Origin of the sequence: Pseudomonas sp. G5(2012) (genome assembly GCF_000408945.1) — a bacterium.
GTDB classification, from domain to species: domain Bacteria; phylum Pseudomonadota; class Gammaproteobacteria; order Pseudomonadales; family Pseudomonadaceae; genus Aquipseudomonas; species Aquipseudomonas umsongensis.
Genome location: NZ_APIO01000010.1, coordinates 1 through 114960, shown reverse-complemented (window position 1 = coordinate 114960; position 114960 = coordinate 1). Strand labels below are relative to the sequence as shown.

Genomic DNA, 114960 nt, shown 5'->3' with positions numbered 1-114960 from the left:
TTCGTCTCAACCGAGGCGCGCATTCTACAGCAGCCTCATTTGCTGTCAAGTGGTATTTTTCAGAAGTTTTCAAGGAATCCTTAACAACTTCAACCACTTGCGCCTCAGATCTCTCATCAGCGGGAGGCGAATTCTACAGCGTTACACGCTGCTGTCAACACCTCTTTTTCAACTTCCTTGGCACTTCGATGAACTGAAGCAACCCGCTGCCGAAAACTGCGTAACTCATTGTTTACCAAGGAGTTTTCCGTTTCGACTGCGCCGGAAGTGGGGCGAATTATAGGCTTCCAGAATCTGCCGTCAAGCATTGATCTGGTTTTTCTATCGAGAACACAAAAACAGCGCTTATATATAGACGCGCCTGCACCGATTGCGCAGTATATTGCCCAATACCAAGCACAACACTCAAGTTCCATACCTCGGACGGTGCCTCCCAATGAACGATCAGCCGCGCAGCCTTGCCTCGACCCTGTTTTCGGTCGGCCTGCTATTAATAGCCATGGCATCGATTCAGTCGGGAGCCTCGCTGGCCAAAAGCATGTTCCCCATTATCGGCGCCCAGGGCACCACCACCTTGCGATTGACCTTTGCCAGCGTGATCATGGTGTTGCTGCTGCGCCCATGGCGAGCGAAGCTCACCGCAAAATCACTGCGCACCGTCATTGTCTACGGCATGGCACTGGGCGGCATGAACTTCCTCTTCTACATGTCCCTGCGCTCTGTTCCCCTGGGTATCGCGGTCGCGCTGGAGTTCACCGGGCCATTGGCCGTTGCCATCTATGCTTCGCGCCGCGCCATCGACTTTTTGTGGATTGCCCTGGCCGCTGTCGGCCTGCTGCTATTGATACCGACGGGGGCCACGGCACAAGGGATTGATCTACTGGGGGCCGGTTACGCGTTGGGTGCAGGTGTCTGCTGGGCGCTGTACATTCTCTTCGGGCAGAAGGCTGGTGCCGACAACGGTGTACAGACCGCCGCCCTGGGGGTGGTGATTGCCGCCCTGTTCGTCGCCCCCATCGGCATCGTTCATGCGGGTGCAGCGTTGTTGACCCCGTCATTGATTCCGATCGCCATCGGTGTTGCCATCCTGTCCACGGCCCTTCCCTATACGCTGGAGATGGTTGCCCTCACGCGCATGCCGGCCAAGACCTTCGGCACATTAATGAGCATCGAACCGGCGGTGGGTGCCTTGTCCGGTTTGTTGTTCCTGCATGAATTCCTGTCTTTGTCACAGTGGATGGCCATCCTGTGCATCATCCTGGCTTCCGTCGGTGCCACCATGACGATGGGCAGTGCCGCCAAGCCCGCCGTTGCAGCCGATTGACGACCGGTTTTACACAGACTCTGGTATTTACCGCTCAATTAGGCCATGTTTAGGCCCGCAACCCAGTGCCAGAAATGGACTTTTTCAGGACAGGGACCTCAAAACGCTTCATGCGCAAGCGAATACTGCCAGACCGGGCGATAGATCCGGGAACGCTACAAGGATAGCAATGAAACGAATTTTGATACTGATCGCCGTTCTTGCAGTTGCGGGCTGCGCGGCGACCGCCAAACCCAAGATCAAACACGGAAAGAAAGGGATTCATATCAACTGTTCGGGGCTGTCGTCCTCGTGGGAACAGTGCTACACCAGCGCCGCCAACTCGTGCGCCCCCAAGAACTACAAGGTCATCGCCAAATCCGGCGATGCCGTGGAAGAGCCGGGTGATTATCCGTTCGGACTCAACCCCGCGGGCTATGCCAGCCGCAGCATGATCGTCATCTGTAAATGATCTGAGCCGTTGTCAGGTCCTGGGGCCTGCCAACTGGCGGCCGATCTCCTCATGGCTGGACTTCAGCACCCTGCGCTGCAGATCCGGCGTGATGAGCATTCGCGCCACCAACAGTGCACCGATGCATTGCGACAGAATCGCCCAAGCAAGACTGTCGCTCTCCAGCACCCGCGCCCAACTTTCCTGAAGCTGGCAGATCCAGTGCTCAGCCTGCTGTCGAATCAGCGGATCGGAGCGGGCGATCTCAGCCCCCAACGCCGGTAATGCACAACCTGTTTCCGGGTGCTCGACGTGGGACATGCTCAAGTAGAGCTTGAGGCAACGCTCGAATTTGTCGCGCCCCTGATCAGCCCCCAGCCGCTCCAGGCTCTGACGCAACTCACGCTCGACTATGGAAGCGAACAACGCGTCCTTCGACGCGAAGTGGCTGTAGAACGCGCCACCACTCAAGCCGATGGCTTTCATCAAACCGTCGACCCCCACCGTGGAAAACCCGGATTGCTTGGCCGACAGCGCGCTGCTTTGCAGCAGTTTCTCTCGGGTTTCCAGCTTGTGACTGGCTGAATAACGCATGGCCCTTCCCTCAGGTTCCGTGATCTTGACGCCTGTCGAATCGTAGCATAACGTTCGTTTAGTTAACGATCGTTTACTAAAGGGGTCCAGGCAATGAATAATAAGAAGGTCGTGCTGGTTGTCGGTGCGGGAGATGCCACGGGTGGCGCCATTGCCAAGCGGTTTGCACAGGAGGGATTCGTTGCCTGCGTGACCCGTCGCAGCGCGGACAAACTCCAGCCACTGGTCGATGCCATCAGGGCTGGCGGCGGCGAAGCCCACGGCTTCGCCTGCGATGCCCGCAAAGAAGACGATGTGATTGCGTTGGTCGAGCAAATCGAAAGCGACATCGGCCCGATCGAAGCGTTCGTGTTTAACATCGGCGCCAACGTGCCTTGCAGCATTCTTGAAGAAACCGCCCGCAAGTATTTCAAGATCTGGGAAATGGCCTGTTTCTCAGGCTTTCTCAATGGTCGGGAAGTGGCCAAGCGCATGGCCAAGCGGCAACGGGGTACCATCCTGTTCACCGGCGCCACCGCCGGCTTGCGCGGCGCAGCAGGCTTTGCCGCGTTTGCCGGAGCCAAGCACGGGATTCGTGCGCTGGCACAAAGCATGGCTCGCGAACTGGGACCGATGAATATTCATGTCGCCCACGTCGTGGTCGACGGCGCGATCGATACTGACTTTATCCGTGAGAGCTTCCCCGAGAAGTACGCCACCAAGGACCAGGATGGCATTCTCGACCCCGAGCACATCGCCGAGAACTATTGGTACCTGCACAGCCAGCCCCGCGACGCCTGGACCTTCGAGCTGGACCTGCGCCCCTGGAGCGAACGCTGGTGATCCGCCCCACCCTACGACAACAAGAAGAGTACATCGACGATGAGCAAAACCGTGGAGTTTTATTTCGATCTGGGCAGCCCCGCCACCTACCTGGCCTATACCCAGCTACCGAAGATCTGTGAACAGACCGACAGCCAACTGGTCTACGTGCCAATCCTGCTCGGCGGAGTGTTCAAAGCCACCGGCAACGCCTCCCCGGCCACCGTCCCTGCAAAGGGCCGCTACATGTTCATAGACCTTGATCGGTACGCTAAACGCTACGGTGTGCCGTTGAAAATCAACCCGCACTTTCCGATCAACACACTGGTGCTCATGCGTGCCGTAACAGGTATGCAGATGCGCCACCCTGAGCGCTTTGCCGCGTTCGTCGATTGCCTGTTCAAGGCACTGTGGATCGAAGGTCGCAACCTCAATGATCCGGCCACCGTCGGGGCAGTACTGAGCGAAAACGGTTTCGACCCGGAAGAGATCCTGGCCCTGAGCGCCGAAGAGGATGTCAAAAGCGCCCTCAAGGACACCACCGAAAAAGCCGTGCAACGCGGCGTATTCGGTGCACCGAGCATGTTCGTCGGCGAGCAACTGTTCTTCGGCCAGGATCGATTGGACTTTGTCATCGAAGCCCTAAGTTAAAAACCTAGGGCCCAGTCGACAATATGAGCCCGGGCGCTGGAGACAGCGCCCGGGCCAAAGTCGGTCAAACGGCCGCAGTTCGCGTGTTCAACCACTCCAGCGCAGCACCGTCGAGCAACGGGCTCAAGCGTTCGCGCACTTCGGCGTGGTAGGCGTTGAACCACTGTTTTTCCTCTTCGCTCAGCAGCGAGGTATCAAGACAGCGCGTATCGATCGGGCACAGGGTCAGGGTTTCGAACTTGAGGAATTCACCGAATTCACTGCTGCCTGCCTCGCGGTTCATGGCCAGGTTCTCGATTCGCACACCCCAGCGTCCTGGACGGTAGGTGCCCGGTTCGATCGACGTGATCATGCCTGGCAGCATGGCGGTTTGCGGCGCGGGGGCGGCCTGGTAGGCAATCACCTGCGGACCTTCGTGGACGTTGAGGAAATAGCCGACGCCGTGACCGGTGCCGTGACCATAGTCGACGCTTTCGGCCCAGATCGGCGCCCGGGCAATGGCGTCCAGCAGTGGCGACAGGATGCCCTTGGGGAATTGCGCACGGGACAAGGCAATCACGCCCTTTAGCACGCGGGTGCAATCGCGTTTCTGTTCTGCCGTTGGTGTGCCGACCGCGACCATCCGCGTGATGTCGGTAGTACCACCCAGGTACTGGCCGCCGGAATCGATCAGCAACAAGCCGTCACCTTCGATCACCGCGTGCTCTTCTTCGGTGGCGTGGTAATGGGGCATGGCACCGTTGGCGTTGAATGCGGCAATGGTGTTGAAGCTCAGCGACACGTAACCCGGCCGGCGTTTACGTGCCGCGGTCAGTTTTTCGTCGATGGTCAATTCGGTAATGCGCTCACGGCCCCAGGCCGATTCGAGCCAGGTGAAGAATTCGCACAGTGCTGCGCCGTCCTGCTCCATGGCCTGGCGGATGTGTTCGGCGTCTGCCAGGCTCTTCTGGGACTTGGCCAGGGTAGTCGGGTTCAGGCCTTCGATCAGCTTGACAGCGCTATCGAGGTTACCCAGCAGGCCCGCCGTTACCCGCGCCGGATCGACCAGCAGGCTTGCACCCGCCGGTATGGCGCGCAAGGCGTCGGCCACTTCGCTGTAGTCGCGCAAGGTCACGCCGTCCTGCTCCAGGACCGCACGCAGCTGCGCATCGACCTTGCCTAGCGCGACAAACAGCGTCGCCTGCTGCTGGCTGATCAAGGCGAAAGAGATGAACACCGGATTGAATGACACATCGCCGCCACGCAGGTTGAACAGCCAGGCGATGTCATCCAGGGTGGCAATGAAATGCCAGTCGGCAACACGTGCCTGCAAAGTCTCGCGCAGCTTGGCGAGTTTTTCGCCGCGGCTGACGGTCGCTTGCGGCGGCAAGTGCTGATAGATCGGTTCGTTCGGCAGGCTCGGGCGGTCACTCCAGACTTGGCTCAACAGGTCGATGTCGGTGCGCAGGCGTGCGCCCCGCTCCTCAAGCTTGCTGCCCAACGTGCGTGCGGAAGCCACCGCCATCACCGCGCCATCGACTGCGACCACTCCACCCTGTGGGGTTTGCTCGGCCAGCCAGTCCAACGGCCCGGGTTGCCCAGGTTGCAGCTTGACCAGCTCAATGCCACTGCCCTTGAGTTCCTTGCTCGCTTGTTCCCAATAGCGGCTGTCGGCCCAGACGCCTGCGAAATCCGCGGTAACGATCAGGGTGCCAACGGAACCGTGGAAACCCGACAGCCATTGGCGCCCTTGCCAGTAACCCGGCAGGTATTCGGACAGGTGGGGATCGGCCGACGGCACCAGCAAGGCATGGATACCCTCCCGGCTCATCAGCTCGCGGGTTTGCGCCAGGCGCTGGGGCACTGACCCGGTGATCGTAAACTGCGTATTCATCGTGACTCCTGCTAACCACTTGTCATTATTGTTCAGTGCCGATCAGGGTCGGCGCCTGGTTGCCCTATTGCCAGAATGCCGGAGCACTGGCGCAGGCGCTTTTAATCAGCTGTACCGCTTGATCGATATCCTGCTCGGTGGTGAACCGCCCCAGGCTCAAGCGAATGGTGCGACTCGCCGTGCGGGCATCATGCCCCAAGGCCAGCAGTACATGGGATGGCGCATTACTGGCGGAATTACAGGCCGAGGTCGCGGAAAACGCCATCGAGGCGAGCAATGCCGCGGAGTTGAACTCGCCTTCACTGAAGGTCAGGCTCAGGGTATGCGGGATGCGCCGGGTGAGGCTGCCATTGAGCCGCACACCCGGAATGCTCAGCAATTGCTCAAGCAGGCGTTCACGCAGGCGCACGATCAAGGCTTTTTCTTCATGGAACGAGGCCGCCGCCAGGGCAAAGGCCGCGCCCATCGCGGCAATCTGGTGGGTCGCCAGGGTACCGGAACGCAAGCCGCCTTCGTGACCGCCGCCGTGGATCTGCGCCAGCAAGCGCTGGTGCGCACGCGGGCCGACATACAGCGCACCGATGCCTTTGGGGCCATAGAGCTTGTGCGCCGAGAAGGACATGAGGTCCACCGGCCACTGCGCCAGGTCGATCGCAACCTTGCCCGCGCCTTGCGCCGCGTCGACATGAAACAATGCATTGCGCTCGCGCACCACCTGGCCGATGGCCGGGATGTCGTTGACCGTGCCCAGTTCATTGTTGACCAGCATCAGCGACACCAGGAAGGTGTCCTCGCGCATGGCGTCGCTGACCGCTTGCGCGGTGATCAGGCCATCGGCATCCGGCACCAGGTACGTCACCGCCACGCCGCTGTCCTGCAACTGCCTGGCGGTATCGAGGATGGCCTTGTGTTCGATCTGGCTGGTGATGAGGTGGCCGCAGGCCGAACCGCGCGCCTGGGCCACACCCTTGAGGGCAAGGTTGTTGGATTCGGTGGCACCCGAGGTCCAGACGATCTGTTCTGGCGTGGCGCCAACCAGTTCGGCAACCTGGCGCCGCGCCTGCTCTACCGATTGCCGGGCCTGTTGGCCAAAGGCGTGGGAGCTGGAGGCCGGATTGCCGAAATTACCGTCAAAGCCCAGACACTCGACCATGATCTTGATGACTCGCTCATCCACCGGCGTGGTGGCGGCATAGTCGAAATACAGCGGACGTTTATTCATAAAAGACTCGCAGAGCGTGTTCCGGGATCAGGAAGCTCATGACTGCAAACGGCGAAACGCAGCCTTATGAGCTGCGTGCGGTTTTCAGAAGGTTACCAATACCTGATCGGATGCCGTTAAAGAAGAACAACTTCATTTAAAAGTGCGTCGGAACGCTCCTGATGAGCCAGCTTAACAGGCATCGGGCGAGCGGTTGAAGCAATGCGTCAGCTAAAGCTATCGAGCAAGATCGGATACAGCGATGCCACCAGCAGCGCGGCCATGCCCCAATTGAACAGGCGCAACCAGCGCCGGTCCTTGAGGACATTGCGCAGCAGCGTGCCGCAAGCGGCCCAGACACCGACGCTCGGCAGGTTGATCAGGGCGAACACCGCGGCAATCACAACCACGTTGGTGAAATAGCCCTGCATCGGTGTGTAGGTGCTGATGGCACCGATGGCCATGATCCAGGCCTTGGGATTGACCCACTGGAATGCGGCGGCGCCCAGGTAGCTGATCGGCTTGGGCTCGCCTTTGCCGCTGTCCGAGACAGGCCCGGAGTGCGCGATTTTCCACGCCAGGTAAAGCAAATACGCCGCACCGACGTAACGCAGCACGGTGTAGAGCAGCGGATACGCCTGGAACACCGCGCCGAGCCCAAACCCCACTGCCACGACCAGCACGAAGAATCCGCAGGTGATGCCCAACATATGGGGAATGGTCCGCTGAAACCCGAAGTTCACCCCCGACGCCAGCAACATGGTGTTGTTCGGACCCGGTGTGATCGAGGTGACGAGGGCAAACAGGGCAAAGCCCAGCAGCAGATCGAGCGAGAGTGTCATGGGTGGCAATCCATCGGGGTCAGTCAGGTATTGACCCTATCGCGAACACCCGGGGAAACCCATGGACAGTTAGGCGAAAGTTCCAGCAGTACAGTTTTGGCTCAGCTCTGGCGACCGTGCAGCTGTACAGCTCGTTCGGCGTTCATCTCGCCCTGTTTGTCGAAACCAAAGGTTTTCCGTGGCTCGCCGAGCAGTTCGGCTTTTTTCGCGTGGTATTCATCGAAGGACAAGCCGCGACGATTCAGGGCTTCCAGCGCCAGCTCTCGGGTTTCTTCAGCGGTGTAGGGGCGCAATTCCGGGGAAACATGGCTGGCACATCCGGCAAGTACGGAGACTGCGAGCAGCAAGAAAGTGGCGATCAGAGGTTTCATTTTCGGCGTCCTGGATCGTGTTCGGGGCAATGAACACAGGCTACTCGCGCTTTTACCCGAGCAAAAATCAACGCTCTCGATAGTCGCTATCGGTTTTTTCTAAGGCAGCTCATTTGCAGCCACTATATTCCTTAAAGATATATAAATATCGTTTTATTGTATTTTGAGGAATAACAGACAAGCTTTATAACAATTGCCTCCACTGTTGCCCGAACAACTGTTTACCAGGCAACAGTCCTTCAACAAACAGCCCGTGAAAATCAACAGCGCGACCTGCCCGGAGCGCTGAAAGCCCGATAAATCGGGGCTTCAAGGGATTGGTACAGCTCTTGCTCAACCCGGTGACTACCCACTGCTCGCAGAGCTTCTGTTTAAAAAGGAACTGATCATGTCGCGCCCCTTGAAAGTCGTTGCCCTCTCCGGTGGTACCTGGCGTCCTTCGCGCACCCTGGTGCTGACCCAAGCGCTGTTGGCTCAGCTGGCCGAGCAACTGCCGATCGACAGCAAGCTGATCGAGCTAGGTGACATTGCCCGGCCTCTGGGCGCGGCGCTGTCGCGCCAGGAATTGGCAGCGGATATCGAAGCCGAACTGCAAGCGATCGAAAACGCCGACTTGCTGATCGTCGCCGCGCCGGTTTATCGCGGCTCCTATCCGGGTCTGCTCAAACACCTGTTCGACCTGATCGACCTCAATGCCCTGGTCAACACACCGGTCCTGCTGGCCGCCACCGGAGGCAGCGAACGTCACGCGCTGGTGCTCGATCATCAACTGCGCCCGCTGTTCAGCTTCTTCCAGGCCTTGACCTTGCCGATTGGCGTGTATGCCACCGAAGCCGATTTCTCCAATTACCAGATAACCAGTGAGCCCTTGAAGGCTCGCATTCGCCTTGCTGCAGAACGCGCGGCGCCGTTGTTCGGCGTGCACCCCCACAATCTGCTGAAAATCGCTTAAGGATTTGTTCATGGATGTTTTCTGGTTTCTGCCGACCCACGGCGACGGTCATTACCTGGGCACCACTCAAGGGGCACGCCCGGTAACGCTTAATTATCTGAAACAGGTGGCCCAGGCGGCGGACAGCCTCGGTTACCACGGTGTGTTGATCCCGACCGGGCGCTCCTGCGAAGACTCGTGGGTGATCGCTTCGGCACTGGTGCCGCTGACCGAACGCTTGCGCTACCTGGTGGCGATCCGCCCGGGGATCATTTCGCCAACCGTTTCTGCGCGCATGGCCGCCACCCTGGATCGACTGTCCAATGGCCGGCTCCTGATCAATGTGGTGACGGGGGGCGACCCCGATGAGAACCGTGGCGACGGCAGTTTCCTCGATCACAGCGAACGCTACGAAGTTACCGATGAGTTCCTGAAAATCTGGCGCCGGGTGCTGCAAGGCGAATCTGTGGATTTCGAAGGTAAACACCTGCGGGTACAGAACGCCAAAGCGCTATATCCGCCGGTACAGAAACCCTATCCGCCGCTGTACTTCGGCGGTTCCTCCGATGCCGCCCATGACCTGGCGGCCGAACAGGTCGATGTCTACCTGACCTGGGGCGAGCCACCGGCGGCCGTGGCGCAGAAACTCGCCGATGTGCGTGAGCGGGCCGCGCGCAACGGGCGCACCGTGAAGTTCGGGATCCGATTGCATGTGATCGTGCGGGAAACCGCCGAAGACGCATGGAAAGCCGCTGACAAATTGATCGAACACATCAGCGACGAGACGATCGCCGCCGCACAGAAGTCGTTCTCGCGCTTCGACTCCGAAGGTCAACGGCGCATGGCTGCGCTGCATGACGGACGTCGCGACAACCTGGAGATCTCGCCCAACCTGTGGGCCGGTGTCGGGCTGGTGCGCGGCGGTGCCGGGACCGCACTGGTGGGCGATCCACGGCAGGTGGCCGCGCGGATCAAGGAGTACGCGGACCTGGGTATCGAGAGTTTCATCTTCTCCGGCTACCCGCACCTCGAGGAGGCCTATCGTTTTGCCGAACTGGTGTTCCCGCTGTTGCCCGAGCCGTACGCCAGCCTGGCCGGTCGCGGTGTCACCAACCTTACCGGGCCGTTTGGCGAAATGATCGCCAATGATGTGTTGCCGGCCAAAGCCTGACGTCACCCGTCCTGTAGGAGCTGCCGCAGGCTGCGATCTTTTGATTTCAAAGATCAAGATCAAAAGATCGCAGCCTGCGGCAGCTCCTACAGGACCCACAAGAAAAGGATCCCCGCGTGACTGCCAAACCGCAAAGCGCCCTGATATCCCCGTTGCAGACCGCCCGCCAATTGGCCGCCGAGTTTGCCTTGACCGCCGTCGAGCGCGACGAGCGTGGCGGTACGCCCAAGACTGAGCGCGATGCGCTGCGCCACAGCGGCCTGCTGGCGCTAAGCATTCCCAGACAGTTCGGCGGCCTGGGTGCGAGCTGGAGTGAAACCCTGACCATCGTGCGCGAGTTCGCCAAGGTCGACAGCTCGATTGCCCATGTGTTCGGCTTCCATCACCTGATGCTCGCCACCGTGCGCCTGTTCGCCCGGCCCGAACAATGGCAGCCGTGGTTTGAACAAACCGCGCGCAAGAACTGGTTCTGGGGTAATGCCCTCAACCCCCTGGACACCCGCACCGTGGTGAAAAACCTTGGCGGCTGGCGTGAGTTTTCCGGCAAGAAAAGTTTTTGCTCCGGCGCCAGTGATTCAGAAATGCTGATCGCCTCGGCAGTGGATGAAAACGCCGGTGGCAAGCTGTTGATCGCCGCCATTCCCAGCGGCCGTAGCGGCATTACCCTGCACAGCGACTGGAACAACATCGGTCAGCGTCAAACCGACAGTGGCAGCGCGACCTTCGAACGGGTACGGGTCGAAGAGTCGGAACTGCTGCTCGATCCGGGTCCGTTGAGTACGCCGTTCGCCTGCCTGCGCCCGCTGATCGCCCAGCTCACGTTTACTCACCTGTTCCTCGGCATCGCCGAAGGCGCCTTCGAAGAGGCGCGGCAATACACACTGACCGAAACCCGGCCATGGCATAAATCCACTGCCAAGGAAGTGAGCCAGGACCCCTATGTGCTCGGTCACTACGGTGAATTCTGGGTGGCCCTCGAAGGCGTGCGTTTGCTGGTGGAGCGTGCCGCCGACTTGCTCGACAAGGCCTGGGCCAAAGGTCCTAGCCTCAGTGCCGAGGAGCGCGGATATCTCGCCACCGCCATCGCCGCGGCCAAGGTCGCGGCAACGCGCAATGGCCTGGAGTTGTGCAGCCGCTTGTTCGAGGTGACCGGCGCGCGTTCGACCCATGCCTCGCTGCGCCTGGACCGTCATTGGCGCAACCTGCGCACGCAAACCCTGCACGACCCGGTGGATTACAAACTCCAGGAACTGGGTGACTGGGCGCTGAACCAGGCCCTGCCGATTCCGACTTTCTATTCATAGCTTGCCCATCAAGGAGCGTGCCCCCATGCAACTGCTGACCTTACCGCCCTCGCCCGCTCTGGCCACGTCGATACGCGCCACGGCGCAGGTCTTCGAAGATCCGAAATCCCAGGCCTTGCTGGCGCATTTGCAACAAGTCGCACCCAGTGATGCCAGCGTGCTGATCATTGGTGAAACCGGCACCGGAAAAGAGTTGGTGGCGCGTCATATCCACAATCTCAGCGCCCGGCGTAACCGGCCATTCGTAGCGGTGAACTGCGGTGCGTTCTCTGAATCCTTGGTCGAAGCCGAATTGTTCGGTCATGAAAAAGGTGCATTTACCGGTGCCCTGAGCGCCAAGGCCGGCTGGTTCGAGGAAGCCAACGGGGGCACGTTGTTCCTCGATGAAATCGGCGACTTGCCGATGGCGATCCAGGTCAAGTTGTTGCGCGTGCTGCAGGAGCGAGAAGTGGTACGCCTGGGGTCGCGCAAGAGTATTCCCATTGATGTGCGCGTGCTCGCGGCCACCAACGTGCAACTGGAAAAAGCCATCAACGCCGGGCACTTTCGCGAAGACCTGTATTACCGGCTCGACGTCGTCAGCCTGGAACTGAGCCCGCTGCGCGATCGCCCGGGCGACATCCTGCCGCTGACGCGTCACTTCATCAATGCCTATAGTCAGCGCCTGGGTTACGGCGACATCACCATCAGCAAAGAGGCCGAACTGAAACTGCGCAGCTACAGTTGGCCGGGCAATATCCGCGAACTGGAAAACGTGATTCACCACACCCTGTTGATTTGCCGTAACGGCGTGATCGAACGCGATGACCTGCGCCTGTCGAACATGCGCATCGAGCGTCAGGACGACTATCACAGCCAGGTCGACGACTGCGCCGAAGCCCTGCTCGACCGGGCCTTCCAGAAACTCTTCGACCAACAGGCCGGCGCGCTGCATGAGAAAGTCGAAGATGCCTTGATGCGCGCCGCCTATCGTTTCAGCCATTACAACCAGGTGCACACCGCCGCCCTGCTGGGGCTGAGCCGCAATGTGACCCGCACGCGCCTGATCAAGATGGGTGAACTGGCGGTGAACAAACGCCGGCCCGCAGAAAACATTCAGGGTGAGCGCTTGGTGCAACTGTCGATCTAACCCACCAGCGTGCAGTGCAACCCGTGGTCGGGGCTGCGTTCCAGGCTGTGCAGCACCTGGAACGAGCCGAAGGTCACGGTCTTCGCCTGATGAGCGCGAATCAGTTGCCAGAAATCCTGTTCCCCGCTTTCGAACGCCTGAAACGCCGCCTCCCCCGCCTCGCGGGTTTGCCATTGCAGGTAGTTGAGCACCCGTCGCCCGTCTTCGCTGGCCTGGATGCTGGCACTCAGAAAGCCGCTGTGGTGCTGGGCCAGACGCTCGGTCTGCCGCGACAGCGCTGACACCAGGGCCGATTGCTGTTGCGGTTCGATTTCGAATTCGATCAGTTGGGTGAAGCTGCGATGTTTCGCTGGCGCGTGCATGAATAATCCCCCACTCAGGTGCAAGGCGAATCTTGCGATCCGAAGGTGTGCAGGGTAAAACCTCCAGTTAAGTAAAGGTCAAGAGGCATTTTTCAAATGATCACCTTGGAAAACCTGCATAAGGAACTCAGCGTCGGCCAATTGGCCGCCCGTAGCGGCGTCGCAGTCACGGCGCTGCACTTTTATGAATCCAAGGGGTTGATCAGGAGCAATCGCAACCAGGGCAACCAACGACGCTATCCAAGGGAAGTGCTGCGGCGGGTGGCGTTGATCAAGGTGGCCCAGCGGCTGGGCATTCCGTTGGCGGAGATTGGCGAGGCACTCAAGGCACTGCCGGATAACCGTGCACCGACGGCGGCGGATTGGAAGGATATGTCGGCGCAGTGGGGTCGGGATCTGGATGAGCGGATCAATCAGTTGACGTTGTTGCGCGACAAACTCAATGGCTGCATTGGCTGTGGGTGTTTGTCGATGGAGGCCTGTCCGTTGCGTAATTTTGGGGATGTGCTGGGGGAGCAGGGACCAGGGGCGCAACTGCTGGAATCGGGAATCGATCCAAGAATGAGTTGAGCCCTTCGCGAGCAAGCCCGCTCCCACATTCGACTAGGTTCCACCTGAAGAACTCGGTCAAAAGGTGGGAGCGGGCTTGCTCGCGAAGCGGTCTGCCAGGCGACGAAGATTAGAACCCCGGCGCGATCTGGCCTTTGTAACGAGTCAGGATGAACTGGCGCACCTCATCGGAGTTCAACGCCTTGGCCAGTTTCCGCAGGCCCGGATCGTTGATGTTGTCCGGCCGTGCCACCAGGAACTCGATGTAAAGGCTCTTGCCCTTCTCCACGATCAAGGCACTGTTGGTATCGATCCCGGCCTCCAGGGCGTAGTTGGCGAAGACGAACGCCAGGTCGACCTGACTCACCGAACGCGCCAGCAATGCGCCCTCCAGTTCACGGATTTTCAGGTGCTTGGGGTTTTCAACGATGTCCCGCTGGGTCGCCAGGGTGTTGCCGGGGTCCTTGAGTTTGATCAGACCCGTTTCGTGCAAGAGCACCAAGGCACGACCGGTATTGACCGGGTCGTTGGGGATCGAAACGGTGGCGCCGTCCTTGAGCTCGGTGATGTTTTTGATTTTGGTCGAGTAAGCACCGAACGGCTCGATGTGCACGCCCACCACCGGCACCAGGTCGGTGTGACGGGTCTTGTTGTAGTCATCGAGGAACGGCCGATACTGGTAATAGTTGGCGTCGAGATTCTTCAGCGCGAGCTGCTGGTTGGGCTGGATGAAATCGGTGAACACCTTGATGTCCAGGTCTACGCCTTCCTTGGCCAGCGTCGGTTTGACGAATTCGAGGATTTCCGCGTGCGGCACCGGGGTGGCGCCGACGGTCAGTTTTTCGTCGGCGTGAACGCTCGCGTTCCGCATCTTGCTCCAGCAGGATGGCGGCGACCTGTTCAGCTACCCGCAGCGCTTCGGCTTCGTCGGCGATCCGGTGGGCGGCCGGCGGGTTGATCGGATAAACGGCAGATTGGGACATGCAAGGCTCTCGATACCAGTGTTTATCGAAGGTCATTGCAGCTTCCGTGCCTGATGGCGCAGGTCAGTGTTCAAAGGGGGTTCAGGCTATTTCGAAGATTTCTTCGTGACGAAGTCAGGCAATCTGCTGCTTCACTGTTGGTGGCTGAACAGTGTCGATGAACCCTCAGGTTCGGAGCGCGTCGGGACAATCTTTTTGGAAACTTGAAACATGCTGAAGATCAAAACAAAAGATCGCAGCCTGCGGCAACTCCTACAATTGTTCGGCTGGAGAGCGATCTTCAATCCACAAGAAAAGGGAGAACCATCATGAGCGTTAAACCGATTCCAGAGGGTTATCACAGCATCACCCCATACCTGGGCATTCAAAAAGCCGCCGAAGCCATCGAGTTCTACAAAAAAGCCTTCGGCGCCATCGAGGTCATGCGCCTGGCCATGCCCGATGGCGGCATCGGCCACGCCGAACTGCGCATCGGCGACTGCCCGATCATGCTCGGCACACCCTGCGATCAAGGGCCGCTGAGCAATCCAGACAACTCGCCGTCGGTAGGCTTGCATCTGTACGTGACCGATGTGGACAAGTCCTACAAACAGGCGATCGAGGCTGGCGGCATCGTGGTGTCAGAGGTCAAGGATCAATTTTACGGCGACCGTTCCGGGACCTTGAGGGACCCCTACGGGCACCTGTGGTTCCTGGCCACACGTAAAGAGGATCTGACCCAGGAGCAGATCGAGCAGCGGGCGAAAGAGATGTTTCAGCAAGGCTGACGCACTGTTGGCTTGTAGGAGCCAGGCTTGCCGGCGAACTGTTCGCCGCGGTGCACCTGACGGACCGCATTATCGTTCTTCGCGGGCAAACCTACCTCCTACGACGAAACACGAAACACGAAACACGAAACATTTTCTTTCATATCACCCTTCGGGATTTCGGGTGCTCATCCGTCCTATATAGATGCAGTCCTGTCGCGTGGGCAAAAGCCACGACCGGACCGTCCATGGACCTCATCGCTGCGAAGCCCGTAGCAGAGGCCCTTCATCGATATAAGACGCCTCAATCATGTCGAAGAAATCCCGCTCAAAAATCTGGTTCCTGGTCCACAGCTGGCTGGCACTGCCGATCTGGTTTTTCGTGCTGATCGTCTGTGTGACCGGCACGCTGGCGGTGGTCAGCCAGGAGATCGTCTGGCTGGCCAATCCGCAAATGCGTGCCAGCCAACCGGCGGATGACGCGCCACGGCTCAATTACGACCAGATCGTTGCCGCGATCAAGCAAGCCGAACCCGACATCATCGTCGACAGCATCAGCCGCCCCGACGAAGCACATTTCGCGCTGGACGTTCGCGTCAACTACCCCGATGGGCGTGAGTTGACGGTGTACGTCAACCCATACACCGGCGCCATCCAGGGCCCCGCGCCGCCATTCAACTTCCAGGCGTTCACTCGAGCCCTGCATGGCTGGTGGTTGGTGCCGTTCACCAACGGCTACAGCTGGGGTTGGTACCTGGTGTCGTTCCTCAGCCTGCCGATGCTGGCCTCCCTGGTGACAGGCCTGGTGGTGTACAAGCGCTTCTGGAAAGGCTTTTTCCGGCCAACCCTGCGCATTCGCCAAGGCGCACGGATTTTCTGGGGAGATTTCCATCGCCTCAGCGGCATCTGGTCGATCTGGTTCATCGCGGTTATTTCCGTCACCAGCACCTGGTTCCTGATCGAAGCGTTCATGTTCGATAACCAGATTTCCATCTCCACCGCGCCGGTGGCGGCCGTGGTCCCGCGTGAAAGCGTGCCGCTCACCACCGATGGATCGCCCACGCCGATGATCAGCCTGGAGGCGGCGATCCGCGAGGCCAAGGCGCGCATCCCGGGGCTCGACGAGAGCTTTGTGAGTATGCCGGCCAACGCCTACAGCTACCTGTCGGTGGGCGGGCGCAGTTGGTATCCGCTGATGTTCCAGACAGCCGACATCAATCCCTACACTGGCGAAGTCGCCGCCACGCGCCTGCTGTCGGACCGCTCGAGCCTGGAGTTCGTGACCGAATCCATGCGTCCGCTGCACACCGGTGATTTCGGCGGAATCTGGATCAAGCTGATCTGGTGCTTCTTCGGCCTGCTGTTGAGCATGATGGTGCTCAGCGGCCTGCTGATCTGGACCAAGCGCACCGCCCTGGCCACGGCCAACGCCCTCAAGCGCAGCAACAAACGACCACGCGACGAGGCTGCTACGGCGAGCAGCGCTGGAACCACGGAGATCAGCCAATGAGCCAGGTCCCCACGCACGCAACCCGTTCGACGCTGAGCCGCTTCTGGCACAAATGGCGTTTCCACATCAACGTTCTGCTGCTGCTGGTGCCGCTGGGTTTCATGCCCAAGTACTTCGCCGATGCCGCGCTGTTTCGCGGTGATACGGGCCTGGGCGAGCGGGAAATCGGCGAAGTCCAGGTCGGCCCCTGGAGCCTGCGCCTGGCCGAACTTCGTAATGAAGCACCACGGCCCGATGGCCCGGCCGGCTACATGAAGAGCTTCAACGCCGCGCTATGCGACAGCTGTCGCGAGCAGGTCAAGGCGACTTACCTGCGCATCGGCAAGCCCCGCAGCCTGCGCGCCGCCGGAGTGATTTTCTTCGGCACGCCCTACCGTATGGGCGCCATGCTGCCGGTCCCGGCAAAAACCAAGGCCGACGCCGAACTGTGGATCACCATGGAAGGCTGGGACGGCTCCATGCATCAGGCATCCATTCCTCTGAGCCAGGCCTCCCCCGCCACCCTCGCCTGGCTGTCCACCCAAGGAGGCAAACCATGATCAACCTCATCCGCCCTATGAGCGCCGCGTTGCTGGTACTTAGTGCCGGCTTCAGCGCCAGCGCCCTGTCGCACAACCCGATGTGCGAGTGCAAGGCCATCGACGCCGAGCAGATCAAGTGCACCGGCGGTTTTTCCGACGGCAGCGGTGCACCTGGCGTGACCCTGGACGTGATCGGCTACGACGAAACCATTTTGGTGCCGGGCAAGCTCGGGGCCGACTCGACCTTGACCTTCAAGAAGCCCGGTGCCGAGTTCTATGTGCTGTTCGACGCAGGCCCCGGCCACGTAGTCGAGATCGACCAGGCGGACATCGAAAGCCCATGAGTACGCCAACCACGCACATCGTCCGCCCGGCCGGCGCCGGCCATGAAACCCTCTATGTATTGCTGTTGTGCCTGATGATCCTGGCGGTGGCAGGTTCAGTAGTCGCCTGGCGCGGCGAGTCGCCGCAAGTGAGCAGCGTCAACAGTCATCAACTGGATGCCCGCCGCGATCTGAGCGCTTCCGAACAAGGCATCTACGCCGATTTACGCGTGACGCTGGATGAGATTCACCTGCTGCGCCAGGAACAACACAGCCTGCCGACACCTGAAAGCCTCGCCGATGAAGGATTTGCCCCCTTTGCCCGGGACGCCAGCTCGGTCAGTCGTGGTGGCCATGCCTGGCAATTGCTCGAGGCCGGGGCGTACTTCGGGCAGAGCCAGAGCGTCGACATGGCGGGCTCGTTCCTGATGCGCCTGAGTGCGAACGACGACGCCCCGGACATCTGGCTCAACCGCGCCGCCGACCTCAAGGCCCCTGTCGACCTCAGCGATGCCACGCTCGAAGGCACCGGCTGGCAGCAGGTCGTCGCGCAATTCGATGCCGGCGTGACCCGCCAGCACCGGCACTGAACCCTCGCCTTCCTCCGAGAGAAGACCGCTTTCCCATGCCTATTTCATCGCTACGTTCTTTCCTGCGCCTGTCACTGGTCGGCCTGCTGACCTGCCTGGTGATACCACTGGCCAGCGCCGACGAGGCCAAGCGCCTGCGCATCGGCATCACCCTGCACCCGTATTACAGTTATGTGGCCAACATTGTCGGCGACAAGGCCGAGGTGGTGCCGCTGATTCCCGCAGGCTTCAACCCGCACGCCTACGAGCCGCGTGCCGAGGACATCAAGCGCATCAGCGGGCTCGACGTGATCGTGCTCAACGGCGTCGGCCATGACGACTTCGCCGACCGCATGATCGCTGCCAGTGAAACGCCGAACGTGCCGGTGATCGAGGCCAACGAAAACGTGCCGTTGCTGGCTGCCACCGGCGTCGCCGCGCGTGGCGCGGGCAAAGTGGTCAACCCGCATACCTTCCTGTCGATCAGCGCCTCGATTGCCCAGGTCAACAATATCGCCCGTGAACTGGGAAAACTCGACCCGGCCAACGCCAGGACCTACACCGAGAACGCCCGCGCCTACGGCAAGCGCCTGCGCAAGATGCGCGCCGACGCCCTCGCCAAATTGACCGCGGCGCCGAACGCCGAGTTGCGCGTGGCCACGGTTCACGCCGCCTACGATTACCTGCTGCGCGAATTCGGCCTGGAAGTGACTGCGGTGGTCGAGCCGGCCCACGGCATCGAACCCAGCCCAAGCCAGCTGAAAAAGACCATCGACCAACTGCGTGAACTGGACGTTAAAGTGATCTTTTCGGAGATGGATTTCCCCTCCACCTATGTCGACACCATCCAGCGCGAATCCGGGGTGAAGCTGTATCCGCTGTCGCATATCTCCTACGGCGAATACACCGCCGACAAGTACGAAAAGGAAATGACTGGCAACCTCAACACCGTGGTGCGGGCGATTCAGGAGTCCGGGGCATGACATCAAAAGCAACCATCCCGGGCGATGCACAATCCCCTGTGGGAGCGAGCCTGCTCGCGGAGGCGTCCAGCCAGGCGACATCATCATTGAATGACACAGCTCAATCTCGAGCAGACTCACGCCTGCAGGTTTCGGGTCCGACCCTGGATTTCGCCGACATCAGCCTGACCCTCGGTCGCACGACCATCCTCGACAACGTCACTTTTCAAGTGAGGCCCGGTAGTGTGCATGCGCTGGTAGGCCCCAACGGCGGCGGTAAAAGTTCGTTGATCAAGACCCTGCTCGGACAGATGCCGCACCAGGGCCGCTTGAGCCTGCAATGGCCAGGCGAGCCGGGAACGATCGGCTACGTGCCCCAGGCGCTGGAATTCGATCGCGGCCTGCCAATGACCGTTGACGATTTCATGGCCGCGATGTGCCAGCGACGCCCGGCGTTCCTTGGCTTGAGCAAGCACTACGCGAAGGCGATTGGCGACGCGCTGGAGCGGGTCGGCATGCAGGACAAGCGCAAGCGCCGCATGGGCGCGCTGTCGGGAGGCGAGCGTCAGCGGGTGTTGTTGGCGCAAGGACTGATTCCGGCGCCGCAACTGCTGGTGCTCGACGAACCGATGTCGGCCCTTGATGAAGCCGGCATCCGCGTGTTCGAACGCTTGCTGGACGATTGGCGTGCGGCGGGCATCACCGTGCTGTGGATCGAGCACGACCTGGAAGCGGTCGGACGCCTGGCCGATCACGTCACCGGGCTGAATCGCCGCGTGCTGTTCGACGCCACGCCACGACAAGCGCTGACCCCCGATCGCCTGCTCTCCTTGTTTTCGACCCATCCACGGAGCGCTGCCTGATGAGTTACGAAGCCTTTCGATTGATGGTCCAGGGGTGGGCCTCGTCGGGTTATCTGCCTGAGGCGCTGGCCTATGGATTTGTCGTCAACGCCTTGCTCGCCGGCCTGTTGATCGGCCCGGTGCTGGGCGGTCTGGGTACCCTGGTGGTGGTCAAGCGCTTCGCGTTTTTCTCCGAAGCGGTGGGCCACGCGGCACTGACCGGCGTGGCCATCGGCATCCTCCTGGGCGAACCCTACACCGGGCCATACGGCAGCTTGTTCGGCTACTGCCTGCTGTTCGGCATCTTGCTCAACTACCTGCGCAACCGCACGGGCCTGGCGCCGGATACGTTGATCGGTGTGTTTCTGTCCGTGTCGTTGGCGTTGGGTGCCAGTCTGCTGCTGATCCTGGCGGGCAAAATCAACGTGCACATCCTCGAGAACGTATTGTTCGGATCGGTGCTGACGGTCAACGGCAATGACCTGCTGGTGCTGGCCATCGTCGGTTCGCTGGTCATGGCCCTGGCCTTGCCGCTGTACAACCGCATCATGCTCGCCAGCTTCAACCCGCAATTGGCGGCAGTGCGCGGGGTGGCGGTGAAGTCCCTGGATTATCTGTTCGTAATTCTGGTAACGCTGATCACTGTCGCCGCCGTGAAAGTCATCGGCGCCATCCTCGTTGGTGCATTACTGGTGATACCGGCCGCGGCGGCGCGCCTGCTCAGCCAGTCACTGAAGGGCTTCTTCTGGTACTCGGTGCTGATCGCCACAGTGAGCACGCTGTGCGGGATTCTCGCGCCGATTGTCTTTGACCTGCCGATCCCCTCCGGTGCCGCGATCATCCTGGTGGCCGGTATCGCCTTTGCCCTGGCCGCCATCGCGCGCGGCGTCGTCCCCAGCCTCAAAGGGAACCTTGGATAAATGTCATTTTCTCTGCGACAACTGACCCTGGCGCTCGCCCTGTGCGGGCTGGCCACAACCGCCATCGGCGCTGACAACAGCAAACCTTTACGGGTGCTGGCTTCATTGCCGATCACCTACGGCCTGGGCGAAGTGCTGCTCAAAGGCACCGATGTCAGCCTTGAGCGCGCGGCGCCAGCCAACCTGCCTGGCAGCCGTCAGACCGCCTACTTCACCGGACGTGGCGCTCCGGCGCTGGCCAAGCTGGCGACCGGCGCCGATGCGGTGATCGGCTTGCGCTCGCTGTGGCCGGACGATCCGCTGTACCCGATCTCCCGGCGCAGCAACATCCGCATCATCGAAGTCGACGCCGCGCGTCCAGTGGATGGCGCCCTGCCCGGCATTGCCGTGCAGCCGGGCAGCAAGGTCGATGGCTTGAACAGTCAGCCATGGCTGGCCAGTAACAACATGGGACGCATGGCCGACGTGATGGCGGCGGACCTGGTGCGCCTGGCCCCCACGGCCAAACCTGCGATCGAGGCGAACCTGGCGACGCTGAAACAGCGGTTGCTCAAACTCAGCGCCGACAGCGAAGCGCGCCTGGCTGCCACGGACAACCTCAGCGTGATGAGCCTCAGCGATCACCTTGGCTACCTGATCGGCGGGCTCAATCTGGAGTTGGTTGGGCTCGATGCACGGCCGGATGCCGAATGGACGCCAGAGGCGCTGAAGGTATTGGAGGCGACGCTCAAGGACAATGATGTGGCGGTGGTGTTGCATCATCGGCAGCCCCCAGACGCGGTGAAAGCGGCGATTACGGAGGCCGGGAGTCGGTTGGTAGTGTTGAGTGTCGACGCCGCTGATCCGGTGGCGGAACTGGAAGGAAATGTGGATCTGCTGATCAAGGGGTTGAGCGGCGCGTACCTGTAGGAGCCAGGCTTGCCGGCGAAGAACGATAACTCAGTGTGACAGCTACACCGCAGTGTCTGGTTCTCGGGGCCTCATCGCTCGCTCCTACAGAATGAAAAAGCCCGCTGACCAGACCGGCTCAGCGGGCTTTTTGTTTGCAGGCGTTGACTCAGTGCGCCACAGCCACCTGCTCATCCATCTTCTGGCGCAGACTCAGCGGACGCATATCGGTCCAAGTCTCTTCAATATAGGCCAGGCATTCTTTTTTCAGCCCGCTTTTGCCCACGGTACGCCAGCCCTCGGGCATGGCTTTGTAGTCGGGCCAGATCGAGTATTGCTCTTCATGGTTGACCACGACCTGAAAGAGGATGTCCTCGCGGTCGAATACTGACGTCATGCTGTCTCTCCATCGCTGCAGGGTCGGCTGTACGCTGTGTGCAGCCGCTATATGGAAGGAACGTTCCAGGGCTCTGGAAATTTAGAGACTGGCGGTGGCAGCGGCCAATGCCCTGCCGAAAATCTCGGCCACTCGATCAATTTCCGAGGCGGTGATCACCAGCGGTGGCAGAAAGCGAACCACGGCACCCAGGCGGCCGCCCAGTTCAAGGATCAAGCCGCGCTTGAGGCATTCACGCTGCACCAACGGCGCCAGTCGCGCAAACGCCGGAGGATGACCCAGGGCATCCGTCACTCCGGTCGGATCGACCAGCTCCACACCGAGCATCAGGCCTCGACCTCGAATATCACCCAGTTGCGGGAAGTCGCGCTGAAGGATGCGCAGGTGCTCGTTCAGGCGTTTGCCCATGGCGGCGGCATGTTCGCAAACCTTGTGTTCGACCAGGTAACGCATCACGGCGGAACCGGCGGCCATCGCCATCTGATTGCCGCGGAAAGTCCCGGCATGGGCGCCCGGCAGCCAGGTGTCGAGCCAGTCGCGATAGACCACCACGGCTAATGGCAAGCTGCCGCCGATTGCCTTGGACATGACTACCACGTCCGGAATGATCCCGGCGTGCTCGAAAGCGAACATCTTGCCGGTACGGGCAAAGCCGCTCTGAATCTCGTCGACGATCAACGCCACGCCGGCTTTTTCGGTAATCCGGCGCAAGCCGCGCAACCAGTCGAGATCGGCCGGGATGACCCCACCCTCCCCCTGCACTACTTCGACGATCACTGCAGCCGGCAGCTGCACGCCGGCCTCGGGATCGTTCAACAGGTTTTCCAGATAGTGGAGGTTGGCCTTCACCCCCTGAGCGCCACCCAGGCCAAACGGGCAACGGTAATCGTAAGGGTACGGCATGAACTGCACGCCGCTACTAAGCAACGCACCCAGGGGCTTCTTCGGCCCAAGGCTGCCCATCAGGCTCAACGCGCCCTGGCTCATGCCGTGGTAACCGCCCTGGAATGACAGCACGGTGCTGCGGCCGGTGGCCGTACGCACCAGTTTCAGCGCGGCTTCCACCGCATCGGTGCCGGTGGGACCGCAAAACTGGATCTTCGCTTGTGCAGCCAAGGCTTTTGGTAACAAGCCGAACAGGTCCTGGACGAATTGATCCTTAACCGGCGTGGTCAGGTCCAGGGTGTGCAGCGGCAGTTCGTCGGCCAGCACGCGCTGGATCGCTTCGATCACCACCGGGTGGTTGTGCCCCAGGGCCAGCGTCCCGGCGCCGGCCAGGCAATCGATGAACGTGCGACCCTCAACATCTTCGACATACAGGCCCTTGGCGCGCTTGAGTGCCAGGGGAATACGGCGCGGATAGCTGCGGGCGTTGGACTCCTGCTGGCTTTGACGCGCCAGCAACGGCGATTCGTTGAACTGATAAAGCGTGTCGGCCGGCACCGGAGTAAACCGGGCCGACTGGTCTTGCACAAGCCTGGTAGCGACGGACATCTCTCGACCCCTCAATAAGGTTTTCCTGTTCTGGAAACGCACCGGGAGCCCGAGGATTTAGACCACAGCCAACGCTTTGTGCATGGGGATGGCATAGAGACCCGCTACCGCGAACGCCTGGGCGTAGGCCCGATAACCCAGGCGCCGGTAAAAAGCCTCGCCGGTGCGGGTGCTGTTGAGTCGTGAATGCCGCAGCCCCTGACCGATCAACCAACCTTCGAGATCGCGCACCAGCGCTTTCCCGATCCCGCGACGAAACCATTCCGGCAGTACGTAACAGAACGCTACCTTGCCGTTGCTGGAGGCCATGGCGACACCCACGGGTTTGTCCTGCAAGAGCGCGATGTTCAGGTACAACCGCCGGTCGGTGAACCAGGGAAGAATGTGTTCGATGGTCTTGTTATGGGTCCAGTTGGCAACGGTTCGCAGGTTGTTGCGGTGGTCGGGCACGCAACCGACCCGGATGGAGCGCTTTATGATGCGACAAATGATGCCGGCGTCCGCCGGGGTTGCCTGGCAGGTGTGTAGCGAAGCTTCCATGATGCTGTGACCTCAGTCCGTTGAGTCTGAGCAACGATAGTCGTGGAAGGTCCGGGCGGCCAATACCGAGAAGTTACATCTCATGTGCAACACAAACCCAATGCAGGAGCAGCCTTCGGCAGCTCCTGCAGGGGTGTTCAGGTCGGCTGCAACGGCATCGTCAGTTCCACCCGCAAGCCATCCGGCCGGCTGTCGAAATGCAGGGTGCAACCACAGCGCTGGACGATCGCCTGGACAATCGCCAGGCCGAGGCCGCACCCGTTGCTCTGGCCGTTGCGCCAGAAGCGTTGGGTCAGGTGTTGCAGGTCGTCATCGGCAATGCCAGGGCCATGGTCCCGCACCACGAACTGCACGCGGTTACCGCTGGTTTGAAGGCTCAGCTCCACCGGCCCCTCGTCGGGTGTATGGCGCAAGGCGTTGTCCAGGAGGTTACGCAGTGCGGCAATCGACAGCACCGCGGGCATTTTCACCGGGGCATGGGAGACCCTGGTCGGCAGCTGGAGCCTGATGCGCTGACGATCACCACCGGCCGCATCCTGTATGGCGAGTTTCGCCACCTGCTCGGCACTGCACTGCACACCATCGTCAAACGACAGGCTGCCCTCGACTCGCGCCAGCAACAGCAGTTGTTCGAGGGTGCGATGCAGACGGTCGGCGCCCTCTTCGGCCCGGGCCAGGGATTGATCCCGTGCCGCGCCTTCGGTCATGCGCGCCACTTGCAGGTGAGTCTTGATGGCGGTCAGCGGGCTGCGCAATTCATGGGCTGCGTCACCGGTCAGCCGACGCTCGCGCTCGATGGTCTTGCCGATGCGCTGGAACAACTGGTTCTGCGTGTCGAGCAAGGGCTGCAGTTCACTGGGCAACGGCTGGACCTGCAAAGGCTCAAGCGAGTCAGGGCTGCGGCGCATCAAGGCGTCGCGCATGCGATTGAGCGGCGCCAGTCCCTGACCGATGCCGAGCCAGAGCAGGCACAGGCAACCGAGCAGTGCCACGCCCACCGGCACAGAAGCGGCCAGCAGGATCGACATGTTCAGCGCCTCGCGTTCGATTTGCCGGTCGGCCGTGGTGATCCGCAGGTCGCCACGGGCCAGGGTGAAGCTGCGCCACGGCGCACCGTCGATGATCTGGTCGTGGAACCCCATTTTCTCGGCTTCCAGGGTTTGCCCCGGATCACTGTGGCTGCGGGCGAGGATTTCACCCCGTAGCGAACTGACCTGACACGCCATGCCGCCGGGAATATTCAGTTTCTCGGAACTGAAATGGGTACCCTCGCCCTTGCTCGGCAACGCCGGCAATTGCTCCATGAGCCCGGCGACCATACGTGCCGAGGCCACCAGGCGCTGGTCGAGGGAAAACATCATCTGGTTGCGCAAATCGCTGAGCATCCAGGCCGCTGCCAGGGCCCAGATCAGGGCAAAAGCGCCGCCGAGCGTCAGGCTCAGGCGCAAACGCAGGCTCATCACTTTTTCAGTTCCCCTGCCCCATCAGCCGGGCCCAGGCGATAACCCAGGCCGCGCACGGTCTCGACGATGCCGTTGCCGAGCTTGCGCCGCAGGTGATGGATATGAACGTTGAGGGCGTTGCTTTCCAGTTCGTCGTTAAAACCATAGACGCTGTCCTTGAGCTGCTCGGTCGACAGCACCCGGCCACGGTTATGCAGCAGCGCCTGCAACAGTGACTGCTCACGGCGCGACAGGTCCACCGGCTGGCCGGCCAGGGTAGTTTCACGACTGCTCGGATCGTATGTCAGCGGGCCATGCTCGATCAAATTGACGCTGCGCCCCGCCACCCGCCGCAACAGTGTGTGCAAGCGGGCGGCCAGTTCACGCAGATCGAAAGGCTTGAGCAGGTAATCATCCGCACCCGCCTGCAAGCCGTCGACACGATCCGTTACCGAGTCGCGGGCGGTGAGGATCAGCACCGGGATCTCCAAGCCGCTGTGGCGCAACTGCTGCAATAGCTTCAGGCCGTCTTCATCGGGTAACCCGAGGTCGAGCACCATCACGTCGAATTCCGCGACCTTGAGCATCGCCCGGGCAGCGGACGCCGTGGCGACGTGCTCCACGGTCAACCCCTGGGCGGTGAGACCGGCAACGATGCCGCTGGCGATCAGCTCATCGTCTTCGCAAACCAGTACGTGCATGGGCGCTCCAGAAATAAAAACCTGAGTGAAACAGCTCAGGATTAAGGCGTAATTATGTCAACTGCGACGACTGACGAACAGCCCGGCCGTCTGTCACCCCCATTCGTTATATTACAAATAGTTTAGTTGCATGACGATACAAACATCACTAAAAACCATTTCCTGCAAAATAAACCAGAGCGATAAACTATTTACCATACGAACACTACAATCCAACCATCAAATCAAAACCACCAATCCCTGAAGACCCTAATCGACAAACGAAAGAGCTTCACCCGCTGAAAGGAATCAGCCCATGCCAAACTTCAACAACTTCGTCGCTACAGATTGGCGCTCCGGCAAGGACCGCATTTACTTTTTCTTCAAAGATACCAACAAATACACCCGATTTGACCTTGGCGATCGTCAAGTCCCTGACAGCTTTCCTAGAGAAACCACGCAATACGCGTGGCCCGGTTTCCACGAAAATGCCGAGCACCTGCGGTTTGGCTTCACCACCACGGGCCTGGATACCAGAATCGCCGGTGGTTCCGACGACTTTTCCTGGTTTTTTTATTACGACGGCAAGACCCCAATGGTCTGTAAATACGACCAGGATCAAGATAAGACACTAAACAACTACCGTGTTGAAAACTCAATATGGGCGCCGATATTTCCCTATTTCGAGCGCATCGTAGCGGGCACCTGGTGGCAACTTACAGGTAAAAAATTCCTGTTTCGCCTCCTCCTCAATGACGGACATTACCTGTCTTTCGACTATCAAAAAAAACGACTGACACACGAAGAAATCACCGCCACCTCCATGCCTGGATTAGAGCGTTTTAAACACCGAATCATAACGGCCGCGCAGAATGACAGAACTTTTGCCGATAGTTTTTACTATATTTTTCTAAACCGAGGTCAGTTCCTCATCTACAACATCCAGCAAAACCATCTGCATTCCGGTCCGCACGGGACGAACGATGAGGCGTGGCCCGGCCTGTTCCGAGACTGAGTATTCGTGAAGGCGCGGTTAATCATCGGTTAATCGCCAACCGCCAATGTGCACCTCACTTGCACAGGGACAAGGCTTACCCATGCGTCGACTATTTTTGTTGTTTGTTCTCTTGATCTCGGGTTTGGCCCAGGCAGGGACTAATCCGTTTGAAACCCAACCTGAATTCCTGCCGGTGGACAAGGCGTTCGTCCTCACTTCCGAGCGCCTTGAATCAGGGGAAACACAGCTCTATTGGCAAATCAACGATGGCTACTACCTCTATCAAAAACGCTTGAAATTTGATGGGCTGCCTGCGGATCAACAGCCTTTGTTACCGGAAGGTGAATCCCACAGCGATGAGTTCTTCGGAGAACAGCAGGTCTACCGTCAAGGCCTCGAACTGAAAATCCCCGCGGGCGCCAGCGGTCAGATCAAGGTCGGCTTCCAGGGCTGTGCCGATGCCGGCCTGTGTTATCCGCCACAAACCCAAGTCGTGGATCTGGGCGGGCAATCCCTGACGGGCACGGCAGACGAAGCGCCGGACCAGGCCTTGGCCAGCAATCTGCAGCAACGAGCGCTGGGCTGGAGCCTGTTGGTGTTCTTCGGTCTGGGCTTGCTGCTGGCGTTCACCCCGTGTTCGCTACCGATGCTGCCCATTCTGGCGGGGCTGATCGTCGGCAGCGGCGCTACGCCCAGGCGCGGCGTGGCCCTCGCCAGCAGCTATGTGGTGAGCATGGCGCTGGTGTATGCGGCAATGGGTGTGTTGGCTGCATCTTTAGGGGCAAACCTGCAAGCCTGGTTGCAGAACCCTTGGCTGCTAGGCACTTTCGCGGCGATCTTCGTGCTGCTGGCGTTACCGATGTTCGGCTTCTTCGAACTGCAACTGCCGGTTGCCGTGCGGGATCGCCTGGAAAACGTCTCGCGCAATCAGCGCGGTGGCAGCCTGGTCGGCGCTGGAGCGCTAGGCGCGTTGTCCGGCCTGCTGGTCGGCCCGTGCATGACCGCGCCGCTGGCCGGCGCGCTGCTCTACATAGCACAGAGCGGCAACGCACTGCACGGCGGGTTGATCCTGTTTGCCATGGGCATCGGCATCGGTGTGCCGTTGTTGCTGCTGGTGACGGTTGGCAATCGCTTCCTGCCCAAGCCTGGCGCCTGGATGAATCTGCTCAAAGGCATCTTCGGCTTCCTGTTTCTTGCCACGGCGTTGCTGATGCTGCGCCCGGTGCTGGATGAATCGCTGTGGGTCGGCTTGTGTGGTGCATTGCTGCTGGTCGCGGCCTATAGCGCGTGGAAGCAGTCGGATGGGTTTGGACGCATCGCTCATTTGTTCGGAGCCAGCTCGCTCCTGCTGGGTTTATGGGGCAGCCTATTGCTGATCGGCGCGGCGGCGGGCAGTGATGATCTGTTCAAGCCGTTGAAAGTCTTCCGCGCTTCCGGCTCGGCCGTCGCCGCTGTGCCAAGCGGCCACGACGCCTTTACCACGATCAAGGACCCTGTGGTCCTGCAACGGGAACTCGATGCGGCGCAAGCGCAGGGCCAGTGGGTGCTTCTGGACTACTATGCCGACTGGTGCGTGTCGTGCAAGGTCATGGAAAAACAGGTGTTCGGCAAGGCGAAAGTGCTGGAAGCCCTTAGCGACGTGCGCTTGCTCCGACTGGATGTCACCGCCGACAATGCCGCCAGCCGCGAACTGCTCGGCCGTTACAAAGTGCCGGGGCCACCAAGCTTGCTGTGGATCGGCACCGACGGTATCGAACGACGCAGCCAGCGCATCACCGGCGAGGTCGATGCCGACACTTTCCTGCAACGCTGGACCACCACCCGAGACGCCCGTTAATGCTGACTTTTACCCTCGGCACCTTTGCCATCGCGCTTAACCATCTGCTGCTGATCAGTGCCTTGGTGTTGGCAACATTCGTCGGCTGGCGGGTGGCCAAGCGTGGTGGCGAGAATCCCGAGTCAGTGCTGTTCGGCCTGTTCCTGATCGGCATGCTCGCGGCGCGAATCGGTTTTGTCGCCGTTTACTGGACGCACTATCGCAGCGACCCCTGGCAAGTCATCGACCTGCGCGACGGCGGTTTCCTCGCCTGGCCTGGGGTCATCGCACTGGTGCTCGCCACACTATACCGTGGCTGGCGTCGCCCGGGACTGCGTCGTCCCTTGGGCTTCGGCGTGGCCAGCGGCCTGGCATTCTGGTTGCTGGCGACCTTTTCGCTGACCATTTTTGAACAGGGCACGCGCCTTCCGGACATCACCCTGCGCAATTCCGCCGGTGAAACCGTGCAATTGGCGGACTACAAGGGTGGCCCGTTGGTGATCAATCTCTGGGCTACCTGGTGCCCGCCCTGCCGCCGGGAAATGCCGGTGCTGGAGCACGCACAGCAACAGCGCCCCGACCTGACCTTCCTGTTCGTAAACCAGGCCGAAAGCATGCAAAGCGTCAGCACGTTCCTGGAAACCCAAGGCCTGAGCCTGTCCAATGTGCTGTTCGACGGCGGCGGTCGCCTGGGCCAGGCCGTCGGCTCCATGGCATTGCCAACTACGCTGTTCTATAGCCCCGAAGGCCGCCTGTTGGGCAGTCATCTGGGTGAACTGTCACAAGCCAGCCTGGCTCGCGCGCTGGAAAACTTCGATTCCGTTCCTGCCACTTCTTCAAGGAAACTGCCATGTCCCGCCTCCGCCACCTGCTGACCCTGAGCCTGGGTGCCGCCCTCCTGCACCTGCCATCGGTGCAGGCCGAAGAGTTGCCCGAGGCGATCAAGAAGATCGAAGCCAAGGGTGCGAAAATCGTTGGTCAATTCGACGCCCCCGACGGCTTGCGCGGCTACGCGGCGCAATACCAGAACCGCGGCATGGCGCTGTACCTAACGCCCGATGGCAAGCACGTTTTGCTCGGCAATCTGTACGACGCCGAAGGCAACGACCTGAGCAGCGCACCGCTGCAGAAACTGGTGTACGCGCCAATGTCCAAGGAAGTCTGGGGCAAGATGGAGGCAAGCAACTGGATTGCCGACGGCAAGAAGGATGCACCTCGGATCGTCTACATGTTCAGTGACCCTAACTGCCCATACTGCAGCATGTTCTGGGAACAGGCGCGGCCATGGGTCAAGGCTGGCAAGGTGCAGTTGCGGCACATCATGGTCGGAATCATTCGTGAGGACAGCCCGGGCAAATCCGCCGCCCTACTCGCTGCCAAAGACCCGCAAAAAGCCCTGTACGACCACGAAGCCGCTGGCAAGGGCAGCACGCTCAAGGCCTTGAAGGATGTTCCGCCAGCGATCCAGGCGAAGCTCGCCGCCAACATGCAATTGATGGAAGAGCTGGAGTTGTCTGCCACCCCAGCGATTTTCTACATGGACAGCAAGGGTGAACTGCAACAGCAACAAGGCGCGCCGTCGCCGGATAAGTTGGTGAAGATACTCGGACCCAAATAATGGAATCGAACGCAATGGCGCACACCGGCCATTGCGACCGCTCAGATCCGCGTGCAGATTCAACTCCTGGGGCCCTGCCCTTTGCTCACAACTAACGCTTCTAATTGCGATTTTTTTACGCTATGAATGCACGTGAGCCAAGAGAACTGGATAGTCCGTAAGACATCCACAAACAATTAACAACAAGCAAATTCCGCACCACAAAAACACACCAAACACTAATACATCTGCTAGTTTACTTACCTAAGCACAGGTGAGATAAGTTGTTTCGCATTAAAAAAATGATTTAAAACCGCCAAGAAACGTTCATAACCATACAGACAATAAATGATTGAAACTTCAGGATGGAAAAATCATGAACATCAAAACCGAAACCAGAAACAACAACGAAGCTCCGATAATTGAAAACCTCAGCATTACGTGGAACTCCATCAGCCTGAGTATAACGCCAAATCCGTTTTATCCTGTAACCACCATAACCGAGAATGGCACAGGTAAAGAGTGGTATCGCGGAAACGGAGGTAACGTTACCATTAATAATCTAACAAGAAACAGAATGTACTCCTGGGAGGTAGTCGGGCTAGACCCTATTATTGGCCAGACAAAGTCATTTATGCTGAATTTTTCTACGCTCGACAGAAAAAAACCAACACCTGTGGACTACTGGGATTATTATGATCTTAAACCCAGTAGCGTTTCATTTTTTTGGCACGGCGGCACAGTAGACGGCGGAACTGCTAAATATGAAATAAAACGAGATGCCGTACTACTCGACACACCCCTCAGGCCCCCCTACATCGACACCACTCCAGCAGAAGGGCGTAATCACACTTACTGCATTCGCACCTTTGATGACGAGCTTAGTTTTTCCGACCCTGTGTGCGTAGAAGTATATTTTGAAGACCTCACCAAACCAACCGACCCCACTAATTTAGTAACAAGCTCCCTTGCCCTGACATTAAGCTGGGAGGAGTCTTACGACAGCTCCGGTACAATTCGTTATCTAATCGATCAAGGTATTGGCAACGATCTGGGGACCACGGTCGAAACCCAGTTTGCTGTTGATCACCTGGAAGCAGATAAGCGATATGAGTTCGGTGTGACAGCAGAGGACCCAACGGGTCATAAGTCGAATCGAGTGATGGTGCACTATCCCCCACTGGGCGTTCCTTTCAAAGGAAAACGATAGCCTCTCATCTGTTGATGGCAGGTGCCACGCAATAAAAAAGGCGCTGAGTGGAATATCCACCCAGCGCCCTTTACCGAGATCATGAAGTTCTTAACTCCCCTTTACCTCAACTAGCGTCTTGTTCTGGTCTTCGATCAAATTGTAGCGATAGACGCGACCTGCTTCCTTGTTGAACGTAAAATCATTTCCTGGAATCAGATGAACCTTTTTCGTCGGCCGGCATTTATCGTCGTTCTTCGCTTCACAGTCCTTGAAGGCGTCGATAACCACTACGCTATTGCCATTGTTTTGCACTTGATAGCGAACAGCGCTGTTATCGACTTTTGTATCAAACCGGGTGTTGGCCGGGCGAACAAAAAATACCATGCCATAACCGGCCATCACGTTAAACCCGGCAGACATCTCCTTTTCATAGGATTCGCGTTCACTGTCGGAGACGGCAAATTTATCTTCCTTTTCAGGTACGACTGGCATAAAACGGACCCGAAAATAACGCTCTATGCTCCGGTCACCGGTGTACAGCAGGCGGGTTCCCTGGGTTCCCTTGGCCGGTACGATAAGCCGGGCCGGGCTGGCGACCAGACCATCACGGGTGCTGCCCTCGACCATCTTCAATGGTTCTTCGCGGGAAGCGCCGTTCTTTTGGTAAAAAATCTCCTTGATCTCGACTTTGACAAACGCCGTCGAAGTACCGCCGTTACGAATGCGTTTTAGATAACTACTTTGGTTACCTCCCATAAAGTCGTAGAACGTACCAATTTGCAGGCTGGGACCGGCATAAGCCCCCATACTGAACAACGATGTGCAGAGCAGTGTATAAATAAATTTCATGATATAAAGCCTCGTGCGAGAAACTAGCCTGAGTAAGCCTCGGGCCGTGCTACTGCCGTTAGATGTCCGCGTCAAATTTAATCGTAACGGTTCCGCGATAACTACTGTCACTTACCATATGTTCGACTTCGCTGGCGGGTACCTCAAAGTGCAATAAGCCGGGGTTTCTATTGGGCACCCCCAAAGACTTTATGTGTGGAATACCGGTATCCGCATTCAGTGAACGCCGTTCTACTGTATTCCCCACATCGTCCACCCAAGGACTTGGCAGGCTCACACTAATATCGACCGGCACCTGATGAGTTCCGTTACTGATCTCACATCTATTACCCGCCAAACGCTCACAACCGAGCTCCATCTTGAAGGGCGTGCTAGACAATATGAAAAACCGCAGATCAGCCAATAACTTCTCGTTTTGTCGACCATGATTGATCCAATCCATCCAGCCGCCCTTGGGGGCCAAACTAACCCTGTCGGTGGACATTTCGACCTTGACGTCTTGCTTCACCGCAAGGTTCAAGTCGAACGTCATCATGGATTGGCTCGGATTCAAACTTCCCATGTTGAAGTCGCTCCCTGGGCCGCCTACCGTGTAGTGCACTGAACCCTGATAACCGCCACTTATCAGCCTCTCTGGTCGTACAGCGCGTAACTCATAATGAACGTCGAGCTTCTGCAAAACTAGGCCGGGAATATTGCGATCGGCATCCCTTGGGCATGTATCGACGATTTCATTCGTTGCCCAGAATGCTGAAAAACTGCGTCCGTCATGAGCAGCGTTTTGCTCACTGCCAGCGACTTTAGTGCAATTGCCGGTCTTCTCCGACCACGACGGCGTCCAAAGATAGGCATGAGCCTCAAAATCAGAAAGTCCTGGTTGTCCAACAAGAGTTTGTGCGGTTTCCCCCATGGTATAACGGGTACCCACCCCGCCAATTCGAATTTGGATCTCTGCCGTTTCGCCAGGAATGCTGTTATGGGTAACCGTAAACGTGCGCCATCTTGCGTCAATACCAAAGGGGATTACGTCACTGGTATTGAAAATCCCCGGCCACGTCAGGGTAATGGGAAATTCGTTACTTCGAACTCTCGCGATGTTACATCGCGAACTAAAGCTTGGAATCGAGCAATAGCCGGTAATCGGCGTGTTATTTATAATCACTGCGCTTCCAGGATTACTCGGATCGGGTTTTATTTCTGCGTCCACCACCAATGCATTGGCAGAAGCCGTATAAAATCCACAGAGTGTCGATAACAACACCAGGCGGCTCATTAGCTTGTTCATTTGACTTTCCTGTGTACGCCATGTTCTGGCTGCTATTGTATAAGTGCCTATCAACTGGCTTTCTCAGACTTATAAGCAGCTTCGGCCAAAGTGTCTGGATGACACCGCAGATCGCCTACCATCAGCACATCATTCTCTCGCTGGGAGGTTGGATCGAGCCTGAACTGACATAACAACTGACTGTCGTGCCGCACTTCAAGTGTAGGCGATTTTTCACTAAGTTCCATGGAGAAGAACCCATCGACTTCGCTGACGCCACGACTGGCATGGTTGATAACATGATGGCCTTTCAACGGTTTTCCACTGGCATCCACCAGACGGCCCATCACCGTCACGGTCTTGAGGATACGCACCTGGCGATAATCCACGCCGCCCTATTCAAGTGATAAGTGGTACGCGCAGGGTGAATGGATGCGGCGGGCACGTCTGTGCCGTTGAAATCAAAATTCACCGTGCCGTTCTTGTAGGCCGACACCGGAATGAAATTACGTCCTGGACGTAACGTGGTGCTGGTGCCGGACAAATCGTCGGCGCGCATCTGGATATCATCCACCTCGCTTTCGACATCAATGATCATTCCCGCCTGCCTCGTCGAGGCCTGACCGCTGAGAACAGCCTTTTGGCCACTGACTGCCAGGGTGCTGTCCAAATTCAAACCACCGCTGACATGACCGTTGTAGGAAGAACGTTGTACATGCATGGAGCCGTTGACCTGATCGGTGATGAAATCGGCCGTGCCCGCCAGCCCCGTCCCGTAGACATCACTACTGGCGGTTGCAGAAACACTTTGCAGTACGTGATCCTTGAGGTCCCGACGATAGGAAACCGATGCGTTGGAATCGCGCCCACCGTCACGCGATGTGCGCTGACCGACGCTACCGGACACCTGGTGACCGTCTGAGCCCAGCGCCAGGCGCAGGCTGATATCGACCCCCCTGTTGCGCTGATCAGCCGTGCCAACTGTTCCCGGCCGGTCAAATACCGCCACGCGCCAGTCGGCGTTATGGCCAAACAGCTGTGCATTACGGGTCCAACTCAGGTCGATGCCCAAGCCCTCGGAGTACCCTTCGCTATGGGAGACTTGCGCGCTGACCGAACTCTTGCTGTTCAGGCGCTGGTTTACCGCCAGCGACGTGTTGCTGGTTTGCCCGTTATAGGTATTGCGCTGGCGAATATGGGTCCCGTCCGGCAGCTGTTCGTAAGTATTGCGCGTGTCCAGCCAACTGCGCTGATGGCGCAATACCAGGCTACCACCGTTGTATTGATGCACAGCTTGCAGCTCCATCCCCGTGCCTTGGCCCTTGGTCTGGGAAACGCTGCTATAGAAAGAGGTCCTGTCGCCCGCCGTCCACTCGGCGGAAGTGCCTAACTGCATTTGCTCCTTGACCTGTCGCGCGGACAAGCCCAGGACAACTCGCGGATGCAATAGAAAGTTGAAGGCTGCGCCCGCGGTCAAATCACCATCATCGCGTTCCTGCCAATTGCTGAGCAACTTGCTTTCGCGACCGGCGAAAAGGTTGTAACGCCAGCGATTTTCCGGGTTGTTCCAGTTCCTGGGCTTGTAGATAAGTTCCCGGTTGCTGGAGATCAACTGGCCGTCTTCGATCAGGCGCACTTCCACCTCGTAGATCCCGCCCGGCAACGGACGCGTGTCCAGCGTCTGAAGTCCGCTGGCTACCTGCTGGCTATTGATCAGCACGCCGTTGCGATAAATTTCGACCATCGCTTGGCGATTGGCGGTCACGGAAATCGGATAGAGGCTGGGTTTAGGGTTATCAATTGCCAGGCTGTCAGAACTGCCATACATCATGCCCAACACCGTATCGGGGCCAGAGCCGATGGTGCGCACTGGCCGAGTCAGGCCTTGCGCGCTGGGTGTAAAGTAACCGGCACGAAAGAAGGTGCCTTCCAGTTCCCGCTGGGTATGCAGTTCGTGGACCGCATGCTTGATGCCCGTGTCGGCACCCGACATACGCGAGAGTTGCGCGTTGAAGGTGTTCGTCCAGTTACCCAGGCTCGCGCTCGCTTCCAGGCCATAACGACCGGCCGGGTTCTGCTCTTGTCCACCACTGATGTTCAGTTGATTGCGCACAATCAGGCCGACGCTGCCGCCTTCCGGCTGATCGTGAAACTGGCGAGCTTGCGGATCGCGTTCGGCGTTGGCCGTTACCAGCGACACCGTGGAGTCTTCAAGGCTGTAGTGAACCGTCAGCAATTCCCGAGGGCAGCCGCTTTTGCACGCGCCCAACGCCACGCCCTGGATCAAGAGAGCGGCCCACTCATCGCGCTCGCTGGAAGTCAGGTCACTGTCTCGTGTGTCGGTAAAGTTGATCAGTGTCACCCGCTCGTCACGGCTTAACAGGATCATTGCTTCGCCTAGAAACTGTTGATCAACTTCCACCCGAACTGCCAATGGAACATCAAAAAAGAATTCATGAAAATCTGCAGGCAAGCCTTCAGCCTGTTGAAGCAAACTAACGGACTGGGCCGCTGGCTTGGTTTCACTGGCAAGCGCACCCGCGCAAATAATTAGCGCAAGCGCTCCCGCGATAGGAGTCTTCGGAAACATGGAAGTTTATCTCAAGTTAGCGCTTGCTTGTGCAAGTTAGAGTGCGGCCGACGAAGCGCGTCGACCACACAGATAGCTTATTGATAGCCCGTATTTATTTAACTATTATGGAGCATCAAATGTAACATTGACGTTGCCGCGATAGTTACCTTCAGGGTAGCCGCCACCTGGTTTAACTGCACTAACTTCCATATCCGCATTCATTTCACTTACCGCGGCATCAGCATCAACGACACTCGTCGGGGCACCATCAACCAATGTTACACCGTTGAATTTCACATTCAGATCGATAGTATTGGCGCCCGAAACCATGTTAGTTGGGCCATTAAGGGTTGCCATGATCGCAGGGCCGGTCGTACCACCAGCTGCACTTTTTGCCTTGAACTTAAGGACCATATCTTTCACTTCAGGAGCCGCCGGATCGGAAGCATCCACAATAAAGCGCTGCGGCAGTGTTACAGTGTCGACTGACACAGGCTGAACATAGAAGTCAGCACTTGGAATATCGGCAATCACTTCAATATCATGAGTTTGGGGAGTAGCCAGTGCGGCCGAAGAAGCAAAAGCCATAGCCAGCACGGAAGTAGACATTGCAATTTTCTTGAACATTAATTTCACCTTTAAGCATCAAAATAATAGTGCAAGCTTCAGCCAAGCGACAAAAGTCCACACCGGATTGTTTATCAAGTTGGTTATAATGCAACACTGCATTCAACGGGGCGCATCTTCGCGCTTTCTGAAGGACCGGTATGCCGGATTTTTCTGTACTTCTTGTAGGACTTATCCTGACGCCTGAAGGACCAACCTGTAAGCTACCTCTATATTGCTGGTAGGAATTTTCGTATGGTATAGCTGATCCCAAGCCTGGCACGATTACGGCCAGGAGCGGTCATCCGACGTTTCAAGAACAGCAGGCCCAAGCTACGAGAACCGGTGCCTGGGACAATAGAAAGATCATGGCATGTGCACATAGCAGTGCGGCTGGGACACAACTGACGCTTGAAGAAAATTCTGAGCCTGAGATCAACCCGTCAACTACCACCCGATTGGCCAGTGCTCCACGGAAAAGAGGACTGCGAATAAAAAAAAATCCCGATGCACAGGCATCGGGACTGGGTGAAGCGCATCAAGCCAACTGCGTCAAAAAGTTACTGTTGGTGTTTGAAAGGAAAACCGATCGGTGGGGAACTGTCAAAAGACTCATCCCACTTCAGAATCAAAGTAAGATGCGAAGTTGACAGATTGGCTGGATCAGTGGGCACGGTAAAGTCATCGAAACACACGGTGACAGTAGTTTTCTCGGAAAGATTGAACTGATCATCCATGGTTTGGCCATTATAAGGGCCTCCAAATGAGGCTGCGGCTTTTCCTGATGGCCACAGATCACCAGCGTGGTCGCTGCATCCAACTCACCCAGTCGCTGCAACAGATCATCCCGGCCAAAAGAAAACCCGCCCCATCGGTACGATACTTTCACGCAAACGATCCTCAGGCAAAACTGCCCAGGAAGCACGGAATCAAAGCCCCTCCAGCTCAGCCATCAGATCATTCAACCGCTCCACCTTCTCCTCGGTAATATCGCTTGTCGCCAACCCGTCGATGTACTCGGCCAGCTCCTCTACCGTGTTGCACTCGAACATCGCCCGCAGCGGCACTTCACGCTGCAGGGTTTTCTGCACCCGCGAAGCGATCTGCGTGGCCAGCAACGAATGCCCGCCGAGCTCGAAGAAGTTGTCGCGGATGCCGACTTTTTCGACCTTCAGCACCTCGGCCCAGATAGCCGCCAACGTCTGCTCCAGGTCGTTGCGCGGCGCCTGGTAATCCTGGCTTTGCAACAGGCCGATCTCCAGCGCCGGCAGGGCCTTGCGATCCAGTTTGCCGTTGGCGTTGCGCGGCAGCTTGTCGAGCCACAACCAGTGCAGCGGCACCATGTATTCCGGCAGCTCGGCGCGCAGGCGTTGCTTGATCTGCTCCAGGCAATGAGCAGGATCGAACGTTGAATCCGCCGCCACCAGATAACCCACCAGATGCTTGCCATTGATCCCTTCCTGCACGCCGACTGCCGCGTCGCGCATTTGCGGCTGTTCATGCAGGCGCGCTTCGATTTCACCCAGTTCGATACGGTAGCCGCGGATCTTCACCTGATGGTCGATGCGCCCGACGTATTCCAGCATGCCGTCACTGCGACGGCGGGCCAGGTCGCCGGTGCGATACAGGCGCTCGCCTGGGGCACCAAACGCATTGGGCACAAACACCTGGGCCGTGCGCAGCGGATCGCTGACGTAGCCGCGCCCAACCCCGGTGCCCGCCACGCACAACTCGCCCACCGCACCCAGCGGCACCAGCTGCAGCGCACCATCGAGCAGGTACAGGCGGTTATTGTCGGTCGGCGTACCGATCGGCAAATAGCTGCCGCGGGTGGAGGCCATGTCGACGCGAAAGAACGCCACGTCATCCGAGCATTCCGCCGGGCCATAGGCATTCACCAGCCCGATCTCCGGGTAACGCAGCAGCCATTGATGCGCCAGTTCCGGCGGCATCGCCTCCCCCGTCGGCAACATCCAGCGCAGGCCATCGAGACGCATGCGTTCCTGGACGAGCATGCCCTGGATCAGCGACGGCACGCTCTCCAGCACCGTGATGCCTTGCGCCGAAACATGCGCCAGCAAACCCTGCGGATCGTGGGCAATGCTGTTCGGCACAATGTCCACCCGCGCGCCGAACAACGGCGCGGCGAGGAACTGCCACACGGAAATATCGAAGCTTTGCGAAGCGGTCTGGGCAATCACGTCAGCCTCGCCGAGGCTCAGGTACGGTACCTTGCTCAACTGGTTGTTGAGCATGCCGCGCTGCTCGACCATCACGCCCTTGGGCAAACCGGTGGAGCCGGAGGTGTAGATCACGTAGGCCAGGTTATCCGGCCCGCTGTAGATGCCCGGATTGGCCACCGATACATGGCTCGCCTGTACCTCTTCCCAGACCAGCAACCGAGGCCGACTGGCGCAACCGAATTCATCCAGCAACGCCAGTGCTTGCGCGTGACAGGCTCGAGTGCACACTAGCAACGGCGTGCGACTCAGGTCGATGATGCGACTCAAGCGCTGGCCCGGTAGCCCCGGATCCAGCGGCAGATAACCCGCCCCCGCCTTGAAACTGCCAATGATCATGCCGAGCAAATCGAGGCTGCGTTCGGCCAACAGCGCCACCGGTTGATCCAGCCCGACGCCAGCGGCAACCAGTGCATGGCCGAGGCGGTTACTGCGCTGGTTCAGTTCCAGATAGTTGTAGTGCTGATCCAGACAACTGGCGGCAATACGCAGCGGGTGGGCAGCCACTTGCGCTTCAAACAAGGCAACGTAGCTCTGCTCCAAGGGGTATGCATGTTCGCTCTGGTTGCAGCCGTGGATCAGGAATTCATGTTCCTCAGTGCCCAGCAACGGCAGGTCCGCCATGTCACCATGGAAACCTTCGACCAACGCCAGCAACAGGCGCTTGAACTCGCCAAGCATGCGCTCGACCGTGGATTCATCGAAATAACGCTGGTCATAGGACAGGTGCAAACCCAGGTCATCACCCGGATAGCACACTGCCGTCAGCGGGAAATTTGTGTGGGTGCGGCCCGAATCCGACGTCGCATTCAGGCTTTGCGCACGGTCGAGCACCGAGACTTCCACCGGGGCGTTTTCGAATACGAACAGGCTGTCGAACAGCGGCTGGCCCTTGGGCAGTTCGCTGTTTTCCTGAATGCTCACCAGCGGCAGGTACTCGTACTCACGCAGTTGCATGTTGCTGTCGAGTAAAGCGCTCAGCCATTGGCGCACACTGCAACGCTGATGGTCGTCAGGGATTTTCACCCGCAGTGCGATGCTGTTGATGAACAGGCCGACGGTGCGTTGCATCTCTGGCATCTCGACCGGACGTCCAGCCACCGTGACCCCGAACAGCACGTCGCGATCACCACTCAGCCTGAGCAATACCAGGGCCCATGCCGCCTGGGTAAAGGTGTTGATGGTCAGCTGATGCGCCTGGGCCAGTTCACGCAGCCGTGCACCGTCACGGGCATCGAGGCGGGTGTAGCGGTCGCCGACGATCATGCCGCCGCTGTCGCCGGCATGTTCGCGCAGGAACGGCCGGTCGCTCGGGATCGGCGTGGTCCGTTCGAACCCTTGCAGGTTGGTTTTCCACCATTGCCGCGCTTGGGCCAGGCTCTGGTGTTGCAGCCAGGCGATGTAGTCGCGGTAACGCGGCGCCACGGCCAACTGCGCTTCCCGGCCTTCGCCGAGGGCGGTGTAGATCTCGAAGAAGTCGTTCATCAGCAGGGAGCGGCACCAGGCATCGATCAGGATGTGGTGGTTGCTCATCATGAACCAGTAACGTGCCGCACCCACCCGGATCAGGCGCAAGTGGAACGGTGCCTGGTTGAGCAGGTCGAACCCGGCCTCGCGCTCGGACTTGAGCAGGGCTTGCAGCTTCGGCTCCTGCTCGGCGGCGGCGATCTTGCTCCAGTCCAGATATTCGATCGGCGTGCTGCCCGGTTTGTGGATAACCTGCAGCATGCCTTCGCCGACGTTCCAGCAGAACGAGGCGCGCAAGGCTTCGTGGCGGGCGATAACCGCCTGCCAGGCCTGGACGAAACGCTGCGCATCGAGCTCGCTGTCGATGCGGTAGCGATCCTGCATGTAGTACAGGCCCGTGCCCGGTTCCAACAGGGTGTGCAGCAGCATGCCTTCCTGCATGGGCGTCAGCGGGTAGACGTCTTCGATCAGCGTTGCCGCAATCGGCAGTGCATCCAGTTGCGCCTGGTTTAGTTTCGCCAGCGGGAAGTCTGACGGCGTCAGGCCGCCCGCGTCATCGCGCAGGCAGTGCTCGATCAGGCTGCTCAACTCACACAAGTAAGCATTGGCCAATTCGCTGATGGTCTGGGGCGCATAGCGTTCGGCGCTGAAGGTCCAGCGCAGCACCAGTTCGCCGCCGTAGACCTGACTGTCGACGCTCAATTCATTCGGCAGCGGCGCCTGCGCATCAAAGGCTGCGCCAACCGCTTCATCCAGCGGATGGAACAGTGCATCGGCCGCAAAACTCTGGTCGAACTGCCCCAGGTAGTTGAAGGTAATCGGCGCCGCCGGCAGCTCGGCCATGCGCTGGCGGGTAGGCTCATCGGCCAGATAACGCAGCACGCCATAGCCCAGCCCTTTGTGCGGTACGGCGCGCAATTGCTCCTTGATCGCCTTGATCGAGGCGCCCTGCCCGGCCACCTCCTCGATGTTCACGGGTGTCAGGCGCAGCGGATAAGCGCTGGTGAACCAGCCGACGGTGCGGGTCAGGTCGATGTCGTCGAACAGCGCCTCGCGACCATGGCCTTCAAGTTGAATCAGCGCCGACGTGTGTCCGCTCCATCGGCACAACACACGGGCCAATGCAGTCAGCAGCAGGTCGTTGACCTGGGTGCGATATGCACTCGGTGCCTGTTGCAGCAATTGCCGGGTGCGCTCGCTGTCGAGGCGCACGCTGACGGTTTGCGCATGGCGATGCTGCCGACCACCCTGCGGTCGATCACAGGGCAATTCGGCGCTCGGTCCGGCCAACTGCGCCTGCCACCAGCTCAGTTCTTCACGCAGGGATTCGCTGCCGGCATAGGCCTGCAAGCGGGCGGCCCAGTCCTTGAAGGCACTGGTCTTGGCCGGCATTTGCACCGGCTGTTGTGCGTCAAGTTGGCGATAGACGCTCTGCAGATCTTCCAGCAGCACGCGCCATGAAACGCCGTCGGTTACCAGGTGGTGAATCGCGATGAACAAGCGCTGCTGACCTTCGGGACCGTCGACCAGCAACACCCGCAGCAACGGCCCCTCTTCGAGATCGAGGCTGCGCTGGGCGTCGGCGAACAGGGCGGCGCATTGGTCCATGGACGCGACGCGCACTTGCCACAGCACCGGCACATCGGACATCGCCTGGTGCCGGGCTTGCCACTGACCGCCCACCTGGCGGAAGCGCAAGCGCAACGCATCGTGCTGTTCAATCACCGCCAGCAAAGCTTGCTCCAGGCGATGGGGTTCCAGGGCCTCGCTCGGTTGCAACAGCAACGCCTGGTTCCAGTGTTGGCGCTGGGCAATGGCGGTGTCGAAGAACCAGTGCTGGATCGGCGTCAGGCGCGACTCGCCGCTGAGCAAGCCTTGCTCGGCGGTGACCTGCCCGGTGCGAGCCGCCACGGCGGCGAGGGTCTGCACGGTCTGGTGCTGGAACAGGTCGCGAGGGCTGAAGTGAATGCCCTGCTGGCGCGCGCGGCTGACCACCTGGATCGACAGGATCGAGTCGCCACCAAGCTCAAAGAAGTTATCGTTGCGCCCGACCTGTTTGACGTTCAGCACTTCGCACCAGATCTGCGCCAAGGTCAGCTCCAGCTCGTTGCTGGGCGCCACATACTGCTGACGGTTCAGCTCCGGGTCTGGTGCAGGCAGTGCGCGACGGTCGAGTTTGCCGTTGGCGGTCAGCGGCATGCTCGCCATCAGGATCAGGTGCGTGGGCACCATGTAATCCGGCAGCTGGGACTTGAGGTGCGACTTGAGTGATTCACGCAGTGCGGCTTGATGCGACTCGTCCTGTTCGGCGACGTCGGATACCAGATAGCCAACCAGTTGTTTGCCGCTCGGTGCATCGAGCGCCAACACCACCGCTTCACGTACCGATGGATGTTCCAGCAAACGGCTTTCGATCTCGCCCAGTTCAATGCGGAAACCGCGGATCTTCACTTGATGGTCGATTCGCCCGAGGTATTCCACCAGGCCATCGGCGCGCTGGCGCACCAGGTCGCCGGTACGGTAGATACGCCCGCCGTCGCCGGCAAACGGATCGGCAACAAAGCGTTCCGCCGTCATGCCTGCACGCCGGTGGTAACCCTGGGCCAGGCCGGCACCACCGACGTACAACTCGCCGGTCGCACCCTGTGGCAGCAACGCCAGGTCGGCATCGAGAATGTACGCCACGCGGTCGCCGATCACGCTGCCGATCGGTACGCTGCCGGCGCCTTCTTCCAATGCTTCGGGGGCCAGGCTGGCCAGGGGCATGACCACGGTTTCCGTCGGGCCGTAGGCATTGAAGAACAGGCTCGGCTTGAACGCCGCACGAATCCGCGCCAGGTGTTCGCCGGTCAGCGCTTCGCCACCGGTGATAATCATGCGCACCGGCAAGGTTGCGTTCTGCGTTGCCAGCCACTGCGCCAACTGGCTGCCGTAGCTCGGGGTGAAACCGAGGATATTGATATGGTGGCGACGGATCAGTTCGCAGATCTCTTGCGCGTCCCATTGGCCCTGGGCACGCAGCACAACCTGTGCACCGCTCAGCAGCGGCGCCAACAAGCGCTCGGTGGCGGCGTCGAAGTTGATCGAATAGAAGTGCAACTCGCAGTCGTCCGGGCGCATGCCGAAACGCTCGATCACCGCGCGGCAATGCATGGCGATTTCGCCGTGGGACACCACCACGCCTTTGGGTTTACCGGTGGAACCCGAGGTGTAGATCAAGTAAGCCTGATGTTGCGGCAGGCTGATGTCAGGCAGTTCGCAGACGGGATAATTGGCAAGCGCCGCAGAGTCTTCCTCCAGGCACCAGCGGCCGACGCCCGCGGGCAAATCGCCAAGGGCCTGGAACATCGCCGCGTCACTGAGCAGCAAACCGACGCCGCTGTCTTCGATCATGTAGAGCAAGCGATCCAGCGGGTATTCCGGGTCCAGCGGCACGTAGGCGCCGCCGGCCTTGAGGATCGCCAGCAGGCCGATGACCATCTCCAGCGAACGCTCCAGCGCCAGGCCCACCCGCACCTGCGGGCCCACGCCGCGCTCGCGCAGCATCCAGGCCAGGCGATTGGCGCGGCTGTCGAGTTCGGCGTAGCTCAGGGTGTGCCCGGCAAACGTCAGGGCCGGCGCATCGGGACGCGCCCGGGCCTGTTCGCTGAACAGCTGATGGATGCACTGGTCGAGTCGATGCGCGCCCGGCTCGACGCCCAGGCTGTCGAGCAGCTGTTGTCGTTCACCGATGTCGAGCAACGGCAACTCACTGAGGCGCTGCTGCGGATCGGCAATCAGCGTCTCAAGCAGGTTGCGCCAGTGCGCGGCCATGCGCGCAATGCGCGGCTCGTCGAACAGATCGGTGCTGTAGGTCAGGCAGCAACCGAGGCGATGGTCGAGGTCGGTGACTTCCAGGTTGAGGTCGAACTTGGTCGCGCGGGCATCGTTGGCCAGGTATTGCACGGTCATGCCAGCCAGGCTGCGGCTCTGCTGGAATTCCCAGCGCTGAACGTTGCACATTACCTGGAACAGCGGGTTGTAGGCGGCGCTGCGCGGTGGCTGCAAGGCTTCCACCAGATGATCGAATGGCAGGTCCTGATGGGACTGGCCCTCGATCACGGTGTGGCGAACCTGCTCGAACAACTCGCCGACGGACATCTGCCCATCGAGCTGGCAACGCAGCACCTGGGTGTTGAGGAACGCGCCGATCAGCCCTTCGCTTTCCGGGCGAATGCGGTTGGCCACCGGCGCGCCGATGCGCAGGTCGGTCTGGCCGCTATAGCGATACAGCAGCGTGGCCAGGGCGGCGGTCATGGTCATGAACAGGGTCAAGCCGTTTTGCGCATTGAAGGCACGCACCCGTGCCGCCAGATCGTCGCTCAGGTCGAAACGGTACAACTCGCCCTGGTGGCTTTGTACCGGAGGACGCGGACGGTCGGCCGGCAATTCCAGCAGCGGATGCTCACGGCCCAGTTGTGCGGTCCAGTAGTCGAGCTGGCGCTGGCGTTCACCGGACTCCAGCCATTGGCGCTGCCAGACGCTGTAATCCAGGTACTGCACCGGCAACGGCGCCAGCGGTGATTCGCGTTCCTCGACGAAGGCTTCGTAGAGCACACTGAGTTCCCGGGCAAAGATGTCCATCGCCCAGCCTTCGGTGACGATGTGGTGCAGGGTCAGCACCAGGTAGTGCTCCTGTTCGGCTGTCTTGACCAGGCAGGCGCGCAGCAGCGGGCCGGTTTCCAGATCGAAGGGTTTGTGCGCCTCATCGTCGGCCAGTTGCTGGACTTGCCACTCACGGCCATCGGCATCCAGCGCGGTAAAGTCCTTGCAGTCGATGCGCACTGAGGTTGAGGCATGCACCTGTTGGCGCGCGACGCCATCGACACTGGGGAAAGTGGTGCGCAGGGTTTCGTGACGCATGATCAACGCCTGCAACGCGGCCTCGAAACGCTCGACATCGAGCACCCCGCGCAGGCGCGCCATGCCACCGACGTTGTAGGCCGGGCTGTCCGGTTCCATCTGCCAGAGGAACCACATGCGCTGTTGGGAATAGGACAACGGCACCGCTTGGCTTCGGTCGACCTGGGCGATTGGCGGCTGTTCGTTGGTACGACCGCTGGCCTGGATCAGGCGCACCTGTTCGGCAAAGGCGCCCAGCCCGCTGTTTTCGAACAGGGCGCGCAAAGGCAACTCGACGTCGCAGGCCTGACGCGTGCGGGAGATGATTTGCGTGGCCAGCAGCGAATGGCCGCCAAGGGCGAAGAAGTCATCGCCCAGGCCGACTTGCCCCAGGCCCAGTACTGCACGCCAGATGTCGGCGATTTGCCGTTGCAGTTCGGTCACCGGTTCGACGTGTTCGCGCACCTGCCACTGCGGTTCCGGCAAGGCACGACGGTCGAGTTTACCGCTCGGGCTGAGGGGCATCTCGTCCAGGCGCATCAGCTGTGACGGGACCATGTATTCCGGCAGTTCCGCCGCCAGCACGTTTTTCAGGCGGGTGCTTTGGGCTTCTTCGGATTCAGTAGAGTCGGCGGTGTAGTAACCGATCAACTGGCCGCCGGCGGACGTTTCGCGCACCAGCACCACCGCCTGGGCGACACCTTCTTGCGCCAACAACCGCGCTTCGATTTCTTCCGGCTCGACGCGGAAGCCGCGCAGCTTGACCTGCTGATCGAGACGTCCGAGGTATTCGATCACCCCATCGGTGGTCCAGCGCGCACGGTCACCGGTGCGGTACAGACGCGCGCCCTGCTCGCCCAGTGGATCGACGACAAAACGCTCGGCGGTCATGCCCGGGCGGCCCAGATAACCGCGAGCCAGGCCGATGCCGCTGATGCACAGTTCACCCGGCACGCCGGCCGGCAGGGGATTCAGATCATGGTCGAGTACGCGGCAGATCACGTTGCCCAGCGGCCGGCCAATCGGCGAGCGCTCGCCATCGGCGCTGGAGCAGTGCCAATGGGTCACGTTGATCGCGGTTTCCGTCGGGCCGTAGCGGTTATGCAGTTGCACGGCCGGCAGTTGTGCCAGCGTGCGGTTGCGCAGTTCGGCGGGCAGCGCTTCGCCACCGGAGAACAACCGACGCAGGCTGGTGCATTCGGCGCTGAGCGGTTCGTCGATGAACAACGCCAGCAGCGGCGGCACGAAGTGCAGCGTGGTCACGCCGTAGGCTTGAACCAGCTGCGCGATGCGCTGCGGATCGCGGTGTTCACCCGGCCCGGCCAGCAGCAGCCGGGCCCCAGTAATCAGTGGCCAGAAGCACTCCCACACCGACACGTCGAAACTGATCGGCGCTTTTTGCATCAGCACATCGGTTTCATTCAGGCTGTAGGTGTCCTGCATCCATTGCAGACGTTCGGCGAGGGCCGCTTGGGTGTTGCCGACGCCTTTCGGTTGCCCGGTCGAGCCGGAGGTGTAGATCACGTAGGCCAGGTTGTCGCCGTGCAGGTGCAGGCCCGGCGTGTGGCTTGGCCAGTTTTCCAGGTGCAGGGCGTCCATCGCGATCACGCTGACGCCGTCGCTCGCTGGCAAGCGCTCGAGCAATTGAGTGTGCGTCAGCAGCAACTCGACGCCGCTGTCGCTGAGCATGTAGGCCAGCCGTTCGGCGGGGTAATCCGGATCGAGTGGCACGTAGGCGCCACCGGCCTTGATGATCGCCAGCAGTCCGATCAACAGTTGCGGCGAGCGTTCGCCGGCAATGGCCACGCACACATCCGGACCGACGCCTTTGTCACGCAGGTAGTGGGCCAGACGATTGGCCTGGGTGTGCAGTTCGGCGAAATCGAGGCTGCCGCCGTCCCACAGCAGCGCGGTGCGTTCCGGTGTCTGACGGGCTTGTTGGTTGAGCAGTTCCGGCAGCCACTGGCTGGCGGGTGGGCACGGAGCCACGGCCCATTCGGCTTGCTGATTTATTTCAGTTCCGATCAGCAGTGGCAGATCACCGATGGCGGTTTCAGGTTGTTCACTAATGGCGCGCAACAGGCGGCTGTAGTGCTCAGCCAGGCGTTCGATGGTCGCGGCATCGAACAGCTCGCTGGCGTAGTCGAAGGACAGGCTCAGGCGCCCGTTGCGATCTTCTTCGCTGTGCAACTGCAGGTCGAACTTGGCCTCGCGACTGTGCCACGGCAGTTCCTCGGCAAGCAGCCCGGGTAGGCGTTTCAAGGCGCTGAGATCCCGTTGCTGGTGGTTGAACATGACCTGGAACAGGCCCTGTTCGCGCGCCTGGGGGAAGGCCTCGAGCAGTTGCTCGAACGGCAGATCCTGATGCGCCTGCGCCCCCAAGGCAGCCTGTCGGGTTTGTGCCAACAACTCAACGAATGGCAGGCGCGAATCCACCTCGGCGCGCAGCACCTGGGTATTGATGAAGAAGCCGATCAGGCCTTGGGTTTCCAGGCGTGGGCGGTTGGCATTCGGCACGCCGATGCGGATGTCGCGCTGCCCGCTGTAGCGATGCAACAGGCTCTGAAACGCGGCCAGCAAGAGCATGTACGGCGTGGCTTGATGGGCCTGGGCGGTCTGGCGAATGGCATCGCTCAAGTCCGCCCCCAGGCGCACGGTATGGCGGGCGGCGCTGTGCAACTGTTGCGCCGAGCGCGGGTGGTCGGTGGCCAGGTTCAGGGTTGGATGCTCATCGCCCAACTGCGCCTTCCAATAAGCCAGTTGGCGCTCGCCCTCCCCTTGCGCCAGCCATTGGCGCTGCCAACTGCCGTAGTCGGCGTACTGGGTCGGCAGTGGCGCGAGCGTGGCTTGTTGTCCTTGGGCAGCCGCCGCGTACAGCCGGGAAAATTCGTCGATCAACACATTCATCGACCAGCCGTCAGCGATGATGTGATGCAGCGTCACCAGCAGTTGGTGATCTTCGTCGTCGAGGCGCACCAGCGTTACCCAGAGCAACGGCCCCTTCTCCAGGTCGAACTGAGTGCGCGCTTCGTCCTCGCGGATTTGCCGAGCCTTGGCTTCACGCTCGGCCAGCGGCAGATCGCTGATATCGATGCGTTGCAGATTGAATTCAGCGGCCGTAACGACCTGCTGCAGCGCCACCCCGTCACGCTCGAAGAAACGTGTGCGCAGGGATTCGTGGCGCTCGATCAACTGCTGGAAACTGCCGCGCAGGGCGTCTTCGTCCAGTTCGCCGCGCAGGCGCAAGGCACCGGGAATGTTGTAGGCGCTGCTCTGCGGGTCGAGCTGCCAGGTGATCCACAGGCGATTCTGCGCCAGGGATTGCGGCATGGCCTCGCTACGCGACAGCGCGCTGATCGCGCCTTGGGCGAGGCCACCGTCCTGCTGTTGCCACGCCACCGCGTCGGCGAAGGCACCAAGGGTCGGCGCTTCGAACAGCAGGCGCAGGTTCAGCTCCAGGCCAAGTTGTTCCCGCAGACGCGCCACCACTTGCGTGGCCGCGATGGAGTTGCCGCCCAGCAGGAAGAAGTGATCGTCGGCAGCGACCTGCTGGACCTGCAATTGCTCGCACCAGATCTGGCCGATCAGGCTTTGCAACTCACAGGCGGACTCAACGTTGCCTGTGCTTTCTGTGACCGCCGAAGGGAACAGCGCATAACTGTCGAGGCTGCCTTCGGCCAGGCGATTGCGGCACGCCGAGCGTTGCAGTTTGCCGCTGGAAGTCTTGGGCAAGGCGCCCGGATTGAGCAGCACCACCACGCTCGGCGCTTCCTGGTACGCCTCGGCCACGGCCTGGCGGATAGCCTTGATCAAGGCCTCGGGCGGGAGGATTTTTTGCACACTGCGGCTGATCTCCGCAGCGATGCCGATGCCTTCCTGGCCATCGATATTGACCGCAAAGGCGGCGACGCGCCCCTTGCGCACCACTTCCACTTCACGCTCGACGGTCTGTTCGATGTCTTGTGGATAAAGGTTGTGCCCGCGCACGATCAGCATGTCTTTCAGGCGCCCGGTGATGAACAGCTCACCGTCGCGCGTGAAACCCAGGTCACCGGTGCGCAGCCATTTTTTACCTGCGTGCTGGACGAAGGTCTTGGCCGAGGCTTCGGGGTTGCGCCAGTAACCGTGGGCGATGCTCGGGCCGCTGGCCCAGACTTCGCCGACCGCGTTGTCAGCCAGTTCGTTGAGCGATGCCGGGTCCATGATCAACACCGTGTGATCCGGCTGGCTGACGCCGCAGCTCATGATCGCGCTGCCCTCGCCGGCTTCGGCACGGTTTTGCGCCAGGGCCCGGTCGTCCACTCGCAAATTGCCGATGCCTTGGCCGCGCGGAGTACCGGCGACGAACAGCGTGGCTTCCGCCAGACCGTAGGAGGCCATGAAACTGTCTTCGCTGAAACCGCAGCTGGCGAACTTCTCGGCGAAACGTTCCAGGGTGTCGAGGCGAATCGGTTCCGACCCGGAATAGGCCACGCGCCAGCCGCTCAAGTCGAGGCGTTCCAGGGCCGACTCACTGACCCGTTCACTGCACAGGCGATAGGCAAAATCCGGCCCGCCACTAATGGTGCCGCCGTATTCACTGATCGCTTCCAGCCAGCGCAGCGGCCGGCCGAGGAAGTACGCCGGCGACATCAACACGCACGGCACGCCACTGAAAATCGGCTGCAACAGGCCGCCGATCAGGCCCATGTCGTGATACAGCGGCAACCAGCTGACGATCACGTCGTCGGGGTTCAGGTCGATACCGAAACCGTGGCGGATCAGCAATTCGTTGGCCACCAGGTTGCCGTGGCTGACCTGCACGCCCTTGGGCAATGCGGTGGAACCAGAGGTGTATTGCAGGAAGGCGATGTCAGCGTCTACCAGGGCTGGCGCGACCCAGCGTTCGGCGTGGGCGCTGTCGAGGGTATCGACACACAACAGCGGCGGCGCCCCTTCGATTTGCAGCAGCGAATCGCGCAGGCCGGCACTGGTCAGCAACAGGCGCGGCTCGGCATCGCCGATGATCGACAGCAGCCGCTCCTGATGATGCCGACGCGCCGACTCCGGCGGATAGGCCGGCACCGCGATCACCCCGGCGTACAGGCAACCGAAGAATGCCGCGACGTAATCCGGCCCGCTGGGAAACAACAACACCGCGCGCTCGCCAAAACCGGCCTCGGCCTGCAACGCGCCGGCAATCGTCCGCGCCCGCTGATCCAGCTCGCGATAACTGAGCACCACAGCCTGGTCCCGGGTTTCGGCAAGAAAACGCAAGGCCACCCGATCCGGCGTCAGGGCCGCGCGGCGCTGGAGGGCTTGGACCAGTGTGCTGGGGATTTCGAACGCGTCGGTCATGAGGTTTCCTGCCTGAATTCGGCTTGGTAGGAGCGAGCCTGCTCGCGAAAATCCGGAGAACGCCGCGGGGTGTCAGGCGCCCATCGTCATCATTGACGACCATCGCGAGCGAGCTCGTTCCTACGGGGTGATGAGGGTTGCGCTGTGCAATTTCTTCCTTGAGAACGGATGACGCCTGGAAATAATTAGTCGCCAGGCATGAGCGCCAACCGGGCCGTGGCGCGACAGCGTGTCGCAGTTCTCACTCTGCACCTTCAATGCGCATTACTTCTCTTTCTCAATTGACAATCATTATCATTCAACATAATTTGTCGCTCGATGTGTAGGGCGGCCCCGGCCTTCTTGTCGTCCCACTAACCTATTGGCAGCAAGGTGATTTCCAATGACGGAACAAGCGTCCACAAGCAGGTGCGATTCGCCGCTACTTCAAGCCTTCGTCGACAATCGACTGATACTGGTCAAGATTGCAGCCCGCATCACCGGCTGCCGCTCGCGCGCCGAAGATGTGGTGCAAGATGCTTTCTTCCGCCTGCAATCGGCGCCGAACATCACCTCCTCCTTCAAGGCGCAGCTCAGCTACCTGTTCCAGATCGTGCGCAACCTGGCCATCGACCACTACCGCAAGCAGGCCCTGGAACAGAAATACTCCGGCCCTGAAGAAGAAGGCCTCAACGTGGTCATCCAGGGCGCCTCCCCGGAAACCTCGCACATCAACTTCTCCACCCTGGAAAACATCGCCGACGCCCTGACCGAACTGCCAAGCCGCACGCGTTATGCCTTTGAGATGTACCGCTTGCATGGCGTGCCGCAGAAGGACATTGCCAAGGAGTTGGGGGTGTCACCGACGTTGGTGAACTTCATGATTAGGGATGCGTTGGTGCATTGCCGGAAGGTGTCGGGGAGTCGGGGGGATACGTTTGCCCAGCGTTGAGGCTTGATCGTGGGATCAAGAAGGCCGTTCTGAGATTCGGGACGAATCAGTCGTCATGCAGCAAACCTGAACTGTATTCGCTGAAACTGCTGACAAGCGCACTGCCCTTTCAGTATTGCTGGGGTCTCAACTAAAAAGGACGTCACTCAGGGACGTCCGTCTGTTTATTACCACTCACTTCCGGTTGCCGCCCGTGCCTTCATACACTGCTGGGCGGGTCGACGTGCGCGCAGGTGTGGAAGACCGGGAATCCAGGAACCCGGCGCACCCGAAAGTGCCCCGCACACACCCGCCATAATTTAACAGCACACATGAAAAAAGTGACTGCATAAATTCAGGTGGCGCCTGTGCGTCTAGATCACGTGAAGGGCTTGATTGGGGACGGTAAAAGATGGGCGAATTCGGCGCGTATTGAGGGAAACCTCCTACATTTCTGCCGCCTCATCAACAGATTGAAAGTTTCACAGCTTGGTAGCGCGCCCCAAAGCTCAGTAAGGGTTTGTGATGCTATCGTTGTTCTCCCGTAACCCGTGTTTTGCTCTTCGTTAAAGTCAGGCTCAACAGGACGGAAACCAAGATGATGCCGCCGACTGTGGTCAGCGACCATTGGATCGGCACGTGCCACCACGGCGCGACCAGCATCTTGCCGCCGATGAACACCAGTACGATGGCCAGGCCATATTTGAGCAAGTGAAAGCGGTCGGCCATGTCGGCAAGCAGAAAATACAGTGCGCGCAGGCCCATGATGGCGAAGATGTTGGAGGTGAACACGATAAACGGGTCCGTGGTGACGGCGAAGATAGCCGGGATGCTATCCACCGCGAACACCAGGTCGCTGGCCTCGATCAGTACCAGCACCAGGAACATCGGCGTCGCCCAGCGCAGGCCGTTCTGGCGCACGAAGAAGTGCTCGCCGTGAAAGCCGTCGGTGATGCGAAGATGGCTGCGCAGCCAGCGCAGCAAAGGGTTCTTTTCGAGGTCTGGCTGCTGGTTGGCGAAGATCAGCATCTTGATGCCGGTGATGACGAGGAAAGCACCAAAGACATAGAGTAGCCAGGCAAACTCCTGCACCAGCCAGACGCCGGCGAAAATCATACCGGCGCGCATGACGATGGCCCCGAGCACGCCATAGAGCAAGACACGGCGCTGCAACTCTGGCGGCACGGCGAAGTAGCCGAAGATCATGACGAAAACGAACATGTTGTCGATCGACAGCGACTGTTCGATCAGGTAGCCGGTGAGAAATTCGAGCGTTGTACGCTGGGCCACTTCGGCACCGACATGGCTGTGCAGATACCACCAGAGCAGAGCGGCGAAGACCAGTGCCAGGCTGACCCAGGCGATGACCCAGGCCAGCGCTTCGCGGACCGAAACACGATGCGCCTTGCGCCCGCCGAAGACGAACAGATCGAGCGCCAGCATGGCAAGGACGAACACGATGAAGGCGGCCCACATCCAGGGTTGGCCGACGCTGATGGCCGTCATCTACTGTCTCCGCATGAAGCAGCAATAGGCTGGAGGAGTCATGCTAGCGAGCCTGTTACCACAACAAAAATCGTTTATTCGTTGCGAATAGTTCGTTTTTTACGAAGTATTGATTCAGGTGCTCAACTACCAGCAACCGCATTGGTTATGCTCCGTGGTCAAGACGGGTGGCGTGGCGCGCGCTTCCAGCAGTCTCGTCTCTTGCTCGATCGTGATGGAAAGGTCTGCTACACCCTTCGACAGTCTTGGCAACTGGTAAGCCGGTGATGCTGGCGTATATTGATAGTGTCGATCCAGGTAGTTGAGGCGATAAAAGATCGCCAATGGTGGGACAAGCGAGAGTGCTGGGGGCGCTAGCGGATAACCCGGAACGTTGGAGGTGTCATATGAGGCAGTATCAACGACTCTTTCTGATCGCAGGTCCCACCATGCGTCACTCGCCGGCGATGGAGCGGGCAATCGCATTGGCCGACGCTACAGGCGCAGCGCTGCATATTGCGGTGTTCATCGAAGACTTCGACCTTATGCGGTTAATGAGCAACAGTGAACAGCTTCGTGAGAGTTGCCGGCAGGAGAACCTGCAGTGGCTGACGGATGAGGCCGAACTCATGCGCAGGAAGGGCATCACTGTGACCACCGAAGTTGCATTGACCCGTGACCCGCTGCAAGAAATCCTTGGGCATGTGGCTGAAATGCAGCCTGACCTGATTATCAAGGACGTACACCATGAATCAGCGCTCAAACGTGTATTCATCACGCCTTTGGATTGGCAGTTGTTACGCGAATGTCCGAGCGCTGTACATCTGGTCAGCGAAGTCAGGTGTCCGCTTCCTCGAGTAATAGTGGCGGCGGTTGATCCATCGCATCCTGAGGGTCAGATCAGCGCAATCAACGACAGTATCATTCAGGCGGCGAGCGAAATGGCCGCGCAATGCGAAGCTGAATTGCACATGTTGTATGCCTATGAACTAACCCACACACATTTCTCTGATGCAGGTGCTGGCGCCGTGACGATGCCAGGCTTCGCCAACGACGTGCGCCGGTCACTTGAAAAGTGCTTCGTTGCCTTGGCCGGACGCCACGGCGTGCCACCTGAGCGACAACATTTCATTGCTGGGCCGCCAACGAAAGCGATGGCCGACTTTGCCACTCATACTCGAGCGGATGTCTTCGTAATGGGAAATACCCATCACAAAGGGGTGGACAAGCTGATTGGCAGTACCACGGAGCATGTTCTGTATCAGGTGCCCTGCAGCGTTTTGGCCATCAAGGGAGAAGCGGATCACTGAACGAAAAAACGGCAGGGGAAAAGGGGAAAAGTTTTTTGTAGAACACCATTGGCGTAAGAATAGTCTTCTACCCCAGTGGTGCTTTACAACGACTTCGCAGCCGAAGGGCGCGAAAGCCCCCCCTCGCCCAAAAAACGTGGCTACTCAGTTGAGTCGAGTCGATCCAACGCCCGTTCACAGCCAGCTCACCTGACATGATGACCTGCGCCTTGAACATGGATGGAACTCCGATGCTATTTAGAAAGGAGCCATCACCGCCTGCGCCATCGAGTCGATCAACATGAGCCTGCGCAAGGTCACCAAAAGCAGAGCCTCATTCCCGACTGACGATGCGGTAATGAAGCTCTTTTATCTGGCGCTGAACAACATCAGCAAGAAGTGGACAATGCCAATCAGGGACTGGGCGGGAGCCTTGAACAGGTTCAGTATCCAGTTCGAAGACAGGCTTTTGCAGGATTACCAGCCACCCCCGTTTACACAGGATTCATTACACCCCCCGCTTATCCTTAAGAGAAATACCGATTGCGGGATAAGAAATGATTTCTCGATCTGACTTGTTGTTGGAATTATCGATCGCTGTCACACCAAACTCGTATCGCACCCCCGCTTCCAGCCCGGTAATGGAAAATTCCAGTTGTTTCGTGCGCCCCAATTCATCATCGATACCTTTATCGACGATATAAGTAATATCCCCAGAACTGTCATATGACTCATCCCAGCTCAACTGCAAGGCCAAATTTGAGGTTCTTAACCCTGTAGGTTTGGTGGGCGCGGTAAGATCCTCGAAGTAGACATTGACACAAACAGGCTCTGAGAAAGTGAATCCATCATCAAAGGTACGAATGCAGTAGGAGTGGTCCCGCCCCTGTTCTGGAGTGGTATCGGTATAGGGAGGTGTTTTTGGGGTATCGAGTAAACTCTTATCTCGGCGTATCTCATAACGAGGCTCACCACCTTCAACTTCACCGGGACTCCAAAAAAAGGAAACCTGATCGAGAGTCTGATTGAAGGGCTCGAAGAAGCTTGGAGGCTTGGGTTGCATTCGGTCGGGGGTCTTGAATTCGACCAAAGCTGGTTCTGTATTTCCAAACGGCGGAACGTACCCAACGAGCGTAAAACTGTAGTTTGTATTTTTCGTTAAGTTATCTAAGGTAATTCTTCCATTCGGCCCTCTATACCGCTCAGTTGGAACACCAAAGGAATAGTCAGTAAGAATATACGTAACCGCAGGCGACGTCGCTTCCACCTGAAAAGTAGTCCAGGTTATATAATTGATTTTAAACTCCAAAGGAGGCATATTAACTTCAGCGTTCATACACATTCTCCAAAATGATTAATAGTTACCCTTCAGCACTTGTTATTCAAGACCGCATTAACAAAACAGCCTGCATGAAATCAGTACAAACTTATCTAATCACAAAAATACAATTAAGAATACTAGCAATTCTGCTAGTAATTAATCGCAACCTGAAACTCCCACTCGTGTTAAAGCCCCTCAATCATTCGGTCGAGCCCCTGATCCCAAGGAACACAAAGAGAACATTCAATACTCTTGATCATCTGTTCGCCCTCATCTGAAAATTAATGGTACGTTCGTATTTTCACTGCACATTCGACTCTTGGGCACTGTAAGAAATGCCAGTTTTTAGACCCTATCGAAATTACGGCTATCACCAAAACGTAAAATCCGGACAAATAAATACAAACAGGGTGGGCCTATATATTTTTCCGGCTCCGTTTACCCGCCTGTCCATAATGAAACCTTGCTGAGTGACACCTTTGGGTGATGGCAAAGTGCGCTAGGGGGGGCCAAAGCGAGTCAAGACTCACCAAACCCCCACAACCCCAATCCTGATAAACTCCCCCACCTCCCAGCCTCACCGATTCCAGATCCCCCATGTCCGTATCCAACGCCACACCCGCCCCACTCTCCCGCCGCTTCTCCGTCGCCCCGATGATGGATTGGACCGACCGGCACTGCCGTTTCTTCCTGCGCCTGCTGTCGAAGAACGCCCTGCTCTACACCGAAATGGTCACCACCGGTGCCTTGCTCAACGGCGATCACGAGCGGTTCCTGCGCCACAACGAAGCCGAGCATCCGTTGGCGTTGCAGTTAGGTGGCAGTGTGCCACTTGACTTGGCGGCGTGTGCGCGGATGGCGCAGGAGCATGGGTACGATGAGGTGAATCTGAATGTGGGCTGCCCCAGTGACCGGGTGCAGAACAATATGATCGGGGCGTGCCTGATGGGGCACCCGCAGTTGGTGGCCGATTGTGTGAAGGCGATGCGCGATGCGGTGTCGATTCCGGTGACGGTGAAGCATCGGATCGGGATCAATGGCCGTGACAGTTATGAAGATCTGTGCGATTTCGTTGGTACGGTGCGTGATGCCGGTTGCACCAGTTTTACCGTGCATGCGCGGATTGCGATTCTGGAGGGGTTGTCGCCGAAGGAGAACCGCGATATTCCGCCGTTGCGTTATGACGTGGCTGCGCGGTTGAAGGCGGATTTTCCGGAGCTGGAGATTATTCTCAACGGCGGGATCAAGAGCCTGGAAGCCTGTCACGAGCATTTGCAGACGTTCGATGGGGTGATGCTCGGGCGTGAGGCTTATCACAACCCTTACGTGATGGCCGAGGTGGATCAGCAGTTGTTTGGCAGCACGGCGCCGGTGATCACGCGCGCCGAGGCGTTGGCGCAGTTGCGGCCTTATATCGCCGCGCACCTGGAAACCGGCGGGGCGATGCACCATATCACCCGGCATGTACTGGGGCTGGGCACCGGGTTTCCGGGGGCGCGCAAGTTTCGCCAGTTGCTGTCGGTGGATATCCACAAGGCGAAGGAGCCTTTGGCCTTGCTGGATCAGGCGGCCGGGTTGCTCGAGGGGCGTTGAGCGCCCCGCTGTTTCAGCGCTTGGGCAGCTCGATGGTCACTTTCAAGCCGCCCCACTCGCTTTCGTGCAGCAGCAACTCCCCGCCCCAGGTTTCGACGATGTCGCGCACAATACCCAGGCCCAGGCCATGCCCGTCGGTCTGTTCATCCAGGCGCGTGCCGCGGCTGAACACCTGGTCGCGCTGGTCCTGGGGGATCCCCGGGCCGTCGTCTTCCACATTTAACTCGTAGGCTTGCGCGGTTTCGATCACGCTCAGGCGCACTTCGGCGTCTGCCCATTTGCAGGCGTTGTCCAGCAGGTTGCCGAGCAGTTCCAGCAGGTCTTCGCGGTCCCAGGGCAGTTGCAGGCCGGTGGGCGCGACATAGCTGAGGTGCAGGTGTTCGCCGTGGATCATGTTCAAGGTGGCGAGCAATCCCGGCAGTTCGGCATCGCAATCGAACAAGGCCCCCGGCAAGGCGTCGCCGCTCAAGCGGGCGCGGTTGAGTTCGCGATTGAGTCGCAGGCGGACCTGTTCCAGCTGATCCTTGAAGACCTGGCGCAGTTGCGGGTGCGCGTCGAGTTGCTCGCTGGAAGCCAGGCTCAACAACACCGCCAACGGGGTTTTCAGGGCGTGGCCGAGGTTGCCCAGGGCATTGCGCGAGCGCTTGAGGCTATCTTCGGTGTGGGCCAGCAAATGGTTGATCTGGGTCACCAGCGGTTCCAGTTCAATCGGCACCTGATCGTCGAGTTGCGAGCGTTGGCCCTGTTGCAGTTGCGCGATCTGTTCCCGGGCTTTTTCCAGCGGGCGCAAGGCGCGTCGCACGGTGATCCGCTGCAGCAGCAGGATCAGCAGCAGGCCCGCCAGTCCCAGGCCGAGGCCAATCTGCTGCATGCGCTGGAAGCTTTCGCGCACCGGGGTGTAGTCCTGGGCCACGCTGATGGAAATCGACTGGCCCAGGCGCCGATAGTCGGAACGCAGCACCAGCAACTGCTGGCCTTCCGGGCCCAGTTGCAGGTTGCTCTCCAGGCCCGGGTGCTCGAGGCGTGGCAGTTCCTGGTCCCACAATGAACGAGAACGCCAATGGCTGTCGGCGAAATCGATGCGGAAATAATGGCCAGAAAACGGCCGCTGATAAGCCGGCGACAATAGTCGCTCATCCAGTTGCAAGCCCTGGGGACCGCGCACCAGCGCTATCAACAGGTTTTCGCTGTCGTTGCGCAACCCGGCTTCGAGGTAGCGCTGCAATCCCACTTCGAACAGCCACAGGCTGGTTTGCGCCAACACCAGGCCGACGATCACCATCACGCTGATCAGGCCCAGGCTCAAGCGGCGCTGGATCGACCTCACCGGGCTTGTCCACCCAGCAGGTAACCTTGGCCACGACGGGTTTCGATCACGCTGCGCCCGAGTTTGCGGCGCAGGTGATTGACGTGGACTTCCAGCACGTTCGAGTCGCGCTCGGTTTCACCGTCGTAGAGGTGTTCGGCCAGGTGGCTTTTGGAGAGGATCTGTTCCGGGTGCAACATGAAGTAGCGCAACAGGCGAAACTCGGCGGCCGTGAGCTGGATGTCGGCGCCATCGCGGGTCACGCACTGGCGCCCCTCGTCCAGGTGCAGCCCGCCCGCCTTCAGGGTCGGTTGATTGACCTGGCCATGGGAGCGGCGCAACAGCGCCTGAATGCGCAAGTGCAGTTCTTCGGGGTGGAAAGGCTTGGTCAGGTAGTCGTCGGCGCCGGCCTTGAGGCCTTCGATGCGCTCGGCCCAGGAACCGCGGGCGGTGAGGATCAGCACCGGCGTCGCCAAGCCACCGGCACGCCACTGCGTCAACACCTCAAGCCCGGGCAGCCCCGGCAGGCCGAGGTCGAGGATGATCAGGTCGTAGGGTTCGGTGCTGCCCTGGTGCACCGCGTCGCGACCGTCGGCCAGCCAGTCCACGGCATACCCTTGGCGATTGAGGCCGGCCAGCAGTTCGTCGGCCAGCGGCACGTGGTCTTCCACCAGGAGCAAACGCATCGGTCAATCTTCCTTGTCTTTGAGTAAACGGCCGGTGGTGGCGTCGATGTCCAGTTCGCGGACCACGCCTTCGCTGGTCAGCAATTCGACTTCATAAATGTAGACGTCGTGCTTTTCTTCGAGCTCGGCTTCCAGCAGCTTGGCGCCCGGATAACGATCCAGTGCCTGCTGCAACAGTTGTTCGAGCGGCAGGATCACACCTTGTTGGCGCAGGCGCAGGGCCTCGTCCTGGTCGAGGTCGCGGGCCGCCACCACCGAGCAAAAAACCAGCAGCGCCAGCGCCAGGCGGGCGCTGGCGCGTCGAAGTGAAAAGGATTGCAGCGTCATTACGTGTCCTGATGATCCTTGAGAATCTGCCCGCTGACCGCGTCCAGCTCCAGGTCCCACTCGAGGCCCTGCGGATCGCGCAGTTCAATCTGGTAGATGTACTTGCCGTACTCTTCTTCCAGTTCGGTTTCCGTGACCGTGGAGCCTGGGTGCTTGGCCAGCGCGGTGGCGTTGAGCTTCTCGAAAGACACAATGGTACCAGCGTCTCGCAGTCTCAGGGCTTCGTCGGGCCCGAGGTCACGTGCATGGGCGAGGCTGGCGGACATGGCGATGAGGGATGTGACGAACAGGGCAGTGAAGGATTTCATGGGGTGTCTCCGTATCTTTTATGTGTTGCCTACGGGGCTCACCTTAGCGAAACGAACTTAACTGAAACTGAATTGCCATCATGCACAACTATTGTGCCAGTACTTCATCCGCCCTGCCGCCCGCGCGCTGGATCACCAGGTGGATGAAGTGCAGCTTGGCGATCACCGCGGGCGGCAGCACGAAGGGGTAGAAATCCGGCTGGCCCATGCTGCGCGACAATTCATTGAGCATGCCGGCCAGTTCGATCCACGCATTGACGAATGAGAGGAACGCGGTACCGCCGGGGTGCTGCGGATCGTAGAGGGTGCTGGGGGGAAAGGGCTGATAGTCGAGGTCCATTTCCCGTGCGCTCATGCCAAACCCGAGCGCGGTGTCGACGGCGTCCATCATGTGCAGGTAGTGAGCCCAGGTTTCGGCCCAGTCTTCCCAGGGGTGCATGGTGGCGTAGGCGCTGACGTACTGCTGCTGCCAGTCGAGCGGCGCGCCTTGCTGATAATGCCGCTCCAGGGCCTCGGCGTAGCTGGCGCGTTCGTCGCCGAACAGGTCGCGAAAGGGATCCAGCCAGTCACTATCAGCAATCAAGCGGTCCCAATAGTAATGCCCGACTTCATGACGAAAATGCCCGAGCAAGGTGCGATAGGGTTCGTGCATTTGCACCCGCACCTGTTCGCGGTGGGCGTCGTCGGCTTCCTTGATATCGAGGGTGATCAGGCCATTGGCGTGGCCGGTGGTGGGTGCATTGCCTTCGAGGTCGACGCCGATGAAGTCGAAGGCCAGGCCGACTTCATCATCCAGGGTTTTCGGGACCACCTGCAACCCGAGGCTGACCAATTGCGCAACCAGTCGGCGCTTGGCGATTTCCATCTTGCGCCAGCGCTCGTGGTTTTCGGCAATGGATAAGTCGGGGATGGTACGGTTCAGGCTACAGGCGATGCACAGTGAGTCGTGGTCATTGGCGGGGAGCAACCAGTTGCAGGCGGCGGGCGAATCGAGATTGGCGCAGCGACGAAACAGGCCGGCAGAGGGATCGGCATCGAGCAGCCAGGTGTCGTGCTGTTCGCCTGGTTGCAGCGAAGACAGGCGGCTTTGCTCTGGCTGATAACCCAAGGCTGCAGAACAGGCCAGGCACTGGCTGTTGCGAAAGAACAGCGACTGCCCGCATCGACAGGGCCAGATCTTGCTGTTGCGCGAGCTTTCGCCGATGAAGGGGGCCGCGATACGCGACGTGAGCTGTTCGAAGAAGCGGTGCATGAGCGATCTCTCCCTGGGGCTTGCCAAGACTAGATCATTCCTGGGTGAAGATCGTTCCCATGCTCTGCGTGGGAATGCCTCAAGGGACGCTCCGCGTTCCAGCTCTCGAATGGGACGCGGAGCGTCCCGGGCTGCATTCCCACGCAGAGCGTGGGAACGATCACTTAGACCGCAATACCGTGTTTTTTCAGGAACTCGACGAACGCCTCTTCATCCAGCACCTTCAACCCCAGCTCATTGGCCTTGGTCAACTTCGACCCCGCTCCCGGCCCCGCGACCACGCAATGGGTCTTGGCTGATACGGAGCCTGCGACTTTGGCACCGAGGCTTTCGAGTTTGTCCTTGGCCACATCGCGGCTCATCAGTTCCAGCGAGCCTGTGAGCACCCAGGTCTGGCCGGCCAGGGGCAGGCCTTCGACGACTTTCTTCTCGCTGTGCCAGTGCATGCCGAAATCCGCCAGTTGCTTCTCGGCGGCTTCGGCCAGTTGGCGATTGGCCTCGATGGCGAAAAATTCGCGAACCGAAGTGGCCTGCTTCTCGGGCAATGCCTGGCGCATGTCCAACCAGTCGGCGCTGATCACCGCTTGCAGCGAACCGAACTTGTCAGCCAGTTTCTGCGCCCCGCCCGGCCCCACCGAAGGGATGTGCAGCTTGTCGAGGAAACCGCCCAACGTGGTGCTGGCGGCAAACTCGGCGCCCAGCTCGCCCTGGTCCTGAATCTGCAAACCGTGGTTGAGCAGTTCGGTAATGACCTGCTGGTTGTGCGCATCTTCGAAGAAGCTGTGAATTTCGTGGGCCACTTCCAGGCCGACGTCCGGCAGGTAGGTCAGCACTTGTGGCAAGGCTTTTTGCACCCGCTCCAGCGAACCCAGGGAACGTGCCAGCACCTTGGCCGTCTCTTCGCCGACATCGGGAATTCCCAGGGCGTAGATGAAGCGTGCCAGACCCGGTTTCTTGCTGTCGGCAATAGCACTGAGCAGCTTGTTACTCGACAGCTCGGCAAAGCCTTCCAGGTCGACGATGTCTTCGAACTTCAGGGCGTACAGGTCAGCCGGCGAACTCACCAGCCCTTCATCGACCAGCTGTTCGACGCTCTTGTCGCCCAAGCCTTCGATGTCCATGGCGCGGCGGGAGACGAAGTGAATGATCGCCTGCTTGAGTTGTGCACCACAGGCCAGGCGCCCGACGCAGCGGTACACCGCGCCTTCGCTGACCGTCTCGCGACCCTTGCTGCGCTTGACCAGTTGCGTGCGCTCGACATGGGAGCCGCACACCGGGCACTGCTGCGGGATCTGCACCGGCCGGGCGTCTTCCGGGCGACGCTCGGTGACCACTTGCACCACTTGCGGAATCACGTCGCCGGCGCGGCGAATGATCACCGTGTCACCGATCATCAGGCCCAGGCGCGCCACTTCGTCCATGTTGTGCAGCGTCGCGTTGGCCACGGTGACACCGGCAACCTTGACCGGCCTGAGGCGCGCCACCGGCGTCACCGCGCCGGTGCGGCCGACCTGGAATTCCACGTCGAGCAGCTCGGTGAGTTCTTCCATGGCCGGGAATTTATGGGCGATGGCCCAGCGCGGTTCTCGGGCACGGAAGCCCAGTTCGCGCTGGGACGCGATGCTGTTGACCTTGAACACCACACCGTCGATTTCATAGGGCAACGCATTGCGGCGCTCGCCGATGTCGCGGTAGTAATCCAGGCACTCATCGATGCCGTTCGCCAGCTTCAGCTCATGGCTGATCGGCATGCCCCAGGCCTTGAGTTGCTGCAGGTTGCCGATGTGCGTGTCGGCGATGTCCGCAGACACCTGGCCGATGCCGTAGCAGCAAAACTCCAGCGGACGGTTGGCGGTGATCTTCGAATCCAGCTGGCGCAAGCTGCCGGCCGCGGCGTTGCGTGGGTTGGCGAAGGTCTTGCCGCCGACTTCCAGTTGCGTGGCATTGAGCCGCTCGAAACCGGCCTTGGACATGAACACTTCGCCGCGCACTTCCAGGGTCGCCGGCCAGCCAGTGCCGTGCAGCTTGAGCGGGATGTTGCGCACGGTGCGCACGTTGACGCTGATGTCTTCGCCGGTGGTACCGTCGCCGCGGGTGGCCCCGCGCACCAGCATGCCGTCCTGATAGAGCAGGCTGACCGCCAGGCCATCGAGCTTGGGTTCGCAGCTGTATTCAACCGCCGCGCCAGCGCCGAACAGATCACCGGCCGGCAGGTCCAGGCCCTCGGTCACCCGACGGTCGAACTCGCGCATGTCGGTTTCTTCGAAGGCGTTGCCCAGGCTGAGCATCGGCACTTCGTGGCGTACCTGGGTGAACGCCGACAGCGCCGCGCTACCGACCCGCTGGGTTGGCGAGTCGCTGGTGACCAGCTCGGGATGGGTCGCTTCGAGGGCCTTGAGCTCGTTGAACAACCGGTCGTACTCGGCGTCCGGGATGCTCGGCTCGTCCAGCACGTGATAACGATAGTTGTGCTGATCCAGCTCGGCACGTAGCTCTAGAATGCGGTCTTGGGCGGCAGTCATGGGTGGTCTCTCATAAAGCAAAAGAGCAGCCGAGGCTGCTCAATTTCGATGCGGCGTTGATTCATTGTAGGAGCCGATTTGCTGGCGATGGCGATCTCAGGTGCGCCATCGCCAGCAAGCCGGCTCCTACAGGGGTGTGGAGGTCGACATCCACACGTTGCAAATTAGCGCTTCTGGGTCAGTGCGCGACGCTCGAATTCAACGATGCGCTGACGGTAGTGCTCAATCGTCTGGGCGGTCAATACGCTGCGTTGGTCGTCCTTCAGCTCGCCGTTCAACTCTTGTGACAGTTTACGTGCTGCAGCCACCATCACGTCGAAGGCCTGCTTCGGATGACGCGGGCCTGGCAAGCCGAGGAAGAAGCTCACCGCCGGGGTGCTGAAGTGGTCGATGTCGTCCAGGTCGAAGACGCCAGGCTTGACCGCGTTGGCCATGGAGAACAGCACTTCGCCATTGCCCGCCATGCTTTCGTGACGGTGGAAGATGTCCATTTCGCCGAAACGCAGGCCGCTTTCGAGAATGTTCTGCAGCAGCGCCGGGCCCTTGAAGCCGGCCGGGTCGCGGCAGATTACGCTGATGACCAGCACTTCTTCTGCTTGCGGCTGCTCTTTTTCGCTGACCGCAGGCGATGCCTTGGTGTCATCCGGGAAATCGTCGTCACGGCTACTGAAGCTAGGGCCGCCGTCCAGGTCCAGGCTGAGGTTCATGTCACCCTGGGAAGGCTCGCCATGGCCACGCTTGCCGCGCTTGGAGCCCGAATCGCGGGCAGGCATGCTCACTGACGGCAGGTCGTGCTCGTCCAGTTGCGGTTCCTTGTGCGTATCCAGGACGCGAGACGGGCCCAACACCTCGGGGCTGGTGTCCTCGTCGGGCAAGTTGGACAGGCTCCGGTCAAGACGGAATTTCAGCTTTCCCTTGCCGCCGCGCATACGGCGCCAGCCATCGAAAAGAATACCGGCAATGACAATAATGCCGATGACGATCAGCCACTCGCGCAGACCGATTTCCATGTAATCCCGTGCCTCTATAAAAAATGCTGAAAAATAAGGGGCTTACATTCTGTAAACCGCTTTAAAACGTGGCGCCAACTCTATGTTCTGACAGGCGTTTTGCCCACGTATACGAAAAATTGACATTAAACTAGCACGACCAAAGGCAACTTTACACCGTCTGGCACGTTGGCCCCGCGATTATGTCGATTGGCCAGCAAGTCGGCATGGCTAATTAGGTCCCACCGCTAAAAAATCCGACCTGAAAGCCATGTTTCAGGCGTCCACCATCGCCATGGCCTCCTCGACATCCACCGCCACCAGACGCGAGCAACCCGGTTCGTGCATCGTCACCCCCATCAGTTGTTCAGCCATTTCCATGGCGATTTTGTTGTGGGTGATATAGATGAACTGCACCGTCTGCGACATCTCCTTGACCAGTCGTGCGTAGCGTCCAACGTTAGCGTCATCCAATGGCGCGTCCACTTCATCGAGCATGCAGAACGGCGCCGGGTTCAGCTTGAAGATCGCAAAAACCAGGGCCAATGCCGTCAGGGCCTTTTCGCCACCTGATAGCAAATGGATGGTGCTGTTCTTCTTTCCGGGCGGCTGCGCCATGATCGTCACCCCTGTATCGAGTAGATCTTCGCCCGTCAGTTCCAAATACGCGCGCCCTCCACCGAAAACTTTTGGGAAAAGTGCCTGTAAACCGCCATTGATCTGATCAAAGGTATCTTTGAAACGGTTTCGGGTTTCCTTGTCGATCTTGCGAATCACGTTCTCGAGCGTATCGAGCGCCTCGACCAGATCGTCGTTCTGGGCGTCCAGATAACGTTTACGCTCCGATTGTTGCTGATATTCATCGATGGCCGCGAGGTTGATCGCGCCCAGGCGCTGGATTCGCGCGGCAATGCGCTCTAGTTCTTCCTCGGCGGCTTTCTCGCTGGCCTCGGCGGTCAGCGTGGCCAGCACGCCGTGCAGGTCGTAGCCGTCTTCAAGCAACTGGTCCTGCAATGCCTTGCGCCGCACGGTCAGGGCTTGCCATTCCATGCGCTGGTTTTCAAGCTGGCCGCGAATCAGCTGGGACTGTTGTTCGGCCTGGTTGCGGCGCTTTTCAGCGTCACGCAGTTCACGGTCGGCGTCTTCCAGGGCGATCTGCGCGGTCTTGAGCTCTTCGTCGACGGTCATGCGCTTGTCGAGCAGTTCTTCGAGCTTGAGGCGCAGCTCTTCCAGCGGCGCCTCGCCCTCTTCGAGGTTGAGGCTCAGTTGCTCGCGTTTTTCCGTCAGGCGCTCGGCCTGCATTTCCAGGCGCTCCAGGGCCTGGCGCGTCGAGTCATGCTGGGCCCGCAGCGAGCCCAGGCGTACGGCCAGTTGATGGGCGTGATCCTTGTGCTGGCGGGCTTCCTGGCGCACCCGGTCAAGCCGTTCGCGCAAGCTGTCACGCTGGGCCAGCAGCAGCTCGCGCTGCTCGGTATCCAGGGCCATGGCGTCGAGGGCCTCCTGCAAGTGCAGGCGCGCTTCACCGATCTGTTCATGTTCCAGGGCTCGCTGTTCCGCCAACTCCTGGAGCTCTTCATCGAGGCGCGTGCGCCGCAGGTTCAACTGCTCGGCCTTGGCCTTGCCGGCCGACAGCTGAGCCTTGAGTTCACCTTGCTGGCGCGCTTCGTCCTGCAGCAGGCGGCGCAAATGTTCGCGGCCGTTTTCCTGCTGGCGCTGTTGCGCCCGCAGGTTTTGCAATTCTGTTTCCAAGGCTTCGACGGCCGCTTCACGTTCTTCGCGTTCAAGGCCCAGTTTCTGGATTTCCTGACCACGGGCGAGCATCCCGCTTTCCGCTTCACTGGCGCGGCGCACGCGCAAAAAGTGCCGACCGATCCAATATCCGTCGCGGCTGATCAGGCTCTGGCCCGCTGCCAGCTGCCCACGCAACCCCAGCGCTTGTTCGAGGCTTTCGACGGGTTTGACCTGCCCCAGCCACGGCGACAGATCGATCTGCGCCTCGACTTTATCGAGCAGGCTGCCGGGCACGCGCGCGCCGTCGGTCGCGGGGCTGAGCAAGCGCAGATCGCCTTGAGTAAACCCGGACAAATCGAAATCGTTGAAGTCATCCACCAGCACCGCTTGCAGGTCGGCGCCCAGTACGGTTTCCACCGCCAGCTCCCAACCGGCTTCGACTTTCAGGCCTTCGGCCAGGCGCGGGCGGTCCGCCAAATTCTGCTCGCTCAGCCATTGCGCGGTGCCGGTGCCCGGGTCTAGTGCGGCTTGCTGCAAGGCTTCAAGCGAAGCCAGGCGACCGTTGAGGCGCTGCAGATCGCCCTGGGCCTGTTGCTGCGCCGACAGTGCCTGCTGCAATTGCTGGCGCAGTTGCTCGAGCTTTTCAACCTGAGCTTCTTCACTGGTCTGCAAATCTTCGAGGGTCGCCTCGGATTCAGCGAGCTGCTCGTTGAGCGCCATGATCGCCGCGTCTTCCGGGTCCGCCGACAACAACGCGCGCTCTTCACCCAGGCGCCGGTGCCGTTCGGCCAGGCGCTCCAGGCTGGTTTCCAGCTGCTGGATCCGTGATTGCTGGACTTCCGACTGGCGCCGTGGCTCGGCGGCACTGAGGTTGAACGTGTCCCACTGCTCCTGCCAGCCGTGCATGGTGGTTTCGGATTCCTCCAGCGCAGCGGCAGCCTCTTCGGCGGCGGCGCTGGTGACTTCCTGCTCCGGCGTAAGCATGTCCAGTTCTTCGCCGAGGGTCAGCAACAGTGTGCGGTCGTGGCCCAAGTGCGACTCAGTCTCCAGGCGCGCGCGCTCGGCTTCCTTCAAGTCGTCCTGCAATTGGCGCAGGCGCTGTTGCCCATGCTGGATGCTCTGCTCGACCCGGGCGATGTCGCCGCCGACCGAATAGAAGCGCCCCTGCACCAGATTGAAGCGCTCGGAGAGGTCGTGATGGCCGTCGCGCAAGCGTTCGATACTGGCGTCGGCGTTGCGCTGTTCGGCCACCAGGGCTTCGAAACTGACTTCCTGGGTGCCGATGATCGATTCGCGCTGGCCGACCTGGTCGTTCAGGTCCTGCCAGCGCAGGGCCGACAGTTGCGCCTTGAGCTGGCGCTCCTCGCCTTTGAATTCCTGGTACTTCTTGGCCGCTTCGGCCTGGCGGTGCAAGCGTTCGAGCTGACGTTCGAGCTCTTCGCGCAGGTCGGTCAGGCGCTCCAGGTTTTCGTGGGTGCGGCGGATGCGGTTTTCGGTTTCGCGCCGACGCTCCTTGTACTTGGAGATCCCCGCCGCCTCTTCAATGAAGTTGCGCAGGTCTTCAGGCTTGGACTCGATCAGCTTGGAAATCATCCCCTGTTCGATGATCGAGTAGCTGCGCGGGCCCAGGCCAGTACCGAGGAAGATATCGGTGATGTCACGGCGCCGGCATTTGGTGCCGTTGAGGTAATAGGTGGTCTGGCTGTCGCGGGTGACTTTGCGGCGAATGGAAATTTCCGCATAGGCGGCGTATTCACCGAGCAATGTGCCATCGGCGTTATCGAATACCAGTTCGATGCTCGCCTGGCTCACCGGCTTGCGGCTGGTGGAGCCGTTGAAGATGACGTCGGTCATCGACTCGCCGCGCAGGTTCTTCGCCGAACTTTCGCCCATCACCCAGCGCACGGCGTCGATGATGTTCGACTTGCCGCAACCATTGGGCCCAACCACCGCCGCCATGTTGCTGGGGAAGTTCACTGTGGTCGGGTCGACGAAGGACTTGAACCCCGCCAACTTGATGCACTTTAGCCGCACGCTTATGCGTCCGTCAGGGCAGAGATCACCAGATCGCAACTGCGCTGGCCATAAGCGGTCAGCACTTCGCGGATCAGTGGAAAATCACGGGCGATCACTGCAGCAAGCAGACGTTCGAACAGCTCCAGATACTCACTCATCGAGGCCTTGCGTTGCTCCAGGGCGAGAAAATACGCACGGCTCATGGCCGGCTGCAGATTCTCGACGGTTTCCTGCAGGTAAGGATTGTTGGCAAACGAGTACGTGGCACGCATCACGTTGAAACTGTCGTCGACGAAGGCATGGATGTCCTGGCGCTCGTAGCTGGCCGTCAGGCGCTGCTGGATCTGCACGAACGGCGCCAGGTCGGCCTGGACTTTCCAGCCAGTGGCCACGGCGTTGGCGAGCAGGATGTACATCTCGCTCATCAGCGTGCAAAGGCTCTTGACCTTGTGCGCGGTGAGTTCGGTGACGTGGGCGCCACGTCGCGGCAGGATGGCGATCAGGTGCCGGCGCTCGAGAATCAGCAAAGCCTCGCGGACCGAGCCACGACTGACGTCGAGTGCCTGCGTGACCTTCTGTTCCTGGATGCGCTCCCCGGGCTTCATTTCGCCGCGAATGATGCGTTCGGCGAGATGATGCGCGATTTGCTCGGCGAGGCTGTCCGGCGCCTTGAACGTCATGGTTGTCCTTCAAACTCTTCGATTTGTACAAGCGGCGCAGTGTAGCGCAATTGATACGTCATGGCGCAGGGCCCACCCAGTGGTTTTTGGCACGATTCAAGCAAAAAGCAGGCTGTTGATCGAGGGTCAATAATGAAGAAAAGCGACGTTAATCGACAAAATGCATTTTCCTGACCTTTAAGTCAGAAAATCATTGACCGAAAAGTCAGACCTGCTAAATTCGGTTCATGGCGGTTAACAACAATAATGAGTCTGCGAGGCCTTCCGTGATCCAGTTTTTACTCAACCAGGAACTCCGTAGCGAGCACGCCCTGGACCCAAACCTGACCGTGCTCAATTATCTGCGCGACCATGTGGGCAAACCCGGCACCAAAGAAGGCTGCGCCAGTGGTGACTGTGGCGCGTGCACCGTGGTGGTCGGCGAATTGCAGACCGATGATGCGGGCCGCGAACACATTCGCTACCGCAGCCTCAACTCGTGCCTGACGTTCGTTTCGTCCTTGCACGGCAAGCAACTGATCAGCGTCGAAGACCTCAAGCACAAGGGCGAACTGCACAGCGTGCAGAAGGCCATGGTCGAGTGCCACGGCTCGCAATGCGGGTTCTGCACCCCGGGTTTCGTGATGTCGTTGTTTGCCCTGCAAAAGAACAGCGATGCACCGGATCAGCACAAGGCCCACGAAGCCCTGGCCGGCAACCTCTGCCGCTGCACCGGCTATCGGCCGATCCTGGAAGCCGCCGAGCAGTCCTGCTGCGCTAAAAAGCCGGATCAGTTCGATGCCAACGAAGCCCAGACCATTGCCCGGCTCAAAGCCATCGCGCCGACCGATATCGGCGAACTCAACAGCGGTGACAAGCGTTGCCTGGTGCCTTTGACCGTGGCCGACCTGGCCGACCTCTACGACGCTTATCCACAGGCCCGGCTGCTGGCCGGCGGCACTGACCTGGCGCTGGAAGTGACCCAGTTCCACCGCACGTTGCCGGTGATGATCTACGTCGGCAACGTCGCCGAAATGAAGCGCATCGAACGCTTCGACGACCGCCTGGAAATCGGCGCCGCCACCGCCCTCTCCGACTGCTACGAGGCCCTGAAGGCCGAGTACCCGGACTTCGGCGAACTGCTGCAACGCTTCGCCTCCCTGCAGATCCGCAACCAGGGCACTTTGGGCGGCAACATCGGCAACGCCTCGCCCATCGGCGACTCGCCGCCCCTGCTGATTGCCTTGGGCGCGCAAATTGTCCTGTGCAAGGGCGAAACCCGCCGCACCCTGGCCCTGGAAGATTACTTCATCGATTACCGCGTCACGGCGCGCCAGGAAAGCGAGTTCATCGAGAAGATCATCGTGCCTCGCGCCAGCGTCGAACAGCTGTTCCGCGCCTACAAGGTGTCCAAGCGCCTGGACGATGACATTTCGGCCGTGTGCGCGGCATTCAACCTGCGCCTGGAAAACGGTGTGGTCGCCGATGCCCGTGTGGCCTTCGGTGGCATGGCGGCCATTCCGAAACGCGCCAACAGTTGCGAAACCGCGCTGATCGGTTCGCCCTTCAACAGCGCCACCGTTGAACGCGCCTGCGCTGCCCTGGCCGAAGATTTCACACCGCTGTCGGACTTCCGCGCCAGCAAGGAATACCGCCTGCTCAGCGCACAAAACCTGCTGCGCAAATACTTCATCGAACTGCAAACGCCGCACATCGAGACTCGGGTGACCGCTTATGTCTAACCATCACGCCGTAGAGAAGACCCAGGCCGAACTGGCTGAACTGTTCGCCAAGGACCTGACCACCGGTGTCGGCCGCAGCGTCAAGCACGACAGCGCCGCCAAGCATGTGTCCGGTGAAGCGCAGTACATCGATGATCGCCTGGAGTTTCCGAACCAGTTGCACGTGTACGCCCGCATGTCGGACCGTGCCCACGCCCGGATCATCAGCATCGACACCTCGCCGTGCTATGCCTTCGAGGGTGTGCGCATCGCCATTACCCACGAAGACGTACCGGGCTTGAAGGACATTGGCCCGTTGCTGCCGGGCGATCCGCTGCTGGCGATCGACACCGTGCAATTCGTCGGTCAACCCGTGGTGGCCGTTGCCGCCAAAGACCTGGAAACCGCACGCAAGGCGGCGATGGCCGCGATCATCGAATACGAAGACCTGGAACCGGTACTGGACGTGGTCGAAGCCCTGCGCAAGCGCCACTTCGTGCTCGACAGCCACACGCACCAGCGCGGCGATTCGGCGACGGCGCTGGCCACTGCCGAACATCGCATCCAGGGCACGCTGCACATCGGCGGGCAGGAACACTTCTACCTGGAAACCCAGATTTCCTCGGTGATGCCCACCGAAGACGGCGGCATGATCGTCTACTGCTCGACCCAGAACCCCACCGAAGTGCAGAAACTGGTGGCCGAAGTGCTGGACGTTTCGATGAACAAGATCGTGGTCGACATGCGTCGCATGGGTGGCGGTTTTGGCGGCAAGGAAACCCAGGCGGCCAGCCCGGCCTGCCTGTGCGCAGTGATCGCGCACCTCACCGGCCAGCCGACAAAGATGCGCCTGCCCCGTGTCGAAGACATGCTGATGACCGGCAAGCGGCACCCGTTCTATGTCGAATACGACGTGGGCTTCGACAGCACCGGACGCCTGCACGGCATCAACCTGGAACTGGCCGGCAACTGCGGCTGTTCGCCAGACCTGTCGGCGTCGATCGTCGACCGCGCGATGTTCCACTCGGACAACTCGTATTACCTGGGCGACGCGACCGTTAACGGTCATCGCTGCAAGACCAACACCGCCTCGAACACCGCCTACCGTGGGTTCGGCGGCCCGCAAGGCATGGTCGCCATCGAAGAAGTGATGGACGCCATCGCCCGTCACTTGGGGCTGGATCCGCTGGCGGTGCGCAAGGCCAACTACTATGGCAAGACCGAGCGCAACGTCACCCATTACTACCAGACCGTCGAGCACAACATGCTCGAGGAAATGACCGCCGAACTGGAAGCAAGCAGCCAGTACGCCGAGCGCCGCGAAGCGATCCGTCGCTACAACGCCAACAGCCCGATCCTGAAAAAGGGCCTGGCGCTGACCCCGGTGAAATTCGGCATCTCCTTCACCGCCAGCTTCCTCAACCAGGCCGGCGCCCTGGTACACGTCTACACCGACGGCAGCATCCACCTGAACCATGGCGGCACCGAGATGGGCCAGGGCCTGAACACCAAAGTCGCGCAAGTGGTGGCCGAGGTGTTCCAGGTGGAAATGGACCGCGTGCAGATCACCGCGACCAACACTGACAAAGTACCGAACACTTCGCCGACCGCGGCCTCCAGCGGCGCCGACCTGAACGGCAAGGCTGCGCAGAATGCCGCTGAAACCATCAAGAAACGCCTGGTGGAATTTGCCGCGCGGCAATACAAGGTCAGTGAAGAAGACGTGGAGTTCCACAACGGCCACGTGCGGGTTCGCGATCACATCCTGACTTTCGAAGCACTGATCCAGCAGGCGTACTTCGCCCAGGTGTCGCTGTCGAGTACCGGGTTCTACAAGACCCCGAAAATCTACTACGACCGCAGCCAGGCCCGGGGGCGTCCGTTCTATTACTACGCCTTCGGTGCAGCCTGCTGCGAGGTGATCATCGACACCCTGACGGGCGAGTACAAAATGCTGCGCACCGACATCCTCCACGACGTCGGTGCCTCGCTGAACCCGGCCATCGACATCGGCCAGGTCGAAGGCGGTTTCATCCAGGGCATGGGCTGGCTGACCATGGAAGAGCTGGTGTGGAACAACAAGGGCAAGCTGATGACCAACGGCCCGGCCAGCTACAAGATCCCGGCCGTGGCGGACATGCCGCTGGACCTGCGGGTGAAGCTGGTGGAAAACCGCAAGAACCCGGAAGACACGGTGTTCCATTCCAAGGCCGTGGGCGAACCGCCGTTCATGCTCGGCATCGCCGCCTGGTGCGCGATCAAGGACGCCGTGGCGAGCCTGGGCGACTACCGGCATCAACCGAAGATCGACGCGCCGGCGACGCCGGAGCGGGTGTTGTGGGGCTGTGAGCAGATGCGCCAGTTGAAGGCGGCGAAGGCTGTCGAGGCCGATGCCGAGTTGGCTTCGCTCTAAGACCGAGGCGCGGCCTTCGCGAGCAGGCTCGCTCCCACAGGGGAAAGCATTCCAAATGTGGGAGCGAGCCTGCTCGCGAAGAGGCCCGAACAGACAACAGAGATGTTGAGGTGAAACATGTACAACTGGATCGACGCCCTCGCCGACCTGCAAAACCAGGGTGAACCCTGCGTGTTGGTGACCATCATCGAAGAGCTCGGCTCGACGCCGCGCAATGCTGGCTCGAAGATGGTTGTCAGCGCCCGCCAGGCCTTCGACACCATCGGTGGCGGACACCTGGAATACAAGGCCATGCAGATCGCCCGCGAAATGCTCGCCAGCGGCAAGCAGGACACGCATCTTGAGCGCTTCAGCCTCGGCGCCAGCCTGGGCCAGTGCTGCGGCGGCGCGACCGTGTTGCTGTTCGAACCGATGGGCCAGGTCCAGGCGCAGATCGCCGTGTTTGGCGCCGGCCACGTCGGCCGCGCGCTGGTGCCGCTGCTGGCCAGCCTGCCCTGCCGGGTGCGCTGGATCGACTCGCGGGAAGACGAATTCCCGGAACAGATTCCCCACGGCGTACGCAAGATCGTCAGCGAAGAACCGGTGGATGAAATCGACGACCTGCCCGCTGGCAGCTACTGCATCGTCATGACCCACAACCACCAGCTCGACCTCGAACTCACCGCCGCCATTCTCAAGCGCAACGACTTCGCCTACTTCGGCCTGATCGGCTCGAAAACCAAACGGGTGAAGTTCGAACACCGCCTGCGCGACCGCGGCTTCGACAGCAGTGTCGTGCAACGCATGCGCTGCCCGATGGGCATCGGCGAAGTCAAAGGCAAGCTGCCTGTGGAAATCGCCATCTCCATCGCCGGCGAGATCATCGCCACTTATAACGCCAGTTTCGGCCAGCAAACGTCCCGCGCCGAACCGATTGCCAAGTTGCTGCCCGTTTCACGCCGCAGCCAGGCCACCAACTTGAAAGCCTCAAATTGAGAACTGACATGCCCCTGACTCGCAAAGCCTACCGCGCCGCCATCCTGCACAGCATCGCCGACCCCGCCGAAGTCGGGATCGAAGCCTCCTATGAGTATTTCGAGGACGGTTTGCTGGTGATCGAAAACGGCAAGATCAGCGCCCTTGGCCACGCCAGTGAACTGCTGCCAACGCTGCCGGCCGATATCGAGATCACCCATTACCAGGATGCACTGATCACCCCCGGCTTCATCGACACCCATATCCACCTGCCGCAAACCGGCATGGTCGGCGCCTACGGCGAGCAACTGCTGGACTGGCTCAACACCTACACCTTCCCTTGTGAAAGCCAGTTCGCCGACAAGGCTCACGCTGACGAAGTGGCGGACATTTTCATCAAGGAACTGCTGCGCAACGGCACCACCACCGCGCTGGTGTTCGGCAGCGTGCATCCGCAATCGGTGAACTCGTTCTTCGAAGCTGCCGAGCAACTGGACCTGCGCATGATCGCCGGCAAGGTGATGATGGACCGCAACGCCCCGGACTACCTGACCGACACCGCCGAATCCAGCTATTTGGACAGCAAGGCGCTGATCGAGCGCTGGCACGGCAAGGGTCGCCTGCACTATGCCGTCACCCCGCGCTTTGCCCCGACCAGCACCCCGGAACAGTTGACCCTGGCCGGCCAGTTGCTGACCGAATACCCGGATCTGTACATGCAGACCCACATCAGCGAAAACCTCAAGGAAATCGAGTGGGTCAAGGAACTGTTCCCGGAGCGCAAAGGCTACCTGGATGTCTACGACCACTACCAGTTGCTCGGCGAGCGCTCGGTCTTCGCCCACGGTGTGCACCTGTGCGATGACGAATGCGCGCGACTGGCAGAAACCGGTTCGGCCATCTCCTTCTGCCCGACTTCGAACTTCTTCCTCGGCAGCGGCCTGTTCAACCTGCCGATGGCCGAGAAGCACAAACTCAACGTCGGCATCGGCACCGATGTAGGCGGCGGCACCAGTTTCTCGCTGCTGCAAACGCTGAACGAGGCCTACAAGGTCATGCAGCTGCAAGGCGCGCGCCTGAGCCCGTTCAAGTCGCTGTACCTGGCCACCCTCGGCGGCGCCCGTGCGCTGCGTCTTGAAGACAAGATCGGCAATCTGCAGCCGGGCACCGACGCCGACTTCCTGGTGCTGGACTACAACGCCACGCCGTTGCTGGGCTATCGCCTGCAGCAGGCCAATAACATTGCCGAGACGTTGTTTGTGTTGATGACGCTGGGGGATGACCGGACGGTGTTGCAGACTTATGCGGCGGGGAATCTGGTGCATCAGCGCTAGGTTTTTCGGGCATGAAAAATCCCCCGCACTCTACAGTCCGGGGGATTTTTATTGGCTGCCAGAAAGATCAAAGGATCGCAGCCTTCGGCAGCTCCTACATGGAATGCATTCCTCTGTAGGAGCTGTCGAGTGAAACGAGGCTGCGATCTTTCAAAGCTTGGCTGGCGAACGCCCCGGCTTCTTGGTCTGCAGCAAATGCGAGAACACCGCATGCAAATCATCTGACGCACTTTCTTCATCGAGATTGAGCTTGCTGTCGATGTGATCCATGTGATGCATCATCAGGTTCACCGCCAGTTCAGCGTCGCGCTTTTCAATGGCGTCGATCAGTTGGGTGTGTTCGTCGTAGGAGCAGTGGGAACGGTTGCCGCTTTCGTACTGGGCGATGATCAGCGAAGTCTGGGACACCAGGCTGCGCTGGAAGCTGATCAGCGGGGCGTTTTTTGCCGCTTCGGCCAGCTTCAGGTGGAACTCGCCAGACAGGCGGATGCCGGCACCACGATCGCCACGGGAGAAACTGTCGCGCTCGTCGTTGACCATCTGGCGCAATTCGGCAATTTGCTCGGCGGTGGCGTGTTGAACCGCCAGTTCAGTGATCGCACGTTCCACCAGGCGCCGGGCCATGAACACCTGGCGCGCCTCTTCGACACTCGGGCTGGCAACGACAGCACCGCGATTGGGACGCAGCAATACCACGCCTTCATGGGCCAGGCGCGACAGCGCGCGGCGAATGATGGTGCGGCTGACCCCGAAAATTTCCCCCAGCGCTTCTTCGCTCAACTTGGTGCCGGGCGCCAGGCGCTGTTCGAGGATAGCCTCGAAGATATGCGCGTAGACAATATCGTCCTGGGTTCCGCTGCGGCCGGCTTTGCCTGCGCGCGGCTGTTTCTTTAGGGGTTGCAACTGTTCGTTCATGGGCACTCGAGTCGGGAGAACTGCGGCGAATTGACGGTGACTGTAATACGGCACAGTGGGTCGCTGGCAAGTATCGCGTAAAAAACACTGCGATTGTACACAATGGTTGGTGCCAACACGACTGTACGGCTGTTTGTCACTTCCGCTGTATCGCAACGATCCATTACGTTTGAGTTTAGGCTTTAAAGCAGAATTCGCAGCCTGAACAAGGAACACCACTGTCATGACAGACGCCACGCACACGCAACTGCGCCCTCTGGCCGACACATCGCCGTCGGCCATCGTCGCCGGGTTCATCGCCATGATGACTGGCTACACCAGTTCCCTGGTGCTGATGTTCCAGGCCGGGCAAGCGGCCGGGCTGACCAGCGGGCAGATTTCCTCGTGGATCTGGGCGATATCCATCGGCATGGCGGTGTGCTCGATCGGCCTGTCGTTGCGCTATCGCACCCCCATCACCATTGCCTGGTCCACCCCGGGCGCGGCTCTGCTGATCACCAGCCTGGGGGGCGTGACCTACGGTGAAGCGATCGGTGCCTATATCACCTGCGCAGTGCTGGTGACCATTTGCGGGCTGACCGGCAGTTTCGAGCGCCTGGTGAAAAAGATTCCGGCGTCCCTGGCGGCGGCTTTGCTGGCGGGGATCCTGCTCAAGATCGGCAGCGAGATTTTCGTCGCGGCCCAGCATCGCACCGCGCTGGTGCTGGGCATGTTCTTTACCTACCTGGTGGTCAAGCGCCTGTCGCCGCGTTATGCAGTATTGGGCGCATTGCTGATCGGCACGGCGTTGTCCGGGGTCATGGGGCTTCTGGACTTCAGCGCGTTCCACCTGGAAGTGGCCACGCCTGTGTGGACCACACCGCATTTCTCCCTGGCCGCGACCATCAGTATCGGCATCCCGTTGTTCGTGGTCGCGATGACTTCGCAAAACATGCCGGGCATCGCCGTACTGCGCGCCGACGGTTACAACGTGCCGGCCTCGCCGCTGATCACCACCACCGGCATCGCCTCGTTGTTGCTGGCGCCATTCGGTTCCCACGGGATCAACCTGGCTGCCATCAGCGCGGCGATCTGCACCGGGCCACATGCCCATGAGGATCGCAACAAACGCTACACGGCGGCGGTCTGGTGCGGGATTTTCTATGGCATCGCCGGTGTGTTCGGCGCGACGCTGGCAGCGTTGTTTGCCGCTTTGCCCAAGGAGCTGGTGCTGTCGATTGCCGCACTGGCGTTGTTCGGTTCGATCATCAATGGCTTGAGCATCGCCATGAGCGAGGCGAAGGAGCGTGAAGCGGCGCTGATTACCTTCATGGTCACGGCATCGGGGCTGACGCTGTTTTCCATCGGTTCGGCGTTCTGGGGAATTGTGGCGGGGGTGGTGACGCTGGTGATTCTGAATTGGAGTAAAAGCTGAAAGATCGCAGCCTTCGGCAGCTACATTGAACGCGTGGCCCTGTAGGAGCTGACGAGTGAAACGAGGCTGCAATCTTTTGATCCAAAAAAAACGGCGACTCAAGGGTCGCCGTTTTTTTCAGAACATCAAGCTACCGGATTGATCGGCTTTTCCGGGTACCAGACGTCCAGCAGCGGGCTGACTTCAACACTGGTCAGCTCGGTGCGGCCTTTGAGCCAGGCTTCAACGGCAGCGCGCTGTTCAGCGCTGACCGAGCCACGCTTGATCAGGCAAACCAGACCGTAGTCATCACCGCCGACATAGCCCAGACCGTTGGCTTCCATGGCTTCTTTAAGGAAGGCCTCGAGGAAGGCATCAATGGCTTCTTCGGACAGATCTTCCTTGAAATCCAGGTTCAGTTCGAAACCCAGCTCTTGAAATTCATCGACGCACAATTTTTTGCGCAGACGCTGGGAACGGTTAGTCGCCATTGGAACAATCCTCTTAAGTAATAACGGGCCGCACTTTAGCAGTTTAAGCCGCCAATTGCCCGATTCTCTGGGCCGCGATGCCTACCGTCGGTAAAAAATAGCCGATTGGAGGCCCCACGCACGGCACACGCTGTAGCACCTTGGGGCATAATGCCGACACTTTCATGACTACTGAGGGAATTTATCTTCATGCCCTCGTCTTTTTCCCCCTCGGCTGTAGGGTTTTATTTACATGATCAAATCGTTGCGTCCATTGCTCCTGGCCGGCCTGCTTTTCCCCCTGGCCCTCCCCGTTTCCGCTGATCAGATCAACACCAGCCTGTCGCCCAATGTCGAAAAAGCCCTCAAGGCCAGCAAATTGCAGGACAACGCCCTGTCGCTGGTGATGATTCCGCTCAACGGCCCCGGCACCCCGACCATTTTCAACGCCGACGTCTCGGTCAACCCGGCGTCGACCATGAAGCTGGTCACCACTTACGCGGCCCTGGAAATGCTCGGCCCCAATCACCAGTGGAAAACCGAGTTCTATACCGATGGCACCCTGAGCGGCGGCATCCTCAACGGCAACCTCTACCTCAAGGGTGGCGGTGATCCGAAGCTGAACATGGAAAAACTCTGGCTGCTGATGCGCGACCTGCGCGCCAACGGCGTGACCCAGGTGACCGGCGACCTGGTCCTGGACAAGAACTTCTTCGTGCAACCGCAACTGCCCGAGTTCAACGACGACGGCAACGACGAGAACAAGCCGTTCCTGGTCAAGCCCGATGCGTTGTTGGTCAACCTCAAGGCCCTGCGTTTCGTGGCGCGCAACGATGGCGGCCGGGTGCTGGTCTCCGTGGAACCACCGATTGCCAGCATCCGCATCGAAAACCAGGTCAAGGCGATCAATTCCAAGCAATGCACCGGCGGCGTGCGCTACAACCCGGTGCCCCAGGCCGATGGCAGCGTGACCGTGACCGTCGGTGGCCAGTTGGGTGATGGCTGCAGCTCGCAAACCTACCTGTCATTGCTGGACCACGCGACCTACACGGCCGGTGCCGTGCGCGCGATCTGGAAAGAACTGGGCGGCAGCATCCAGGGCAAGGACGTGCTGGCGGCAACGCCCAAGGGCGCCAAGGTACTGGCCCGGGCCTTCTCGCCGGATCTGGCGGAAATCATCCGCGACATAAACAAATACAGTAACAACACCATGGCCCAGCAGCTGTTCCTGAGCCTGGGCCAGAAGTACCGCACCGACGCCGACGCCGACGACGCCAAGGCCGCCCAGCGCGTGGTGCGCCAGTGGTTGGCGAAGAAAGGCATCACCGCGCCGCACCTGGTGATGGAGAACGGCTCCGGGCTGTCTCGTGCCGAACGTGTCAGTGCCCGGGAAATGGCGTCGATGCTGCAGGCCGCCTGGCGCAGCCCTTATGCCGCCGAGTACATCGCCTCAATGCCGATTGCCGGTACCGACGGCACCATGCGCAAACGCCTGAAGACCACCGCGATGCGCGGTGAAGCCCACGTCAAGACCGGCACCTTGAACACCGTGCGGGCGATCGCCGGCTTCAGCCGCGACATCAACGGCAACACCTGGGCGGTGGTAGCGATTCTCAACGACAAGGCACCGTTTGGCGCATCGTCGGTGCTCGACCAGGTGCTGCTGGACCTGTATCGCCAGCCGAAACTGGCGCAGACCGCTTCGGTGCTCTAACCCCACCTCAATCAACTGTGGGAGCGAGCCTGCTCGCGAAAGCGGCTTATCAGTCACATCGATGTTGAATGTGCTGCCGTCTTCGCGAGCAGGCTCGCTCCCACAGTGATGGTGTACAACCCCCGGCTCAGTTCATCTCCCCCTGCACCCGATCCCTGCCTTCCTGCTTCGCCACATACACCCCCGAGTCCGCCCGTAACAACAGCGCATCCGCACCTTCTCCGGGTCGCCAGCTGGCAATGCCGAAACTGGCGGTGACCACGCCTACTTCATCGATCGGCGCACTGCGCAGGCTTTGCCACAACTCCAGTGACAACAGATGGGCCTGCTCGCCACCGATGTCCGGGCAAAGGACCATGAACTCCTCGCCACCCAGGCGGCAGAACACATCCGAGCGCCGCAGCCGATGACCAATGCGCTCGCACACCGCCTGCAACACCCGATCGCCGACGGCGTGGCCGTACTGGTCATTGATACGCTTGAAGTGGTCGATGTCGAGCATGATCACCGACAGTTCGCCACCACCGCGCTCCACCCGCGCCATCTCGGTGGTCAGCCGTTCCTGGAAATAGCGACGATTGTGGATACCGGTCAGGGAATCGGTGACCGACAGCGCCCGCAGTTCCTCTTCCACTCGCTTGGTGTCGGTAATGTCGGAAATGTAGCCATGCCAGAGCACGCCGCCGCCGGGCAGTTCCTCCGGGGTCGCCTCGCCACGGACCCAGCGCAGGCCGCGCTGGGGCAATTGCACGCGGTACTCCTCGCGCCAGTGGCTGAGGCTGTTGGCCGAGGCGCGGATCGAGGCGCGCACGCGGGTGGTGTCCTGAGGATGAATCCGCGTGAAAATCGCTTCGGCGTTGAGCAACAGCACGTCCGGCTCCAGCTCATAGATCTCGCGAATACCGTCGCTGGCGTAGATCACGCTGAAACGCCCGTCGAACTCCATCTTGAACTGGTAGATCCCGCCGGGCACATGGGCACTGAGCTTCTTCAACAACAGGTCCCGCGCGGCCAGGGCCTCGTGCACGCGCTTGCGTTCAGTGATGTCGATGCAGATCGCCAGGTGCCCGACCCACAACCCCTGCTCGTCGAGGACCGGGGTCGCCAGCATGTTGACAATCAGATGGCTGCCATCGCCGCGTACCAACGTCCACTCCCGCGCCTCATGGCCACCCTCCTCGCCGCCCTCGACCAGCATCGCGTGACAGGCCGGTACCGGCTTGCCGTAACGCGCACTCAATTCTGCCGAGCGTGCCGCGAGCTCCCGGGGCAAGTGCAGGTTTTCCAGGGTCATGTGCCCGACCACGTCGGCGGCGGTATAACCAAGCATCTGCTCGGCGCCGGCATTGAAGGTGCTGATCACCCCGCGCAGGTCCGTGGCGATGATGGCTACCTGGGTCGCGGCATCCAGCACCCCGCGCAATTGGCCATGGGTGCCGCGCAGTTCCTGTTCGCGGGCGCGCAGCTCCGCGGTCCTTTGCTCGACCATTTTCAGCGCCCGCTGCCGCTGACTGACCAGTACATACAGCAAGGCGCTGAGCAACACACTGAGCAAGCCACCGAGCACGACCAGCGTGGTCACTGAAGAGTGGTTGGCTTGGAGGAAAGCCTCGCTGGGCCGGATATCGACCTGATAATCATGATCGGCGAGACGTAACAAGCGCGTCGTGGACAAGTCACTGTGCGCTGGCGCATTGGGCGATTCAAACAGCACCTCGTGCTGCTCATCGGTGGACAGGTCGAGGATACGCACCGAGAGATAATCGCGACCCGCCTCCGGCAACCCGTCCGCCAGCAACTGGCGCATGCTGATCACCGCCATGACATACCCGAACGGTTTGCCGGTTGCGCCGCCTTTGTTGCTGTGCGGCATGACCGGCGCAACCAACAGTACGCCTCGCGCATAAGCCGGCTCGATATTGACCAGGTGCATCGGTTGCGACACGGCCATGCCCTGATGCTGGTCGGCCCGCTCCAAGGTGGCCCGACGCAAGGGCTGAGCCAGCAAGTCATAACCCAGCGGCGCACCGAGCTTGCTTTGCGTCTGGCTATACAGCACCGCAACGTACTCATCCCGCTCGCCGGCCAATTGCAGTTGGCCGGCGGCATTGAGTTCGCGCAGGGTGAACCCGCTCAGGCCCTCCTCGCGCGCCCGGCGTTCAAAGGCCGCCCGCTGGTCGTGGCTGACCCGCTCGGCGAACGAATACGCCTGGGTCCGGTGTAACAAGGGTTGGGTGTAGCCGTTGAATTCCGCGTGCGAGACCGTATCGGAGTTGGCAAAGAAGCGGCGCAGGCCATCGAGGCGCTGCTCCTGATCCTGGAAACGTTCTTCGATACGGCTGTAGCGTTCGCTGGCCAGTAACTGGAAGCGTTGACGTAATTGATTGTGAAACAGGTTCAGCGTCGACCAGGCGAGCAAAGCCGTGAGAATCGCGCCGACGAGCAAGACCATGAGCGCGACCAGCCCGGCCGAGACATCTTCGCTGATAAAACCCAGGATCTTGGGGCGCACGGCGTACAACGACATAGACGCAACTCAAAACGCCATGTGCGGGAAAGCCCATTGGCCGTGAGTTGAGTTATAGCTATTAGCCACTAATTTGACCAGTGGGGGACCAATAGTCTGTAGGAGCGAGCGGCGCGGCGATCCGGCTCGCCCGCGAAGAACGATGACGCGGTGCGACAGATGCACCGCGGCGACTGGTTCGCCTGTAGGAGCGAGGCTTGCCCGCGAAGAACGATGACGCGGTGTGGCAGATGCCCCCCCGCGTCCGGCTCGCCTGTCAGCGAGCAGTGATCTTCCACGCGCGATGGATCTTGGCGTTACGGGCAAAATCCGGATCGATGGTCTGGGCGGTGATCTCTTCGATCGCGTAGCGCTCGCTGAGGTTAGGCTCGAGTTCGAACTTGCGGAAGTTGTTGGAGAAGTACAACACCCCACCCGGTGCCAGCCGCGCCATGGCCAGGTCGATCAGTTGCACCTGGTCACGTTGCACGTCGAAGATGCCTTCCATGCGCTTGGAGTTGGAGAAAGTCGGCGGATCGATGAAGATCAGGTCGTACTCTTCACGGCAGGCATCCAGCCAGACCATCACATCGCTCTGCTCCAGGCGGTTCTTGTCGGAGAAACCGTTCAGCGACAGGTTGCGACGCGCCCAGTCCAGGTAGGTTTTCGACAGGTCGACGCTGGTGGTGCTGCGCGCGCCGCCCTTGGCCGCGTGCACACTGGCAGTGGCGGTGTAGCAATACAGATTGAGGAAGCGCTTGCCGGCAGCCTCTTTCTGAATGCGCATGCGCATCGGCCGGTGGTCGAGGAACAGCCCGGTGTCGAGGTAATCGGTGAGGTTGACCAGCAGTTTCACGCCGCCTTCATTAACCTCGACAAACTTGCCCTGGGCCGCCTGGCGCTCGTATTGCTTGGTACCGCTCTGACGCTCGCGGCGCTTGACCACCACCTGGTTCTTGTCGATGTTCAGGGCCTGCGGGATCGCCGCCAGGGCGTCGAACATGCGCGCCGAGGCCTTTTGCGGATCAATGGATTTCGGTGCGGCGTATTCCTGGACGTGGACCCAATCGTGGTAGAGGTCGATGGCCATGGAGTATTCCGGCATGTCGGCATCGTAGACGCGATAGCAGTCGATGCCCTCACGCTTGACCCACTTGCCCAGCGCCTTGAGGTTTTTCTGCAGGCGGTTGGCAAACATCTGCCCGCCTTCACTCAGGCGCGGCTGCTCGATCACCGGTGCCGGGGCTGGCGCAGGTTTGATCGGGTTGCCGTTCTTGTTGTACTGGCGCTCTTGCGGCTCGCTCGGCGCCTGATCGTAGGCCGCCTGCTCACGCTCGGCCTGACGCTGCTCCGGGGTACGACGCTCACCGGTGACGAATTGATCCGGCAACACCTTGATCAGCAACAGCTTGCACGGCAAGGCGCCGTTCCAGAACGAATATTGCTTATGGCTACGGATGCCCATGCGCTTGCCCAGGTCCGGCGCACCGGTGAATACCGCGGCTTCCCAGTTGAGGCAAGCCTGGCGCAGACGTTCGCCAAGGTTCTGGTAGAGGTAGAGCAGGCTCGCCTCGTCGCCCAGACGCTCGCCGTAAGGGGGGTTGCAGATCACCAGGCCTTTCTGGTTCTGGTCCGGACGCGGCTCGAAGGTCGCGACTTCGCCCTGGTAGATCTTGATCCACTCGCTCAGGCCGGCACGCTCGACGTTGTTGCGCCCCGGTTGAATCAGGCGCGGATCGGCTTCGTAACCGCGAATCCACAACGGTGGCTTGGCCAGGCCGGCAGCTGCACGCTCGGAAGCTTCTTCATGGAGTTTTTTCCACAGCGCCGGTACGTGACCGAGCCACGCAGTGAAACCCCATTGTTCGCGGCGCAGGTTCGGCGCGATGTCGGCAGCGATCATCGCCGCTTCGACCAGGAAGGTGCCGACACCGCACATCGGGTCAGCCAGGGCTCCGCCTTCAGCGGCGATGCGTGGCCAGCCGGAACGGATCAGGATCGCCGCCGCCAGGTTTTCCTTCAGCGGCGCCGCGCCTTGCTGCAGGCGATAGCCACGCTGGTGCAGGCTATGGCCGGACAGGTCGAGGGAGAGGATCGCTTCACCGCGGTCCAGACGCAGATGGATGCGCAGGTCCGGGTTGAGCTTGTCGATGGACGGACGGTCGCCCTGTGGGGTGCGCAGTTTGTCGACGATGGCGTCCTTGACCTTCAAGGCACCGAAGTGGGTGTTGTCGATACCCGAGCCGTGGCCGCTGAATTCGACGGCCAGCGTGCCGTCATTGAGCATGTGGTCTTGCCACTCGATGTCCAGCACACCGTGGTAGAGGTCTTCGGCGTCTTTCATCGGAAAACGCTTGAGCACCAGCAGGACCCGGTTGGCCAGGCGCGACCACAGGCACAGGCGATAAGCGGTTTCCATGGTGGCCATGCCACGCACGGCAGAAGTGTGCTCACGTGCTTCCTCAAGGCCAAGCCCGACGGCTTCCTCGATGAGCAGGCCTTCAAGGCCTTTAGGGCAAGTGAGGAAGAGTTCGAAACGATCGGACATGAGAATTCGGAGCCTTTGCTGAGTGGAGCGGCAACGCATTGCCGGCCCGGTTTTCAATCAGGCGCTTTTCTCGAAGAGCGCCCGCGTGGCACGAAGGTGTGCCGTTCCACCCTTGCTGCCCGGGTTAAATGAGCTTAGATGCAAGGACAGATAAAAAAGTTGATGCAATAAAATGACATAAGTTGACCCTTCGTCGAATAGTCCACCCCGCCAACGGGAGGCATTCTCAGCAAAGGTTTAACCTGATCATCCAACGCAGGGCCGATCATACCGGGGTTTGGTCAAGAAATACGCCACAAACATCATGTTACTTAGTGCCATAGCACATTAACGGTTACGTCCTTATGACAAAACGATCATTCCCTCGATGTGACGCATTGGTTAGAACTCAATACAGGTTGGCGCCGCAATGACGCCAACACCTTGGCTCGTCACGCCGGCAACGAGCCCCAACGGCAGAGTTTTTCTGCCAGACCTCGATTGAGGTCTACGCGATAAATACAGTCAACAAGTGAGGGCAACACCCTATGAGAAGACTTAAGCGTGATCCGTTGGAAAGAGCATTTTTGCGCGGATATCAATATGGCGTTGGTGGCAAATCCCGTGAGCTTTGCCCATTTACTCTACCGTCGGTACGCCAAGCCTGGATTAACGGCTGGCGCGAAGGACGCGGCGACAACTGGGACGGTATGACCGGCACTGCGGGAATCCACAGACTCAACGAACTTCACGCCGTCGGCTAACACAGGGCACACACTCCGACATACAATCTGATATGTAGCGAATTAACCACGCACGTCCCATCCGGACGGCGGGCTACGGCCCAGGGGCTCCTTTGAAGGGGCCCTTTTTTATGCCTGTTTCATGGCCAACCCAATACCTGTAGGAGCGAGCATGCTCGCGATAAACCTGAGAGCGCCGCGGGGTGTCAGGTTTCCAGCGTTATCATTAACGACCATCGCGAGCATGCTCGCTCCTACAGGGGGCGGGTTACCTGAGGGCTGCGATCGCGTCTACCGACTCGCGGATGAGTGCCGGGCCTTTGTAGATAAAGCCCGAGTAGATCTGCACCAGGCTCGCACCCGCGCTGATTTTTTCCGCTGCGTGCCTGCCTTCGGTGATGCCGCCCGCCGCGATGATCGGCAAGCGACCGCCCAGCTCCGAGGCCAGCACCTTCACGGTGTGCGTGCTCTTGTCACGCACCGGCGCACCGGACAGGCCGCCCGCCTCGTCCCCATGTTCCATGCCTTCGACACCCACGCGGCTCAAGGTGGTGTTGGTGGCGATGACCGCGTCCATCCCGGTTTCGATCAACGCCTGTGCGACCTGCGCAGTTTCTTCGTCGGTCATGTCCGGTGCGATCTTGATCGCCAGTGGAACGTGTCGGCCGTGACGCAGCGCCAGTTCCGCCCGGCGCGTGGCGAGGTCTGCCAGCAGCTGCTTGAGCGAGTCACCAAATTGCAGGCTGCGCAGGCCCGGGGTGTTGGGCGAGCTGACGTTGACCGTCACGTAGCTGGCATGGGCATAGACCTTGTCCAGGCAGATCAGGTAGTCGTCGACCGCGCGCTCGACCGGGGTGTCGAAATTCTTGCCGATATTGATACCCAGTACGCCCTTGTACTTGGCGGCCGCCACGCGGGCCAGCAGGTGATCGACGCCAAGGTTGTTGAAGCCCATGCGGTTGATGATCGCCTCGGCCTCCGGCAACCGGAACAACCGGGGTTTCGGATTGCCCGGTTGCGCACGCGGGGTAATGGTGCCGATTTCGACAAAACCAAAACCCAGTTGCGCAAAGCCGTCGATGGCCGCGCCATTCTTGTCCAGGCCGGCGGCCAGGCCTACCGGGTTCGGGAAATCCAGGCCCATGACATTCACCGGCAGTTTTGCCGGGGCCTTGCACAGCAAACCGTTGAGCCCCAGGCGCCCGCCCGCACCGATCAGGTCCAGGGACAGATCGTGGGAGGTTTCCGGGGAAAGTTTGAACAACAGCTGACGGGCCAGGGTGTACATGGGCGGGTTTGACTCGATTGGCGGCGAATTGAGCCGGCGATTATAGCCGGGTGGAGGGGGACAGGCGAGGACCTGTGCTAGACCTGCCCCACTCCACATTCTTGACGACACCACGCAAAGCCTTTACGGCGCAGGATTCTCGCGCAATTGCTCTGGCGACCATTGATTGTCAGTACGCTGGGAACAACTCCAGATAAACGGAAAGTAGATGAGCATCAGCATCAGCATTACACAGACATTCACAACATGGCCTTGAGTCTCCTCACCCATATCAGTCAAAGCCAACTCGACGGCCGCCGCGGATACTGCAAGATTGAGGGCCTGAAATGCCGAAGTTCGGGACGCGTTGACATTCAACAGCGTATCAGTCAGTTGCTCCCGTGAGGGCAGACGTGCCCCGGCCCGTACTTGCAGCACACTTTGCTGCAGTGACTCCGGGTCGGACAACACTGAATCCAGTCCAGCCGAAGGAGACAGCAAGGGCCAGCTTCTGCACAGGATAAAGATGAAATCGTCAAAGACCGCGCCCAGGGCATTCATTGCACCCTGGAAGATATCCGCGCACAGGCTGTAGCCAAGGTCGGCCGCGTATCGACCCGGACCGCTCAGCGGCATCAAGGCTCCCAACTCAGCCAGCAAATATTGCAATGTGCCATAAGCTACCGTGGTTACCCCGGTAGCTCCGGCACTGGCTGCGCCTGCGTTGTCCTGCAAAGGGAAGAAGGCGTTGCTCAGATCTCGAGCCACCGTATATATATTGGTATTAATGATGCTCGAAAGTATGGTGTTCGAAGCACCGGTCACGTGCGCGGCAATCAGTGCGCCCATCGTAATGCTGGCCATGCAAACGCGCCCCAGTCGTGACTGAAGACTGGCCGTGCCCGCGCACTCGTCGCGGATGGCGCCCATCAGACTCATCGCGGGTCCAATCATCGTTATAGCAGCCACCTCCCATGCGCGAGATGCCTCGGGTGAATCACCCTCCCGGATAGCTTTTTCCACGTAATAACCGACGATCTGGCGCAATACCGTGGTCAGCGCGACGACCAGGCCTGTACGCGCCGTGATGTTCAATAAATTGCGGGCGGGCTCCCCGGCTTTCCCCAACAACTCCAGACCGGCTTCAAGCACCGTGCGCATTCGACTTTCGCGGGTTTGTTCGTTATCCGCTCGATTTAACTCGGTGGCCCGAGCAAAAAAGTCTTCATTGACCAACTCTTCAGGTAAGCCTCCATGGTCAATGAAGTCGCTCACCCGTCCCACTACAGTTCGGTCTGTCTCGCCTAATTGCCTATAGCTCTCCTCTACCTGAAACGCTACACGACGGTCCATGCTTTCCATGGCCACTGCGACTTGCCTGGGTGTTCCCAGCATGGCCAGATGAAAAGCCGACGATCCTTCAAGTCTTGATGGGTTCAACATCAAGTCCGAACTGCGACTGGCCGCAGTTGAGGGTTCAGTCAAAGGTCCAGGTAGCGTAATTACTCTTCCGAAATTTCCCGCGATAGGTAAAGCCATCGTCGTATCCTTTTTTAAACAACAAAAGTTCTCTCAGGATTGCTCCTTTCACCTCACCACTCACTCTTCTCCCAAGCCTCATCCTCCATCGGTTGAAACACGTCACGCATTAAGCTCTTGACGAAGAGGTCCATGCTGAAAGCAAGGCCGTTGGCGCCTTCGATTTCCTTATAAAGCAGCGACTTTTCCAGCCCGTCGTCCTTCAATCGAAACAGCACCTGCTGCGTAACTGCCATCAACGCCTTGGCAGTGGGGTACGCGGGTGATTCGCCATCTGCGCCTCGACGTGAACGGAGAAACGCATGGATGACCTTTTCTCCCTGCCCCTCCATGGCTGACAGCAACTCATACAGGCGCTCGAATTCGGGGTCCGGACGCTTGTTTTCAGGCACGCTCCGGTTGGCTGCACGGATATGCGACTCAAGGGACTCGACCGCTGCGCGCCCCCCGCTCTCAGTCGTGCGCAGACTCAAACCGCTTTCAATCTTCATGGGGAACCTCGGTAGGGGCAGTTTGCGTGGCATCGGCCGAGCGCTTGGCAAAGGTCGAATACAGATCCGTGAGCGCCTCCATGGCGGCCCGGTCCAGCGTGCGAACCGACTCCGGCAGGTTCGCCACGCGCGCGAGCAAGCGCGGTTCCAGACGTTGCCTCGTCGTTTCAAGATCGAATTCGAACAACTGATCCGCAAGCCGCGCCACATAACGCTCTTGCGGGTGATAGTCGAGGACCAGTTCGCCGGACCAGAGCCGGCTCAGGCGCTCGCGAAGTTCGTTGCCCTGGGGCCGACAATGCATCGGCAGCAGCACTTGCAACACTGCGCCCGAGCCGGCCGGTTGTGCCGTTAGCCAACGCTCGAACATTTCGTCCAGCCATTCGGGACGCTGCAACGCGTCTGCGAGCAAATCACGAGCGGACTGCGCAAGGTCGCTGCGCAATTGCTGCCCCAACGCCTGCGCTCCCAGCAAGCTGTCAGCCAGATGCTCGATGACGCGCAAGATGCCGTCGGCGTAGCCTTGCGAAAAGGCATGGGCGTGAACCGCTTCGGCGTCACGCCGAGCCTGCTCTACACAATCACGGGCCCAGCGCTGGGCCTGTTGCTGCAACGCTCGACGTCGACGCGCGGCGGCGATGTCTTCGCGGGATACAAGCGCATCGCTCGCCGCGGGAAGGTCAGTCAGGGTTCGGATAGAGTCGAGCATGCTGCACCGCCAAAAAGAAAAGCGCTGTATCGGGTTGCGTGACTGGCCATTGCCTGTGCAGGCGAACAACCGGTTCGGAAAATTGCAGGGGCAGGCGTTCGAGCAAGGCTTGCGGTACCTGCGCGTACAAACTCCATAACGCATTTAGGCCGGCGGCTTCGACCTGCTCCATCGAAACAGGCGAGCTCCCGATCGTCAGGGCGCATCGAACACCCAGGCTGTAACCGGCGAACCGACGCAGGGGCAATGGCAGGCGAAGCAACGTCGCGCCTCGCGCCAGATCGGGCATCAAGCGATGAGCGCCCATCAGCCTTGCGATATAAGGTAACTGCCGCCAATGGCGAACCCATTGCTGCGCCACCGCCGTCAGCGGCGGCGTCGCAGGTGATGCCCCCTGTTTTTCAAGCCCTTCGAGCAGTATTCGGTTGAGCAGACTTCGTGCTTCAGGCCAGGTAAATTCCTCTGGCAAAAGCAGGCGCTGCGGATGCAAGTAACTCAGGGGCTCGGCGAGAATCTGCGATAAAGACTCAACGTGCGACATTACGCTGTCCTGCGCTTGATTGGCGGTAAGCCCAGGCTGCGCCACTGGCCAACAGCAATCCGGTCAACGCGGACAACAACCACGTCCAGTGCGAATCCCCTTGCGTGGCGGCCACGGACGGCGCGATATGCTGGGTCGGCGAGCGCCTGGACAGTACCACCGAGATGTTCTCGTACTCGACCGACGCAAAACTGTTCTTGAGAAACCGCTTGATGTCGGTGATCAGCAATTGCGGGTCGACGTCGAGTTCATGGATCGCCACTGCCGAGAGGTGGACAGGCGGCGTCTTGCGCCCGCCTTCGCCGGCCTCCAGGTCGTAACTGACATGCACTCGCGCCGAAACCACGCCTTCGAGCACACCCAGCGACTGTTCGATTCGCTGCTCCAACGCCGAATAAAGCCGGGCTTTTTCAGCGCGGGGCGAGGCCACCAACGTGTCGGCAGGAAACATCTCTGCCACTTGCAGGCGCGGCCGCGAAGGCAAGGAATAGAGGTTGAGCAAATCAACCGCCGCGGAAAAATCGACCTGATTGATCTTCACCGCGTAACCAGTTTTGCCGGCATCGACTTTCACCGCCGCTATATTGTTGCGCAGCAGCACCGACAGCACTTCATTGGCCTGCTGCTGATCCAGCCCTTCAAGCAGATCGGGTTGGCGACACCCCGACAGCGCCAGGCACAACAGCATCAGCAAAATGCCTGGCTTCATGACGCACGCAACAGGGTTTCGGCAGTACCTACCGCTTTGCGGACCAGTACGTTGAGCAGGTTGATGTCCACGTTGTATTGCCCAGTCAATTCCTGCAACTGGGCCAATACTTCGGGACTGGTGATATTCGGGCTTTGCATCATCTGATTGATGGCTGAAACGTCCTGCTCGCTACTGACCGCGGAACCGGCAAATGCTTCGATCAATCGGGACTCAAGGGATACGATCGGGCCTTCGTGTGGGCCGCGCAGTTCCGTAAAGACTGCCCGGTCAATACCAGACAGAGAAATGTTTTGAATAGCCATGCGATGTACTCATGAAAATGGCCATCGTCACGTACCGATGGCCGGTCAAAAAAAGAAGATTCAGCGAGCGGCCTGGATGATCGCCATGTCGATATCCTTGAAGCCCTTGATCGTGTTGGTCTGAGCGTTTCGAAACACCGTGTAGGACGAAAACGCGGCCTGATAAGCCGCCAGCAGACCTGGGTCCGATGCATCGTTCTTCAAGTCAAGCAGCGCTTTGTCCAGCGCAGTCTTGAGGGAGGCGGCGCCGTTTTCGAATGCCTCGGCCTGACGCCCGAGAAAGTCATCGGAAAAGTCGATGGGGATAGCAATGTCGGCCATGAATCACCTTTTAGCGTTGTGTAGGAAAATGCCATGATGACGAAGTCATCTTGATGTAGCCCTGCGGGCCGGTCTGGAACGACTTGCCCCCGAGCAAGTCGTCCTTGAGCTCGACGGTGAAGTGCACGTAGCGATCACCCCACTGCCGGTAAAAGCTGTCGATGTACCGGCGGGCGTTCGCCAGTTCGGAATCCTGCAAATTGCCTGCAACGGCAAACGTGACACTGTCCTCGTGCTCAATGCGGCTGTAGGCCAGCGACAGCCGCTGCAAACCCTCTTGCGCCAGATCGACGAGCTGCTTGTCCTCCTGCATTTGCACCGTTATGTCCTGGGCATAAGGCGCGGCCGAGAGCAGTACATCGAGCAGTTTTGCCTGCTTTAGAGGGGTGAGCAGATTGCGTTGTGCACTCAGCAACAGGCGCGGTACCGAAGGATCCTTCAGGTCTATGGAGTGCCAGGCCAGTTGCGGATCATGGTCGACCAGCAGTTGCTCGAGCCGACGACGCTCCTGATCCATCACCAGCACTTTGCCGTTCAGTGTGTTGTGGCGCACCAGCACTTGGCGACTCCAGCCGGCATCCCGTTCGGAAGTCACGAACACATAGATCGCATTGTCACGACCGCTCAACACCTTGGCCTCGTCACTCGCTCCAATGATCAACGCGCGAACATCGGTTTCAGGTGTGGGTCCAGGCATCGACCAGATGCCGACCACGGTGACCAGGGCAGCCAGCGCCAATCCGCTGGCGAGCCATCCAGACCAACGGGCACGCCACCACGCGACAGAAACGGCGTCAAAGGTAGCGTCAGGTTGCAGCCCGAGAAGTTCGGGTGCCCAGGGCTGGTCTTCAGGTCGCACGGCGATTTGCAGGCTGCCGATCTGCACCCTGGTCTGGAAAGCACAGTGGCGTATTTCCGTTGACTCATCGAGCACCCGCAGCGGCAGGCCTTGCGGCGTGACTTGACCGGCCAATACCTCAAAGTTGCATCCCCCCGACTCCAGGGGAACGAAGATGGCATCCGCTGGGACACTGGCAATCAGTACCCCTTCTCCTAGTAGATCCACAGTCCCTACCACGAACAGGGTTGTGCCTGCGCCGAGGGGGAATTCGCAACCTTGCAGCGCGCCATTGAGTATCCGTAGAACGCAAGGTTGTGGGTCAGGTGCCGTCAGAACTGTCACCGTTCAAGCTCCAGGGCTATGAAATGAACGGGCATGGTAGAAAGGCTGGCTGCAGGCTTCATGATCGAATTCTGCTGATTGTGCCCTGCAGAGCATCAGAATCTGGCGCCAGCGCTCATGACACCCTCATTGTCGAGCCAGGGAAAACACCTGATAACGCTGCCAGACCTTGCGCGCATAGCGCAGGCGCTCAGCTTGCCGATGCGCAGAATTGCCGGCGTTATACGCACCCACTGCCGTCCAGTTGTAGCCATAACGCGCGATAAAATCGGCAAGCACCGACGCACCGACTTCAACTGACAGGCAAGGATCAGCCAGCAGGCGCTGCTCAGTGATGCCCTGGGTGCTCAAACGGGGTAAATGATGGCTGTTGATCTGCATTAACCCGATGTCTCGAGAACCGTCCTTGTTGTAGTTCATTGCGTTCGGATTCTGTCCCGACTCGACATCGGCAATCGCTCGAAGCAGTTCGGGTTCAATCGCATGTCGCGCCCCCGCCTGACTCCAGCACCAGGCTTGCGCCTGGCCCGCGCCAAGGCACACCAGCACCGTTAGCCACTTGATTCTGCGCGGTATCATGCCAAGCGCCGCTCGCTGACCAGCGTCGGTCGCTTGCGGACAGGATGTTCCTGGGTCAAGGCCTGATAGGGCACATGAGGCGATCGTTGCAAAGAACTCCAGAGCGGCTCAGCCACCGGACCACCTGACAGTCCGGACCAACGTGACGACGCAATGCCATCAACGGATCGCAGTCTGGCCAGAGTCCGCCAGTTCGCATACAGGTCGCGGGCATTGAATGGATTGACGCCGAACAGCACATTCCAGGCGGCCAGTCCCTGTTCACCGATTGCGCTTTCGCAAAGCCCGGCTTGTTCGAGCTCGTCCCAGGCTGCCGCGTGCTGGTCAAAATAAGCCAATACCACGGCATAGAGAATCACCAGCAAAGAATTGCCCGACGCGCCTTGTTGCAGGGCTCGACGAGCCATCAGCAAGGCCGACTCGGGACTTGCGGCAAGCGCAATGCGCATACGCAAGACCTGCGTCCTTACGCAATCAGGATCATGCCGCAGAGCGTTGTCGATGCTTAGCGCGGCCTGCTCGTTGCGCCGCCAGAACCAGTGATGCCAGGCATGAAAGTAATGAACGTCAGCCTGATCGGCAGTCAGCAAACAGCGTCGGAAAAGCACCTGGGCCGCGTGCTCGCAGCCTCGCAGACTGGTGAGCAAAGCCTGGCGGGCCAATGCAGGGATGTTGCCTGGGTCCAATGCCAAGGCACTGGAAATCGCCGATTGTGCCTCATCGATTGCCCGGCCCTGATCACACAATCCGATCATTGCCTGCCCCAGCCATGCATCCGCCAAACCGTACCAGGACAGTGTGTGCCCGCCATCGAGCTTCAGGCACTGGCGAAACTGTACCAGCGCATCGCGCAGACTTTGCGGAGTGTGCTGCTGCACGCTGCACAAACCACGCAGGTACGCCACCGCGGCCGGGTAGGACGCGCACGCATCACCAACAATATGCAAGCCGGGAATACGCTGCGCAACCACACACGTCAATGCCCCAAGCGACGCCCCGAGATCACTTGCATCCAGTGTCTGACCATGCAGCAGAGCGTGATCGCGGCCACGGATCAACTCGACCGACCATTGTTGCTGATCGGCCGAGCCGCTACAGCGCCCGCTCAAGCAGAAGTCCGCGGACAACTGCCCGACCAGCGACCGCACATCGACCGGTTGAGCATAGGCCGCCATCAATCCCGAGGGAATGACGCGCAACACCTCACCGAACGCCAAAGTCAACTGACGGATCATCAGATCCTGCAGATCCAGCGCTGCTGTCTCCCCCTGATTGCGAAACGGCAGAACAGCCAGCGAAGGCGCCACGGTACTCGCCTGACCCGTTGTGTCGAGTTCAACAACCGCACAGGTAAATCGATAACCATGGCCGTACACGGTCGTAATGAAATCCTTGTTTTCCCTGAGCAGCTTGCGCAATGCATAAATGCAGCGGGTCAACGATTCTTCGGCGGCATCCATTTCGGGCCATACGTGATCCAGCAAATAATCCTTGCTGACCACCGTCCCCGCTGACTTCAATAGCAGGCGCAGTACGTTTAACTCTTTGGGTGGGACGTGAACCCCCTCTCCATCTCGCATCAGCGTTCCATCGCTTTGCAATAGCCAGTGGTCAAAAACGAATGACTTGACCGGCGATAGATCAGTTGCAATGTCCATACTTTGAAATTTCTCTATAGAAAGTTGCTCAAGCGCAATCAAGCCTGTGAGTGATCAGGCTCAAGATGACAAGCGCTTGACTATAGGAAATTGAGCAGGAGGATTCCGTAGGACTATCACCTCCATGGCGTAGGAAATTACGACAATAACTGTAAGCTCACTTTAAAAATCATGCCCCCCTCACCAAACAACAAATGTCACCAACTGTCCGCCACTCCTTCACAGCTGCAGCCGGTAGATCGATACCAAACGTCTCATTGACAGACATAACAATCTCTACAACACCCAGGGAATCAACACACAAATCTTCCACCAGTCGTGAGTCCGCCTTGATCGTCCGTCGATCAACCTGTAGATAACCCGACAGCATCTGTATAACCTGACGTTCAAGATCATTATTCATAAAACCCGGCATTATTACCTCCAACAAAAAATGCGGTGCGGCAGCTTCGCTTCAAAAATTCAACATAGCCTTCAACATATCTGCGTACTGATTCAGATGTGCAGACAAGGTCTTATTGAAGTTATCGTGATAGGAGTTGGCGTTTGAATATTTCTGGGTGAATGATTGCAGTGTGTTCTTCATGCGTTCTTCCTGGGCATTGAAGCCGGTTTGCCAGTACTGGAATTTCGCGTTATCCCAAGTAATCCAATAAACATTGGGCGGCAAACCGTTCATCATCGTCGTCAACGGTCCGAGGTCCATGACCACACTGAACGTACCGTTCCCGTTATTGCGAAGGCTGGTGGCAGGCAGGCCTAACGCCTTGAGCCATTTTTCCGCTTCCTCCCTGGAAGCGCCTGGAGGGGGAAACATGCCTGGAGCGGGAAACAATACTGCCGCAGCGTTTGGGGGTGAGTATTTTTTAATCAGCGCATTCAACGCATGCCTGATATTGCCCGCATTTAAATCGACCTCCTTACCTTCGTTCGCGCCTTTGATCCAGTCCTTTAACTTTGCGCTTACCTCTTCGTTGAAGTCTTTAAAGAATTCCGAGTAAGCCGCAATGATATGTTCATAGCCGGCCAGATAGCCGTTTTTGATCAGGTTGATCAACTCCAGCAGTTTGTCAAAGAAATCATTCGATGAACTGATGCTCTGTTCGAACGCTTCGGCTACTTCCGTCGGCGGCGAGAACCTTTCTTGCAGATCGAGCTGAATATGCTCCTGGGCAACGTCCAGGCATTGGCGCTGTTCCGGCGGCAGGGTTTCTTGGCAATGCGTCATCACCGCGCCACACTGGCGCAACTGCTGCGCCCACATTTGCCTGCGCTCGGCTTTGGCTTGAACCAGATCACCAAGCTCTGCAATGAGGGTTTGCTCCGCTGCGCCCGCTAACAGTTTCTCGACCATTCTTTCAGCGCCCGATTGGAGCTTGAGCATGGTTCCAAGGTTGCGACTCAATTCCTTTGCCGAACGATCCAGCAATTGCCCGACGGAAGAAGCGGATTGATTCTCGAAAGGAATTTCGGGTGGTAAAGGTGCGTCGGTAACAACGTTTAAATTGACCGACGATTTAACGGCTTGCAGTGTGTAGTTGGAAATTATCATTGTATTTCCCTACTCAAGCCATTCTGCCAATGACTTCAATCCGCGATTGAAATAACTGCATCACTATGTCCATGAGTTTTTGCAAGAGCGCCGCATCGGCCGAGTCTTTTGCCCCGACTTCATCGCTCAAGCTCTTTTGTGTGCTTTGCACATTTTCTTGCAATACCTGTTCCTGCCGCGCCGCATGCTCGGCCATGCGAACTATGGTGGAGACAAGCTGACTCATGACCGTCGATATCGAGTTAAGCGCTCGACCGATTTCGAGTTTCCTTTCAATGCCTTTGCTGCTCATCTGGCTGAGCCAGTCCGACGATTGGCCAACCTTCTGTGCCTTGGAAATTTCCTCGTTGAACCATTGCTGCTCCTTGGGTGTAAGGGTCGAGCCCTCGGGTTTGAAATCCACTGGTTTCATCCGGCGGGAATCATCGAACACCGTTACCTTGTAGGTCGTTTCCGGGTTCCAGTCAGTGCGGTTGCGATCACGTGTAAGGTCACGTTCGATGTTGCCAGCGTCCAGGGCGTTGCGTTTATGCAGGCTGATATCAGTATGTTTTTGCGCAAGCCCTTGAAAGGTCTTGACCATGGCAAAGCCGGCGATTACACCGGAGACCACCGCTGCCGTGACGGCGCTGTAGATCGCCGCCCTGCCGGATTCCATGATGGCCTCGCCCTGGAGTTTGCTGGCCTCGGCCTGCATCACACTGAAATGCCCGCGCAGTGCTGCGTTGGCGACCCGCGCAATGTTGACCGCGATGATCGCGGCGATCAGCACGTTGGCGTGTTTTTCCCAGGCCCCCGGATCGAAGATCAGATCGTTACGCACTTCATCGCTGACCATCAACCGGGCCGCAGTGAAGTCTTGCCAGTCGGATTCGGTGGGTTGATAGGCATCGATCGCGTTCTCAAGCTCCTGCGCCGTAGGAAAAGCCGAGTTACTGCTCTGGAGTATTTGCTTTGCAACGCTCCCGTCTGACAGGGCCGGCTGTAAAAGCCTTTTTCCATTAAGTTCTTTGGAGAACTGTTCCTGAGCAACCAACTCGCTCAGGCCCGCATCGTTGACCGGATCGTGCGCCGGGACTGCTGGCATGCGCACAGGCGTTGCGTTTATTTGAGACATGACGAATTCCTTTTTATGAGCAGGTTCAGATGTACCGAGCCATTTGCAGGCTGACGGAATGGCTGCGTTGCAGATCGGAAAAAACATGTTCGATATGTCGGGTCCGGTCTTGCATGGCCTTGCCGTAGTCTTCGACCACTTGAGTGAGGTAAGAGGCAATTGATTCGCTGATCGCCATGCGCACCGTCACGTCCGTCAGGTGTTCTGCCGCTTGGGCCTGATGCATGCTGCTTTTAATGCCAAGTCCACTTTCCAGCACCACGCCGCCGAACTCGGTAAGGGTTCGAGCGATTTCGACATTGGTGGCGTAACGTGCCAGGGCTACAGGATCAGCACCGTTGGTGATGAAACTGCGCAATTGAGTCAGCATCTGGGTCACCGTGTTGGCAGCAGATGTGGTCATCTGCTTCATGGCCTCCACCGCCGCAGGTGCAGCCTGCGACACCACAGTTGCCAGTTTTGACGCGACCGCGCCGATCATCGGCCCAATCACCTGAACACCCAAGATGGCCGCCAATGCGATGACTGCAATGGTGGTGCCGATGCCCGCGATCATGCCGGCGATTTGCGCAATGTCCTTCGCCGTTTCGGGATCAACGCCCACCGCGACCAGCACCGTGGTGTAGAGATCGGTAAAGAAGCTGATGGCTTCCTGAATTCCCGTTATCAGCGGCTTCATCGCTTCCGCCATGAACGACACACCCGTAAATTCCTTGACCAGCTCGTCCGCGATCATGAGCCCAGCCCCGATCACCCCAAACGCTATGAGCATCACGTTGCCGCTCAGAGCACCGGCCGCAATGGTGGCGATGGCCACCAGCGCGCCAACGATTTTGCCGATACAGCCCATGGTCTTCTGCAACGCTTCGGCTTTTCGGACTTCTTCCAGGTACTTGTCCGACTCGAGCTGCATTTTTTCCTGCAGTTTGGCCTGCAATTCCAGAAACAACTCTTGACTGAGCTCTTCCTTGTTCTGCGCCGACTCGCCCAGCAGCTCGATGATCTTCAAGCGGTTCAACAGTGCCAGTGCACTGCTGCTCAGCGCCTTTTCATCCGATTGTTTAACCTGCGGTCCACCAACGCCTGCCTCCAGGACTTTTGCGGTCACGATCGCGAGGACCTTAACGGCGGCATTAGCGATTTCGATCAGTTTGAGATGGGCACCGGTGGATTTTTCAAAAGCCTGGGTATGATTCGCCAGCTCGCCCTTGAGATGATTACGAAGAGCCAATTCGCTCGCATATTCGGGTGATTCAGGGTCCAGCTTCGTCAGACGCGCCTCGCTTTCGTCCAGCAAGCCCTGACACTGCTGGACTTTCTCGCGCAGCTTCTCCAGGTTTTGCTGACTACCGCCAACGGTCCCCTCAGCGGCCTCAAGTACCGCGACGGCCTCAGCATATTCAACCGCCAGTTTTTCATGACCCTGTTGCTTAGCCCCGGCCATGCTCTGCAACATCGCCAGGCGGTGTTTCAGCTTGTTGACGTCGACCTCGCCGATCAGCTCGCTGATCATCGCCATCAGCAGCGTGAACAGATCGCCTTCCGACTCTTTGCCGCTCGTGCGTGCCTGCGGCAGATGCAACTGTGGACGCCCCGTAGCTGCCGTGGATTTACCGTGCTCGTTGTCGTAGTTCACCGACATCAATCCGGCCAGCGCTTGCTGGCCAGCTTTCTGAAAATCCACCGTTCTGGCCGCCTGGCTGGCGGCTTTGCCGTAAATCTCAAAGGCTTCGTTACGGCTGAGCCCTCCGGCATAAGCCGGGTTGAATGTACTTCTGATTTCACTCATGTTCAGTCCTCCGAACAATGCTTTTCAATGTGAGCCAGGGTGTCGAGATACACCCGGGCCTGTTTGCGCAGTTCCTCTTCCGTGGCCTGCTCGAGTACGTACTCGAAACACAATCGGGCCTTGCCAATCTTGCCCAGGGCGAGCTGGCACTGACCGCTGTAGAACATCGGGCGGTAGTCGTTCTTGCCCTGGGCAAAGGCGATGGCGTACAGGTCGATCGCTTTCTGATGGTTTTGCTTGAGCTGGTGCACCGCCGCCAGTCCCAGCCAATACTGGCTATTGTGTAAGTCGTAGATGCACAGGAAGTGGAAGAACTTCTCGGCATCGTCCAGCCGTCCCTGCTCATAAAACTGGAAAGCAAAGGCATAGAGACCGTCCATGTGCTCATCGCTGATGCCCTGCACGTCCTTTAACGACGCACCCGCCAGCACGGCATCCACGATGTCCAGAGCGATTTGCTCGTCTTGTTGGTTGTTGCGACTCATCAGCCACACTCCTGAAAAAACGTCAGCGCTGCTGACGATTGCATTGAGCCAAAGCGCTGGCAGGTACGCTGCCAAATTGCGCTCATGCCAACGATGGATAGATTAAGAAGGGGATCAGGCCTGCTCGACTTGCTCGAGCCAGATCAACAGGCGCAGGACTTCTTCGACTTCCTGCACCTGGAGGAAGCTATAGCGCTGGTGGGTCTTGAAGATCCGCCGGGCCAGTGCGATGTCATTGATCACGGGCACGCCAACCTCTTTGGCATACGCTCGAACGGCCAGGGCGCGCTGGTTGGTTTCCATCAGCGAGATGAACGGCAGCAGGGTGATTTCCGGGCGGAAATACACCCCGATGGCGATGTGGGTGGGGTTGGCGATGATCATCCGCGAGCTGCGCACGTCGGATTTGACCTGCTCGGACAGGAGTTCCCTGTGCAAATCGCGACGGCGGCCCTTGATCTCGGGATTACCATCCTGCTCCTTGTGCTCGCGCTTGACGGCGTCCTTGTCCATCATTTGATCTTTCATGAACAACCAGTATTCACTCAACGCATCCAGCACGACGATCAGCAGCACGCATCCCAGGAACGCCAACACCAGAACCAGCAACAAGTGCCCCCAGATCGCGAACAGCTCCGGGGCCTGGGCGAACAATTGGGCAAACAACAGTTGCCGCTGCGTGATCCAGACTATCCACAGCGCCATGGCAAAGCTGCCCAGGTACAGCAGCGCTTTGACCGTGTCCTTGACGGTGCGCAGGCTGAACAGTTTTTTGAAGCCATTGATCGGGTTCAGCGCACCGAGATTGAGCTTCAGGGCCTCGCTGGCCAGTGCAAAGCCGCTTTGCAACAACGCAGGTAGTGCACTGGTCAAGACGCACACCAGCAGCAACGGCAGCAATGCCTTGAGCCCGACCAGCACCAGCATCGCCGAGTACGCCTGCATATCCGTGTCAAAATCACTGGCAATGATGCGTCGATAGACTTCCATGACCTCCACCAGCGAACTGTTGAACACCATGTAGGTGATGCCGCAGAGAGTCAGGCAGGTGACCACCAGGTCCTTGGCCTTGAACGTCTGGCCTTTGCGTGAGGCGTCGCGCAGACGCTTGGCGGTGGGCTTCTCAGTCTTCGAGGCGCTGGACGACATCGGCGACCTCCCCTTCACGGCCCAGATAGTGTTCCAGCCCTTGGGATTTGCCGCCCATGCGCAGGACTTCGTCCGGCAGGTGCACGCCGAAATACAACATCAACACCACCAGCGCCACCAGGCTCTTGACCGTCAGCGACACCGAGAACGCGTTCATTTGCGGCGCATACCGCGAGAGCAAACCGAGCAGCGCTTCGCTGACCAACAACGTGGCCACCACCGGGGCGCTGATTACCAGGGTCTTGCTCACCAGTGCATCCAACAGGCCAACAATCGCGGACAGGTGTATCTCGCAACCATTGGCCGGCGCGCAAATGCGGTAGCTGTGCCCAACGGTTTCAAGCATCAGCAACATGCCGCCACCTTCGAGATAGACCGCTGCGGCGAACAACTGGAGAAAATTTGCCAACTCCGACGTATCGACGCCATTGGCCGGGTCCACGGTGCTGCTGAGCATTGCCCCGCGCTGGTTGTCGATCAGGTTGCCCATGGCGTGCAACACCCAGAACGGCCAGCACAGCAGGCATCCAAGCAGCACGCCAATGCCGGCCTCACGCAACACCAGGCCGAAGAATGCCAAGCCGTCGAGCGCCGGCAACGGCACACCCACATAGGCCCAGAACCCCGTCGCCACCAGCACAATGACTGCCTGGCGTGGCGCCCCCGTGAGCACACCGCTGTTGAGAAAGGGCAACATGAAAAAAATCGGCGCCAAGCGAGCCACCCCCAGGATGGCGGCGGCGAACCAGGCGTACAGGTCAAAAAACAACGTGACCGACATCGCGCTAACCCAACGCCAGGCGGATGACTTCACGACTGAAATCGAGCAGGGTTTCGCCGTACCAGCCCGACAACAGGAACAGGCATGCGGCAACAGCCAACAGCTTGAAACCGAACGGCAGGGTCTGCTCCTGAAGTTGCGTCACCGTTTGAATCAAACCCACCACCAGGCCGACCACCGTGGCGACAATGATCGGCCACGCCACCATCAACAGAATCAGGTACAGGGTTTTATTGCCGGCATAGACCAGATCGTTCATGAGCCGCTCCTACGCCAGCAAGGTCAGGTATTGCTTGACCAGCCCGGTCGACAGCAACGCCCAGCCATCCAGTGCCACAAACAGCACCAGTTTGATCGGCACCGAAATGATCACCGGGCTCATCATCATCATGCCCAGTGCCAGCAGAATGCTGGAGATCACCAGATCGACGATCACGAACGGCAGGTACAAATAAAAGCCGATCTTGAAGGCGCTTTTGATTTCACTCAATGCGTAGGCCGGCAGCAGGGAAAACAGCGACGGCGTGAGCTCTTCATCGGCGGGCAGACCGAGGTCGGACTCACTCTGCACCGCTTGCGCCCGCTCAAAGAACAGCGCCAGTTCCGGGTCGGTGTATTTGCGCAAGTATTCCTTGTATCCCCCCAACCCGTTCTCGGCAAAATTCACCACCGACTCGATGTCGGTAAAAGCCACCTGTTCTTCCTTGTAATAGCCATAGCCTTGCTTCATCACCGGCGTCATCACGAAAATCGCCAGCATCAGGGCAATCGCATTGAGGGTCATGTTCGAGGGCACTTGCTGCAAGCCCAAGGCGTTGCGCACGATGACAAAGACGATGGAAAACTTGATGTAGCAGGTGCCGGCCGCCACCAGGAACGGCAGCAGTGAAGCGAACGCCAGCAGCGCAATCAACGAGACGTCATTCATCGCGGCATTGCGTCCATTGAGTCGTTGCGATAGACCTCGAGCAACTCCACAGCCAGCTGCTCTTCCAGTTGCACCAGTTCGCCACGGGCCACCGACTTGCCATTGGCTCGCACTTCGATGTGCCGCGTCGCATCGTCCGCCAGCGGGATCAGTTGTCCCCCGATAAACTGCGACAGCGTGGCCAGGTCGATTTCCTGGGTCGCGAGCACGAACTGCAGACGCACCGACATAGCGCCGAGGTCAACATCGGGCTCCGGTGCGGATTCTGCGGAGCCTTGGGCGTCGGGCTCGGTCAATTGCATGTGTATCCCCTGTTCAGTAAAAGTGAAAACGCCGAGGCATAGATGCCCCAGGCAGCATCGTTGCGAACGCTGAATAATTCGCAGGACATCGCCCGCCTTCAGCCGTATCCCATGTCTGAGGTGACTCGACCCCAGCATCAGCTCCAGGCACAGCGGCAAATCGCTCAGCCATGAGTCGGTGTACAGGGGCGCGCTGGCGGCCCGTGCCGATGGCAATCGGGTCAACCACAAGCGCCCACGAGGCGTGTCGAGCCAAGGCAGCTCTTGCGGTGGCAATTGCCCGGGAAGCACCACATCGACGTCGGATAATTGCTGGTAGTGCAAGTCGTCTACCTCCAGCAGCAAGGGTTGCGGCACCGCGCGGAACAGTTCGGCGATGCTCATCAGCGAGCACTCGACTGTCAGTAACGACCGCAAACCCGGGAGTGATTGATGCAACCAGTCGCGGGCGTCGATCAAACCCCGCCATTCCCCGCCCTCACCTGATGCGCGAAAACACAGGTAGCCCGATTGCCCTGGCGGATGGCCTGAACCGGCGACGACATTCGCGCTCCGCCAGCGTCGTATCGCTTGCGCGCCGGCACGTGCCTGGGCGTTGATCCGGCGCAACTTCAGTGCGCTCATGCGCCCTGCCCGGCGTCTTCGGCCTGCTCGTCGTCCGGCGGCTGCCGCGAGCCCTGGCGCTGCTGTTCGTCTTCGCTATTGGTCAGGCGCCACGTGGGTTCGCGGACCTGCTCCAGCGACACTTTGAGTTGTTCGTAAACCAGGGCATTGCTCGGGCTGAGTTGCAGGTTGCGGGCAGGCTCATCGGCCACGCGGCTGATCGTCACTTGCCCGCTGACGGCTCCTTTATTGAACGGAACCTGAAGCAAGCCCCGGTCGGCAACCGACAAGGTTTCGATGATCGGATCGATGGCAGGAGGTACTGGCGGCATCACGGGCGCCGAGGCCGCAGGTGTGGCAGCTATGTGCACATGGCGTACGGTGGGGAGGCTCGATAAGGCTTCGGGCCTTTGCCCTTCGAACTCAGGTATCGGGGATGCACCTGGACGGGCGGCGACTTCGACCGACAGCGGTTCGACGATGTTTGATGCCGGTTGGATCGGCCCTGATTCAACAATGATGGGAGTCGCCAGGTTTATCGGTGCCGACGCGACAGCCCTGGCGACAACAGGCGCAACGTCAACCAAAGGTGACAACAACCGGGGCTGCACAGGTTTACTCAAAAGCGACTGCGCTGGGGGATGAGACGACGGTGTGAGCGGCCGTACTTCGTCGACTTCAGCAGCCAGCTTTTCCGGGAGCGTGACCATCGCCTGCAAAGTGCTTGCACGACCAGCGTCCATCTGAGGCCGATGACGCAGGATCAACGGCACCATCAGCGCCAGGACACCTTGGGGCAGTTCATCCTCCTGCACCGATACCAGCCTGTCGTGCAACTCATCCATCGGCCGTTCGATGACGGGTTCCAGGGGTTGAACCGGCAAGGGTGAAATTACAGATACAGTGCTCATCGCGAAACTCCGTTCATCTCTTCGACTTCTCTTTCATCCCGGCGCACCTGTTCCAGCCGTTGCCTGCGTAACAGAAGCTGAACAGCCCCTTCGTATTTGTCGTGCTTGCGCTGTGCTAACCGCAGTTGCTCGCGCTGCTCCTGCAACGCTTGCTCAATCTCCCGGCACTGCTGATCGACCCGGTCACGCTCAAAGCGCATCAGATCGATCTGCCGCCGGATGACCGCCTGCCTTCGCAACAGCGCCAACAGTTGCCCGTGATCAAGCACACAGTCATTGGCGCGATGGCTGGCCAACAAACTGTGTAGCTCCGCTTTTTGTGCGTCGAAAGCGGCCCGCTCCTGCACCAGCGGCTGCAGTTGCTGCCGGGTACGCGTTATCAGCAGTTCAGCGCGTTGCCGACGGAACTGGCCGAGTGCCAACAGGCGAAGACGATCGGCTAATGGATTCATGCCATCAGCCCCTGTAATTGGCCCAGGGCTTCGTCCGGCTCACAGCATTCACCCGTGGGCTGGCGCAACCACTGGTCGAGGGCTGCGCGGCGCTGCAGCGCCTGGTCGTTGCCGGCGTCCGCGCCTGGGCTGTACTCACCCATGTCGAGAAAAACCTGCAGCTGCTCAATCCGCGTCAGCGTATCCCGGGTCGCCGCCGCCAGTTGCTGCACCTGGGGCGGGGTGACTTGCGTCGCCACGCGACTGACGCTGCGCAACACATCGATTGCCGGGTAGTGCCCCTTGGCCGCCAAGGCTCGGCTGAGGTAGATGTGTCCGTCGAGAATCGAACGAATCTCCTCGGCGATCGGGTCCGGCTCGTCGTCGCTTTCCAACAACACCGTGTACCAGGCAGTAATGCTGCCGGAAGCGGTCACACCCGGTCTTTCCAGCAGGCGCGGCAAGGCATCGAACACTGAGGCCGGATAGCCCCGTCGCGCCGGCGCTTCACCGGCCGCCAGGGCCAGGTCGCGACGCGCCCGGGCGTAGCGTGTCAATGAATCCAGCAGCAACACCACGCGTTGCCCCTGGTCGCGAAAATACTCGGCGATGGCGGTTGCCTGCAGGGCCGAATTGCAGCGGTCCACCGAGGAAAAATCCGACGTGGCATACACCACCACGCAGCGCGCGCGTTTTTCCGACTGGCGCAGGTGCTCGATGAATTCGGTTACTTCGCGGCCGCGCTCGCCGATCAGACCGATGACAAACACATCAGCGTCGGTGTGGTTGATCAGCATATTGATCAAGGTGGTTTTGCCGGAGCCGGCGGCGGCGAAAATGCCGATGCGTTGGCCGACACCGCAGGTCAGCAAGCCGTCAATGACCCGAATACCGGTGCGCAACGGGGTGTCTACCGGGCGCCGCTGCTGGTACGACGGCGGATCGGCATCCACCGGGTAGTCCTGTTGCGCCAGCGCCGTAGACGGTACCAGACGCTCGACGATAGTGCCCTGAGGGTCGACTACGCTGCCGAGCAAGGCATCACTGCACGACAGTTGCAGGGTCGAGCCCGTAGGCACGATCATCGATTCCCTGGACAAACCTTTCGCATCACCCAGCAAGGTGAGCAGAACAGCGTCGGGTTTGAAGCCGATGACCTGCGCCCGTGCAACGACCTGAGGCAGGCGCCAATGCCGCCGTACTTCGCAGACCTCGCCAACTACCACATCGCCCAAGGCGGCTTCGATCAAGGGTCCGCTCAAGCGCAAAGGATGGGCCGCATGCCTTTCCAACCGCATGTTCATCGACGTAAAAGTTCGCACAGCGTTTCGATTGCCTGCACGAAAGCATCCAGGGCTTGCGCGAAGTGCTCAGCGTCGCCGAGGGCATGGGCATTCGCCATCAAACGCAGTTCGAGCCGTTCCTGAACCACGCAAAGGTGCAATTGCCCGGTGCGGGAAAAAGCATTGCCCTCAAGTAAGAACTGCATCAAATCGAAGGCACAACGGCTCATTGCACCCGGGCTCGCTTCTGCAACCGTCGTCCAGATCCAGGCATCGCCATCGACCAACGCCACGTTGATATCGGGCAGATTCTTCATCTGCATTTCAATGGTGCTGTGACTATCAAAATGTCCTATCTGACTGTCCTTGCAGCCACTAAAACGTAGCGCTTCGCGTAACAGGTCGGCTATATCCATTGACATCATTGCGGGGTTCCTCACAAGGTTTTGATCACATTGACGGAGACGGTCTCGCTGACTTCGCCGAACGACATCACGTCCAACTCGCGACAACGCCCCTCGATAAGCTTCTTGATGTAGCGCCTGACATCGACCGAACACAGCAGCACCATGTCCTTTTGAGCAATGTGCACACTGTCCAGGGCGACGCTCAGGCAATCCATCAGCTCTTCGGATTCGGCCGGCTCGAGGTTGATGAAACTGCCGGCCGAGGTTTGCCTAATCCCGCGCCGCACCACCTCTTCGAATTCAGCCGACAACAGCAACACCCGTAAGTCATTACCCTGGGCAAACTTGTTGCTGATGTAGCGGGCCAGCGAGCCACGAACGTGCTCGACCAGCACCAGCACGTCTTTTTCCCGGGACGCCCAATGGGCCAGGGACTCAAGAATGAGCTTCATGTTACGCACGGAAATACGCTCGCCGATCAGGCGCTGCAGCACTTCGGCGATCTTCTGCACCGTGACGTGGCGATAGACTTCCTTGAGGAGATCGGGGCAGCGGGTTTCCATTTCGTCGAGCAGTTGCTTGGTTTCCTGCACGCCGAAAAACTCCTGGATGTTGCGCGCCAGCAAGGTGACCAGGCAGCGGTAGCATTCCTCGTCCGCCGGCCTCAGGTGATAGCCCAACTGCTGCACCCGTTCCTGGTCGGTGGCGTTGACCCACACCCCGCGCAGGCGATTGCTGTCGCTGCCGTGCACCAGGGCAAAGCCCATGGGTTCCAGTTCCGGCGAGTAGTCGAGCAACCGCCAGTGATCGAAATGGATATCGTATTGCTCCGCGCGCACTTCGTTGATCAGCACCGCCACTTGATGGGCCGGCAAGGCTTCGCTGCCGCGCAGTTGCGGCTCGGGAATGCGCAGCCCGTAATCGACGAAAAACTGGCTGCGAAAACGCGCCGCCCAACGGGCCCTGGTCAACTCATCGAGGCGCGCGGTGGGCACCAACAACATCAGCGGGATGGTTTCGGTGGCAACGTTATCGATGTCCTCGAGTAGGCCCGGGCCGGTCTGCAAGGCTTCACCCTGCGTCGACGCTGACCGACTGTCTCCCTGCCCCTCGCCCCGGGAGGCCTTGCGCCGGCGAAAGTACACCAGCAGTCCCAGGGCCGCGGCGATGGGTAGGAAGGTCAGCAGCGGAAAACCGGGCAACAGTCCAACGCCCACTGCCAGCAGCGCCGTCACCCCCAGCACGAACGGATGCCCCAGCATTTGGGCGAGCATGTTACGCCCCAGATTCGCATCATCGCCGTTGACGCGGGTGACGATGAAGCCCGCGCCGATGGCGATCAGCAAGGCTGGAATCTGTGCCACCAGACCATCGCCGATGGTCAACAGGGTGTAGGTCGACAAAGCTGTGGACAGGTCCATGCCCATCTGCCCGACGCCAATGGCCATGCCGCCGATAAAGTTGACGAAGATAATGATGATGCCGGCGATGGCGTCGCCCTTGATGAACTTCATCGCGCCGTCGAACGAGCCGTACAACTGGCTTTCGCGCTCCAGCACACTGCGTTTTTCCTTGGCTTCCTCGGCCGTTATGGCGCCAGCCTTGAGATCACCGTCGATGCTCATCTGCTTGCCGGGCATGCCGTCAAGCGAGAAGCGCGCCGCGACTTCGGCCACCCGCTCCGAGCCCTTGGTGATCACGATGAACTGGACAATAGTGACGATGGAAAAAATCACGAAGCCCACCACCAGGTTTTCACCGATCACGAACTCACCGAAAGAGGCGATGATCTCCCCCGCATCAGCCTGGCTGAGGATCAGCCGGCTGGTGCTGATCGACAGCGCCAGGCGAAACAGGGTGGTCAGCAGCAGCAACGCCGGAAAGGTCGAGAAACTGAGGATGCGTTCGATGTAGAACGACCCCATGAATACCAGTAGCGAAATCACGATGTTCAGGCCGATGAGAAAATCCACCAGCACCGTCGGCAGGGGAATGATCAGCATCGCGATGATCATCACCATCAGCGACAGGATCAGCAACTCCGGGCGAGCGCTGACGTTGCGCAAAAACACATTGAACATGGCGGGTCAGTTCCGGGAAAAAGTCATGAGGTGCCGCCGGGACGACGCTGCTCAATACATTCGAGGGCATAGGCGATGTCAGCCAGGCGCATAAACTGCTCTGCCAGACGCAGCGGTGCCTGTTCATCGGCAAACAGCGGCGTCGGTAATTGCAGGCTGAGCCGACGCACCTTCTGCAGCACCGTCGAACGCTCATGGTGCGCACTCAACAGCAGGCGCTCGCCCAAGACGCCGAGCAACAACTGGTCGAGATCATCGGGGTAGGTCAGCACACCGATCAGGAACACCAGCCAGTCGGGTTCATCGGGGTTGTGCCGGCAGATGAGTGCATCACCGAGCAGGCCGCGAATAAACAGTTCATCTGCTGAACGCAGGCGTTTGAGGTCGTTCACCCGGGCCAGCAGTTGACCGAACTCCACGTGTGCACAACTGGGATCCTGGGCGCCGATGTCGGTGAGTAATGCCGCTTCAATGAAGGCCAGCACAGCGTGGCGTTGCGACGGACCGTAGAGGGCGATCCAGTCCTGATAACAACTGACCGGTCCGCAGTCGAACTCAATAAAATCCCGGTAGGTCTCGCGCAACAGGCCTGCACGCACCGTCATGCTCGCACCGAACATTCTGGCTTTGAGGGCGGTATTGATCCCGGCACTCATGCGCTTGGGGGAGCCTTGGGCAACCACCGTCTGCAATAACATTTCAAGCCGCTGACGAGTCCGTGTCTCGAGTTTTTTCCGGCGCAGCAATTCGCGCAGCACCAATGCCAGGTCGCTATCGTCGGGAAACAGGTTGCGTACCATCTGCAGCAACCAGCTGTCGGACTTGTCCGATAGCCGCGCCAGGCTCAGTACCTGCCGCGCCTTGGGCACGGTATCGTCCTCCAGGACTCTTTCGAAGGAGTCGGTCATCGCGTCGGACTTGAGCTCGAACTGCCGCCGGCCACGGAACTGGGCCAAGGCTGCAGACATTTCATCGCTGATCTGCACAAAGCGCCGGGCCACGTCGACCGTTATGCCGTCGTCAAGATCAACCTCTGCATCGACCTGCGGTTGCGGATGCTGGGCAGCCTTCTCGGCATTCAAGCGTGCCTGGGCCGCTCGCCCACCGGAAGAAATCGGTGGCAGGATCATTTTTCTGAGCTCCGGAAAAAGGATCGACGCACCCGTTCATGCTGCTGCGGGCTCAGCAGTCGCGCATCCGGCTCCACCGTGGTGGGTTCAAGGGCGTCGAGAATTTCCTTGGGCTGAATCAGGAACACCCGCACCGTATTGGCCGAGCGGCTCTGCCGATAGCTGAACAATCGGCCGATCCACGGAATCGAACCCAACACCGGTATCCGTCCGATTTGCTCGCTGTTGTCCTCGCGGGTGAAACCGCCGACCAACAGGCTCTTGCCCTGGGGCACTCGCGCCACCGTGCTGATACGCGTACGGCCGACCATCGGCAGTGTGCTCGGACGCTCTCCCTCACCAGGGTTTTCGATTTGGTTGCCGTCTTCGATATTGAGCGACATTTCGACCTCGTCCGCCCGGGCGAAACGGGGCAATACGCTGACCAGCGTGCCATAGGTCACGTGCTGCAGATCGACAGTGCGCTCCCCCACCAGTGGCGCATAAAACGTGCGGTTGTTGTCAAAGATCGCCGGCACGTTTTCTTGGGTCAGGATGACCGGCCGCGAGACCACATTCGCCCGGTTGGTGCGCTCCAACGCCATGACCTGGGCGACGAATGATGCCCCATCGAGGGTGGTCGCCGAGCCAGCATTGAGCGATGCGGAAAATTTCCCGCCCGAATTCACCGTGCCTTGCCAATTGATGCCCAACTGGTTGAGTTCGTCCTTATGCAAATCGATGATCCATAACGACAACTCCACATGTCGTTTCGGCGTATCCAGTGCACTCACGAGATTCTCGATAAAGCGCACCTGCTCCGGCAAACCCTTGACCAGCAGGCTGTTGGTGTCCGGATAGGCCACCACGCGAATGTTTCCGGCGGCCATCTCCCGGGCAATGATTCGCGGCGCAGCCGGGTCCTGATCAGGGGATGTGGTCGCCAGGCCTTCCAGGGGAAACGCTGGCATCGCCCCCTGCACTCGCTGTGCCCCGGCTTGCGCCACGGCCGGCTCGACCTCGCGCTTCTCCCCGCGCAACAAATCCTCGATCACGGTTGCCAGCCCGGGGATGGTCACCTTGTCATCGCGCAGCTCGTATTTACGGTCGCTGACAAAGGTGTTGTGCACCTGGATAACGCCAATCTGCTGTCTGCCCAGCAACAGCTCCGAGCGTTGGTTATCCATCAGACCGGCCGCTTGCACCACCAGATCGACATACATCGGCGGCCCCGACACATGGAACGTACGCAGGCCGTCATGGCGCAACGGATAACGGCCATCGAGCAGCCCGGACCGTTCGAGAAACGCCTGAAGCCTGGCCACGGTCAGGGTCTGCAGCGACATCATCGAGCTTTTCACTTCCGCGGCGTCATACAGGTAGATCGCCTGGCCATCGCTGTACCAGATCAACGCCATCTGTGCGCTGACCCGCTCGAAGGTCCGTTGCGGTGAGCGCAGGTCAAAACTGCCGGAGATCCGCTTGGCCGAGGCAGCCTTGCTGATGATCACCGGCTTGCCCAACGGCCCGGACAACTCCGAAAAAAACGTGCGCACACTCTGTTCGCCAGCCACGTATTCGTCGGCATTGGCCCGCACCGTATACGGCACCAGCATCAGTATGGCAGCCAGCCAGAAGGGCAAAACATACAAGGTTTGAACTGCGCGATTCATCGTTTCACTTACTTGGAAGGTAGGTAATGTCCGCCAGGCTGCTGGGTGTGAAGCCCACCAGCTCGCGAATTTCCTTGGAGAAATGCGAAGAAGAGGAAAAACCGAACTCCAACGCCAGATCTGTCAGGGAACAGTCCTGCAGACTCATGTTCAACAGCGCCTGGGCCGTCCGCCAACCGCGCAATGCGGGCTTGGGCGCCGTACCGAGCGCCTGCCAGCACAATCGACGAAAATGCGATACCGACACCCCATAGCGATGCGCCAGAGTCGTGAGTTTTTCACTGTGGGTACCCTGTTCCAGCAGAAAGCGCACAAGCCCGTAACTCTCAGTCTGGCGCAACACACTGGCAAAGGCCTGATAGGCCGTTCCGCCAGCCATCGCCTGTTCGAGGTACCAGCGCTCTAGTGCCTGCTCCGACTGAACCTGGGAAAAAGGCACTGGCAATGCCGCCCAAGGTGCCTGACGATCTCGCGCAGTGATCGGCGCATGGGCCAGATCGATGAACACCTGCAATTTCACCAGCGGTGCCAGGCCAGTTGGCAGGATCGACACACTGCCGTTGACCTCAAATCCGCTGGTGACTGCAATCAGCCCTTCCCAGCCCATCGGTAGGCAGCAGGTCGAGACGCACTGCGCCGGGGCCAGACAAACGGCGATTTGGTTGACACGCAGATGCAACAGCCGCTCACAGGAGCGGGTATTAGAGGCACGTGTGGCGTGTAGTGATTCGATGGGCACGCCAACCTCCTTTGCGTCCTGACGATGTAGGTCGGCAGGATGCGGGGTGGGGCGTGTCGAATCCTGATGTAAATGTGATGAAATCCGGGCTGGCATATGCCTTGCACCGGTTCACGCATCAGCACGCAGGCCAACGGCGGAATGCGTGCCAGGACAACGGCGTCGTCAGCCGCCCCTGCTCATACGGGGTCCGGGACGACGTTTTTTTTGGAAGGTGCGAAATCGATGAACGAACCCTCAATCGGCCCCTTGGCCTGGGTCAATGGCAGCGATGCCCCGGAAAAGACCGAAATCAACCTAGGCTTCATGGCCCTGAGCGACTGCGCTTCGGTGGTGGTCGCTGCCACCCAGGGCTTCGCCCAGCCCTACGGACTGACCTTGAACCTCAAGCGCCAGTCGTCCTGGGCCAACCTGCGGGACAAACTGGTGAGCGGCGAACTCGACGCCGCCCACAGCCTCTACGGCCTTATCTACGCCGTGCACCTGGGCATCGGCGGCGTGGCCCCCACCGACATGGCTGTGCTCATGGGCCTGAACCAGAACGGCCAGAGCATCAACCTCTCCCATGGCTTGCAGGCCGTCGGCGTGACCAGTCCTGAAGCACTGGACCGTCACGTGCACCAAACTCGCCCAAAACTGACCTTCGCCCAGACCTTTCCCACCGGCACCCATGCCATGTGGTTGTACTACTGGCTGGCAAGCCAGGGCATTCATCCGCTGCACGACGTCGACAGCGTCGTGGTGCCGCCGCCGCAAATGGTGGCGCACCTGCAAGCCGGGCGTATCGACGGCTTCTGTGTCGGTGAGCCCTGGGCTGACAGCGCGGTGAAGCAAAACCTCGGTTTTACCCTGGCGACCTCCCAGGCCATCTGGCCAGACCACCCGGAAAAAATCCTCGGCTGTACGCGCGCTTTCGTCGAGCAATACCCCAACACCGCCCGAGCTTTGGTGATGGCGATCCTCGAAGCCAGCCGCTTCATCGACGACAGCGTCGAAAATCGCCGCAGTACCGCGCAATTGCTCTGTGCACCGCAGTACCTCGATGCGCCGTTGTCGTGTATCGAACCACGGCTGCTGGGCGACTATGCCGACGGCCTGGGCAACGAATGGCAAGACCCGCACGCCCTGCGTTTCCATGGGCAGGGGGCGGTCAACTTGCCCTACCTGTCCGATGGCATGTGGTTCATGACCCAGTTTCGTCGCTGGGGGCTGTTGCGCGACGACCCCGATTACCTCGCCGTGGCCCGTCAGGTTCAACAACTAGACTTATACCGAGAGGCTGCCAGCGCCGTCGGTGTTGCCATCCCAGGCAATGAGATGCGCAGCAGCCAATTGATCGACGGCAGGGTCTGGGACGGTTCGGACCCGGCCAGTTATGCCCGCAGCTTCAAGCTGCACGCCATGAGCGACAGCTTGCCTCTACTCGCCAGCCGCTGACAGGAGACTGCAGACATGTTGCGTATCCTGCTGATCAACGACACCGCGAAAAAAGTCGGCCGCTTGAAAGCCGCCCTGACCGAGGCCGGTTTCGAGGTTATCGACGAATCCGGGCTGACCATCGACTTGCCCGAACGCGTCGAAACGGTGCGCCCGGACGTGATCCTGATCGATACCGAGTCACCGAGCCGCGATGTCATGGAGCAAGTGGTGCTGGTCAGCCGTGACCAGCCACGGCCGATTGTGATGTTCACCGACGAACACGACCCCGACGTGATGCGCCAGGCGATCAAGTCCGGGGTCAGTGCCTACATTGTCGAAGGCATTCACGCACAGCGCCTGCAACCGATTCTCGACGTGGCCATGGCGCGTTTCGAAAGCGACCAGGCCCTGCGCGCCCAACTGCACGCCCGTGACCAGCAACTGGCCGAGCGCAAGCGCATCGAGCTGGCCAAGGGGCTGCTGATGAAGATGAAGGACTGCAACGAAGAAGAGGCCTACACCCTGATGCGTCGCCAGGCGATGAGCCGCCAGCAGAAGCTGATCCAGGTGGCGGAGCAGATCATTGCCATGAGTGAGTTGCTTGGCTGAGTTTTTCTGGTGCCGTTGAAGGCCTCTTCGCGAGCAGG

General features: G+C 59.7%; 95 protein-coding genes and 5 pseudogenes. 37 read left to right on the top strand and 63 right to left on the bottom strand.

Going from position 1 to position 114960, the window contains the following annotated elements; translation table 11 throughout:
* The 3 genes and pseudogenes from PG5_RS34580 to PG5_RS04870 form a co-directional block, all read left to right on the top strand.
* Positions 1 to 197 (top strand): annotated as a pseudogene (locus PG5_RS34580) (hypothetical protein); the annotation flags it as partial.
* A 239-nt stretch (positions 198 to 436) separates the two neighbouring features.
* Entirely contained in the window at positions 437 to 1324 is an 888-nt protein-coding gene (rhtA, locus tag PG5_RS04875) for a threonine/homoserine exporter RhtA (protein ID WP_020795980.1), read from the top strand.
* Between the two features lie 169 nt (positions 1325 to 1493).
* Positions 1494 to 1775 carry a hypothetical protein gene (locus PG5_RS04870; RefSeq protein WP_020795979.1) on the top strand — a complete coding sequence of 94 codons (282 nt, stop codon included), beginning with the start codon at positions 1494 to 1496 and terminating at the stop codon, positions 1773 to 1775.
* A gap of 12 nt (positions 1776 to 1787) precedes the next feature.
* Here the strand turns inward: PG5_RS04870 and PG5_RS04865 are convergent, their stop codons facing one another.
* Positions 1788 to 2348 (bottom strand): TetR/AcrR family transcriptional regulator, encoded by a 561-nt coding sequence (locus PG5_RS04865; protein ID WP_020795978.1) that lies wholly within the window; start codon positions 2346 to 2348, stop codon positions 1788 to 1790.
* 93 nt (positions 2349 to 2441) lie between these two features.
* Here PG5_RS04865 and PG5_RS04860 point away from each other — a divergent pair, with 93 nt between their 5' ends.
* Positions 2442 to 3170, top strand: coding sequence for an SDR family oxidoreductase (locus tag PG5_RS04860; RefSeq protein ID WP_020795977.1), 729 nt, complete (start codon positions 2442 to 2444; stop codon positions 3168 to 3170).
* 39 nt (positions 3171 to 3209) lie between these two features.
* The gene (locus PG5_RS04855; RefSeq protein WP_020795976.1) at positions 3210 to 3800 is read left to right on the top strand and encodes a 2-hydroxychromene-2-carboxylate isomerase; all 591 of its coding nucleotides are present in this window, start codon (positions 3210 to 3212) and stop codon (positions 3798 to 3800) included.
* A 64-nt stretch (positions 3801 to 3864) separates the two neighbouring features.
* Here the strand turns inward: PG5_RS04855 and PG5_RS04850 are convergent, their stop codons facing one another.
* The 4 genes from PG5_RS04850 to PG5_RS04835 all read right to left on the bottom strand — a co-directional run bounded on the left by PG5_RS04850 (position 3865) and on the right by PG5_RS04835 (position 8087).
* Positions 3865 to 5673 (bottom strand): aminopeptidase P family protein, encoded by a 1809-nt coding sequence (locus PG5_RS04850; RefSeq protein WP_020795975.1) that lies wholly within the window; start codon positions 5671 to 5673, stop codon positions 3865 to 3867.
* A gap of 64 nt (positions 5674 to 5737) precedes the next feature.
* Entirely contained in the window at positions 5738 to 6895 is a 1158-nt protein-coding gene (locus PG5_RS04845) for an aminotransferase class V-fold PLP-dependent enzyme (protein WP_020795974.1), read from the bottom strand.
* Between the two features lie 206 nt (positions 6896 to 7101).
* The gene (locus PG5_RS04840) at positions 7102 to 7716 is read right to left on the bottom strand and encodes a LysE family translocator (RefSeq protein ID WP_020795973.1); all 615 of its coding nucleotides are present in this window, start codon (positions 7714 to 7716) and stop codon (positions 7102 to 7104) included.
* 101 nt (positions 7717 to 7817) lie between these two features.
* Positions 7818 to 8087, bottom strand: coding sequence for a hypothetical protein (locus PG5_RS04835; RefSeq protein WP_020795972.1), 270 nt, complete (start codon positions 8085 to 8087; stop codon positions 7818 to 7820).
* A gap of 388 nt (positions 8088 to 8475) precedes the next feature.
* On the opposite strand from PG5_RS04835, the gene msuE reads away from it, so the two are divergent.
* The 4 genes from msuE (at position 8476) to PG5_RS04815 (ending at position 12622) form a co-directional block, all read left to right on the top strand.
* A complete protein-coding gene (gene msuE / locus PG5_RS04830; protein WP_020795971.1) occupies positions 8476 to 9039 on the top strand; it encodes an FMN reductase in 564 nt (187 codons plus the stop codon).
* A 10-nt stretch (positions 9040 to 9049) separates the two neighbouring features.
* Positions 9050 to 10189 carry an FMNH2-dependent alkanesulfonate monooxygenase gene (ssuD, locus tag PG5_RS04825; protein ID WP_020795970.1) on the top strand — a complete coding sequence of 380 codons (1140 nt, stop codon included), beginning with the start codon at positions 9050 to 9052 and terminating at the stop codon, positions 10187 to 10189.
* A gap of 116 nt (positions 10190 to 10305) precedes the next feature.
* Positions 10306 to 11493, top strand: coding sequence for an acyl-CoA dehydrogenase family protein (locus PG5_RS04820; RefSeq protein ID WP_020795969.1), 1188 nt, complete (start codon positions 10306 to 10308; stop codon positions 11491 to 11493).
* Between the two features lie 25 nt (positions 11494 to 11518).
* A complete protein-coding gene (locus PG5_RS04815) occupies positions 11519 to 12622 on the top strand; it encodes a sigma-54-dependent Fis family transcriptional regulator (protein WP_020795968.1) in 1104 nt (367 codons plus the stop codon).
* Here PG5_RS04815 and PG5_RS04810 read toward each other — a convergent pair.
* Positions 12619 to 12984, bottom strand: a complete 366-nt coding sequence (locus tag PG5_RS04810) for an antibiotic biosynthesis monooxygenase (protein WP_020795967.1) — start codon at positions 12982 to 12984, stop codon at positions 12619 to 12621. The two genes, PG5_RS04815 and PG5_RS04810, sit on opposite strands and share 4 nt — an antisense overlap.
* Positions 12985 to 13080: 96 nt before the next feature.
* On the opposite strand from PG5_RS04810, the gene soxR reads away from it, so the two are divergent.
* Complete coding sequence (gene soxR, locus PG5_RS04805; RefSeq protein ID WP_020795966.1) at positions 13081 to 13554, top strand: redox-sensitive transcriptional activator SoxR; 474 nt, start codon at positions 13081 to 13083, stop codon at positions 13552 to 13554.
* 109 nt (positions 13555 to 13663) lie between these two features.
* Here the strand turns inward: soxR and PG5_RS04800 are convergent, their stop codons facing one another.
* Positions 13664 to 14404, bottom strand: coding sequence for a MetQ/NlpA family ABC transporter substrate-binding protein (locus PG5_RS04800; protein WP_020795965.1), 741 nt, complete (start codon positions 14402 to 14404; stop codon positions 13664 to 13666).
* Positions 14379 to 14516: pseudogene (locus PG5_RS34755) on the bottom strand (SfnB family sulfur acquisition oxidoreductase); the annotation flags it as partial. The pseudogene PG5_RS34755 and the gene PG5_RS04800, both read right to left, overlap by 26 nt.
* Positions 14517 to 14824: 308 nt before the next feature.
* On the opposite strand from PG5_RS34755, the gene PG5_RS04795 reads away from it, so the two are divergent.
* The 9 genes from PG5_RS04795 (at position 14825) to PG5_RS04755 (ending at position 21818) form a co-directional block, all read left to right on the top strand.
* On the top strand, positions 14825 to 15283 hold the full coding sequence (locus tag PG5_RS04795) for a VOC family protein (protein WP_020795964.1): 459 nt from the start codon (positions 14825 to 14827) through the stop codon (positions 15281 to 15283).
* 289 nt (positions 15284 to 15572) lie between these two features.
* On the top strand, positions 15573 to 16772 hold the full coding sequence (locus tag PG5_RS04790; protein WP_020795963.1) for a PepSY domain-containing protein: 1200 nt from the start codon (positions 15573 to 15575) through the stop codon (positions 16770 to 16772).
* Positions 16769 to 17311, top strand: coding sequence for a hypothetical protein (locus PG5_RS04785; protein ID WP_020795962.1), 543 nt, complete (start codon positions 16769 to 16771; stop codon positions 17309 to 17311). The genes PG5_RS04790 and PG5_RS04785 overlap by 4 nt, the downstream gene beginning before the upstream one ends.
* The gene (locus PG5_RS04780) at positions 17308 to 17637 is read left to right on the top strand and encodes a hypothetical protein (RefSeq protein ID WP_020795961.1); all 330 of its coding nucleotides are present in this window, start codon (positions 17308 to 17310) and stop codon (positions 17635 to 17637) included. The genes PG5_RS04785 and PG5_RS04780 overlap by 4 nt, the downstream gene beginning before the upstream one ends.
* Positions 17634 to 18206 (top strand): DUF6162 family protein, encoded by a 573-nt coding sequence (locus PG5_RS04775; protein ID WP_020795960.1) that lies wholly within the window; start codon positions 17634 to 17636, stop codon positions 18204 to 18206. The genes PG5_RS04780 and PG5_RS04775 overlap by 4 nt, the downstream gene beginning before the upstream one ends.
* A 35-nt stretch (positions 18207 to 18241) precedes the next feature.
* Complete coding sequence (locus PG5_RS04770) at positions 18242 to 19168, top strand: metal ABC transporter substrate-binding protein (protein WP_020795959.1); 927 nt, start codon at positions 18242 to 18244, stop codon at positions 19166 to 19168.
* Positions 19165 to 20010: a metal ABC transporter ATP-binding protein gene (locus PG5_RS04765; RefSeq protein WP_020795958.1), complete on the top strand. Its 846-nt coding sequence runs from the start codon at positions 19165 to 19167 to the stop codon at positions 20008 to 20010. The genes PG5_RS04770 and PG5_RS04765 overlap by 4 nt, the downstream gene beginning before the upstream one ends.
* The gene (locus tag PG5_RS04760; protein WP_020795957.1) at positions 20010 to 20909 is read left to right on the top strand and encodes a metal ABC transporter permease; all 900 of its coding nucleotides are present in this window, start codon (positions 20010 to 20012) and stop codon (positions 20907 to 20909) included. Before PG5_RS04765 ends, PG5_RS04760 begins: the two co-directional genes overlap by 1 nt.
* Entirely contained in the window at positions 20910 to 21818 is a 909-nt protein-coding gene (locus tag PG5_RS04755) for a metal ABC transporter solute-binding protein, Zn/Mn family (protein WP_020795956.1), read from the top strand. It abuts the gene before it with no gap.
* A 148-nt stretch (positions 21819 to 21966) separates the two neighbouring features.
* On the opposite strand, the gene PG5_RS04750 is transcribed toward PG5_RS04755, so the two are convergent.
* From PG5_RS04750 to PG5_RS04730, 5 genes are all read right to left on the bottom strand, one after another.
* Entirely contained in the window at positions 21967 to 22194 is a 228-nt protein-coding gene (locus tag PG5_RS04750) for an MbtH family protein (RefSeq protein WP_020795955.1), read from the bottom strand.
* 81 nt (positions 22195 to 22275) lie between these two features.
* Positions 22276 to 23688, bottom strand: coding sequence for an aspartate aminotransferase family protein (locus PG5_RS04745; RefSeq protein WP_042955241.1), 1413 nt, complete (start codon positions 23686 to 23688; stop codon positions 22276 to 22278).
* 57 nt (positions 23689 to 23745) lie between these two features.
* Positions 23746 to 24228, bottom strand: coding sequence for a GNAT family N-acetyltransferase (locus PG5_RS04740; RefSeq protein WP_020795953.1), 483 nt, complete (start codon positions 24226 to 24228; stop codon positions 23746 to 23748).
* 137 nt (positions 24229 to 24365) lie between these two features.
* Positions 24366 to 25691, bottom strand: a complete 1326-nt coding sequence (locus tag PG5_RS04735; RefSeq protein ID WP_042955240.1) for an ATP-binding protein — start codon at positions 25689 to 25691, stop codon at positions 24366 to 24368.
* On the bottom strand, positions 25688 to 26371 hold the full coding sequence (locus PG5_RS04730; RefSeq protein WP_020795951.1) for a response regulator: 684 nt from the start codon (positions 26369 to 26371) through the stop codon (positions 25688 to 25690). Before PG5_RS04730 ends, PG5_RS04735 begins: the two co-directional genes overlap by 4 nt.
* A gap of 295 nt (positions 26372 to 26666) precedes the next feature.
* Between PG5_RS04730 and PG5_RS04725 the strand changes: the two genes are divergently transcribed.
* The 5 genes from PG5_RS04725 (at position 26667) to PG5_RS34750 (ending at position 31970) form a co-directional block, all read left to right on the top strand.
* Entirely contained in the window at positions 26667 to 27365 is a 699-nt protein-coding gene (locus PG5_RS04725) for a hypothetical protein (protein ID WP_020795950.1), read from the top strand.
* An 82-nt stretch (positions 27366 to 27447) separates the two neighbouring features.
* Positions 27448 to 29184 carry a protein-disulfide reductase DsbD gene (gene dsbD / locus PG5_RS04720; protein ID WP_020795949.1) on the top strand — a complete coding sequence of 579 codons (1737 nt, stop codon included), beginning with the start codon at positions 27448 to 27450 and terminating at the stop codon, positions 29182 to 29184.
* Entirely contained in the window at positions 29184 to 30038 is an 855-nt protein-coding gene (locus PG5_RS04715; protein ID WP_020795948.1) for a TlpA disulfide reductase family protein, read from the top strand. The genes dsbD and PG5_RS04715 overlap by 1 nt, the downstream gene beginning before the upstream one ends.
* A complete protein-coding gene (dsbG, locus tag PG5_RS04710) occupies positions 30014 to 30781 on the top strand; it encodes a thiol:disulfide interchange protein DsbG (RefSeq protein ID WP_020795947.1) in 768 nt (255 codons plus the stop codon). The genes PG5_RS04715 and dsbG overlap by 25 nt, the downstream gene beginning before the upstream one ends.
* Before the next feature lie 355 nt (positions 30782 to 31136).
* The gene (locus PG5_RS34750) at positions 31137 to 31970 is read left to right on the top strand and encodes a fibronectin type III domain-containing protein (protein ID WP_052024672.1); all 834 of its coding nucleotides are present in this window, start codon (positions 31137 to 31139) and stop codon (positions 31968 to 31970) included.
* 90 nt (positions 31971 to 32060) lie between these two features.
* On the opposite strand, the gene PG5_RS04700 is transcribed toward PG5_RS34750, so the two are convergent.
* The 6 genes and pseudogenes from PG5_RS04700 to PG5_RS04680 form a co-directional block, all read right to left on the bottom strand.
* Positions 32061 to 32801 carry a hypothetical protein gene (locus PG5_RS04700; protein ID WP_020795945.1) on the bottom strand — a complete coding sequence of 247 codons (741 nt, stop codon included), beginning with the start codon at positions 32799 to 32801 and terminating at the stop codon, positions 32061 to 32063.
* A 58-nt stretch (positions 32802 to 32859) separates the two neighbouring features.
* Complete coding sequence (locus PG5_RS04695; RefSeq protein ID WP_020795944.1) at positions 32860 to 34086, bottom strand: hypothetical protein; 1227 nt, start codon at positions 34084 to 34086, stop codon at positions 32860 to 32862.
* 50 nt (positions 34087 to 34136) lie between these two features.
* Positions 34137 to 36655: pseudogene (locus PG5_RS04690) on the bottom strand (TcfC E-set like domain-containing protein).
* 105 nt (positions 36656 to 36760) lie between these two features.
* Positions 36761 to 37264, bottom strand: a complete 504-nt coding sequence (locus tag PG5_RS04685; protein ID WP_042955239.1) for a CS1 type fimbrial major subunit — start codon at positions 37262 to 37264, stop codon at positions 36761 to 36763.
* Positions 37265 to 37982: 718 nt separating this feature from the next.
* Positions 37983 to 38172: pseudogene (locus PG5_RS34745) on the bottom strand (alpha/beta hydrolase); the annotation flags it as partial.
* The gene (locus PG5_RS04680; protein WP_020795938.1) at positions 38173 to 51168 is read right to left on the bottom strand and encodes a non-ribosomal peptide synthetase; all 12996 of its coding nucleotides are present in this window, start codon (positions 51166 to 51168) and stop codon (positions 38173 to 38175) included. It abuts the pseudogene before it with no gap.
* A gap of 382 nt (positions 51169 to 51550) precedes the next feature.
* Between PG5_RS04680 and PG5_RS04675 the strand changes: the two genes are divergently transcribed.
* Positions 51551 to 52099 (top strand): RNA polymerase factor sigma-70, encoded by a 549-nt coding sequence (locus PG5_RS04675; RefSeq protein WP_020795936.1) that lies wholly within the window; start codon positions 51551 to 51553, stop codon positions 52097 to 52099.
* A 507-nt stretch (positions 52100 to 52606) separates the two neighbouring features.
* Here the strand turns inward: PG5_RS04675 and PG5_RS04670 are convergent.
* Positions 52607 to 53584 carry a TerC family protein gene (locus PG5_RS04670; RefSeq protein ID WP_020795935.1) on the bottom strand — a complete coding sequence of 326 codons (978 nt, stop codon included), beginning with the start codon at positions 53582 to 53584 and terminating at the stop codon, positions 52607 to 52609.
* 386 nt (positions 53585 to 53970) lie between these two features.
* On the opposite strand from PG5_RS04670, the gene PG5_RS04665 reads away from it, so the two are divergent.
* Together PG5_RS04665 and PG5_RS33195 are read left to right on the top strand one after the other, a co-directional pair.
* Entirely contained in the window at positions 53971 to 54873 is a 903-nt protein-coding gene (locus PG5_RS04665; RefSeq protein WP_020795933.1) for a universal stress protein, read from the top strand.
* A gap of 253 nt (positions 54874 to 55126) precedes the next feature.
* Positions 55127 to 55327: pseudogene (locus PG5_RS33195) on the top strand (transposase); the annotation flags it as partial.
* Positions 55328 to 55360: 33 nt separating this feature from the next.
* Here the strand turns inward: PG5_RS33195 and PG5_RS33190 are convergent.
* Positions 55361 to 56188 carry a fibronectin type III domain-containing protein gene (locus PG5_RS33190; protein ID WP_256228038.1) on the bottom strand — a complete coding sequence of 276 codons (828 nt, stop codon included), beginning with the start codon at positions 56186 to 56188 and terminating at the stop codon, positions 55361 to 55363.
* A gap of 582 nt (positions 56189 to 56770) precedes the next feature.
* Between PG5_RS33190 and dusA the strand changes: the two genes are divergently transcribed.
* Positions 56771 to 57766, top strand: a complete 996-nt coding sequence (dusA, locus tag PG5_RS04655) for a tRNA dihydrouridine(20/20a) synthase DusA (protein ID WP_081648139.1) — start codon at positions 56771 to 56773, stop codon at positions 57764 to 57766.
* 13 nt (positions 57767 to 57779) lie between these two features.
* Here the strand turns inward: dusA and PG5_RS04650 are convergent, their stop codons facing one another.
* From PG5_RS04650 to PG5_RS04610, 9 genes are all read right to left on the bottom strand, one after another.
* Positions 57780 to 59093 carry a sensor histidine kinase gene (locus PG5_RS04650; protein WP_020795930.1) on the bottom strand — a complete coding sequence of 438 codons (1314 nt, stop codon included), beginning with the start codon at positions 59091 to 59093 and terminating at the stop codon, positions 57780 to 57782.
* Positions 59090 to 59758, bottom strand: coding sequence for a response regulator transcription factor (locus PG5_RS04645; protein WP_020795929.1), 669 nt, complete (start codon positions 59756 to 59758; stop codon positions 59090 to 59092). Before PG5_RS04645 ends, PG5_RS04650 begins: the two co-directional genes overlap by 4 nt.
* A 3-nt stretch (positions 59759 to 59761) precedes the next feature.
* Complete coding sequence (locus tag PG5_RS04640) at positions 59762 to 60085, bottom strand: PepSY domain-containing protein (RefSeq protein WP_020795928.1); 324 nt, start codon at positions 60083 to 60085, stop codon at positions 59762 to 59764.
* Positions 60085 to 60393 (bottom strand): PepSY domain-containing protein, encoded by a 309-nt coding sequence (locus PG5_RS04635; protein ID WP_020795927.1) that lies wholly within the window; start codon positions 60391 to 60393, stop codon positions 60085 to 60087. The genes PG5_RS04640 and PG5_RS04635 overlap by 1 nt, the downstream gene beginning before the upstream one ends.
* Positions 60394 to 60481: 88 nt before the next feature.
* Positions 60482 to 61645 (bottom strand): putative zinc-binding metallopeptidase, encoded by a 1164-nt coding sequence (locus PG5_RS04630; protein WP_020795926.1) that lies wholly within the window; start codon positions 61643 to 61645, stop codon positions 60482 to 60484.
* A 164-nt stretch (positions 61646 to 61809) separates the two neighbouring features.
* A complete protein-coding gene (gene ligA, locus PG5_RS04625) occupies positions 61810 to 64167 on the bottom strand; it encodes an NAD-dependent DNA ligase LigA (RefSeq protein ID WP_020795925.1) in 2358 nt (785 codons plus the stop codon).
* A gap of 164 nt (positions 64168 to 64331) precedes the next feature.
* Positions 64332 to 65177: a cell division protein ZipA gene (gene zipA, locus PG5_RS04620; RefSeq protein ID WP_020795924.1), complete on the bottom strand. Its 846-nt coding sequence runs from the start codon at positions 65175 to 65177 to the stop codon at positions 64332 to 64334.
* A gap of 255 nt (positions 65178 to 65432) precedes the next feature.
* On the bottom strand, positions 65433 to 68921 hold the full coding sequence (gene smc, locus PG5_RS04615) for a chromosome segregation protein SMC (RefSeq protein WP_020795923.1): 3489 nt from the start codon (positions 68919 to 68921) through the stop codon (positions 65433 to 65435).
* Between the two features lie 2 nt (positions 68922 to 68923).
* Positions 68924 to 69583, bottom strand: coding sequence for a GntR family transcriptional regulator (locus tag PG5_RS04610; RefSeq protein WP_020795922.1), 660 nt, complete (start codon positions 69581 to 69583; stop codon positions 68924 to 68926).
* Positions 69584 to 69849: 266 nt separating this feature from the next.
* Here PG5_RS04610 and xdhA point away from each other — a divergent pair, with 266 nt between their 5' ends.
* From xdhA to guaD, 4 genes are all read left to right on the top strand, one after another.
* Positions 69850 to 71304 (top strand): xanthine dehydrogenase small subunit, encoded by a 1455-nt coding sequence (xdhA, locus tag PG5_RS04605; RefSeq protein WP_020795920.1) that lies wholly within the window; start codon positions 69850 to 69852, stop codon positions 71302 to 71304.
* The gene (gene xdhB / locus PG5_RS04600) at positions 71297 to 73696 is read left to right on the top strand and encodes a xanthine dehydrogenase molybdopterin binding subunit (RefSeq protein WP_020795919.1); all 2400 of its coding nucleotides are present in this window, start codon (positions 71297 to 71299) and stop codon (positions 73694 to 73696) included. Before xdhA ends, xdhB begins: the two co-directional genes overlap by 8 nt.
* Positions 73697 to 73813: 117 nt before the next feature.
* Positions 73814 to 74671, top strand: coding sequence for a xanthine dehydrogenase accessory protein XdhC (xdhC, locus tag PG5_RS04595; RefSeq protein WP_020795918.1), 858 nt, complete (start codon positions 73814 to 73816; stop codon positions 74669 to 74671).
* An 8-nt stretch (positions 74672 to 74679) separates the two neighbouring features.
* On the top strand, positions 74680 to 75984 hold the full coding sequence (gene guaD / locus PG5_RS04590) for a guanine deaminase (protein ID WP_020795917.1): 1305 nt from the start codon (positions 74680 to 74682) through the stop codon (positions 75982 to 75984).
* A gap of 150 nt (positions 75985 to 76134) precedes the next feature.
* Here guaD and PG5_RS04585 read toward each other — a convergent pair whose 3' ends face one another.
* Entirely contained in the window at positions 76135 to 76899 is a 765-nt protein-coding gene (locus tag PG5_RS04585) for a GntR family transcriptional regulator (RefSeq protein ID WP_020795916.1), read from the bottom strand.
* Positions 76900 to 77122: 223 nt separating this feature from the next.
* Between PG5_RS04585 and PG5_RS04580 the strand changes: the two genes are divergently transcribed.
* Entirely contained in the window at positions 77123 to 78313 is a 1191-nt protein-coding gene (locus tag PG5_RS04580) for a benzoate/H(+) symporter BenE family transporter (protein WP_020795915.1), read from the top strand.
* Between the two features lie 125 nt (positions 78314 to 78438).
* Here the strand turns inward: PG5_RS04580 and PG5_RS04575 are convergent, their stop codons facing one another.
* Positions 78439 to 78783, bottom strand: coding sequence for a YggL family protein (locus PG5_RS04575; protein WP_008056407.1), 345 nt, complete (start codon positions 78781 to 78783; stop codon positions 78439 to 78441).
* Positions 78784 to 79015: 232 nt separating this feature from the next.
* On the opposite strand from PG5_RS04575, the gene dacB reads away from it, so the two are divergent.
* Positions 79016 to 80476 carry a D-alanyl-D-alanine carboxypeptidase/D-alanyl-D-alanine-endopeptidase gene (gene dacB, locus PG5_RS04570; protein WP_020795914.1) on the top strand — a complete coding sequence of 487 codons (1461 nt, stop codon included), beginning with the start codon at positions 79016 to 79018 and terminating at the stop codon, positions 80474 to 80476.
* A gap of 127 nt (positions 80477 to 80603) precedes the next feature.
* Here the strand turns inward: dacB and PG5_RS04565 are convergent, their stop codons facing one another.
* The gene (locus tag PG5_RS04565) at positions 80604 to 83003 is read right to left on the bottom strand and encodes a GGDEF domain-containing protein (RefSeq protein WP_020795913.1); all 2400 of its coding nucleotides are present in this window, start codon (positions 83001 to 83003) and stop codon (positions 80604 to 80606) included.
* A 256-nt stretch (positions 83004 to 83259) separates the two neighbouring features.
* Positions 83260 to 85530 carry a bifunctional 23S rRNA (guanine(2069)-N(7))-methyltransferase RlmK/23S rRNA (guanine(2445)-N(2))-methyltransferase RlmL gene (gene rlmKL / locus PG5_RS04560; protein ID WP_020795912.1) on the bottom strand — a complete coding sequence of 757 codons (2271 nt, stop codon included), beginning with the start codon at positions 85528 to 85530 and terminating at the stop codon, positions 83260 to 83262.
* 527 nt (positions 85531 to 86057) lie between these two features.
* On the opposite strand from rlmKL, the gene rmf reads away from it, so the two are divergent.
* Complete coding sequence (gene rmf / locus PG5_RS33180; protein WP_003223300.1) at positions 86058 to 86273, top strand: ribosome modulation factor; 216 nt, start codon at positions 86058 to 86060, stop codon at positions 86271 to 86273.
* Positions 86274 to 86520: 247 nt separating this feature from the next.
* On the opposite strand, the gene PG5_RS04555 is transcribed toward rmf, so the two are convergent.
* From PG5_RS04555 to PG5_RS04415, 29 genes are all read right to left on the bottom strand, one after another.
* Positions 86521 to 87540 (bottom strand): quinone-dependent dihydroorotate dehydrogenase, encoded by a 1020-nt coding sequence (locus PG5_RS04555; RefSeq protein WP_020795909.1) that lies wholly within the window; start codon positions 87538 to 87540, stop codon positions 86521 to 86523.
* Between the two features lie 123 nt (positions 87541 to 87663).
* Positions 87664 to 89058: a hypothetical protein gene (locus tag PG5_RS04550; protein WP_020795908.1), complete on the bottom strand. Its 1395-nt coding sequence runs from the start codon at positions 89056 to 89058 to the stop codon at positions 87664 to 87666.
* Positions 89059 to 89111: 53 nt separating this feature from the next.
* On the bottom strand, positions 89112 to 89549 hold the full coding sequence (locus PG5_RS04545; RefSeq protein WP_020795907.1) for a hypothetical protein: 438 nt from the start codon (positions 89547 to 89549) through the stop codon (positions 89112 to 89114).
* Positions 89539 to 90258: a hypothetical protein gene (locus PG5_RS04540; protein WP_020795906.1), complete on the bottom strand. Its 720-nt coding sequence runs from the start codon at positions 90256 to 90258 to the stop codon at positions 89539 to 89541. The genes PG5_RS04545 and PG5_RS04540 overlap by 11 nt, the downstream gene beginning before the upstream one ends.
* Entirely contained in the window at positions 90230 to 90748 is a 519-nt protein-coding gene (locus PG5_RS04535; RefSeq protein ID WP_256228035.1) for a secretion system protein, read from the bottom strand. Before PG5_RS04535 ends, PG5_RS04540 begins: the two co-directional genes overlap by 29 nt.
* A 37-nt stretch (positions 90749 to 90785) precedes the next feature.
* A complete protein-coding gene (locus PG5_RS04530) occupies positions 90786 to 91508 on the bottom strand; it encodes an EscJ/YscJ/HrcJ family type III secretion inner membrane ring protein (protein ID WP_020795904.1) in 723 nt (240 codons plus the stop codon).
* Complete coding sequence (gene sctI, locus PG5_RS04525; RefSeq protein WP_020795903.1) at positions 91505 to 91813, bottom strand: type III secretion system inner rod subunit SctI; 309 nt, start codon at positions 91811 to 91813, stop codon at positions 91505 to 91507. Before sctI ends, PG5_RS04530 begins: the two co-directional genes overlap by 4 nt.
* Positions 91814 to 91873: 60 nt before the next feature.
* Complete coding sequence (gene sctF / locus PG5_RS04520) at positions 91874 to 92134, bottom strand: type III secretion system needle filament subunit SctF (RefSeq protein ID WP_020795902.1); 261 nt, start codon at positions 92132 to 92134, stop codon at positions 91874 to 91876.
* A 10-nt stretch (positions 92135 to 92144) separates the two neighbouring features.
* A complete protein-coding gene (locus PG5_RS04515) occupies positions 92145 to 93317 on the bottom strand; it encodes a PrgH/EprH family type III secretion apparatus protein (protein ID WP_020795901.1) in 1173 nt (390 codons plus the stop codon).
* Positions 93318 to 93443: 126 nt separating this feature from the next.
* Positions 93444 to 93896 (bottom strand): transglycosylase SLT domain-containing protein, encoded by a 453-nt coding sequence (locus PG5_RS04510; RefSeq protein WP_033040152.1) that lies wholly within the window; start codon positions 93894 to 93896, stop codon positions 93444 to 93446.
* The gene (locus PG5_RS04505; protein WP_256228027.1) at positions 93893 to 95596 is read right to left on the bottom strand and encodes a winged helix-turn-helix domain-containing protein; all 1704 of its coding nucleotides are present in this window, start codon (positions 95594 to 95596) and stop codon (positions 93893 to 93895) included. Before PG5_RS04505 ends, PG5_RS04510 begins: the two co-directional genes overlap by 4 nt.
* Positions 95597 to 95723: 127 nt before the next feature.
* Positions 95724 to 95969, bottom strand: a complete 246-nt coding sequence (locus PG5_RS04500) for an acyl carrier protein (protein ID WP_256228025.1) — start codon at positions 95967 to 95969, stop codon at positions 95724 to 95726.
* 39 nt (positions 95970 to 96008) lie between these two features.
* Entirely contained in the window at positions 96009 to 97106 is a 1098-nt protein-coding gene (locus tag PG5_RS04495; protein WP_020795898.1) for an IpaD/SipD/SspD family type III secretion system needle tip protein, read from the bottom strand.
* Positions 97107 to 97119: 13 nt separating this feature from the next.
* A complete protein-coding gene (locus PG5_RS04490; RefSeq protein WP_020795897.1) occupies positions 97120 to 98223 on the bottom strand; it encodes a hypothetical protein in 1104 nt (367 codons plus the stop codon).
* A gap of 25 nt (positions 98224 to 98248) precedes the next feature.
* On the bottom strand, positions 98249 to 100012 hold the full coding sequence (gene sctE / locus PG5_RS04485) for a type III secretion system translocon subunit SctE (RefSeq protein ID WP_020795896.1): 1764 nt from the start codon (positions 100010 to 100012) through the stop codon (positions 98249 to 98251).
* A gap of 2 nt (positions 100013 to 100014) precedes the next feature.
* Entirely contained in the window at positions 100015 to 100497 is a 483-nt protein-coding gene (gene sicA / locus PG5_RS04480) for a type III secretion system translocator chaperone SicA (RefSeq protein WP_033045155.1), read from the bottom strand.
* A gap of 114 nt (positions 100498 to 100611) precedes the next feature.
* On the bottom strand, positions 100612 to 101646 hold the full coding sequence (locus tag PG5_RS04475; protein WP_020795894.1) for an EscU/YscU/HrcU family type III secretion system export apparatus switch protein: 1035 nt from the start codon (positions 101644 to 101646) through the stop codon (positions 100612 to 100614).
* Positions 101621 to 102427, bottom strand: coding sequence for a type III secretion system export apparatus subunit SctT (gene sctT / locus PG5_RS04470; protein ID WP_020795893.1), 807 nt, complete (start codon positions 102425 to 102427; stop codon positions 101621 to 101623). The genes PG5_RS04475 and sctT overlap by 26 nt, the downstream gene beginning before the upstream one ends.
* 4 nt (positions 102428 to 102431) lie before the next feature.
* Positions 102432 to 102686 carry an EscS/YscS/HrcS family type III secretion system export apparatus protein gene (locus tag PG5_RS04465; RefSeq protein ID WP_020795892.1) on the bottom strand — a complete coding sequence of 85 codons (255 nt, stop codon included), beginning with the start codon at positions 102684 to 102686 and terminating at the stop codon, positions 102432 to 102434.
* Positions 102687 to 102695: 9 nt separating this feature from the next.
* Positions 102696 to 103355, bottom strand: coding sequence for an EscR/YscR/HrcR family type III secretion system export apparatus protein (locus tag PG5_RS04460; protein ID WP_020795891.1), 660 nt, complete (start codon positions 103353 to 103355; stop codon positions 102696 to 102698).
* Positions 103352 to 104281 (bottom strand): FliM/FliN family flagellar motor switch protein, encoded by a 930-nt coding sequence (locus PG5_RS04455; RefSeq protein WP_020795890.1) that lies wholly within the window; start codon positions 104279 to 104281, stop codon positions 103352 to 103354. Before PG5_RS04455 ends, PG5_RS04460 begins: the two co-directional genes overlap by 4 nt.
* Entirely contained in the window at positions 104278 to 105171 is an 894-nt protein-coding gene (locus PG5_RS04450; protein WP_020795889.1) for a hypothetical protein, read from the bottom strand. The genes PG5_RS04455 and PG5_RS04450 overlap by 4 nt, the downstream gene beginning before the upstream one ends.
* Positions 105168 to 105623 (bottom strand): type III secretion protein, encoded by a 456-nt coding sequence (locus PG5_RS04445; protein ID WP_033045162.1) that lies wholly within the window; start codon positions 105621 to 105623, stop codon positions 105168 to 105170. The genes PG5_RS04450 and PG5_RS04445 overlap by 4 nt, the downstream gene beginning before the upstream one ends.
* Positions 105620 to 106906, bottom strand: coding sequence for a type III secretion system ATPase SctN (gene sctN / locus PG5_RS04440; protein WP_033045163.1), 1287 nt, complete (start codon positions 106904 to 106906; stop codon positions 105620 to 105622). Before sctN ends, PG5_RS04445 begins: the two co-directional genes overlap by 4 nt.
* Positions 106903 to 107310 carry a CesT family type III secretion system chaperone gene (locus tag PG5_RS04435; RefSeq protein WP_033045164.1) on the bottom strand — a complete coding sequence of 136 codons (408 nt, stop codon included), beginning with the start codon at positions 107308 to 107310 and terminating at the stop codon, positions 106903 to 106905. Before PG5_RS04435 ends, sctN begins: the two co-directional genes overlap by 4 nt.
* Before the next feature lie 11 nt (positions 107311 to 107321).
* Positions 107322 to 109373 (bottom strand): EscV/YscV/HrcV family type III secretion system export apparatus protein, encoded by a 2052-nt coding sequence (locus PG5_RS04430; RefSeq protein WP_020795884.1) that lies wholly within the window; start codon positions 109371 to 109373, stop codon positions 107322 to 107324.
* Between the two features lie 23 nt (positions 109374 to 109396).
* A complete protein-coding gene (gene sctW / locus PG5_RS04425) occupies positions 109397 to 110503 on the bottom strand; it encodes a type III secretion system gatekeeper subunit SctW (protein ID WP_020795883.1) in 1107 nt (368 codons plus the stop codon).
* A complete protein-coding gene (gene sctC / locus PG5_RS04420; protein WP_020795882.1) occupies positions 110500 to 112155 on the bottom strand; it encodes a type III secretion system outer membrane ring subunit SctC in 1656 nt (551 codons plus the stop codon). The genes sctW and sctC overlap by 4 nt, the downstream gene beginning before the upstream one ends.
* A 4-nt stretch (positions 112156 to 112159) precedes the next feature.
* Positions 112160 to 112894, bottom strand: coding sequence for a helix-turn-helix domain-containing protein (locus PG5_RS04415; protein WP_042955237.1), 735 nt, complete (start codon positions 112892 to 112894; stop codon positions 112160 to 112162).
* 225 nt (positions 112895 to 113119) lie between these two features.
* Between PG5_RS04415 and PG5_RS04410 the strand changes: the two genes are divergently transcribed.
* Complete coding sequence (locus PG5_RS04410) at positions 113120 to 114331, top strand: CmpA/NrtA family ABC transporter substrate-binding protein (RefSeq protein WP_020795880.1); 1212 nt, start codon at positions 113120 to 113122, stop codon at positions 114329 to 114331.
* Between the two features lie 15 nt (positions 114332 to 114346).
* The gene (locus PG5_RS04405) at positions 114347 to 114922 is read left to right on the top strand and encodes an ANTAR domain-containing response regulator (RefSeq protein ID WP_008056396.1); all 576 of its coding nucleotides are present in this window, start codon (positions 114347 to 114349) and stop codon (positions 114920 to 114922) included.
* Positions 114923 to 114960: the final 38 nt, after the last annotated feature.

What these genes read in the sequence shown, in the direction of transcription:
- rhtA (WP_020795980.1), top strand. Translation starts at nt 437, where the DNA reads ATGAACGATCAGCCGCGCAGCCTTGCCTCGACCCTGTTTTCGGTCGGC.
- PG5_RS04870 (WP_020795979.1), top strand. Translation starts at nt 1,494, where the DNA reads ATGAAACGAATTTTGATACTGATCGCCGTTCTTGCAGTTGCGGGCTGC.
- PG5_RS04865 (WP_020795978.1), bottom strand. Translation starts at nt 2,348, where the DNA reads ATGCGTTATTCAGCCAGTCACAAGCTGGAAACCCGAGAGAAACTGCTG.
- PG5_RS04860 (WP_020795977.1), top strand. Translation starts at nt 2,442, where the DNA reads ATGAATAATAAGAAGGTCGTGCTGGTTGTCGGTGCGGGAGATGCCACG.
- PG5_RS04855 (WP_020795976.1), top strand. Translation starts at nt 3,210, where the DNA reads ATGAGCAAAACCGTGGAGTTTTATTTCGATCTGGGCAGCCCCGCCACC.
- PG5_RS04850 (WP_020795975.1), bottom strand. Translation starts at nt 5,673, where the DNA reads ATGAATACGCAGTTTACGATCACCGGGTCAGTGCCCCAGCGCCTGGCG.
- PG5_RS04845 (WP_020795974.1), bottom strand. Translation starts at nt 6,895, where the DNA reads ATGAATAAACGTCCGCTGTATTTCGACTATGCCGCCACCACGCCGGTG.
- PG5_RS04840 (WP_020795973.1), bottom strand. Translation starts at nt 7,716, where the DNA reads ATGACACTCTCGCTCGATCTGCTGCTGGGCTTTGCCCTGTTTGCCCTC.
- PG5_RS04835 (WP_020795972.1), bottom strand. Translation starts at nt 8,087, where the DNA reads ATGAAACCTCTGATCGCCACTTTCTTGCTGCTCGCAGTCTCCGTACTT.
- msuE (WP_020795971.1), top strand. Translation starts at nt 8,476, where the DNA reads ATGTCGCGCCCCTTGAAAGTCGTTGCCCTCTCCGGTGGTACCTGGCGT.
- ssuD (WP_020795970.1), top strand. Translation starts at nt 9,050, where the DNA reads ATGGATGTTTTCTGGTTTCTGCCGACCCACGGCGACGGTCATTACCTG.
- PG5_RS04815 (WP_020795968.1), top strand. Translation starts at nt 11,519, where the DNA reads ATGCAACTGCTGACCTTACCGCCCTCGCCCGCTCTGGCCACGTCGATA.
- PG5_RS04810 (WP_020795967.1), bottom strand. Translation starts at nt 12,984, where the DNA reads ATGCACGCGCCAGCGAAACATCGCAGCTTCACCCAACTGATCGAATTC.
- soxR (WP_020795966.1), top strand. Translation starts at nt 13,081, where the DNA reads ATGATCACCTTGGAAAACCTGCATAAGGAACTCAGCGTCGGCCAATTG.
- PG5_RS04800 (WP_020795965.1), bottom strand. Translation starts at nt 14,404, where the DNA reads ATGCGGAACGCGAGCGTTCACGCCGACGAAAAACTGACCGTCGGCGCC.
- PG5_RS04795 (WP_020795964.1), top strand. Translation starts at nt 14,825, where the DNA reads ATGAGCGTTAAACCGATTCCAGAGGGTTATCACAGCATCACCCCATAC.
- PG5_RS04790 (WP_020795963.1), top strand. Translation starts at nt 15,573, where the DNA reads ATGTCGAAGAAATCCCGCTCAAAAATCTGGTTCCTGGTCCACAGCTGG.
- PG5_RS04785 (WP_020795962.1), top strand. Translation starts at nt 16,769, where the DNA reads ATGAGCCAGGTCCCCACGCACGCAACCCGTTCGACGCTGAGCCGCTTC.
- PG5_RS04780 (WP_020795961.1), top strand. Translation starts at nt 17,308, where the DNA reads ATGATCAACCTCATCCGCCCTATGAGCGCCGCGTTGCTGGTACTTAGT.
- PG5_RS04775 (WP_020795960.1), top strand. Translation starts at nt 17,634, where the DNA reads ATGAGTACGCCAACCACGCACATCGTCCGCCCGGCCGGCGCCGGCCAT.
- PG5_RS04770 (WP_020795959.1), top strand. Translation starts at nt 18,242, where the DNA reads ATGCCTATTTCATCGCTACGTTCTTTCCTGCGCCTGTCACTGGTCGGC.
- PG5_RS04765 (WP_020795958.1), top strand. Translation starts at nt 19,165, where the DNA reads ATGACATCAAAAGCAACCATCCCGGGCGATGCACAATCCCCTGTGGGA.
- PG5_RS04760 (WP_020795957.1), top strand. Translation starts at nt 20,010, where the DNA reads ATGAGTTACGAAGCCTTTCGATTGATGGTCCAGGGGTGGGCCTCGTCG.
- PG5_RS04755 (WP_020795956.1), top strand. Translation starts at nt 20,910, where the DNA reads ATGTCATTTTCTCTGCGACAACTGACCCTGGCGCTCGCCCTGTGCGGG.
- PG5_RS04750 (WP_020795955.1), bottom strand. Translation starts at nt 22,194, where the DNA reads ATGACGTCAGTATTCGACCGCGAGGACATCCTCTTTCAGGTCGTGGTC.
- PG5_RS04745 (WP_042955241.1), bottom strand. Translation starts at nt 23,688, where the DNA reads ATGTCCGTCGCTACCAGGCTTGTGCAAGACCAGTCGGCCCGGTTTACT.
- PG5_RS04740 (WP_020795953.1), bottom strand. Translation starts at nt 24,228, where the DNA reads ATGGAAGCTTCGCTACACACCTGCCAGGCAACCCCGGCGGACGCCGGC.
- PG5_RS04730 (WP_020795951.1), bottom strand. Translation starts at nt 26,371, where the DNA reads ATGCACGTACTGGTTTGCGAAGACGATGAGCTGATCGCCAGCGGCATC.
- PG5_RS04725 (WP_020795950.1), top strand. Translation starts at nt 26,667, where the DNA reads ATGCCAAACTTCAACAACTTCGTCGCTACAGATTGGCGCTCCGGCAAG.
- dsbD (WP_020795949.1), top strand. Translation starts at nt 27,448, where the DNA reads ATGCGTCGACTATTTTTGTTGTTTGTTCTCTTGATCTCGGGTTTGGCC.
- PG5_RS04715 (WP_020795948.1), top strand. Translation starts at nt 29,184, where the DNA reads ATGCTGACTTTTACCCTCGGCACCTTTGCCATCGCGCTTAACCATCTG.
- dsbG (WP_020795947.1), top strand. Translation starts at nt 30,014, where the DNA reads ATGTCCCGCCTCCGCCACCTGCTGACCCTGAGCCTGGGTGCCGCCCTC.
- PG5_RS34750 (WP_052024672.1), top strand. Translation starts at nt 31,137, where the DNA reads ATGAACATCAAAACCGAAACCAGAAACAACAACGAAGCTCCGATAATT.
- PG5_RS04700 (WP_020795945.1), bottom strand. Translation starts at nt 32,801, where the DNA reads ATGAAATTTATTTATACACTGCTCTGCACATCGTTGTTCAGTATGGGG.
- PG5_RS04695 (WP_020795944.1), bottom strand. Translation starts at nt 34,086, where the DNA reads ATGAACAAGCTAATGAGCCGCCTGGTGTTGTTATCGACACTCTGTGGA.
- PG5_RS04685 (WP_042955239.1), bottom strand. Translation starts at nt 37,264, where the DNA reads ATGTTCAAGAAAATTGCAATGTCTACTTCCGTGCTGGCTATGGCTTTT.
- PG5_RS04680 (WP_020795938.1), bottom strand. Translation starts at nt 51,168, where the DNA reads ATGACCGACGCGTTCGAAATCCCCAGCACACTGGTCCAAGCCCTCCAG.
- PG5_RS04675 (WP_020795936.1), top strand. Translation starts at nt 51,551, where the DNA reads ATGACGGAACAAGCGTCCACAAGCAGGTGCGATTCGCCGCTACTTCAA.
- PG5_RS04670 (WP_020795935.1), bottom strand. Translation starts at nt 53,584, where the DNA reads ATGACGGCCATCAGCGTCGGCCAACCCTGGATGTGGGCCGCCTTCATC.
- PG5_RS04665 (WP_020795933.1), top strand. Translation starts at nt 53,971, where the DNA reads ATGAGGCAGTATCAACGACTCTTTCTGATCGCAGGTCCCACCATGCGT.
- PG5_RS33190 (WP_256228038.1), bottom strand. Translation starts at nt 56,188, where the DNA reads ATGAACGCTGAAGTTAATATGCCTCCTTTGGAGTTTAAAATCAATTAT.
- dusA (WP_081648139.1), top strand. Translation starts at nt 56,771, where the DNA reads ATGTCCGTATCCAACGCCACACCCGCCCCACTCTCCCGCCGCTTCTCC.
- PG5_RS04645 (WP_020795929.1), bottom strand. Translation starts at nt 59,758, where the DNA reads ATGCGTTTGCTCCTGGTGGAAGACCACGTGCCGCTGGCCGACGAACTG.
- PG5_RS04640 (WP_020795928.1), bottom strand. Translation starts at nt 60,085, where the DNA reads ATGACGCTGCAATCCTTTTCACTTCGACGCGCCAGCGCCCGCCTGGCG.
- PG5_RS04635 (WP_020795927.1), bottom strand. Translation starts at nt 60,393, where the DNA reads ATGAAATCCTTCACTGCCCTGTTCGTCACATCCCTCATCGCCATGTCC.
- PG5_RS04630 (WP_020795926.1), bottom strand. Translation starts at nt 61,645, where the DNA reads ATGCACCGCTTCTTCGAACAGCTCACGTCGCGTATCGCGGCCCCCTTC.
- ligA (WP_020795925.1), bottom strand. Translation starts at nt 64,167, where the DNA reads ATGACTGCCGCCCAAGACCGCATTCTAGAGCTACGTGCCGAGCTGGAT.
- zipA (WP_020795924.1), bottom strand. Translation starts at nt 65,177, where the DNA reads ATGGAAATCGGTCTGCGCGAGTGGCTGATCGTCATCGGCATTATTGTC.
- PG5_RS04610 (WP_020795922.1), bottom strand. Translation starts at nt 69,583, where the DNA reads ATGACGTTCAAGGCGCCGGACAGCCTCGCCGAGCAAATCGCGCATCAT.
- xdhB (WP_020795919.1), top strand. Translation starts at nt 71,297, where the DNA reads ATGTCTAACCATCACGCCGTAGAGAAGACCCAGGCCGAACTGGCTGAA.
- xdhC (WP_020795918.1), top strand. Translation starts at nt 73,814, where the DNA reads ATGTACAACTGGATCGACGCCCTCGCCGACCTGCAAAACCAGGGTGAA.
- guaD (WP_020795917.1), top strand. Translation starts at nt 74,680, where the DNA reads ATGCCCCTGACTCGCAAAGCCTACCGCGCCGCCATCCTGCACAGCATC.
- PG5_RS04585 (WP_020795916.1), bottom strand. Translation starts at nt 76,899, where the DNA reads ATGAACGAACAGTTGCAACCCCTAAAGAAACAGCCGCGCGCAGGCAAA.
- PG5_RS04580 (WP_020795915.1), top strand. Translation starts at nt 77,123, where the DNA reads ATGACAGACGCCACGCACACGCAACTGCGCCCTCTGGCCGACACATCG.
- PG5_RS04575 (WP_008056407.1), bottom strand. Translation starts at nt 78,783, where the DNA reads ATGGCGACTAACCGTTCCCAGCGTCTGCGCAAAAAATTGTGCGTCGAT.
- dacB (WP_020795914.1), top strand. Translation starts at nt 79,016, where the DNA reads ATGATCAAATCGTTGCGTCCATTGCTCCTGGCCGGCCTGCTTTTCCCC.
- PG5_RS04565 (WP_020795913.1), bottom strand. Translation starts at nt 83,003, where the DNA reads ATGTCGTTGTACGCCGTGCGCCCCAAGATCCTGGGTTTTATCAGCGAA.
- rlmKL (WP_020795912.1), bottom strand. Translation starts at nt 85,530, where the DNA reads ATGTCCGATCGTTTCGAACTCTTCCTCACTTGCCCTAAAGGCCTTGAA.
- rmf (WP_003223300.1), top strand. Translation starts at nt 86,058, where the DNA reads ATGAGAAGACTTAAGCGTGATCCGTTGGAAAGAGCATTTTTGCGCGGA.
- PG5_RS04555 (WP_020795909.1), bottom strand. Translation starts at nt 87,540, where the DNA reads ATGTACACCCTGGCCCGTCAGCTGTTGTTCAAACTTTCCCCGGAAACC.
- PG5_RS04550 (WP_020795908.1), bottom strand. Translation starts at nt 89,058, where the DNA reads ATGGCTTTACCTATCGCGGGAAATTTCGGAAGAGTAATTACGCTACCT.
- PG5_RS04545 (WP_020795907.1), bottom strand. Translation starts at nt 89,549, where the DNA reads ATGAAGATTGAAAGCGGTTTGAGTCTGCGCACGACTGAGAGCGGGGGG.
- PG5_RS04540 (WP_020795906.1), bottom strand. Translation starts at nt 90,258, where the DNA reads ATGCTCGACTCTATCCGAACCCTGACTGACCTTCCCGCGGCGAGCGAT.
- PG5_RS04530 (WP_020795904.1), bottom strand. Translation starts at nt 91,508, where the DNA reads ATGAAGCCAGGCATTTTGCTGATGCTGTTGTGCCTGGCGCTGTCGGGG.
- sctI (WP_020795903.1), bottom strand. Translation starts at nt 91,813, where the DNA reads ATGGCTATTCAAAACATTTCTCTGTCTGGTATTGACCGGGCAGTCTTT.
- sctF (WP_020795902.1), bottom strand. Translation starts at nt 92,134, where the DNA reads ATGGCCGACATTGCTATCCCCATCGACTTTTCCGATGACTTTCTCGGG.
- PG5_RS04510 (WP_033040152.1), bottom strand. Translation starts at nt 93,896, where the DNA reads ATGATACCGCGCAGAATCAAGTGGCTAACGGTGCTGGTGTGCCTTGGC.
- PG5_RS04500 (WP_256228025.1), bottom strand. Translation starts at nt 95,969, where the DNA reads ATGCCGGGTTTTATGAATAATGATCTTGAACGTCAGGTTATACAGATG.
- PG5_RS04495 (WP_020795898.1), bottom strand. Translation starts at nt 97,106, where the DNA reads ATGATAATTTCCAACTACACACTGCAAGCCGTTAAATCGTCGGTCAAT.
- PG5_RS04490 (WP_020795897.1), bottom strand. Translation starts at nt 98,223, where the DNA reads ATGTCTCAAATAAACGCAACGCCTGTGCGCATGCCAGCAGTCCCGGCG.
- sctE (WP_020795896.1), bottom strand. Translation starts at nt 100,012, where the DNA reads ATGAGTGAAATCAGAAGTACATTCAACCCGGCTTATGCCGGAGGGCTC.
- sicA (WP_033045155.1), bottom strand. Translation starts at nt 100,497, where the DNA reads ATGAGTCGCAACAACCAACAAGACGAGCAAATCGCTCTGGACATCGTG.
- PG5_RS04475 (WP_020795894.1), bottom strand. Translation starts at nt 101,646, where the DNA reads ATGTCGTCCAGCGCCTCGAAGACTGAGAAGCCCACCGCCAAGCGTCTG.
- sctT (WP_020795893.1), bottom strand. Translation starts at nt 102,427, where the DNA reads ATGTCGGTCACGTTGTTTTTTGACCTGTACGCCTGGTTCGCCGCCGCC.
- PG5_RS04465 (WP_020795892.1), bottom strand. Translation starts at nt 102,686, where the DNA reads ATGAACGATCTGGTCTATGCCGGCAATAAAACCCTGTACCTGATTCTG.
- PG5_RS04460 (WP_020795891.1), bottom strand. Translation starts at nt 103,355, where the DNA reads ATGAATGACGTCTCGTTGATTGCGCTGCTGGCGTTCGCTTCACTGCTG.
- PG5_RS04455 (WP_020795890.1), bottom strand. Translation starts at nt 104,281, where the DNA reads ATGAGCGCACTGAAGTTGCGCCGGATCAACGCCCAGGCACGTGCCGGC.
- PG5_RS04450 (WP_020795889.1), bottom strand. Translation starts at nt 105,171, where the DNA reads ATGAGCACTGTATCTGTAATTTCACCCTTGCCGGTTCAACCCCTGGAA.
- PG5_RS04445 (WP_033045162.1), bottom strand. Translation starts at nt 105,623, where the DNA reads ATGAATCCATTAGCCGATCGTCTTCGCCTGTTGGCACTCGGCCAGTTC.
- sctN (WP_033045163.1), bottom strand. Translation starts at nt 106,906, where the DNA reads ATGAACATGCGGTTGGAAAGGCATGCGGCCCATCCTTTGCGCTTGAGC.
- PG5_RS04435 (WP_033045164.1), bottom strand. Translation starts at nt 107,310, where the DNA reads ATGATGTCAATGGATATAGCCGACCTGTTACGCGAAGCGCTACGTTTT.
- PG5_RS04430 (WP_020795884.1), bottom strand. Translation starts at nt 109,373, where the DNA reads ATGTTCAATGTGTTTTTGCGCAACGTCAGCGCTCGCCCGGAGTTGCTG.
- sctW (WP_020795883.1), bottom strand. Translation starts at nt 110,503, where the DNA reads ATGATCCTGCCACCGATTTCTTCCGGTGGGCGAGCGGCCCAGGCACGC.
- sctC (WP_020795882.1), bottom strand. Translation starts at nt 112,155, where the DNA reads ATGAATCGCGCAGTTCAAACCTTGTATGTTTTGCCCTTCTGGCTGGCT.
- PG5_RS04410 (WP_020795880.1), top strand. Translation starts at nt 113,120, where the DNA reads ATGAACGAACCCTCAATCGGCCCCTTGGCCTGGGTCAATGGCAGCGAT.
- PG5_RS04405 (WP_008056396.1), top strand. Translation starts at nt 114,347, where the DNA reads ATGTTGCGTATCCTGCTGATCAACGACACCGCGAAAAAAGTCGGCCGC.